The organism is Sandaracinobacteroides saxicola, assembly GCF_014117445.1.
Classification (GTDB): domain Bacteria; phylum Pseudomonadota; class Alphaproteobacteria; order Sphingomonadales; family Sphingomonadaceae; genus Sandaracinobacteroides_A; species Sandaracinobacteroides_A saxicola.
Map to the genome: position 1 here is coordinate 724,501 of NZ_CP059851.1, position 113,342 is coordinate 837,842.

At 67.9% G+C, this 113,342-nt stretch carries 102 protein-coding genes, 4 tRNA genes and 1 pseudogene (2 of these 107 only partly in view); 57 read left to right on the plus strand and 50 right to left on the minus strand.

The genetic code is table 11. The features are described from left to right. Nucleotides 1–340: the 3' portion of a molybdopterin-binding protein gene (locus H3309_RS03630; RefSeq protein ID WP_182297420.1), read on the plus strand. It extends 95 nt beyond the left edge of the window; only the last 340 of its 435 coding nucleotides appear in the window; its start codon lies beyond the left edge, outside the window; the stop codon is at nt 338–340. 49 nt (nt 341–389) lie between these two features. Then, a complete protein-coding gene (locus H3309_RS03635; protein WP_182297421.1) occupies nt 390–674 on the plus strand; it encodes a hypothetical protein in 285 nt (94 codons plus the stop codon). 134 nt (nt 675–808) lie between these two features. Here H3309_RS03635 and rnd read toward each other — a convergent pair whose 3' ends face one another. Beyond that, the gene (rnd, locus tag H3309_RS03640) at nt 809–1,969 is read right to left on the minus strand and encodes a ribonuclease D (RefSeq protein ID WP_182297422.1); all 1,161 of its coding nucleotides are present in this window, start codon (nt 1,967–1,969) and stop codon (nt 809–811) included. A gap of 65 nt (nt 1,970–2,034) precedes the next feature. Between rnd and aspS the strand changes: the two genes are divergently transcribed. The 3 genes from aspS (at nt 2,035) to H3309_RS03655 (ending at nt 5,479) form a co-directional block, all read left to right on the plus strand. Beyond that, nucleotides 2,035–3,843: an aspartate--tRNA ligase gene (aspS, locus tag H3309_RS03645; protein WP_182297423.1), complete on the plus strand. Its 1,809-nt coding sequence runs from the start codon at nt 2,035–2,037 to the stop codon at nt 3,841–3,843. A gap of 178 nt (nt 3,844–4,021) precedes the next feature. Then, on the plus strand, nt 4,022–4,522 hold the full coding sequence (locus H3309_RS03650) for an FxDxF family PEP-CTERM protein (protein ID WP_182297424.1): 501 nt from the start codon (nt 4,022–4,024) through the stop codon (nt 4,520–4,522). Between the two features lie 81 nt (nt 4,523–4,603). Beyond that, nucleotides 4,604–5,479, plus strand: coding sequence for a hypothetical protein (locus tag H3309_RS03655; RefSeq protein WP_182297425.1), 876 nt, complete (start codon nt 4,604–4,606; stop codon nt 5,477–5,479). Between the two features lie 145 nt (nt 5,480–5,624). Here the strand turns inward: H3309_RS03655 and H3309_RS03660 are convergent, their stop codons facing one another. Next, nucleotides 5,625–7,400, minus strand: coding sequence for an ABC transporter transmembrane domain-containing protein (locus H3309_RS03660; protein ID WP_182297426.1), 1,776 nt, complete (start codon nt 7,398–7,400; stop codon nt 5,625–5,627). A gap of 93 nt (nt 7,401–7,493) precedes the next feature. Here H3309_RS03660 and H3309_RS03665 point away from each other — a divergent pair, with 93 nt between their 5' ends. Both H3309_RS03665 and leuD read left to right on the plus strand, forming a co-directional pair. After that, nucleotides 7,494–8,870, plus strand: a complete 1,377-nt coding sequence (locus H3309_RS03665; RefSeq protein WP_182297427.1) for a 3-isopropylmalate dehydratase large subunit — start codon at nt 7,494–7,496, stop codon at nt 8,868–8,870. Further along, the gene (gene leuD / locus H3309_RS03670; RefSeq protein ID WP_182297428.1) at nt 8,857–9,459 is read left to right on the plus strand and encodes a 3-isopropylmalate dehydratase small subunit; all 603 of its coding nucleotides are present in this window, start codon (nt 8,857–8,859) and stop codon (nt 9,457–9,459) included. The genes H3309_RS03665 and leuD overlap by 14 nt, the downstream gene beginning before the upstream one ends. A 67-nt stretch (nt 9,460–9,526) precedes the next feature. Here leuD and H3309_RS17120 read toward each other — a convergent pair whose 3' ends face one another. Together H3309_RS17120 and H3309_RS03680 are read right to left on the minus strand one after the other, a co-directional pair. Further along, on the minus strand, nt 9,527–10,096 hold the full coding sequence (locus H3309_RS17120) for a PEPxxWA-CTERM sorting domain-containing protein (protein WP_243453830.1): 570 nt from the start codon (nt 10,094–10,096) through the stop codon (nt 9,527–9,529). A 141-nt stretch (nt 10,097–10,237) separates the two neighbouring features. Then, a complete protein-coding gene (locus tag H3309_RS03680) occupies nt 10,238–11,614 on the minus strand; it encodes an MFS transporter (protein ID WP_182297429.1) in 1,377 nt (458 codons plus the stop codon). A gap of 155 nt (nt 11,615–11,769) precedes the next feature. Between H3309_RS03680 and H3309_RS17620 the strand changes: the two genes are divergently transcribed. Next, entirely contained in the window at nt 11,770–13,875 is a 2,106-nt protein-coding gene (locus H3309_RS17620) for a S8 family peptidase (protein WP_182297430.1), read from the plus strand. A 141-nt stretch (nt 13,876–14,016) separates the two neighbouring features. On the opposite strand, the gene H3309_RS17130 is transcribed toward H3309_RS17620, so the two are convergent. The 5 genes from H3309_RS17130 to clpB form a co-directional block, all read right to left on the minus strand. Continuing rightward, nucleotides 14,017–14,670, minus strand: a complete 654-nt coding sequence (locus H3309_RS17130; RefSeq protein ID WP_243453831.1) for a PEPxxWA-CTERM sorting domain-containing protein — start codon at nt 14,668–14,670, stop codon at nt 14,017–14,019. Nucleotides 14,671–14,837: 167 nt separating this feature from the next. Beyond that, the gene (locus H3309_RS03695) at nt 14,838–16,067 is read right to left on the minus strand and encodes an NADP-dependent isocitrate dehydrogenase (protein ID WP_182297431.1); all 1,230 of its coding nucleotides are present in this window, start codon (nt 16,065–16,067) and stop codon (nt 14,838–14,840) included. A gap of 40 nt (nt 16,068–16,107) precedes the next feature. Beyond that, nucleotides 16,108–16,701, minus strand: a complete 594-nt coding sequence (locus H3309_RS03700; RefSeq protein WP_243453832.1) for an LOG family protein — start codon at nt 16,699–16,701, stop codon at nt 16,108–16,110. Continuing rightward, entirely contained in the window at nt 16,694–18,451 is a 1,758-nt protein-coding gene (locus tag H3309_RS03705) for a putative 2OG-Fe(II) oxygenase (protein ID WP_182297432.1), read from the minus strand. The genes H3309_RS03700 and H3309_RS03705 overlap by 8 nt, the downstream gene beginning before the upstream one ends. Before the next feature lie 27 nt (nt 18,452–18,478). Further along, complete coding sequence (clpB, locus tag H3309_RS03710) at nt 18,479–21,052, minus strand: ATP-dependent chaperone ClpB (protein WP_182297433.1); 2,574 nt, start codon at nt 21,050–21,052, stop codon at nt 18,479–18,481. A gap of 57 nt (nt 21,053–21,109) precedes the next feature. Between clpB and H3309_RS03715 the strand changes: the two genes are divergently transcribed. From H3309_RS03715 to H3309_RS03730, 4 genes are all read left to right on the plus strand, one after another. After that, nucleotides 21,110–21,283 carry a hypothetical protein gene (locus H3309_RS03715; RefSeq protein ID WP_182297434.1) on the plus strand — a complete coding sequence of 58 codons (174 nt, stop codon included), beginning with the start codon at nt 21,110–21,112 and terminating at the stop codon, nt 21,281–21,283. A gap of 8 nt (nt 21,284–21,291) precedes the next feature. Then, nucleotides 21,292–22,941, plus strand: coding sequence for a DNA methyltransferase (locus tag H3309_RS03720; protein ID WP_243453833.1), 1,650 nt, complete (start codon nt 21,292–21,294; stop codon nt 22,939–22,941). Nucleotides 22,942–23,046: 105 nt separating this feature from the next. Further along, nucleotides 23,047–23,967, plus strand: coding sequence for an NAD(P)H-dependent flavin oxidoreductase (locus H3309_RS03725; RefSeq protein WP_182297436.1), 921 nt, complete (start codon nt 23,047–23,049; stop codon nt 23,965–23,967). A 31-nt stretch (nt 23,968–23,998) separates the two neighbouring features. Continuing rightward, complete coding sequence (locus H3309_RS03730; protein ID WP_182297437.1) at nt 23,999–24,385, plus strand: hypothetical protein; 387 nt, start codon at nt 23,999–24,001, stop codon at nt 24,383–24,385. A 20-nt stretch (nt 24,386–24,405) separates the two neighbouring features. Here H3309_RS03730 and H3309_RS03735 read toward each other — a convergent pair whose 3' ends face one another. The 4 genes from H3309_RS03735 to H3309_RS03750 all read right to left on the minus strand — a co-directional run bounded on the left by H3309_RS03735 (nt 24,406) and on the right by H3309_RS03750 (nt 27,615). Next, entirely contained in the window at nt 24,406–24,579 is a 174-nt protein-coding gene (locus H3309_RS03735; protein ID WP_182297438.1) for a hypothetical protein, read from the minus strand. Between the two features lie 65 nt (nt 24,580–24,644). Continuing rightward, nucleotides 24,645–25,730, minus strand: coding sequence for a phosphotransferase family protein (locus tag H3309_RS03740; protein ID WP_182297439.1), 1,086 nt, complete (start codon nt 25,728–25,730; stop codon nt 24,645–24,647). Further along, the gene (gene purD, locus H3309_RS03745) at nt 25,727–27,019 is read right to left on the minus strand and encodes a phosphoribosylamine--glycine ligase (RefSeq protein WP_182297440.1); all 1,293 of its coding nucleotides are present in this window, start codon (nt 27,017–27,019) and stop codon (nt 25,727–25,729) included. Before purD ends, H3309_RS03740 begins: the two co-directional genes overlap by 4 nt. Nucleotides 27,020–27,060: 41 nt before the next feature. Beyond that, complete coding sequence (locus H3309_RS03750) at nt 27,061–27,615, minus strand: hypothetical protein (RefSeq protein ID WP_182297441.1); 555 nt, start codon at nt 27,613–27,615, stop codon at nt 27,061–27,063. A gap of 93 nt (nt 27,616–27,708) precedes the next feature. Here H3309_RS03750 and xseA point away from each other — a divergent pair, with 93 nt between their 5' ends. The 7 genes from xseA (at nt 27,709) to H3309_RS03785 (ending at nt 36,351) form a co-directional block, all read left to right on the plus strand. Next, a complete protein-coding gene (xseA, locus tag H3309_RS03755) occupies nt 27,709–29,079 on the plus strand; it encodes an exodeoxyribonuclease VII large subunit (RefSeq protein WP_182298470.1) in 1,371 nt (456 codons plus the stop codon). Nucleotides 29,080–29,092: 13 nt separating this feature from the next. Then, nucleotides 29,093–29,311: a DUF2093 domain-containing protein gene (locus H3309_RS03760; protein WP_182298472.1), complete on the plus strand. Its 219-nt coding sequence runs from the start codon at nt 29,093–29,095 to the stop codon at nt 29,309–29,311. Next, on the plus strand, nt 29,308–30,234 hold the full coding sequence (locus tag H3309_RS03765; RefSeq protein WP_243453834.1) for a M23 family metallopeptidase: 927 nt from the start codon (nt 29,308–29,310) through the stop codon (nt 30,232–30,234). Before H3309_RS03760 ends, H3309_RS03765 begins: the two co-directional genes overlap by 4 nt. After that, nucleotides 30,231–31,499, plus strand: a complete 1,269-nt coding sequence (locus H3309_RS17625) for an aspartyl/asparaginyl beta-hydroxylase domain-containing protein (RefSeq protein ID WP_182297442.1) — start codon at nt 30,231–30,233, stop codon at nt 31,497–31,499. The genes H3309_RS03765 and H3309_RS17625 overlap by 4 nt, the downstream gene beginning before the upstream one ends. Nucleotides 31,500–31,732: 233 nt before the next feature. After that, nucleotides 31,733–34,648, plus strand: coding sequence for a TonB-dependent receptor domain-containing protein (locus H3309_RS03775; protein ID WP_243453835.1), 2,916 nt, complete (start codon nt 31,733–31,735; stop codon nt 34,646–34,648). Nucleotides 34,649–34,828: 180 nt separating this feature from the next. Continuing rightward, nucleotides 34,829–35,740: a DUF808 domain-containing protein gene (locus tag H3309_RS03780; protein ID WP_182297443.1), complete on the plus strand. Its 912-nt coding sequence runs from the start codon at nt 34,829–34,831 to the stop codon at nt 35,738–35,740. Then, complete coding sequence (locus H3309_RS03785; RefSeq protein WP_182297444.1) at nt 35,737–36,351, plus strand: glutathione S-transferase family protein; 615 nt, start codon at nt 35,737–35,739, stop codon at nt 36,349–36,351. The genes H3309_RS03780 and H3309_RS03785 overlap by 4 nt, the downstream gene beginning before the upstream one ends. A 68-nt stretch (nt 36,352–36,419) precedes the next feature. Here H3309_RS03785 and H3309_RS03790 read toward each other — a convergent pair whose 3' ends face one another. The 10 genes from H3309_RS03790 to lepB all read right to left on the minus strand — a co-directional run bounded on the left by H3309_RS03790 (nt 36,420) and on the right by lepB (nt 47,430). After that, on the minus strand, nt 36,420–37,043 hold the full coding sequence (locus tag H3309_RS03790; protein ID WP_182297445.1) for an Npun_F0296 family exosortase-dependent surface protein: 624 nt from the start codon (nt 37,041–37,043) through the stop codon (nt 36,420–36,422). Between the two features lie 225 nt (nt 37,044–37,268). Next, nucleotides 37,269–38,555: an adenylosuccinate synthase gene (locus H3309_RS03795; RefSeq protein ID WP_182297446.1), complete on the minus strand. Its 1,287-nt coding sequence runs from the start codon at nt 38,553–38,555 to the stop codon at nt 37,269–37,271. Nucleotides 38,556–38,571: 16 nt separating this feature from the next. After that, complete coding sequence (locus H3309_RS03800) at nt 38,572–39,672, minus strand: ATP phosphoribosyltransferase regulatory subunit (RefSeq protein ID WP_243453836.1); 1,101 nt, start codon at nt 39,670–39,672, stop codon at nt 38,572–38,574. After that, a complete protein-coding gene (gene serA / locus H3309_RS03805) occupies nt 39,669–41,246 on the minus strand; it encodes a phosphoglycerate dehydrogenase (protein ID WP_182297448.1) in 1,578 nt (525 codons plus the stop codon). Before serA ends, H3309_RS03800 begins: the two co-directional genes overlap by 4 nt. A 39-nt stretch (nt 41,247–41,285) precedes the next feature. Then, nucleotides 41,286–42,428 (minus strand): phosphoserine transaminase, encoded by a 1,143-nt coding sequence (locus H3309_RS03810; protein WP_182297449.1) that lies wholly within the window; start codon nt 42,426–42,428, stop codon nt 41,286–41,288. Between the two features lie 800 nt (nt 42,429–43,228). Further along, on the minus strand, nt 43,229–44,131 hold the full coding sequence (locus tag H3309_RS03815) for a hypothetical protein (protein WP_182297450.1): 903 nt from the start codon (nt 44,129–44,131) through the stop codon (nt 43,229–43,231). 52 nt (nt 44,132–44,183) lie between these two features. After that, nucleotides 44,184–44,639, minus strand: a complete 456-nt coding sequence (locus tag H3309_RS03820; protein ID WP_182297451.1) for an HlyD family efflux transporter periplasmic adaptor subunit — start codon at nt 44,637–44,639, stop codon at nt 44,184–44,186. A gap of 525 nt (nt 44,640–45,164) precedes the next feature. After that, nucleotides 45,165–46,052, minus strand: coding sequence for a GTPase Era (era, locus tag H3309_RS03825; RefSeq protein ID WP_182297452.1), 888 nt, complete (start codon nt 46,050–46,052; stop codon nt 45,165–45,167). Next, nucleotides 46,049–46,714 carry a ribonuclease III gene (gene rnc, locus H3309_RS03830; protein WP_182297453.1) on the minus strand — a complete coding sequence of 222 codons (666 nt, stop codon included), beginning with the start codon at nt 46,712–46,714 and terminating at the stop codon, nt 46,049–46,051. The genes era and rnc overlap by 4 nt, the downstream gene beginning before the upstream one ends. Next, nucleotides 46,711–47,430 carry a signal peptidase I gene (lepB, locus tag H3309_RS03835; RefSeq protein ID WP_182297454.1) on the minus strand — a complete coding sequence of 240 codons (720 nt, stop codon included), beginning with the start codon at nt 47,428–47,430 and terminating at the stop codon, nt 46,711–46,713. The genes rnc and lepB overlap by 4 nt, the downstream gene beginning before the upstream one ends. A 74-nt stretch (nt 47,431–47,504) precedes the next feature. On the opposite strand from lepB, the gene pgi reads away from it, so the two are divergent. Next, on the plus strand, nt 47,505–49,043 hold the full coding sequence (gene pgi / locus H3309_RS03840; protein ID WP_182297455.1) for a glucose-6-phosphate isomerase: 1,539 nt from the start codon (nt 47,505–47,507) through the stop codon (nt 49,041–49,043). A 77-nt stretch (nt 49,044–49,120) separates the two neighbouring features. On the opposite strand, the gene H3309_RS03845 is transcribed toward pgi, so the two are convergent. Beyond that, a complete protein-coding gene (locus H3309_RS03845; RefSeq protein ID WP_182297456.1) occupies nt 49,121–50,305 on the minus strand; it encodes a serine hydrolase domain-containing protein in 1,185 nt (394 codons plus the stop codon). A 57-nt stretch (nt 50,306–50,362) separates the two neighbouring features. Between H3309_RS03845 and H3309_RS03850 the strand changes: the two genes are divergently transcribed. Next, nucleotides 50,363–50,435: transfer RNA gene (locus H3309_RS03850), tRNA-Val, on the plus strand. Between the two features lie 209 nt (nt 50,436–50,644). On the opposite strand, the gene H3309_RS03855 is transcribed toward H3309_RS03850, so the two are convergent. The 4 genes from H3309_RS03855 to rpsU are packed head-to-tail and all read right to left on the minus strand — an operon-like array spanning nt 50,645 to nt 52,727. Further along, nucleotides 50,645–51,037 carry a hypothetical protein gene (locus H3309_RS03855; protein ID WP_182297457.1) on the minus strand — a complete coding sequence of 131 codons (393 nt, stop codon included), beginning with the start codon at nt 51,035–51,037 and terminating at the stop codon, nt 50,645–50,647. 45 nt (nt 51,038–51,082) lie between these two features. Then, complete coding sequence (locus tag H3309_RS03860) at nt 51,083–51,982, minus strand: hypothetical protein (RefSeq protein ID WP_182297458.1); 900 nt, start codon at nt 51,980–51,982, stop codon at nt 51,083–51,085. A gap of 4 nt (nt 51,983–51,986) precedes the next feature. Next, nucleotides 51,987–52,517: an FKBP-type peptidyl-prolyl cis-trans isomerase gene (locus H3309_RS03865; RefSeq protein ID WP_182297459.1), complete on the minus strand. Its 531-nt coding sequence runs from the start codon at nt 52,515–52,517 to the stop codon at nt 51,987–51,989. 3 nt (nt 52,518–52,520) lie between these two features. Further along, nucleotides 52,521–52,727, minus strand: coding sequence for a 30S ribosomal protein S21 (gene rpsU, locus H3309_RS03870; protein ID WP_182297460.1), 207 nt, complete (start codon nt 52,725–52,727; stop codon nt 52,521–52,523). A gap of 164 nt (nt 52,728–52,891) precedes the next feature. Between rpsU and H3309_RS03875 the strand changes: the two genes are divergently transcribed. The 4 genes from H3309_RS03875 (at nt 52,892) to feoB (ending at nt 57,305) form a co-directional block, all read left to right on the plus strand. Then, entirely contained in the window at nt 52,892–53,536 is a 645-nt protein-coding gene (locus tag H3309_RS03875) for a COQ9 family protein (RefSeq protein ID WP_182297461.1), read from the plus strand. A 71-nt stretch (nt 53,537–53,607) separates the two neighbouring features. Then, the gene (locus H3309_RS03880; protein WP_182297462.1) at nt 53,608–54,465 is read left to right on the plus strand and encodes a hypothetical protein; all 858 of its coding nucleotides are present in this window, start codon (nt 53,608–53,610) and stop codon (nt 54,463–54,465) included. Between the two features lie 777 nt (nt 54,466–55,242). Further along, on the plus strand, nt 55,243–55,476 hold the full coding sequence (locus H3309_RS03885; RefSeq protein ID WP_182297463.1) for a FeoA family protein: 234 nt from the start codon (nt 55,243–55,245) through the stop codon (nt 55,474–55,476). Then, nucleotides 55,473–57,305, plus strand: coding sequence for a ferrous iron transporter B (feoB, locus tag H3309_RS03890; RefSeq protein ID WP_182297464.1), 1,833 nt, complete (start codon nt 55,473–55,475; stop codon nt 57,303–57,305). The genes H3309_RS03885 and feoB overlap by 4 nt, the downstream gene beginning before the upstream one ends. A gap of 72 nt (nt 57,306–57,377) precedes the next feature. Here the strand turns inward: feoB and gltX are convergent, their stop codons facing one another. Then, nucleotides 57,378–58,700 (minus strand): glutamate--tRNA ligase, encoded by a 1,323-nt coding sequence (gltX, locus tag H3309_RS03895; RefSeq protein WP_182297465.1) that lies wholly within the window; start codon nt 58,698–58,700, stop codon nt 57,378–57,380. A gap of 126 nt (nt 58,701–58,826) precedes the next feature. Between gltX and H3309_RS03900 the strand changes: the two genes are divergently transcribed. The 8 genes from H3309_RS03900 to H3309_RS03935 all read left to right on the plus strand — a co-directional run bounded on the left by H3309_RS03900 (nt 58,827) and on the right by H3309_RS03935 (nt 64,730). After that, nucleotides 58,827–60,701 carry a 2-oxoacid:acceptor oxidoreductase subunit alpha gene (locus H3309_RS03900; protein ID WP_182297466.1) on the plus strand — a complete coding sequence of 625 codons (1,875 nt, stop codon included), beginning with the start codon at nt 58,827–58,829 and terminating at the stop codon, nt 60,699–60,701. A gap of 60 nt (nt 60,702–60,761) precedes the next feature. Further along, nucleotides 60,762–60,959, plus strand: a complete 198-nt coding sequence (locus H3309_RS03905) for a type II toxin-antitoxin system HicA family toxin (protein ID WP_182297467.1) — start codon at nt 60,762–60,764, stop codon at nt 60,957–60,959. Beyond that, on the plus strand, nt 60,956–61,357 hold the full coding sequence (locus H3309_RS03910) for a type II toxin-antitoxin system HicB family antitoxin (RefSeq protein WP_182297468.1): 402 nt from the start codon (nt 60,956–60,958) through the stop codon (nt 61,355–61,357). The genes H3309_RS03905 and H3309_RS03910 overlap by 4 nt, the downstream gene beginning before the upstream one ends. A 43-nt stretch (nt 61,358–61,400) precedes the next feature. Beyond that, nucleotides 61,401–62,423: a 2-oxoacid:ferredoxin oxidoreductase subunit beta gene (locus H3309_RS03915; RefSeq protein ID WP_182297469.1), complete on the plus strand. Its 1,023-nt coding sequence runs from the start codon at nt 61,401–61,403 to the stop codon at nt 62,421–62,423. Nucleotides 62,424–62,475: 52 nt separating this feature from the next. Then, a complete protein-coding gene (locus H3309_RS03920) occupies nt 62,476–63,033 on the plus strand; it encodes an RNA polymerase sigma factor (RefSeq protein ID WP_182297470.1) in 558 nt (185 codons plus the stop codon). Continuing rightward, the gene (locus tag H3309_RS03925) at nt 63,030–63,344 is read left to right on the plus strand and encodes a hypothetical protein (protein WP_182297471.1); all 315 of its coding nucleotides are present in this window, start codon (nt 63,030–63,032) and stop codon (nt 63,342–63,344) included. The genes H3309_RS03920 and H3309_RS03925 overlap by 4 nt, the downstream gene beginning before the upstream one ends. Continuing rightward, complete coding sequence (locus H3309_RS03930; protein ID WP_182297472.1) at nt 63,341–63,856, plus strand: periplasmic heavy metal sensor; 516 nt, start codon at nt 63,341–63,343, stop codon at nt 63,854–63,856. The genes H3309_RS03925 and H3309_RS03930 overlap by 4 nt, the downstream gene beginning before the upstream one ends. A gap of 115 nt (nt 63,857–63,971) precedes the next feature. Beyond that, nucleotides 63,972–64,730: a M48 family metalloprotease gene (locus tag H3309_RS03935; RefSeq protein WP_182297473.1), complete on the plus strand. Its 759-nt coding sequence runs from the start codon at nt 63,972–63,974 to the stop codon at nt 64,728–64,730. Between the two features lie 37 nt (nt 64,731–64,767). On the opposite strand, the gene H3309_RS03940 is transcribed toward H3309_RS03935, so the two are convergent. Then, nucleotides 64,768–66,969, minus strand: a complete 2,202-nt coding sequence (locus H3309_RS03940; protein WP_182297474.1) for a TonB-dependent receptor — start codon at nt 66,967–66,969, stop codon at nt 64,768–64,770. A 97-nt stretch (nt 66,970–67,066) separates the two neighbouring features. Between H3309_RS03940 and H3309_RS03945 the strand changes: the two genes are divergently transcribed. After that, nucleotides 67,067–67,684 carry a TetR/AcrR family transcriptional regulator gene (locus H3309_RS03945; protein ID WP_182297475.1) on the plus strand — a complete coding sequence of 206 codons (618 nt, stop codon included), beginning with the start codon at nt 67,067–67,069 and terminating at the stop codon, nt 67,682–67,684. Nucleotides 67,685–67,695: 11 nt separating this feature from the next. On the opposite strand, the gene trpD is transcribed toward H3309_RS03945, so the two are convergent. Genes trpD through tpiA form a run of 3 tightly spaced genes read right to left on the minus strand, consistent with a single transcriptional unit; the run spans nt 67,696 to nt 69,991 of the window. Next, nucleotides 67,696–68,670, minus strand: coding sequence for an anthranilate phosphoribosyltransferase (gene trpD, locus H3309_RS03950; RefSeq protein WP_182297476.1), 975 nt, complete (start codon nt 68,668–68,670; stop codon nt 67,696–67,698). Continuing rightward, on the minus strand, nt 68,667–69,260 hold the full coding sequence (locus tag H3309_RS03955) for an anthranilate synthase component II (RefSeq protein ID WP_182297477.1): 594 nt from the start codon (nt 69,258–69,260) through the stop codon (nt 68,667–68,669). The genes trpD and H3309_RS03955 overlap by 4 nt, the downstream gene beginning before the upstream one ends. Nucleotides 69,261–69,271: 11 nt before the next feature. Next, nucleotides 69,272–69,991, minus strand: coding sequence for a triose-phosphate isomerase (gene tpiA, locus H3309_RS03960; protein WP_182297478.1), 720 nt, complete (start codon nt 69,989–69,991; stop codon nt 69,272–69,274). A gap of 113 nt (nt 69,992–70,104) precedes the next feature. On the opposite strand from tpiA, the gene H3309_RS17630 reads away from it, so the two are divergent. From H3309_RS17630 to H3309_RS03975, 3 genes are all read left to right on the plus strand, one after another. Then, nucleotides 70,105–72,045: a peptidylprolyl isomerase gene (locus H3309_RS17630; RefSeq protein WP_182297479.1), complete on the plus strand. Its 1,941-nt coding sequence runs from the start codon at nt 70,105–70,107 to the stop codon at nt 72,043–72,045. 4 nt (nt 72,046–72,049) lie between these two features. After that, nucleotides 72,050–73,543 (plus strand): anthranilate synthase component I family protein, encoded by a 1,494-nt coding sequence (locus H3309_RS03970; protein WP_182297480.1) that lies wholly within the window; start codon nt 72,050–72,052, stop codon nt 73,541–73,543. Nucleotides 73,544–74,212: 669 nt separating this feature from the next. Continuing rightward, nucleotides 74,213–74,286, plus strand: a tRNA-Cys gene (locus H3309_RS03975). Nucleotides 74,287–74,420: 134 nt separating this feature from the next. On the opposite strand, the gene H3309_RS03980 is transcribed toward H3309_RS03975, so the two are convergent. Then, nucleotides 74,421–75,182 (minus strand): dienelactone hydrolase family protein, encoded by a 762-nt coding sequence (locus tag H3309_RS03980; RefSeq protein ID WP_243453837.1) that lies wholly within the window; start codon nt 75,180–75,182, stop codon nt 74,421–74,423. Between the two features lie 174 nt (nt 75,183–75,356). On the opposite strand from H3309_RS03980, the gene H3309_RS03985 reads away from it, so the two are divergent. From H3309_RS03985 to H3309_RS04005, 5 genes are all read left to right on the plus strand, one after another. Continuing rightward, nucleotides 75,357–75,962: a protein-L-isoaspartate O-methyltransferase family protein gene (locus H3309_RS03985; RefSeq protein ID WP_182297482.1), complete on the plus strand. Its 606-nt coding sequence runs from the start codon at nt 75,357–75,359 to the stop codon at nt 75,960–75,962. A 13-nt stretch (nt 75,963–75,975) separates the two neighbouring features. Then, nucleotides 75,976–77,364: a TolC family outer membrane protein gene (locus tag H3309_RS03990; RefSeq protein ID WP_182297483.1), complete on the plus strand. Its 1,389-nt coding sequence runs from the start codon at nt 75,976–75,978 to the stop codon at nt 77,362–77,364. After that, entirely contained in the window at nt 77,361–77,648 is a 288-nt protein-coding gene (locus H3309_RS03995) for a DUF2497 domain-containing protein (protein WP_182297484.1), read from the plus strand. The genes H3309_RS03990 and H3309_RS03995 overlap by 4 nt, the downstream gene beginning before the upstream one ends. A 33-nt stretch (nt 77,649–77,681) precedes the next feature. Further along, nucleotides 77,682–80,486 carry a valine--tRNA ligase gene (locus tag H3309_RS04000; RefSeq protein WP_182297485.1) on the plus strand — a complete coding sequence of 935 codons (2,805 nt, stop codon included), beginning with the start codon at nt 77,682–77,684 and terminating at the stop codon, nt 80,484–80,486. 137 nt (nt 80,487–80,623) lie between these two features. Then, nucleotides 80,624–81,151 carry a PEPxxWA-CTERM sorting domain-containing protein gene (locus tag H3309_RS04005; protein ID WP_182297486.1) on the plus strand — a complete coding sequence of 176 codons (528 nt, stop codon included), beginning with the start codon at nt 80,624–80,626 and terminating at the stop codon, nt 81,149–81,151. 48 nt (nt 81,152–81,199) lie between these two features. Here the strand turns inward: H3309_RS04005 and H3309_RS04010 are convergent, their stop codons facing one another. Beyond that, nucleotides 81,200–81,856, minus strand: a complete 657-nt coding sequence (locus H3309_RS04010) for a S24 family peptidase (RefSeq protein ID WP_243453838.1) — start codon at nt 81,854–81,856, stop codon at nt 81,200–81,202. Between the two features lie 209 nt (nt 81,857–82,065). On the opposite strand from H3309_RS04010, the gene H3309_RS04015 reads away from it, so the two are divergent. The 4 genes from H3309_RS04015 (at nt 82,066) to H3309_RS04030 (ending at nt 86,835) form a co-directional block, all read left to right on the plus strand. Further along, entirely contained in the window at nt 82,066–82,272 is a 207-nt protein-coding gene (locus H3309_RS04015) for a hypothetical protein (RefSeq protein WP_182297488.1), read from the plus strand. Next, on the plus strand, nt 82,257–82,640 hold the full coding sequence (locus H3309_RS04020) for a hypothetical protein (RefSeq protein ID WP_182297489.1): 384 nt from the start codon (nt 82,257–82,259) through the stop codon (nt 82,638–82,640). The genes H3309_RS04015 and H3309_RS04020 overlap by 16 nt, the downstream gene beginning before the upstream one ends. 80 nt (nt 82,641–82,720) lie before the next feature. Continuing rightward, nucleotides 82,721–83,743 carry an efflux RND transporter periplasmic adaptor subunit gene (locus H3309_RS04025; RefSeq protein WP_182297490.1) on the plus strand — a complete coding sequence of 341 codons (1,023 nt, stop codon included), beginning with the start codon at nt 82,721–82,723 and terminating at the stop codon, nt 83,741–83,743. Then, nucleotides 83,740–86,835: an efflux RND transporter permease subunit gene (locus H3309_RS04030; protein ID WP_182297491.1), complete on the plus strand. Its 3,096-nt coding sequence runs from the start codon at nt 83,740–83,742 to the stop codon at nt 86,833–86,835. Before H3309_RS04025 ends, H3309_RS04030 begins: the two co-directional genes overlap by 4 nt. On the opposite strand, the gene H3309_RS04035 is transcribed toward H3309_RS04030, so the two are convergent. The 6 genes from H3309_RS04035 to H3309_RS04060 form a co-directional block, all read right to left on the minus strand. Beyond that, nucleotides 86,801–86,953: a hypothetical protein gene (locus H3309_RS04035; RefSeq protein WP_182297492.1), complete on the minus strand. Its 153-nt coding sequence runs from the start codon at nt 86,951–86,953 to the stop codon at nt 86,801–86,803. The genes H3309_RS04030 and H3309_RS04035 overlap by 35 nt on opposite strands. A 164-nt stretch (nt 86,954–87,117) precedes the next feature. Beyond that, complete coding sequence (locus H3309_RS04040; RefSeq protein ID WP_182297493.1) at nt 87,118–91,167, minus strand: translocation/assembly module TamB domain-containing protein; 4,050 nt, start codon at nt 91,165–91,167, stop codon at nt 87,118–87,120. After that, nucleotides 91,167–93,044 carry an autotransporter assembly complex protein TamA gene (locus tag H3309_RS04045; protein WP_182297494.1) on the minus strand — a complete coding sequence of 626 codons (1,878 nt, stop codon included), beginning with the start codon at nt 93,042–93,044 and terminating at the stop codon, nt 91,167–91,169. Before H3309_RS04045 ends, H3309_RS04040 begins: the two co-directional genes overlap by 1 nt. A gap of 166 nt (nt 93,045–93,210) precedes the next feature. Beyond that, a tRNA-His gene (locus H3309_RS04050) sits at nt 93,211–93,287 on the minus strand. Between the two features lie 61 nt (nt 93,288–93,348). Then, complete coding sequence (locus H3309_RS04055) at nt 93,349–94,176, minus strand: LysR family transcriptional regulator (protein WP_182297495.1); 828 nt, start codon at nt 94,174–94,176, stop codon at nt 93,349–93,351. 117 nt (nt 94,177–94,293) lie between these two features. Continuing rightward, a complete protein-coding gene (locus H3309_RS04060; RefSeq protein WP_243453839.1) occupies nt 94,294–94,926 on the minus strand; it encodes a hypothetical protein in 633 nt (210 codons plus the stop codon). A gap of 59 nt (nt 94,927–94,985) precedes the next feature. Between H3309_RS04060 and ispH the strand changes: the two genes are divergently transcribed. The 9 genes from ispH to H3309_RS04105 all read left to right on the plus strand — a co-directional run bounded on the left by ispH (nt 94,986) and on the right by H3309_RS04105 (nt 102,245). Beyond that, nucleotides 94,986–95,921, plus strand: coding sequence for a 4-hydroxy-3-methylbut-2-enyl diphosphate reductase (gene ispH, locus H3309_RS04065; protein ID WP_182297496.1), 936 nt, complete (start codon nt 94,986–94,988; stop codon nt 95,919–95,921). 162 nt (nt 95,922–96,083) lie between these two features. Continuing rightward, on the plus strand, nt 96,084–97,007 hold the full coding sequence (gene thrB, locus H3309_RS04070) for a homoserine kinase (protein ID WP_182297497.1): 924 nt from the start codon (nt 96,084–96,086) through the stop codon (nt 97,005–97,007). Between the two features lies 1 nt (nt 97,008). Beyond that, the gene (rnhA, locus tag H3309_RS04075; RefSeq protein WP_243453840.1) at nt 97,009–97,467 is read left to right on the plus strand and encodes a ribonuclease HI; all 459 of its coding nucleotides are present in this window, start codon (nt 97,009–97,011) and stop codon (nt 97,465–97,467) included. A 7-nt stretch (nt 97,468–97,474) separates the two neighbouring features. Continuing rightward, the gene (locus tag H3309_RS04080) at nt 97,475–98,188 is read left to right on the plus strand and encodes an extensin-like domain-containing protein (RefSeq protein ID WP_182297499.1); all 714 of its coding nucleotides are present in this window, start codon (nt 97,475–97,477) and stop codon (nt 98,186–98,188) included. 65 nt (nt 98,189–98,253) lie between these two features. Then, a complete protein-coding gene (gene purC, locus H3309_RS04085; protein WP_182297500.1) occupies nt 98,254–99,033 on the plus strand; it encodes a phosphoribosylaminoimidazolesuccinocarboxamide synthase in 780 nt (259 codons plus the stop codon). Next, complete coding sequence (locus H3309_RS04090; protein WP_182297501.1) at nt 99,030–99,947, plus strand: alpha/beta hydrolase family protein; 918 nt, start codon at nt 99,030–99,032, stop codon at nt 99,945–99,947. The genes purC and H3309_RS04090 overlap by 4 nt, the downstream gene beginning before the upstream one ends. Before the next feature lie 37 nt (nt 99,948–99,984). Beyond that, the gene (gene purS / locus H3309_RS04095; protein ID WP_182297502.1) at nt 99,985–100,215 is read left to right on the plus strand and encodes a phosphoribosylformylglycinamidine synthase subunit PurS; all 231 of its coding nucleotides are present in this window, start codon (nt 99,985–99,987) and stop codon (nt 100,213–100,215) included. Beyond that, nucleotides 100,212–100,877 (plus strand): phosphoribosylformylglycinamidine synthase subunit PurQ, encoded by a 666-nt coding sequence (purQ, locus tag H3309_RS04100; protein WP_182297503.1) that lies wholly within the window; start codon nt 100,212–100,214, stop codon nt 100,875–100,877. Before purS ends, purQ begins: the two co-directional genes overlap by 4 nt. Before the next feature lie 102 nt (nt 100,878–100,979). Then, nucleotides 100,980–102,245 carry an OmpP1/FadL family transporter gene (locus H3309_RS04105; RefSeq protein WP_182297504.1) on the plus strand — a complete coding sequence of 422 codons (1,266 nt, stop codon included), beginning with the start codon at nt 100,980–100,982 and terminating at the stop codon, nt 102,243–102,245. Between the two features lie 92 nt (nt 102,246–102,337). Here H3309_RS04105 and H3309_RS04110 read toward each other — a convergent pair whose 3' ends face one another. Further along, nucleotides 102,338–104,545, minus strand: coding sequence for a S9 family peptidase (locus tag H3309_RS04110; protein ID WP_182297505.1), 2,208 nt, complete (start codon nt 104,543–104,545; stop codon nt 102,338–102,340). Nucleotides 104,546–104,651: 106 nt separating this feature from the next. Between H3309_RS04110 and H3309_RS04115 the strand changes: the two genes are divergently transcribed. Further along, on the plus strand, nt 104,652–105,767 hold the full coding sequence (locus tag H3309_RS04115) for a beta-ketoacyl-ACP synthase III (RefSeq protein ID WP_182297506.1): 1,116 nt from the start codon (nt 104,652–104,654) through the stop codon (nt 105,765–105,767). 67 nt (nt 105,768–105,834) lie between these two features. Beyond that, nucleotides 105,835–105,921: transfer RNA gene (locus tag H3309_RS04120), tRNA-Leu, on the plus strand. 224 nt (nt 105,922–106,145) lie between these two features. On the opposite strand, the pseudogene H3309_RS17870 reads toward H3309_RS04120, so the two are convergent. From H3309_RS17870 to H3309_RS04155, 8 genes and pseudogenes are all read right to left on the minus strand, one after another. After that, a pseudogene (locus tag H3309_RS17870) lies at nt 106,146–106,379 on the minus strand (hypothetical protein); the annotation flags it as partial. A 46-nt stretch (nt 106,380–106,425) separates the two neighbouring features. Further along, nucleotides 106,426–106,848, minus strand: coding sequence for a flagellar hook assembly protein FlgD (locus H3309_RS04125; protein WP_182297507.1), 423 nt, complete (start codon nt 106,846–106,848; stop codon nt 106,426–106,428). Between the two features lie 37 nt (nt 106,849–106,885). Next, nucleotides 106,886–108,115, minus strand: coding sequence for a flagellar hook-length control protein FliK (locus tag H3309_RS04130; RefSeq protein WP_182297508.1), 1,230 nt, complete (start codon nt 108,113–108,115; stop codon nt 106,886–106,888). Between the two features lie 55 nt (nt 108,116–108,170). Then, nucleotides 108,171–110,246, minus strand: a complete 2,076-nt coding sequence (flhA, locus tag H3309_RS04135; protein WP_182297509.1) for a flagellar biosynthesis protein FlhA — start codon at nt 110,244–110,246, stop codon at nt 108,171–108,173. Continuing rightward, entirely contained in the window at nt 110,246–110,605 is a 360-nt protein-coding gene (locus H3309_RS04140) for a FliM/FliN family flagellar motor switch protein (protein WP_182297510.1), read from the minus strand. The genes flhA and H3309_RS04140 overlap by 1 nt, the downstream gene beginning before the upstream one ends. 14 nt (nt 110,606–110,619) lie before the next feature. Continuing rightward, nucleotides 110,620–112,188: a flagellar basal-body MS-ring/collar protein FliF gene (fliF, locus tag H3309_RS04145; protein ID WP_182297511.1), complete on the minus strand. Its 1,569-nt coding sequence runs from the start codon at nt 112,186–112,188 to the stop codon at nt 110,620–110,622. A gap of 84 nt (nt 112,189–112,272) precedes the next feature. Beyond that, nucleotides 112,273–112,956 carry a FliH/SctL family protein gene (locus H3309_RS04150; RefSeq protein ID WP_182297512.1) on the minus strand — a complete coding sequence of 228 codons (684 nt, stop codon included), beginning with the start codon at nt 112,954–112,956 and terminating at the stop codon, nt 112,273–112,275. Then, nucleotides 112,953–113,342: the 3' portion of a flagellar motor switch protein FliG gene (locus H3309_RS04155; RefSeq protein ID WP_182297513.1), read on the minus strand. 657 nt of this gene lie beyond the right edge of the window; the window shows 390 of its 1,047 coding nt (coding positions 658–1,047); its start codon lies beyond the right edge, outside the window; the stop codon is at nt 112,953–112,955. Before H3309_RS04155 ends, H3309_RS04150 begins: the two co-directional genes overlap by 4 nt.

Genomic DNA, 113,342 nt, shown 5'->3' on the forward strand with positions numbered 1-113,342 from the left:
TTCGACCTTTCACGGCATGACCTTGCGCTGCACCGGACCACGACTGGATGTCGTGCTGGCGGCGGCGGGGATGCCGGCGGGCGAGGCTTTGCGCGGGGCGGCGCTGCGACAGGTGGCGCTGGCGCGCGGCGCGGACGGTTATGTGGTGGGCTTTACCCCGGCCGAGCTGGACCCGCTGCTGGGCAATCGTGCCGTGGTGGTGACGGCGCGCTGCGGTGGCAAGGCGCTGGATGCGTCCGATGGCCCGCTGCGGCTGCTGGTGGATGGAGACCGGCGCGGCGCGCGCAGCGTTCGGCAATTGACGCGGATCGAGGTGGTGACGCTGCCGGATCGGCCTTGACGAGGCGTCGTGCGGCGGCAAACTGCACGACGGATGACAGGAGGTCGTGATGGGTCGTGCGGGCGTGATGATGGTGGCGGCGCTGGTGCTGGCGGGGTGCAGCCAGGGGCCGAGCGGGCGCTATGAGGACCGGTCGGGGCTGGTGTTCGTGGATTTCATGGGCGATGGCGAGGCGATGGTCGGCGGGCTGGGGATGGCCGGCCGCGCGCAGTGGAAGGCGCAGGGGGACGTCGTCTATCTGGTGACCGGCGCCGATGGCAGCGCGTTGCAGCTGAAGAAGCGGGCCGACGGTTGTTATGAATGGACGCTGGGCGTACTCTGCAAGACCGTCTGATAAATCGCCCATGCCGGGCTGCGAACGCCGATTTGCTGCGCTCCGATGCTCACGCTACCCAAAAGTGCGCTGCGCTTCGGTGCTCTCAAATCAACGTTCTCGCCGTCGGCCTGGGCGATTTCTCAAACGGTCTTTCAAAGCGGCCGGACCTTCGCGCGGCCGTTTTCGACGACGAAGGCGAGGCGGCCTTCGCACAGCGCCAGGGCATCGGCGCCGAAGGTGTCCCGGCGCCAGCCGTCGAGCAGGCTGAGGCCGTCGCGCGTGCCGGCGGCGAGGGCTTCCAGCTCCTCCGCGCGGGCGACCAGCTTGGGGGCGACGCCGGCCTCTTTCGCCCGGACTTTCAGCAGCAGTTTCAGGAGGTCGGCGACCAGCGCGGCGTCGGTGGAGAGGCCGGGCCGGCTGGCTTCGCGGGCGGGCATGTCCTCGGGCGACAGCGGCTGCGCCTCTGCAATCACGGCCATCAGGCGGCCGCCGATGGCGTTGTTGGCCCAGGCCTGCGACAGGCCGCGGATGCGCGCCAGGTCGGCCTGTGACCGGGGCGGCGAGGCGGCGAGGTCGGCGAGCGTTTCATCCTTCACGATGCGGCCGCGCGGCACGTCCTTGTCCTGCGCCTCCAGCTCCCGCCATTTCGCCAGCGCCTTCAGCCGGCCGAGCACGTCGGGCTTGCGGCTGGGCAGGCGGAGGCGCTTCCAGGCCTCCTCGGGATCATTGGCGTAATTGGCCGGGTCGCTGACGCGCGCCATCTCCTCGTCCAGCCAGATGCCGCGGCCGTTGCGGCGCAGCTTGTCGAGCATTTTCGGGAACAGCGCGGCCAAATAGGTGACATCGCCGATGGCATAGTCGATCTGGCGGTCGGACAGCGGCCGGCGCGCCCAGTCGGTGAAGCGGGCGCCCTTGTCGATCTGCGTGCCGGTGTAATGGGCGACGAGGTTGGCGTAGCTGACCTGCTCGCCCATGCCGAGCGCCATGGCGGCGACCTGCGTATCGAACAGCGGGAAGGGCACCTTGCCGGTGAGGTTCCAGAAGATTTCCAGGTCCTGCCCGCCGGCGTGGAGGACTTTCAGCAGCGACTCGTCGGTGAGGAGGGCGAGGAAGGGGGCGAGGTCGAGGCCGGGGGCGAGCGGGTCGACGGCGAAGGCCTCCGTCGGGCTGGCCAGCTGGATCAGGCAAAGCTGTGGATAATAAGTGCTTTCGCGCATGAATTCGGTGTCGATGCAGAGGAAGTCCGCGCGGGCGAGGCGGGCGCAGTGCGCGGCGAGGGTGGCGGTATCGGCAACCAGCGGATGAATTTCCATCGCGCGGCCATAGCGGGAAGGTGGCGACTTGACAAAAAGCGTTTTGGGCGCCCCAAGCGCGCGCCATGACCGAGACCGCACTTCACCCCTATCGCACCCATCATTGCGCCGCGCTGCGCGTTTCCGACGTGGGCACGCCGGTGCGCCTGTCGGGCTGGATCCACCGCAAGCGCGACCATGGCGGCGTGCTGTTCGTGGATTTGCGCGACCATCACGGGCTGACGCAGCTGGTGGTGGGGCCGTCCTCGCCCGCGTTCGCGGTGCTGGAGCGGCTGCGGGTGGAATCGGTGGTGACGGTGGATGGCGAGGTGGTGGCGCGCGAGGCCGGCACGGTGAACGCCAACCTGCCGACGGGCGCGATCGAGGTGCGGGCGCGCGGCGTCAGCGTGCAATCGGAAGCCGCGGAACTGCCGCTGCCGGTGGCGGGCGAGGCGGAGTATCCGGAGGAGATCCGGCTGAAATACCGCTTCCTGGATTTGCGGCGGGAGCGGCTGCATCGCAACATCATGCTGCGGTCCGGCGTGATCGCCTCGCTGCGGCGGCGGATGATCGAGCAGGGCTTCACCGAGTTCCAGACGCCGATCCTGACCGCCAGCAGCCCGGAGGGCGCGCGCGACTATCTGGTGCCGAGCCGAGTGCATCCGGGCAAATTCTATGCGCTGCCGCAGGCGCCGCAGATGTTCAAGCAACTGCTGATGGTGGCCGGCTTCGACCGTTATTTCCAGATCGCGCCCTGTTTCCGCGACGAGGATGCACGGGCGGATCGCTCACCGGGCGAATTCTATCAGCTCGATTTCGAGATGAGCTTCGTGACGCAGGACGATGTGTTCGCCGCGATCGAGCCTGTGCTGGCGGGCGTGTTCGAGGAGTTTGCCGGGTTCGCCAGGGAGGCGCCCTGGGGGGTGACGAAGCCGCCGTTCCCGCGCATTCCCTTCGCCGAATCCATGCTTCGCTATGGCAATGACAAGCCGGATTTGCGCAATCCGCTGATCATCAGTGATGTCTCCGCGCATTTTGCGCAGTCCGGCTTTGGGCTGTTCGAGCGCATCGTGGCCGGCGGCGGCGTGGTGCGGGCGATCCCGGCACCCGGCACGGCGGCGATGAGCCGCAAATTCTTCGACGACATGAACGAATGGGCGCGGGGCGAGGGGCATGCGGGCCTTGGCTATGTGACGCGCAAGGGCGGCGAATTTGGCGGGCCGATTGCCAAGAACCATGGTGAGGCCGGAATGGTGGCGCTGTATGACGCGCTGGGACTGGGCCCGGATGATGGCTGTTTCTTCGCGGCGGGCAAGGAAGCGGCGGCGGCGAAGCTGGCGGGCCACGCGAGGACGCGGGTGGGCGAGCAGCTGGGACTGATCGCGCAGGGCGAGTTTCGCTTTTGCTGGATCGTCGATTTTCCGATGTTCGAATATGATGAGGAGGCGAAGAAGATCGACTTCAGCCACAATCCGTTCAGCATGCCGCAGGGCGAGCTGGCGGCGCTGGAGAATGAGGATCCGCTGAGCATCAAGGCGTATCAGTATGACATCGTCTGCAACGGCGTGGAGCTGTCGAGCGGCGCGATCCGGAATCACCGCCCGGAGATCATGTACAAGGCGTTCGAGATCGCCGGCTATACGCGCGATCAGGTGGACGCCAATTTCAGCGGCATGATCAACGCCTTCAAATATGGCGCACCGCCGCACGGCGGCAGCGCGCCCGGCGTGGACCGGATCGTGATGCTGCTGGCGGATGAGCCGAACATCCGCGAGGTGGTGCTGTTCCCGATGAACCAGAAGGCCGAGGACCTGATGATGAACGCCCCGGCACCGGTGAGCGACAGGCAGCTGCGCGATCTGAGCATCCGGCTGAACCTGCCGGCGAAGGGGTGAGAATTGGCCGGCGACCTGCCGAAACTTAACATGTGTTAACGATGTTTACAGCAAGACATTGGGCATGCTGATAGTTCGCCGGTCAAATCCTTGAAAAAAGGGTCATGCCGGGCCTGGCACGCAACCTGCATGGCGATGACTGGCCGTTCGTGCGGCGGTCGCCAACAGGAGAGTAGTGATGCGTAAGCTTTTGATGGCAGCCCTTCTTGCCGGTGTCGCCTCCGCGGCTTCGGCAACCGTCCTCATTCCCGGCACCGGCTGGCAATCGGACCAGGTCGATGCCGCGAATACCGATTCGATCAATTCGCCCTGGACCTTCACGCTGACCAATCCCGGTGTGTTCCGCCTGACCGATGCCTTCATCGTCGGCGACATCTATACCGTCTCGGGCAGCTTCAACGTGGCCTCGACCTTCTTTGCCGGGCCGGCAATCCCGCTCAGCAATCCGACGGCCGACGCGGCGTGGCTGAGCGCCGACTTCAGCCATATCCTGGTGCCGCTGCCGGCCGGGGTCTATTCGATCACCATCCAGGGCAATGGCGCCGGCGGACTTCCCGCGGGCTTCTTCGTGCAGCTGACCCAGGTTCCCGAGCCGGCAACCTGGGCGATGATGATCGCCGGTTTCGGTCTGGTGGGCCTGGGGCTGCGCCGTCGTCGCCAGCCGGTGGTCGGCGCCTGAATCGATTGACGGGCCACGGCGAATAGGGGAGGGCGGTTCACCGGATGGGAGCCGCCCTTTTCCTTTGTGACGGAGAGCAGCATGGCAGAGCTGGGCAGCGCGCAGGGGTGGGTGACGACGGGCACCGCGACGATCGCGGCCATCGCGGGCATCGTTTCCGGCATCAATTCCGACCAGGCGAAGACCCGTGCCGCCGCGGCGGAGGCGCAGTCGCGCGCGACATCGGCGCAGCTGGCGCAGCAGGCGGAGGCGCGGCAGTTGAGCAGTGCCAACCGGGACTATCAGCTGGCGGTGACGCGGATGGTGCTGGATGCCATCGGCAAGGATGACCGGCGGCTGCAGGGCGCGCTCGTTGGGCTGGTGGCGACGCTGCCCGAGGAAAGCCTGGCGAAATCGCTGACCGAGGCGCTGGCATCCTCCGGCGACGCCGCGGTGGCGGGCCGCGCCAATGCCAACCTGTCCGCGCTGGAAAGCTATGTCGGGCAGAATGAATCGGATGGGCGGGAGGTGCTGGCGGGGCCGACGATCGCGCCGACCAGGCTGGGGACGGCGAGCGCGACGCGCACGATCGCCGCCGACGCATCGCCGGTGGGGACGACGCGGCAGCTGACGCCCAAGAAGGCCGGCGCCTGGGATGTCGACATCTTCTGGTGCCAGGGGGATGGCGACGCGGCGCGGCGCGTGCGGGCGGAGGCGCTGGCGGGGGCGTTGCGCGGGGAGACGGGCTTTGCGCTGGGGCGCCTGCGCATCCGGCCGCTGCCCTACATCACCAACAGCCGCCCCGGTTATCGCCTGTCGGCGGACGTGATCCGGCCGGAGGCGGGCAAGCGCGACGAGGCCGATGTTGCCGCGGCGATTCAGCGGGTGGCGGCGGCGCTGCCGCAGCCGGTCAGGCTGACGGTGCAGCCGGCGACCTCGCCGACACCCTCCTATGTCAGCACTTTCATGTGCGCCTGAGCGAGAGACCGTTTGCAAATCGTCCAGACCGGGCTGCAAATGTCGATTTTCTGCGCTCCGTTGCTCACGTGCCTTAAGCACGCTGCGCTACGATGCTCGAAAATCACCATTTTCGCCACGGCCTGAACGATTTTCAAACGGTCTCTCAGGCATCCTCGAATTGCAGGCGCGCGAGGCGGGCGTAGAGCGCGTCGGCGCTGAGGAGCTGGGCGTGGGTGCCGGTTTCGACGATCGCGCCTTCGTCCATCACGATGATGCGGTCGGCATCGCGCACGGTGGCGAGTCGATGGGCGATGACCAGCGTGGTGCGGCCGACCATCAGCCGTTCCAGCGCCTCCTGCACGGCGCGTTCGCTTTCGGCGTCCAGCGCGCTGGTGGCTTCATCCAGCAGCAGCAGCGGTGCGTCCTTCAGCAGCGCGCGGGCGATGGCGAGGCGCTGGCGCTGGCCGCCCGACAGGCGGGCGCCGGATTCGCCCATGAAACTGTCGAGGCCGTCCGGAAGCGCGCGCAGGAAATCGGCGGCATTGGCGGCGTCGGCGGCGGCCCATAATTCCGCCTCGGTGGCGTCAGGCCGGCCGTAGCGGATATTGTCCCGCGCGCTGGCGGCGAACACGGTCGCTTCCTGCGGCACGACGGCGATGCGGGCGCGCAGGTCCGCCGGGTCGGCATCGCGCAGGTCGACACCGTCGAGGCGGATGGTGCCGGCGGCGGGGTCGTAGAAACGCTGGACGAGCTGGAAGATGGTGGTCTTGCCGGCGCCCGACGGGCCGACAAGGGCAATGCGCTCGCCGGGCGCGATGCTGAGCGAGAGATCGCGGATGGCGGAGACGTCCGGGCGGGTGGGATAGCGGAAGCTGACGTGATCGAAGACCAGCGCGCCGCGCGCCGGGACGGGGAGCGGCACGGGATGGGCCGGCGCGGCGATGGCGGGGGTTTCGGCAAGCAGCTCGCGGATGCGGCCGGAGGCGCCGGCGGCGCGCATGAAATCGCCATAGACCTCGGTCAGCGCGCCGAAGGCGCCGGCGACGATCGCGGCGGCGAGCACGAAGGCGGTGATGGTGCCGCCGGTCATCCGCCCGGCGATGACATCGACCGCGCCCTGCCACAGCACCAGCGTGATGGCGCCGAAGATCAGCATGATGACGAGCGCGGTCATGCCCGACCGCACGCGGATGCGCCGCTTGGCGGTGGCGAAGGCGCTTTCGACGGCGCTGCCGAAGCGGTTGGCTTCGCGGGTTTCGGCGCCGAAGGCCTGCACCACCTTGATGGCGCGCAGCACTTCGGAGACGATGCTGCCGACGTCGGCGATGCGGTCCTGGCTGCTGCGGCTGAGCGCGCGGACACGGCGGCCGAGCAGCACGATGGGGCCGATGACGAGCGGGATGACGAGCAGCATCATCGCGGTGAGTTTCGGCGACTGCACGAACAGATAGCCGATGCCGCCGATCCCCATGAACAGGTTGCGCAGCGCGATGGAGGCGCTGGAGCTGACCACCTGTTCGATGACCGCGGTGTCGCTGGTGAGGCGGCTGGCGATCTCGCTGGGGCGGTTCTCTTCGAAAAATCCGGGGTGCAGGCCGAGCAGGTGGCGATGGACGGTGCGGCGCAGGTCGGCGACGACGCGCTCTCCGATCCAGCTGACATAATAGAAGCGGATGGCGGTGGAGATGCCCATCACCAGGACGATGGCGAGGAGCGCGTAGAAATAGGGGGCGATGTCGGCGCCGGAGGCCGCGCCGAAGCCCTGGTCGACGATGGCCTTGAAGCCCTGCGGGATGGCAAGCGTGGCGCCGGCGGCGACCACGAGCGCGGCGAGCGCGGCCGCGATCTGCGCCGGATAGGCGCGGGCGAAGGTCCAGAGCAGGGACAGGTTGGAGAATTTGCGCGAGGGCGGGGCATCGTCGGGGGTGGGGGTGGCCATGCGGGCGCTTCTACAGCGGTTTTGAGGCGCACTCAAAGCCGTTTCGGTTCTGGCGAGCCTGTTCAAACGCGGTGCGGACGCTACATCGGGGCCATGGCGAGCCTGTTCGAGAAAATCTGGAGCCATCATGTGGTGGCGGCGATCGATGATGCGACCGCGCTGATCGCCATCGACCGGGTGTTCCTGCACGAGCGGACGGGATCGGTGGCGCTGAAATCGCTGGCGGAGGCGGGGCGGCCGGTGGTGGATCCGGGGCGGGTGTTCGCCACCATGGACCATATCGTCAGCACCAGGCCGGGGCGGGGGGATGCGACCGAGATGCCGGGCGGCACGGCGTTCATCACCGAGACAAGGGACGCGGCGCGGGCGGCGGGGATCAACCTGTTCGATGTGACCGACCGCGACCAGGGGATCGTGCATGTGGTGTCGCCGGAGCTGGGGATCGTGCTGCCGGGGCTGACCCTGGTGTGCCCGGACAGCCATACGTGCACGCAGGGCGCGATGGGGGCGCTGGCCTGGGGGATCGGCAGCACCGAGGCGGAGCATGCGCTGGCGACGGGGACGCTGCGGGTGACGAAGCCGAAAACCATGCGCGTGACGGTGGAGGGCCGGCTGGCGCCCGGCGTGACGGCGAAGGATCTGGCGCTGCATCTGATCGCGCGCTTCGGCGCGGCGGGCGGGGTGGACCATGCGGTGGAATATGCCGGCGAGGCAGTGCGGGCGCTGCCGATGGAGGCGCGGCTGACGCTGTGCAACATGGCGACGGAGTTCGGCGCCTTTACCGGGCTGATCGCGCCGGACGCGGTGACGTTCGACTATCTGAAGGGTCGGCGACATGCGCCCGCGGGGGCGGTCTGGGATGCGGCGGTGGCACAGTGGCAGGGTCTGGTTAGCGATAATGGTTCGATGTTCCACGTGGAACATGCCATATCGGCAAATGAGGTGGTACCGATGGTGAGCTGGGGCACCAGCGTGCAGCAGAGCGTGGCGGTGGACGGGCGGGTGCCGGATGACGCGGCAACGCGGTCATTGGAGTATATGGGGCTGGAAGCCGGGCAGGCAGTGGCGGGATTGCCGGTGACCGGGGCTTTCATTGGTAGCTGTACCAACAGCCGATTGTCCGATCTGGAACGCGCCGCGGCGATCGTGCGGGGTCGGCGGGTGGCGGACGGGGTGCGGGCGCTGGTGGTGCCGGGGAGCCAGGCGGTGAAGCGGGCCGCGGAAGCGGCGGGGCTGGACCGGGTGTTCGTGGAGGCCGGGTTCGAGTGGCGGGAATCCGGCTGCTCGCTGTGCTTCTATGCGGGTGGCGAGAGTTTCGGACCGCGGGAGCGTGTGATCAGCAGCACCAACCGCAATTTCGAAAGCCGGCAGGGGCCGGGGACGCGCACGCACATCGCCAGCCCCGAGACCGTCGCGGCGAGCGCGATCGCGGGGAAGATCGCCGACGCCCGGGACTATGCCCGTGGCTGAGCCGCTGGTGCGGTTGACGGCGGTGGCGGCGCCGTTGCTGCGGGACAATATCGATACCGACATCATCATCCCGAGCCGGGAGATGAAGACGGTGGGCAAGACCGGGCTGGCGGACGGGCTGTTCGCCGGCTGGCGCTATCAGGCTCCCGGGAGCCGGGAGCCGGATCCGGATTTTGTGTTGAACCAGCCAGCGTATCGGCACGCTCGGGTGTTGTTGACGGGTGCCAATGTGGGGTGCGGGTCGAGCCGGGAGCATGCCGCCTGGGCGCTGGCGGAATGGGGGTTCCGGGCGGTGGTGGCGCCAAGTTTCAACCCGATCTTCCTGGGCAATGTCGTGCGAAACGGCATTGCACCGGTGAAACTGCCGATGGAGGTGGTGGCGACGCTGGCAGGGACGGTGACGCTGGACCTGGAGGCGATGACGCTGACCGGGCCGGACGGGGCGGTGCATCGCTTCGCGCTGGACGCCGAGGCGCGGGCGATGCTGCTGGAGGGGCTGGACGCCATCGACCTGACGCTGAAGCTGCGGCCGGCGATCGAGGCATGGCGGGAGGCCGACAGGGGACAGCGGCCTTGGGTTTATGGGTGAAGCGGCGATGCGCCCATGAAAAGGGCCCCGCGCGGGTGCGCGGGGCCCTTTCCGACGAAGACCGATGTCAGGCGGCGACGCTGCGGCGGCGGCGCAGGGCGCCCCCCACCAGGCCGAAGCCGCTGATCAGCATGGCCCAAGTGGCGGGTTCGGGCACGACCGCGCCGCGCACCAGCCAGGTTTCGGAGAAGCCGGGGTTCTGGCCGCCGGGCACGAAGATGACGCCGGCGACGCCATCGCCGAAATCGCAATGCCGCCAGACGGTGCTGAAATAGGCGGCGGCGCAGGCGCCGTCGCTGCCGACGCTGATCGGCGTGTCGTTGCCAGCACCGAAGCGCGACAGGCTGATCGGATCGAAGCCGCCGTCGGGGACGTTGGCGCCGCGGAACAGGAAGTCGCTGGCCTGCGGGCGGCCGGCGAGTTCGCCGACGGTCGGCAGGCGCCAGCCCTGCGTGCCCTGATAGGTCAGGTCGATGTCACCGCAGCCGCCGGTGGCGTCGCAGGGGTTGGCCCAGGCCCAGTCCAGCCCGCCGAAGACGATGTAGGCGTTGGTGGGCACGGGGGCGTTGATGATGGCCTGCGCCGGGACGGCGGCAAGCGCGGCAGCCGCGACGGCGGCAAGCATGGCGTATTTCATGACATTCCCTCCCTGTTGTGGGTAATGAGGGATGAGCAATGTTCATGCCAAGTGGCAGATGATGCAGAATCAAAAGGTTAACGATGCTGCGACGCACAAATCTGTAAAATGCGGCGTCACGCGGCGTGATAGTGGCAATTGTTATGCCGATTTTTCAACCTGTCTGGCGGCATCGCCGCGCAACTGCGCTTCGGTGAGGCGGTAGCCGAGCAGCAGGACGATGGCGAGCGCGCCCATGGCGACCGGGATATAGACCATGCCGAGCAGCAGCGCCTGTTCGACCCGCGGCGTGACGGCGGCGGCGACATTGCCTTTTTCGAAACCGGCGAGGCTGAGCGCGAAGCCGATGACCAGAGGGCCAAAGGCGGCGGCGCCATTTTCGACGAAGCTGTACACCGCGGCATAGACGCCTTCCCGCCGGACGCCGGTGCGGCGGGCATCCCATTCGATGATGTCGGTGAGCATCGACATGGCGAGGATGACATTGCCGCCGGCGGCGACGCCCACCACCAGCCCGCGCAGCACCAGTGCCCAGACCGGCTCGCCAGGCGAGGCCAGCAGCCAGGAGAGCGAATAGAGGATGTAGGCCGAGCCGGCGACGATATAGGCCTCGCGCTTCCCATACCGCTTGCTGAAGCGGACGAGGAGCGGCGCGGTGGCGATGGTGGAGACGGTCATGGCGGCGCCGAAGGCGCCGAGGATGGAGAGGTCCAGCTTCAGCGCGTTCACCAGGAAGAAGATCATGGCGGCCTGGGTGGCGAAGACGCCGATCAGCTGGGCGAGCTTCACCGAGATCAGGCGGAGGAAATATTTGTTGGCCCAGAGCGCGCCCAGTTCGCCGGCGATGCCGACCACCGCCGGGCCACGATCGATGCTGCGGGCGCGGCCGGTGAGCAACACGGTGGCCATGGTGGTGGCGAGGATCAGCGTGCCGCCGATGACGCCGACGGTGGCGTAGCTGCTGCGTTCGCCCTTCCCCAGCGCCTCCAGCAGCACCGGCGCCATGGCGGCGGCGAGGAAGCCGCCCAAGGAGACGAAGACGATGCGCCAGGCGTGGATGCTGCTGCGTTCATGGTAGCTGTCGGTCATTTCCGCCGGCATCGCCATGTAGGGCACGTTGAACAGGCTGTAGCCCAGCGTGTAGGCGACGAGCGCGCCGGCGGCCCACAGCGTGAGCAGGGCCGGCGTGTCGAGGCCGGCAGGGGGCGCGAAGAAGGCCAGGAAGCTGAGCGCGGAGAGCAGCGCGCCGACGAACAGCCAGGGGCGGCGGCGGCCGAAGCGGCTGCGGGTGCGGTCGCTGGCCATGCCGATGGCGGGGTCGATGAGCATGTCGAGGATCTTGGTGGCGAAGATCAGGCCGCCGGCGATGGCGGGTTCGATGCCGAGGATCGACACCATGTAGAAGAGCGAGAGCGCGCCGATGCCATTCAAGAGGATGGCGACGCCGAGCGCGCCGACGGCCCAGCCGGCCTTCAGCGAGACCGGCAGCGCTTCGACGCGGGGCGGGGGGGCATTCATCGTGCTGTCACGCCACAGGCTTTGGCAAGAGGCTTGTGCCGCGCGGCGATGCTCCACCCTGCGGTCAGAGATCCTGCGCCGGCGGGCTAAACGGTAAGCCTAACGCGCCGTCTTTTCCGGCAGCAGCGCGGTTCGCGCGAACGGAGGATCGGCCCATGCGTCCCACAGGTTTCACACCCAAGACCCTTGCCCTGTTGCTGGCGACGACGATGCTGGCCGCGTGCGGCGGCAGCGATGGCGGCAGCAGCGGGCCGCGCACCATCCCGGCGCCGCCGATCGCGCCGGGCAGCGTCACGCCTTCGCCGCCGCCGCCGCCCGCGGTGACCGATCCGGCGCCGCCGCCATCCGAGAACAATACGCTGGAGTATCGCAGCTCCACCGGCGCCACCTCCATGAAGGCGATCGCCGCCTATGACCGCTCCGCCTTCGGGCAGGGCGTGACGGTGGGGGTGATCGACACCGGGCTGGGGTTGCTGGCGCGCGGGCTGTTCGAGGAGCGGATCCACACCGCCTCCACCGACATCGCCGGCATCCGCGGGCTGGAGGATCCGACCGGGCACGGCAGCGCGGTGGCCGCGATCATCGGCGCGGCGCGCGACGGCCGCGACATCCAGGGCGGCGCCTATCGATCGCAGCTGATGGTGCTGCGGACGGACACGCCGGACAGCTGCGTGACCAGCTGCGCCTTCAGCGGCGCCAACATCGCGCGGGCGCTGGACCATGCCCGGGTGAACGGCGCGAAGGTGGTGAACATCTCGCTGGGCGGCAGCCTGAGTTCGCAGGTGATCGATGCGGTGGACCGGGCGACGGCGGCGGGCATGCTGGTGGTGGTGGCCGCCGGCAACAGCAGCGCGGCGAGCCCCAACAGCTTCGCGCAGATCGCGGCGACCGATGTGGCGCGCGGGCAGGTGATCATCGCGGGTGCGCTGGACGAGCGCGGGGCAATCGCGGATTTTTCCGACCGCGCCGGGGGCTTCGGACGCTGGTTCCTGGCGACGGCGGGCGAGAATGTCCGCAGTTACGACCAATATGGCAATCAGGCGCGGGTGAGCGGCACGTCCTTTGCGGCGCCGAACGTGGCGGCGGCGGCGGCGCTGGTGGCGTCGGCCTTTCCCAACCTCAATGGCCGGGAGATCGCCGACCTGTTGCTGGACAGCGCGCGGGATTATGGCGCGAGCGGCACGGACGAGGTCTATGGCCGGGGCATCCTGGACCTGGAGCGGGCGTTCGCGCCGAAGGGCAGCGTGACGGTGCTGGGGACGGTGCAACCGATGGCGGCGACGCTGGTGGTGGACCCGGTGCTGGGCAACAGCGGCGCCATCGCGGGGGCGCTGGGCCGCGTGGTGGGGCTGGACAGCCTGAAGCGCGCCTATGTGATGACGCCCGAGGTGCGCCGGCTGGAGCGGCGGGCGACGCTGCTGTCCACGATGGCGCAGCCGGCGCGGTGGGCCGGGCAGGGCGGGATGAGCGCCGCGGTGCTGCCGGGGCCGGCGTTTCGCACCAGCGATGTCGGCAACCAGCCGCAGACGGGGTTCCGGCTTTCGGGCGCGCGGATGGTGACGCAGGTGGGCGCGGCGCAGCTGGCGGTGGGGCTGGGCCAGGGCGGGGGCTTTGCCCTCACGCCGGCCGATCCGACACGGCGGATGGCGGGCGGCATCGACATGAGCCTGTCGCTGGGCCGGCTGAGCATCGGGGCGGAGCGGGGGGAGGGCTATCATGCGCTGAACGCGGCGCGGCGTTTTGCGCTGGCCGGTGGGGAGGCGACGGTGGGCCTGCGCTATACGCGGCAGGCGGCGCGGGGCTCGGCGCTGCTGGGGGTGCGGACCGTCCATGGCGTGGCGCTGAACGCGGGGGCGGCGCTGCCGCTGGGCGCGGGCGTGACGCTGGAGCCGGCGCTGAGCATGGAGGCGCGGCGTTTTTCGCTGAACGGGGGGCTGGCGGCATCGGCGACGACGTCGCTGGCGTCTGCCTGGTCGGTGAGTTTGGCGGGGGAGGGCCGGCGGTTGGGCTGGCGGATGACGCTGTTGCAGCCGCTGACGGTGGAGGGGGGCAGCATCGCCTTCGACCTGCCGCGGGATTATGATTATGCCACCGAAAGCGCGCGGTTCGAGCGGACGCGGGCGGGCCTGCGCGAGGCGCGGCGGGTGATGGCGATGGCGGACGTGAGCGCGCCGGTGGGGCCGTTCGCGCTGTCCTTGCGGGGGTTTGCCGGGGGTGAGGCCGGGGTGGGGGCGATGGTGGCGGTGGGAACGGGGTTTTGAGCCGGAAGGGGCGGGGTTCAGGTGGCATCGATGAGCGGCGGCGGGGCTTCGGTGCAGCGGACGCCGTGCTTCCACGACATCCGCCGCCATGACATGACAAGGGGCGGCATCATTGCCGCGCCGGATTCATGCGCCGTTTGGTCAGGCGGCCACCGGGTTTCGGCGGCGGGCGGCGAAGCCGACCAGACCGAAACCAGCGATCATCATCGCCCAAGTGGCCGGCTCCGGAACGGCAGCGTTGGCCGCCACCGAGCCGACGGGATCGTTGAGGCGGATCTCGCTGACGGTATAATAATGCCCAGGTGTCGAAATCGAAAAATAGGCGATGCCAGGACCGCTGTAGGTGAAGAATGTAGGACCACTTACGGCCGCGAACCATTCATTGTCGACCACCGCGAGAACGTTCATGCTGGTGTCGTATAATGTAAGCTTCAGTGAACTGAACCAGCTCGCGTTCGCCTCAACATAAAAATAATCCGTCGTGGCGCCCGTCAGCGTGCCGGGTAGCACGATGCGACCATCGATGTTCGACAAATTGTCGAGCATGCCCGATGCGTTAACGCCAGCGAAACTACCCTTCCCAAAAATGTCATAGTAAGCACCCTCGACACCACCCCAAGTGAAGTCAACACCGAAATCTTTAAACTTGTCCCCAAGATCGCCATTTGGCGCCAGTCCATTGCGAAACCATGACGGCGGTACCGGAACGCTGTTCGGGTTGAAGCTGATAACGGCGTTGGCGCCATCAGTTAAAGAAGCGGCTGCGAGCGCTGCGACGATCAGATTGCGAAGCATATTAGCTCTCCATTACACGACAATTGTCACTTGACATGAAAATTTATGGACTAACTATAGCGCCATATGGGGGATGAAACAATGTTTGCTTCTTAAAAAATTTCTGAGCAATCCCATATGAATTATGCAAAAAATAGCAACGATCTTACATCGCGATTCTGGTCAATTCAGCCGATGCCTTCGGTGGTCATGGCGGTTTCGAGGGATTTGCGGACTTCCTCGAAGAACATTTCGGTGGTGAGCCAGGCCTGGTCGGGGCCGATGAGGAGGGCGAGGTCTTTGGTCATGTGGCCGGCCTCCACCGTCTCGATGCAGACGCGTTCGAGGATTTCGGCGAACTGCGTGACCTGCGGCGTGGCGTCGAGCTTGCCGCGGTGTTTGAGGCCGCCGGTCCAGGCGAAGATGCTGGCGATGGGGTTGGTGCTGGTGGATTTGCCGGCCTGGTGCTGGCGGTAATGGCGGGTGACGGTGCCGTGGGCGGCTTCGGCCTCCACCACCTTGCCATCGGGCGTCATCAAGACGGAGGACATGAGGCCCAATGAGCCGAAGCCCTGCGCGACCATGTCCGACTGCACGTCGCCATCGTAATTCTTGCAGGCCCAGATGAACTTGCCGCTCCATTTCAGCGCGCTGGCGACGAGGTCGTCGATCAGGCGGTGTTCGTAGACGAGGCCGGTTTTGCCGTAGGCGGATTTGAACTCGCGGTCGAACACGTCCTGGAACAGGTCCTTGAACTGGCCGTCATAGGCCTTGAGGATGGTGTTCTTGGTGCTGAGATAGACCGGCCACTGCCGGGCGAGGCCGTAGTTGAGGCAGGCGCGGGCGAAATCGCGGATGCTGTCGTCGAGGTTGTACATCCCCATGGCGACGCCGGACGAGGGATAGTGGAAGACCTCATATTCGGTGGGCGCGCCGCCGTCGTCCGGCGTGAAGGTCATGGTGAGCTTGCCGGGGCCGGGGACGCGGAAATCGGTGGCGCGATACTGGTCGCCGAAGGCGTGGCGGCCGACGACGATGGGGTCGGTCCAGCCGGGGACGAGGCGGGGGACGGACTTGATCACGATGGGTTCGCGGAAGACGACGCCGCCCAGGATGTTGCGGATGGTGCCGTTGGGGGATTTCCACATGCGCTTGAGGTTGAACTCCTCGACGCGCGCCTCGTCCGGCGTGATGGTGGCGCATTTCACGCCGACGCCATGTTGCCGAATCGCGTTGGCGGCATCGACGGTGATCTTGTCGTTGGTGCGGTCGCGCTCCTCGATGCCGAGGTCGTAATAGTGGAGGTCGACGTCGAGATAGGGCTTGATCAGGCGTTCGCGGATCCATTGCCAGATGATCCGGGTCATCTCGTCGCCGTCCAGTTCGACAACCGGGCCCACCACCTTGATCTTGCTCATGTCCGCTTCACTGCCTTCGCAAACCGCTGTTGCTGCCGGGTTAGCGGAGGGGCAAGCGGGCGGCAAGCGCCGAGACATCGGGCAGGGTCTCGAAATGGCCGGCGGTGGCGGAACCGCTGAAGCCGCTGCTGACCAGATGATCGATGAGGGCGGTGAAGGGCGCCCAGAAGCCATCGTCGCCGAGCAGCCAGACCGGCTTGGCGTGGAGGCGGAGGTTGCGCCAGCTGAGGATTTCGGCGAGCTCGTCGAGCGTGCCATGGCCGCCGGGGAGGCAGAGGACGGCGTCGGCGGCGTCGAACATCAGCGCCTTGCGGGCGTGCAGCGTGTCGACGACGATGGTTTCGGTGAGGCCGGGGAGGCAGACTTCCCAATCGACCAGGAAGCGCGGGATGATGCCGGTGACGGCGCCGCCGGCGGCGAGCGTGGCACGGCCGAGGACACCCATCAGGCCGAGCGAGCCGGCGCCGTAGATCAGGCGGACGCCGCGCGTCGCCAGCAAGGTGCCGACGGTTTCGGCAAGCGCGCGGTGGCGCGGGTCGGTGCCGTCGCGGGAGCCGCAGAAGACGAGGAGCGAGCGGATGTCGGGCGTCTGGGTGGCATCGTCCGGCCGGTCGAGGGGGTGCATGTCAGCCATGGGTGACGTCGAAGGCGGCGGTGAGGCGTTCGCCGGCGGCGAAAGGGCGGGTGCCGTGCCAGAGGAAGCTGGGGAACAGGGCGACGGTCCCTTCGACGGGTTCAAGGGTGGCGAGCGGGGGGAGGGGCAGGGCGAGTTCGGACGGGGGTTCGCCGAGCGTGAGCCAGCCGGATTGCGCCTGCCCGCCCATGGTTTCGGGAAGCGACAGGTAGATGGCGCTGCTGATCCAGCCCTCGGGGTGGACATGGGGGACATGGAACCCCTGGCCGGCGAGACGGACGGACCAGCTGCCGGTGAAGCGCCAGCCGGCGCGGGGTTGGGCGAGGAGCGGGTGGCCCTCGACCGGGGGCGGGAGCTGCGCGAGATAGGCGTCGACGGCGGCCTCTGCGGCGCGGCGGAGGCGGACGATCTCGGGCGCGGTGCGCAGGAACAGGGTGCCCACCGTTTGCGTGCCGCCGCGCAGCGATTGATCCAGTGGAGCGCGCTGCTGCGAGTGCAGGCCGCGCAGGTGATCGGCGATGGTGGCGAGGTCGGCGGGGGACAGGCCGAGGTCGAAGCGGCCCCAGAGATTGGCGCCGCCAAGCAGCCAGTCGGCGTGGGGGTTGCCGGCGAGGCGCCAGGCGGTGGCAAGGAGCGCCCACAGCAGGCGATTGTGCGGGGTGGTGGCGAGCAGGGGTTCGAGGAGGGCGGCGGCGGCGGCGCCGTCCCCCTGGCGCAGGCGGACGCGGGCGAGCGCGGCGCTGCGGTCGGCATCGTCGGGCAGCGTCAGCAGCAGCGTCTCGGCGGCGGGCGTGTTTCCGGCGGCGAGCTGCGCCTCGGCTTCGATCAGGGTGATGGCGGGCAGCGGGCCGACCGCGGCGCGGGCGCGGTCAGCAAGCGGCGGGACGGGTTCGCCGGCGGCCTGGGCGAGGCGGAGGCGGGCTTCCCAGAGCGGGCCGTCGGCAGGGTGGGCGGCCAGCGCGGCATCGAGGCCGCGGAGTGAATGGGCGCCTTCGCCGGCTTCCCAGCGGAGTTTGGCAAGGGCGAGCTGGCCTTCGGCCCAGGTGGGATCGGCGGCGACGGCGGCGGCGAGGGGATCGAGCCGGGCCGGGTCGCCTTCGGCCACGCGGGCCTGGGTTTCGGCGAGCAGGAGTGCGCGGTCGGCGGGGTTGAGCGCGCGGGCGCGGGCGTAGAGCGCCAGCGATGGCCGGCCGCGCTCGGCCTCCACCTGGGCGCGGGCGCTGGCGGCGAGCGGATGGTCGGGTTTCAGTTTCAGCGCGGTGTCGAGGATGTCGGCGGCCTTGTCATGCTCGCCGCGCTCGCGCAGCAGCAGGCCGAGCGAGGTCCAGACGCGATGGTCGTTGGGGGCGAGGCGGTGCGCCTGGGCCAGCGCCTCGCCGGCGAGGTCGAGGTTGCCCATGTCCTGCGCGGTGATCGCCATGTTGCGCCAGGGGTCGGCGAAATCCTTTTTCAGGCTGGTGGCACGGCGGTAGGCGAGGATGGCGCCGGCAGGGTCGCCTTCCGCAGCGAGGAAATTGCCCCAGTTGTTGGCGAGCTGATGGTCGCCGGGGATGAGCCGGTTGGCGGCGACGAACGCCGCGCGGGCAGCGGCGGGGTCACCGCGGCGGCGTTCGACAAGGGCGAGGAGATGCTGCGCCGGGCCGGTGTTGGGCGCGGTGCGCAGCAGCGACAGCAGGTCGGCGCGCGCGGCATCGAACGCGCCGGCGTTGAATTTCTGCAGGGCCTGGTTGAGCAGCATCGGGGCGGTCATGCGCGCCCGATGCGGCAGGCGCGGCGATTATTCAACCTTCAGGATGAGCGCGCCGTCGCCGTCGTCGATGTGGATGCGGCTGCCGTCGGGGGCCTCGCCCGACAGGATCAGGTCGGCGAGCGGGTCGGCGAGATGTTTCTGCACCGCGCGTTTCAGCGGCCGGGCGCCATAGACCGGGTCATAGCCGACGCGGGCGAGCCAGCGGCGGGCGTCCTCGGTCAGGTCGAGGCTGATCTTGCGGTCCTTCAGCATGGCTGCGACGCGGGCGACCTGGATGTCGACGATGGCGCCCATATGCTCGGGCGCGAGGCGGTGGAACAGGATGATCTCGTCGAGCCGGTTAAGGAATTCCGGGCGGAAATGGCCGCGCACCACCTCCATCACCGCGGGTTCGGCGAGCTTCACGTCGGCGCCGTCGGGCAGCGCGGCGATGGCGGCGCTCCCCAGATTGCTGGTGAGGATGATGAGGGTGTTGGCGAAATCGACGGTGCGGCCCTGGCCGTCGGTGAGCCGGCCGTCGTCCAGCACCTGGAGCAGGATGTTGAAGACATCGCCATGGGCTTTTTCGACCTCGTCGAACAGCAGCACCTGATAGGGGCGGCGGCGGACGGCTTCGGTCAAGGCACCGCCTTCGTCATAGCCGACATAGCCCGGCGGCGCGCCGATCAGGCGGGCGACGCTGTGCTTTTCCATATATTCGCTCATGTCGATGCGGGTCATGGCGCCGGGATCGTCGAACAGGAAGGCGGCGAGCGATTTCGTCAGCTCGGTCTTGCCGACGCCGGTGGGGCCGAGGAAGAGGAAGCTGCCGAGCGGCCGGCCAGGGTCCTGCAGGCCGGCGCGGCTGCGGCGGACGGCGGCACTGACCGCGGCGACGGCTTCGGCCTGGCCGATGACGCGCTTCCCCAGTTCGCCTTCCATGGCGAGCAATTTGGCGCGTTCGCCTTCGAGCATTCGGGCGGCGGGGATGCCGGTCCAGCGGCTGACGACTCCGGCGATGTCGTCGGCGGTGACTTCCTCCCGCACCATGGCGGCGCCGGTGGCGGCTTCGGCGTCTGCCAGCTGCCGTTCGAGTTCGGGGATGCGGCCGTAGGTGAGTTCGCCGGCGCGGGCGTAATCGCCGCGGCGCTGCGCCTGTTCGACCTCGATCCGGGCGGAGTCCAGCGCTTCCTTCAGCCGGGTGGAGCCGGCGAGCTTTTCCTTCTCGGTGGACCAGCGCAGGGTGAGGTCGGCGGATTGCGCTTCGAGGCGGGCGAGCTCGTCCTCCAGCGCGGCGAGGCGGTCGCGGCTGGCGGCGTCGCTTTCGCGCTTCAGCGCCTCGCGCTCGATCTTCAATTGGACGATGCGGCGGTCGAGGTTTTCGATTTCCTCGGGCTTGCTTTCCACCTCCATGCGCAGGCGGCTGGCGGCCTCGTCCATCAGGTCGATGGCCTTGTCGGGCAGGAAGCGGTCGGCGATGTAGCGGTTGCTGAGCGTCGCTGCGGCGACCAGCGCGCCGTCGGTGATGCGGACGCCGTGATGGAGTTCGTACTTCTCCTTCAGGCCGCGCAGGATGCTGATCGTGTCCTCGACCGTGGGTTCGCCGACATAGACGGGCTGGAAGCGGCGTTCCAAGGCCGCATCCTTCTCCACATATTTGCGATATTCATTGAGGGTGGTGGCGCCGATGGCGTGGAGCTCGCCGCGGGCGAGCGCGGGTTTCAGGAGGTTCCCGGCGTCCATCGCGCCTTCGGATTTGCCGGCGCCGACCAGGGTGTGCATCTCGTCGATGAAGAGGATGATGTTGCCGTCCGCGGCCTTCACCTCGTCGAGCACGCCTTTCAGCCGCTCCTCGAACTCCCCGCGATATTTGGCGCCGGCGATCAGGGCGCCCATGTCGAGCGCGAACAGGCTTTTGTCCTTGATGCCTTCGGGCACGTCGCCGTTGGCGATGCGCAGCGCGAGGCCTTCGGCGATGGCGGTCTTGCCGACGCCGGGTTCGCCGATCAGGACGGGGTTGTTCTTGGTGCGGCGGGCGAGCACCTGGATGGTGCGGCGGATTTCCTCATCGCGGCCGATGACGGGGTCGAGCTTGCCGGCGCGGGCGACCTCGGTAAGGTCCCGGGCGTATTTTTTGAGGGCGTCATAGGCGTTTTCCGCGCTGGCATTGTCCGCGGTGCGGCCCTTGCGCAGGCCCTCGATGGCGGTGTTGAGGGATCGGGGTGTCACGCCGGCGGCGGCGAGTGCCTTGCCGGCGTCGGTGGTGGTGGCGAGCGCGAGCGCGGTCAAGAGCCGTTCGACGGTGACGAAACTGTCCTTGGCCTTCGTGGCCAGTTGCTCGGCGCTGTCCAGCACGCGGACGGCGGCCTGGTCCCAGGCCATCTGGCCGTTGCCGCCGGTGACTTTCGGCAGTTTGGCGAGCGCGGCGTCGACGGCGGCGGTGGCGGCCTGCGGCTGGCCGCCGGCGGCGCGGATCAGGCCGGCGGCCATGCCCTGCTCGTCCTCCAGGAGCGCCTTCAGCAGATGCTCTGCGGTGACGCGGGGGTGGTCTTGGCGGAGCGCGACGGTCTGCGCGGCTTGCAGAAAGCCCTTGGCGCGGTCGGAAAATTGTTCGATGTTCATGGGTGGGGAGATAGTGTGGCTTTTGGGCAACACAAGGGCTTTGGAAGGCGGCGGTGCGTGACCAGTGATTTGAAGGCCATCCTCAGCGACGCCGACCATGCGGCGGCGATGTCTGAAGTTGCGCGGTTGTGGGGCAGCAAGAGAGACAGTGTCGAAGGCGAGCGCCTGGATGCGTTGGCCACGCTGATCGATGCTTATGAGGCGCAGTATCACGGCATGATCGATCAATGAGCGGCGCCATGAACCGGCTTTATTATGGCGACAACCTTCCCGTGCTGCGCGAGCATATCGCGGATGAAAGTGTTGATCTGATCTACCTTGATCCGCCGTTCAATTCGAACGCCGGCTATAACGTGCTGTTCAAGGCGGCTTCGGGAATGGGCGCCGACGCCAGTATCGAAGCGTTCGACGACACTTGGGCTTGGGGCACCGCGAGCAAACACGCACTCCTCGACATCCAGGCAGGCACTAATCGGACGCTTACCGTCATGATGAACGCCATGCACAAGGCCATCGGCGAAAACCCGTTGATGGCTTATCTGGCGATGATGGCTGTCCGCCTCGTCGAACTGCACCGCGTGCTAAAGTCGACGGGTAGCCTCTATCTCCACTGCGACCCGACTGCATCACACTATCTAAAGATGGTGCTCGATGCAGTGTTCGGGGCGGAGAATTTTCGAACGGAGATTAGCTGGAAGCGCCAAACCGCTCACAACGACGCTGCTCAAGGGCGCAAGCAATACGGCAACATTAGGGATATTATTTTCTTTTACACGAAATCTAAGGACTGGCGATTTAACTGGCTCTATACTCCCTACAGCGACGAGTATATTGAAAAGTTTGGTCGATACATCGAGCCTGATTCAGGTCGGCGATATTTTCTTGGAGACATTACGGCTCCCGGCGGAGCCAGCCCGCAAAAGCGCAATCCCCATTACGAGTTTCTGGGCGTCACCCGCTATTGGCGCTTCGCTGAAGAGCGAATGAAGCAAATGTATAATGAAGGTCGGATTGTCCAAACAGGGCCCGGTAAAGTGCCGAGGCAGAAACGATACCTTGATGAAATGCCGGGAGTTTCGCTTCAGAACGATTGGGGTGATATCCTGCCGGTCCAACCGCACTCGAAGGTCGACAAACACCTCGGTTACCCTACCCAAAAACCCCGCGCCCTGCTCGAACGCATCATCGCTGCCTCCTCAAACCCTGGTGATCTTGTCCTCGATCCCTTCTGCGGCTGCGGCACCGCCGTGGATGCCGCCGAAAAACTCGGTCGTCGCTGGATCGGCATCGACATCACTCACCTTGCCATCGGCATGATCGAGGACCGGATTCGCTCGGGCTATCCGGACGCGCAGTTCGAAACCATCGGCGTGCCTAAGGACCTTGCCAGCGCCGAACGCCTCGCCACGGAGGATCCGCACCAGTTCCAGCAATGGGTTTGTTGGCAGGTCGGCGGCTTCCCGCGCGAAAAGAAGGGTGGCGACAAGGGTGTCGACGGTTGGTTCCACTATCTTTCGGACAATGGAAAAATCGAAACTGGCGTGATCAGCGTAAAGGCCGGTGATAACGTCAACCCCACGATGCTGCGCGACCTTGGCCGTGTTATGGAACGCGATGGCCATCGCTTCGGCTTATTCATCATGAAGAAGGCGCCGACTTCCGGGATGGAGAAAGAGGCTGCATCACACCCCCTCATTCCCGTGCAGGTCGGCGGCGACCCACAGAACGTCCCTCGCTTTCCCGCCGTCCAAATCGTCACGCTTGCCGAACTGTTTCACGGAAAACGGCCCAAGCTGCCGCCGCTGATTTCGCCGGTGAAGAAAGCGAGCCGGGTGGAGATGCGCGCAAGCCATACGGCTGGTGCGCAAGGCGGGCTGAAATTGGGTTAGGGATATACGGCGGAGAGGGGACACCCCTCCGTCATGGTTGACCTTCGGTCGCCTTCGGCTCGCATGGCACGTCGCCTTGCAGGGGAGGAAAATTGAGGAGGGCGCATGAACAGGTTGACGCAGATGTTGGGGATCGAGCGGCCGATTGTGCAGGCTCCCATGGGGTGGATTGCGCGGAGCCAGCTGGCAAGTGCGGTGAGTGAGGCGGGGGGGTTGGGGATTATCGAGACGTCCTCGGGTGAGCTGGAGGTCATCAAGGGCGAGATCGCGCGGATGCGCGCGCTGACCGACAAGCCGTTCGGGGTGAATGTGGCGCAGGCGTTCGTGCGGGATCCGGGGATCGTGGATTTCATCATCGGGCAGGGGGTGAAATTCGTGACGACTTCGGCCGGGGACCCGACGCGCTATACAAGGCAGTTGAAAGAGGCCGGGCTGACGGTGTTTCATGTCGTGCCGCACCTGGCCGGTGCGCTGAAGGCGTTCGATGCGGGCGTCGATGGCCTGGTGGTGGAGGGCGGCGAGGGCGGCGGGTTCAAGAATGGGCGCGATGTGGCGAGCATGGTGCTGCTGCCGCTGGTGCGCTCCCACACCGACCTGCCGATCATCGCGGCGGGCGGGATGCTGTGCGGGCGGACGATGGCGGCGGCGTTCGCACTGGGGGCGGACGGGATTCAGCTGGGCACGCGGATGGTGAGCGCGGCGGAAAGCCCGGTGCATGCGAACTGGAAGAATGCGATCCTGGCGGCGCGGGAGACGGATACAGTGTTCCTGAACCGGCAGGGGCCGGGGCCGGCGCTGCGGGCGTTGCGGACGGCGAAGACGACGCGGCTGGAGCTGGAGCCGGGGCCGAACATGCTGGCCGAGTTCGGGCGGGCGACCGACCTGTATTTCGGCGGCGACATGGAGGCCTCGATCGCGCTGTCGGGACAGGTGGCCGGGCGGATCGATGCGGTGCGGCCAGTAAAAGACATATTGGACGAGATCATGGCGGACTATGCGGCGGTTCGGGCGGGGTTGCCGGCTTGACGCGCGCGGGGTGAGACACAACATCCGCGCCATGCGAAAACTGTTGTGGATCGCACTGGGGATCGGCGGGCTGCTCTGGTCGGGGCTGGCCTGGCTATTCTATTGGCTGGCAGGCAGTGGCCAGGCGGCGGTCAACAGCCTGACGCGCTTCTTCGAGCTGAACCCGGCGAGCACGCAGTGGCTGGCGGACACGCTGGCGGTGGCGGGGCCGGCGATGCAGGTGGTCGTGGTGGCGCTGTGGCTGGTCGGGATGGCGCTTCTGCTGCTGCTGGGGTGGCTGGTGCCGCGGCTGCGGCGCAAGGCGGCGGCGGTGATCGTGGAGGGACGCGCGGTGGCCGCGGCGATGGCGGAGGGGCAGCGGCCGGTGCTCGATCCACTGATCCGGGAGCGGCTGGGCCCCGGGTCAAACCCGGGGTGACGGGGTAGCAGAGAGCGCGGTCAGGCGTTGGGGATGTTGGGGTCGCGGTGGGCTTGTTCGGCGGCTTCCTCGCGGGCGACGGGGTTGCGGTTGGCGCGTTTGCGCCAGAACCAGGCGAGCGCGCCGACCGCGAGCAGCAGCACGGCGATCAGCGTCATGAACATGAGGCTGGGGACCATTTCATTCGACGTCATGGGCGTGTTTCCTGCCACGCTTCCCTGACGCGACTACGCGGGCGGATGGGGTTCGTTCCGGTGGCCTATCGCGCCCCGGCCTTCTGCGCCTGTTGCCAGGCAAGGTCGGCCAGCGGTTCGACGGTGGCGCTCATCGCCTTGGCATGGGCGTTGGAGGCGGTGCCGCGAACCACCCGCCCGCGGATGCCGTGGACGATGGCGGCCAGACGGAACATGTTGTAGGCGATGTAGAAATCCATGTTGGCGACCACTTGCGCCGGGTCGCGGCCGAGGTTTGCGCAATAGCGGTCGATATAGTCCATCTCGGTCGGGATGTTCATCGCGCCGAGATCGCAGTTGATGAGGCCGACGGTGCCGGTGGGGGGCATGCGGTACATCATCAGGTGGTAGCTGAAATCGGCGAGCGGGTGGCCGAGGGTGGACAGTTCCCAGTCGAGGACGGCGAGCACCTTAGGCTCGGTCGCGTGGAAGATCATGTTGTCGCAGCGATAGTCGCCGTGGACGACGGCGGTTTCCTCGCCGGCGGGGATGTTGGCGGGGAGCCATTCGACGAGGCGGTCCATGGCGGGGACGCGGCCGGCGGCCTCGTCCTCGAGATATTGCTTGCTCCAGCGACCGATCTGGCGGGCGAAATAATTGCCGGGCTTGCCGAAGTCGGCGAGGCCGATCGCGGCGGGATCGAAGCTGTGGAGCTGGGCCATGGTATCGCACATGGCGTGGAAATAATCGCGGCGGGCCGGCGTGGCGACGTCGGGGAAGGTGCCGTCCCAGATGATGCGGCCGTCGACACAGTCCATGATGTAGAACCAGGTGCCGACGATGTTGTCGTCGGTGCAGAGGCCGAAGGTTTCGGGGGCGGGGAAGCCGGCGGCGTGGAGCGCGGTGATGACACGATATTCGCGGTCCACGGCGTGCGCGCTTTTCAGCAAGGTGCCCGGGGGTTTGCGGCGCATCACATAATTGCGGCGCGGGGTGAGGAGTTTGTAGGTGGGGTTGGATTGGCCGCCCTTGAACTGCTGGACGGTGAGGGGGCCGGCGAAATCGCGGACATTTGCCTGCATCCAGGCTTCGAGGGCGGCGGCGTCGAAGCGGTGGGCTTCGCGCACGTCGCTGGTGCCGGAGAATTGTTCCTGACGGCTGGTGTCGCTCATGTCCGCTCCCGCTCGATTGCGCGCCAGCCGATATCGCGGCGGTGGTGTTCACCGCGCCAGCTGATCTTTTCGACGGCAGCATAGGCGGATGCGGCGGCGGCTGTCACGCTGTTCCCCGTGCCGGTGATGGCGAGGACGCGACCGCCGGCGGTGACCAGCGCGCCATCGTCGCGGCGGGCGGTGCCGGCGTGGAAGATGAGGGCGTCGGCGCCGTCGGCGCCGTGGATGACATCGCCTTTGGCGGGCGTGGCGGGATAATGTTCGGCGGCCATGACCACGGTGAGCGCGCTCTGGTCGTGCCAGGCGGGGGTGATGGTGTGGAGGGTGCCGGTGGCGACCGCCAGCAGGGTTTCGACGAAGTCGCCGGCGAAGCGGGGCATCAGCACCTGGGTTTCGGGGTCGCCGAAGCGGCAGTTATATTCGATCAATGTCGGAATGATTTCCGTGTCCGCGAATTCCGGGGGCGGAACGGGCGTGAGCATCAGCCCGGCGAACAGCACGCCCTGATAGGGGGTGCCGCGCGCGGCCATGGTGGCGATGGTGGGATGGATGATCTCGGCCATGACGCGGGCTTCGAGTTCGGGGGTGAGGACGGCCGCGGGCGAATAGGCGCCCATGCCGCCGGTGTTGGGGCCGCTGTCGCCTTCCCCCACGCGCTTGTGGTCCTGGGCGCTGCCGAAAGGGAGCGCCGTGGTGCCGTCGGTGAGGACGAAGAAGCTGGCTTCCTCGCCGATGAGGCATTCCTCGATGACGGCTGCCGCCCCGGATTCGGCGAAGATTGTGTGGAGGGCGGCGCTAGCCTCGGCGTGGCTGGTGGCGACGGTGACGCCTTTGCCGGCGGCGAGGCCATCGGCCTTGACCACGATGGGGATCGGCTGGGTGGCGAGATGCTCGAGCGCGGGGGCGAGCGCGGTGAAGGCGCGGTAGCGGGCGGTGGGGATGTCCGCCTCGTCGCAGAGTGCCTTGGTGAAGCCCTTGCTGGCTTCGAGTTGGGCGGCAGCGCGCGAGGGCCCGAAGACCGGGATGTTGGCGGCGCGCAAGGCGTCGGCGACGCCGGCGACGAGGGGGGCTTCGGGGCCGATGACGACGAGGGCGATGTGGTGTTCGAGGGCGAAGGCAGTGACGGCGGCGGGGTCGCAGGGGTCGAGCGGGACGCAGGTGGCGAGCGGGGCGATGCCGGGGTTGCCGGGGGCACAGAAGAGTTGCCCGCAGCGCGTGGACTGGCGGAGTTTCCAGGCCAGCGCATGTTCGCGGCCGCCGCTGCCGAGGAGGAGAATGGGGAGGGTCATGAGGGGCGATTAGCGGGATTTCAGGAGAGGGGAAGTGTCGTTCAGCTGACGCGCCAGAAGCTGCCGGTCTCACTGACCCCCTGCGGGCTTTCGCAGGCCATGTCGATGCGCTGGTTGTCGCCGGTGACGGTGCCGTTGCAGCGCACGGAAAAGCCGGGTGCGCCGGTGAGGGTGAAGCTGACGTTGCGGCCGGTGACGGCGCCGCCGCTGCCTGGCAACAGGGTGCCGTCGAGCGGGTTGTGGAAGGTGAAGAGGTTGCCCTGCTGCTGGAGGCGCAGGGTGACGCTTTCGCGGTCGGTCCAGACGCCGCTGATGTCAACGGTGGCGAGCGTGGCCATGGCGCTGGTCCGGACATCGGTGTTGGGGGCGGTATTGGGGGCGGCGGCTGCGGTGGTCGGCTCGGCGCCGCTCGGCGCCGTTGGGGCTGGTGATGCCGGCGCCGGGTTGGGGGTGAAGCCGCTGTTGCCGCCGGTGGTTCCGATGGCGGGGGCGGGGCCCCTGTCGCGCTTGCCGCTGGTGCCGATCCAGGCGGCGGTGACGGTGGCGGTGGCGCCGATCAGCGCGACGAGCAGGACGACCATGTTGTTTGACGCCACGATGCTGCCTCCCCGCGGTGAATGTTAACCCGCGCTGGCGGGCGCTTCAAGGCGTGGCTTTCGCGTCGCTACTGCGCCCGCTATGATGGCGTGATGTCCGGCGCGCCCGCCCCCAACACACCCGAATATTCGGTGGCCGAGCTGGCCGGGGCGATCAAGCGCACGGTGGAGAGCGCGTTCGGGCTGGTGCGGGTGCGCGGCGAGATATCCGGGCTGAAGCGCGCCGGGTCGGGGCATCTTTATTGCAGCCTGAAGGATGCCGACGCGGTCATCGACGCGGTGATGTGGAAGGGCGCCGCCAATGCGCTGAAGTTCCGGCCGGAGGATGGGCTGGAGGTGGTCGCCACGGGCCGGCTGACCACCTATCCGGGGCGCTCCAAATATCAGATCGTGATCGAGCGGCTGGAGGTGGCGGGCGTGGGCGCGCTGCTGGCGCAGCTGGAGGCGCGTCGGCTGGCGCTGGCGGCCGACGGGCTGTTCGATGCGGCAAGGAAGCGCCCGCTGCCCTATCTGCCGGCGCATATCGGCATCGTCACCTCGCCGACGGGGGCGGTGATCCGCGACATCCTGCACCGGCTGGCGGATCGCTTTCCCCGCCGCGTGACGCTGTGGCCGGTGCTGGTGCAGGGCGAGGACGCGGCGCGGCAGGTGGCCTCCGCGATCGCGGGGTTCAATGCCATGGACGATGCGCCCGACCTGCTGATCGTGGCGCGCGGCGGCGGCAGCATCGAGGATCTGTGGGCGTTCAACGAGGAGGTGGTGGTGCGTGCGGCGGCGGCGAGCGCCATCCCGCTGATCAGTGCGGTGGGGCATGAGACCGATACCACGCTCATCGACTTCGCCAGCGACCGGCGGGCGCCGACGCCGACCGCGGCGGCGGAGATGGCGGTGCCGGTGCGGGCGGAGCTGCTGGACACGCTGACGACGCTGGCATTGCGCGCGGCGCGGGCGGAGCGGCGGGGTCGGGGGCGGGCGAAGGAGCGGCTGGCGGCGGCGCGGTTGCCGCGGCCGATGGCGCTGACCGGACTGAAACGACAGCGGCTGGACGAGCTGGCGGAGCGGCTGCCGCGCGCCTTGTCGGCTCGGGCGGTGGCGGCGCGGGGGCGGCTGGCGCGACTGGCGCTGCGGCCGGCGCTGCTGCTGGTGGGCACTGCGCACAGCCACGAGCGGGTGGCGCGGCTGGGCGAGCGGGCCGGGCGCGCGGTGGTGGCGCGGCGGGAACGGGCGGCGACGCGGCTGGGCTCGGCGGCGCGGCTGCTGCTGACGCTGGGGCCGGAGGCGACGCTGGCGCGGGGCTATGCCATCGTGACGGCGCCCGATGGCCGCCTGGTGCGCTCGGTGCGGGCGGTGCCGGCGCGGTTCGCGCTGCGCTTTGCCGATGGCACGGTGGCGGCGGCGCTTGACGGGGCGGGCGCGGCGCCTAAACGCGGGGTGAAGCCGGGCCCGCAGGGGTCGCTGTTCTGAGGCGGAGGGTATGATGCTGAACTTCTCGACCGGCCGCGCGGCGCGGCTTCGCTATCTGTCCGGCAGTTTCCAGGTGCTGTCGCAGGGCGACCATGTGCTGTGCGCGGTGACGCAGCGGCGGATTCCGCTGAACGACCTCAGATACTGGAGCCATGAGTTGCAGGAGGCCTATGCCAGCGGCGAGATCGCGGTGGCGCGCTATGGCGAGATGAAGAAACAGGGCCGGATTTGAGGCTGGCGCTTCTCGCGCTGCTGATGGCGGGGTGCGCGGGATCGGCGCCGCCGGCCGCCGTTCCGGCCACGCGGGCGGCGCCCGCGCCGGTGGCGCCGGCGCGGGTGATCGATACCAGTTTCGCGCTGAACGGCGTGGTGACGCAGGGCGGGCTGCTGACGGGCGTGGCGCCGGAGGGGACGGTGGCGCTGCGGCTGGATGGCATGGACATCAGGCTGGATGCGGCGCGGCGCTTTGCCTTTGGCTTTGGCCGCGATGCCGGCGGGCTGGCGACGCTGGACGCGGTGCAGCGCGACGGCACGGTGCTGCGGCAGGTGTTGCGGGTGGCGCCGCGCAGCTGGAAGATCGACCGGCTGCCGGCGCTGGGCAGCGTGACCGGGGAGACCAACCCCGAATATGAAGCGCTGCGGGCCAGCGAGACGGCGCAGCTGCGCGCCGGCAAGGCGGTGGTGAGCGCGGAAACGGGCTGGACGCAGCGCTTCATCTGGTCGGCGGCGGGGCGGATCAGCGGGGTCTATGGCAGCCAGCGCATCCTGGGCACGGTGGAGCGGCAGCCGCATTATGGCGTGGACATCGCCGCGCCCACGGGGACTCCGATCGTGGCGCCGGCGGACGGCGTGGTGGTGCTGGCGCGCGGGCCGTTCAGCCTGGAGGGCAATGCCATCATGCTGGACCATGGCCGCGGGCTGGTGAGCCTGTTCCTGCACCTGTCCAAATTCGAGGTGAGCGAGGGCCAGCGGGTGCGGCAGGGCGAGCGGCTGGGGCGGATCGGCACCACCGGGCGCTCGACAGGCCCGCACCTGCACTGGGGCATGACGCTGGTGCAGCCCGGGGTGGTGGCGACGCCGATCAGCGCGGCCGACGAGGTGCGGATCGATCCGGCGCTGCTGGTGCCGGCGCCGGTGAACGGCCGCACGCCATGAGCGACCAGGGGGCACGGATCGCGCGGTTTCTGGCGGATGCCGAGCGGCTGGCGGCGGCGGGGCAGCATGCCGATGCCCATGCGGTGCTGGAGCGGGTGCTGGCCCTGGACCCGGACAATCCGCGCGCGCTGAACACGCTGGCGCTGCGGGCGCTGAACGTCGGGCGCGATCCGGCGCGGGCGCGGGCGATGCTGGAGCGGGCGGTGGCGCGCGATCCCGGCGCCGCGGCGCTACGGCTGAATCTGGCGGATGCCTGCCGGGCCGGCGGGGATCGCGCGGCGGAACTGGCGGCGCTGGAGGGGGCGCTGGCGCTCGACCCCTATCTGGTGCCGGCGCTCATCCGCAAGGCGCAGGCGCTGGAGGCGACGGGGGGCCCGGCAGTGCCGGTGTGGAAGGCGGTGCTGGCGACGACTCCGCCCGGGCCGGAGCGCCCGCCGGCGCTGGCGGCGGTGCTGGCGCATGCGGCGCGGCAGGTGGCGGCGGATGGCGAGGCGACCTGGGCGAGAATCGCGCCGGCGCTGGCCGCGGCGCGGACGGCGGAGACGGCCCGGGTGGACCATGCGGTCGAGCATCTGCTGGGGCGCAAACGGATTTACCTGAACGCGCCGACCGGCCTGCATGTGCCGAAGCTGCCGGCGGACGAATTCTTTGCCGAATCGCATTTCCCCTGGCTGGCGGGGCTGGAGGCGGCGGCGGCGGGCATCAGGGCGGAGGGGGCGGCGCTGCTGGCGGAAGGCGGCGGGTTCGCGCCTTATGTCGCCTATGCGCCGGGCACGCCGGTCAACCAGTGGGCGGAGCTGAACCACAGCCCGCGGTGGGGCGCGCAGTTCCTGTGGCGCGACGGCGTGGCCAACGCGGCGCTGCAGGCGCGATGCCCGGCAACGGTGGCGGCGCTGGCGGCAATCCCGCGGCTGGACATTCCGGGGCGGGGGCCGACGGCCTTCTTCAGCCTGCTGGCGCCGAAGACGCGGATCCCGCCGCATACCGGGGTCACCAACGCGCGCGCCATCGTGCACCTGGCGCTGGTCGTGCCGGAGGGCTGCCGGTACCGCGTGGGCTCGGAGGAGCGACGCTGGGTGGAGGGGCGGGCGTTCGTGTTCGACGACAGCATCGAGCATGAGGCGGTGAACGACAGCGACGAGACCAGGCTGGTGCTGATCTTCGACGTGTGGAACCCGTGGCTGGGCGCGGCGGAGCGGGACATGCTGCGGGCGCTGTTTCCGGCGCTGGACGCGCATCGGGGCGGGGGGACGTTCGGCGGTTAGGTCGGCTGTTGCTATGTTGCAACAGTGGCGCCAACAAACCTGCTGTCATGGTGCCTGCGCTTTACAGTGCAGCGAAGTTTTGGTGAATGGCACATTAAGCCGAAAAGGCCGGGTTGGCGGTGCTGCCGCTGACCCAAAGCGGATGAACCGCGTTGGACGGGGGGTTGCGGAAGCTGGGTTTCAGCGGATGCGGGTTCCCTTCCAGGTTCAAACAACGTGAAAGGACTGGACACGTGTTGATTGAAAACCAAGCTCTGACCCGGGCGGCGCTGCGCGCTGGCGCGGCGTCGTTCGCGCTGTCGCTGGCGCTGCTTTCGGGTGTCGCGCAGGCGCAGACACCGGCGCCGACGCCTGCCGCCGCGGCAGCTGAGGCCGCGGATGCCGACACGATCGTGGTGACCGGTTCGCGGATCGCGCGCCCCGACCTCGAATCGGTGAGCCCGGTGGCGGTGGTTTCCAGCCAGGAAATCGCGCTGAAGGGGACGGTCAACGTCGAGGAAGTGCTGAACGAACTGCCGCAGTTCATTCCCAGCCAGACGGCCTTTTCGAACAACCCGGGCGACGGCGCGGCGACCATCGACCTTCGCGGTCTGGGCGCGGGGCGGACGCTGGTCCTGGTCAACGGCCGCCGCTGGGTGAGCTATGACGTCACGCAGCTGATCGATTTGAACACGATTCCGGCGGCGCTGATCGAGAGCACGCAGGTGCTGACGGGCGGCAGCTCGGCCGTTTACGGCTCGGACGCCATCTCGGGCGTCGTCAACTTCATCATGAAGAAGGACTTCCAGGGCGTTCAGCTGGATGCGCAATATCGCATCACCGGCAGGGGCGACGGCGGCACCTTCAACGCCAACGCGACAATCGGCGGCAATTTCGCCGACGGCAAGGGTAATGCGACGCTGTTCATCGGCTACATCAAGCGCGACCCGATCTTCCAGGGCGAACGCGAGTTCAGCCGGCGCACCGTGTCCGAAGCCGGCGACGGCACCACCTTCTTCGGGGGGTCGGGTTCGGTGCCAGGAACGCGCTTCACCGTGCCGAGCAATCCTGTCTATTCGTCGGCCGGCATTCCCGCGCCGCTGGTGCCGGGCAACAACCTGTTCCTGCAGAATGGTTCGACCCGTCCTTACAGCGGCACGACAGACGCCTTCAACTTCGCGCCGGACAATTACCTGCAACTGCCGCAGGAGCGTTGGCTGATTGGCGGCTTCGCCAATTATGAAGTCAACGAGCATCTCGATTTCTACACCGAGCTCGCCTACATCAACAATCGGGTGCCGACGCAGCTGGCGGCGACCCCGATCAGCGGGAACTTCACGATCCCGACGACCAGCAGCTTCTATGCGCCGGCGGTGCAGTCGGCGTTTCAGGCGATCGATGCCGGGCAGGTGCGTTCGATCACCAACAACACGTTCCTGGATGCGCCGAACGACGGCCGGATCACCATCGGCATCGGCCGCCGGATGCAGGAAGTCGGGCCGCGGATCAGCTCGAACGAGCGGCAGGCCTTCCGTATCCTGATGGGCGTTCGCGGTGCCATCGCGGGGGACTGGGGTTATGACGCCTATTACAGCTACTCGCGGACGACGGCGCTGGAATCGCAGTTCGGCAACGTGTCGCGCAGCCGTTTCAGCCAGGCGCTGCTGGGTTGCCCCACGGGTTCGGCGGCGGGTTGCGCCCCGCTGAACATCTTCGGGCCCGGCAACATCAGCCCGGCGGCGGCCAACTTCGTGAAGGTCGACACCAAAAACCAGACGACGATCGCGGAGCAGGTGGCGAACTTCGCCATCACCAATGGCAATCTGTTCGACCTGGGTCTGGGCGCTTCGCCGGTCGCCGTGTCGATCGGGGGTGAATATCGCTCCGTGCGTGGCCAGTTCGCGCCGGACTTCATCCTGTCTTCGGGTGATGTCGTGGGCTTCAACGGCGGCCAGCCGACCGGCGGTGGCTACAACATCCGCGAAGTGTTCGGCGAACTGAAAATCCCGATCCTGGCGGATCGGCCCTTCTTCCACTCGCTGGAGCTGTCGGGCGCGGCGCGCTATTCGGATTATTCGAACAGCACCGGTGGCGTGTTCACCTATGCCTATGGCGGCAGCTGGGCGCCGGTGAAGGACATCCGGTTCCGTGGCCAGTATCAGCGCGCCATCCGTGGCCCGACGATCTTCGCCTTGTTCCAGGGGTCGGCGGAAAGCTTCCCGGCGTTTACTGATTATTGCCGCCTCGCGGTGGCGGTGAGCAACAGCACGCTGAACGCGAGCTGCCGCGCCAACGGTGTTCCGGCGGCGCTGATCGGGACTTCGTTTGGGTCGGGCAATTCCCAAATCCGTGCGACGGTTGGGGGCAACCCGAACCTGAAGGAAGAAACCAGCGACACCTTCAGCGTGGGGACGGTCATCCAGCCGAGCTTCGTTCCGGGCCTGTCGATCACGGTCGATTACTATAACGTGAAGATCAAGGATGCCTTCTTCGCGCCGGGCGCCACGAACATTCGTGATGCCTGCTTCGGGACGGCGGCCAATGGGTATCAGCCGTTTGACACGAGCTTCTGCGCCCTGATCCCGCGTGATCCGGTCAACTTCGAGGTGGACCGTCTGGTCAACCTGACGGCGAACTCGGGCTTCCTGCAATCGCGCGGGATCGACTTCGAGGTGCGCTATGGCATGCCGCTCGACTTCGGGGTGATGGGGGCCGAGGAAAGCCGCCTGAACTTCCGCCTGTCGGGCACCCGGCTGCTGAAATATCTGTTCAACCCGCTGGCCGGCATTCCGGACCTCCTGGTCGATTGCACGGGTCGCTTCGGCGGCACCTGCGGTGATCCCTATGCGAAGTGGCGCGGCAGCTTCAGCACCACCTTCATCTCGGGTCCGTTCACCGGCCAGGTCCGCCTGAACTATGTCGGTCCGTCGGAAGATGATGAAACGCAGGGCCCGGTGTCGGTGACCAAGCTGAAGGGCCGGGTCTATACCGACCTGTCCTTCTCTTGGGACATCAACGACCGTTTTGCGGCGACCTTTGGCGCCAGCAACCTGTTCGACCTGACGCCGCCGATCATCGGCGACCTGAACAACCAGCAGATGAACACCTATCCGAGCACCTATGATCCGCTCGGTCGCCGCTTCTTCGTGGGGCTGCGTTCCAAGTTCTAATATCAGGCCCGCAAGGGCTGACCTGATGGCGGGGCCGTTCCAAGGAACGGCCCCGTTTTTTTGTGTGCGGTTTTTTTGGTGTGCGCATCGCTTGGTGCAAAAAACCGGGTCCCACTTTTTTGCGCGATGCTCCCGGCCCTGGCCCTTGCGCGAATCCCGATGCTTCGCCACCGGTGGGCCATGGCCTCCGGACTGTTGCTGCTGTTGGATGACGTGGCCGCCATCGCCAAGGTGGCGGCGGCGAGCATCGATGATACCGCGGCGGCGGCGGCGCGGGCGAGCGCCAAGGCGGCGGGCGTGGTGATCGACGATGCCGCGGTGACGCCCGGCTATGTGGTGGGCTTTGCCGCCGACCGCGAGGTGCCGATTGTCGCCAAGATCGCGCGCGGATCGCTGTTCAACAAGCTGGTGATCCTCCTGCCGGTCTGCATCGCGCTGTCGGCGCTGGCGCCCTGGGCGATCACGCCGCTGCTGTTCGCGGGCGGTGCGTTCCTGGCGTTCGAGGGGGCGGAGAAACTGTGGGAGATGCTGCATCCGCATGCCGAGGCGGCGGCGGAAGTGGTGACCGATCCGGTGGCGCATGAGGCCGCCATGGTGAAGGGGGCGATCCGCACCGACTTCATCCTGTCGGCGGAGATCATGGCGATTTCGCTGGCGACGGTGACCGACAAGCCGCTGTGGGAGCAGGCGATCGTGTTGGCGGTGGTGGCGATCGGCATCACGGTGGCGGTCTATGGCACGGTGGCGGCGATCGTGAAGGCGGACGACGCCGGCGTGGCGCTGGCGAAGCGGCGGAGCGGGATTTCGCGGGCCATCGGGCGCGGGCTGGTGGCCGGCATGCCGAAGGTGCTGAAGCTGCTGTCGCTGGTGGGCATGGCGGCGATGCTGTGGGTGGGCGGCGGCATCATCCTGCACAGCCTGGAGGAATGGGGGCTGGGCGGGCCGGCGCATGTGCTGCATGATTTCGCCGCGGGCCTTCCCGGGGGCGCGGTGGTGGAATGGCTGGCGAACGCCGCGGGCGGCGCGCTGGCGGGGTTGGTCGTGGGCGGCGTCATCGTGGCGGGCCTGCATCTGGTGAAGGGCAAGGCATGATCATCGTGCATCATCTGAACAACAGCCGCTCCCAGCGGATCCTCTGGCTGTGCGAGGAGCTGGGGCTGGACTATGACATCCGGCATTATACGCGCGACGCGACGACCAATCTGGCGCCGCCGGAGCTGAAGGCGGTGCATCCGCTGGGGAAATCGCCGGTGATCGAGGATGACGGCGTGCGGGTGGCGGAATCGGGGGCGATCGTCGATTATCTGATCCGGCGCCATGGTGCCGGCAAGCTGGCCGCGCCGGCGTCGAAGCATGAAGCCTATCTGGAATGGCTGCATTTCGCCGAAGGCTCGGCGATGCTGCCGTTCATGCTGGCGCTCTACACCGGCCGGCTGGGGGAGGCGGCGGCGCCGTTGCAGCCGCGCATCCAGGAACAGATCGCCAGTCACCTGGCCTTTTTCGATGCCGAGCTGGGCGACCGGGAATGGCTGCTGGGAACGCTGACGGGGGCCGACATCATGATGAGCTTCATCGCCGAGTTCGCGGCGAAGCAGGGGATCGGCGGGCCAAGGCTGGCGGCCTATGCCCGGCGCTGCCAGGCGCGCCCGGCGTGGCAGGCGGCGGCGGCGAAGGGCGCACCCTATCTATGGCGACTGGATTGATGGCGGCTGGGGCGTGAAAAAAAGGCGCCCCGTATCGAACGGAGCGCCTTTGTTTCTACCGGCCGGGGTCAGGCGGCGACGGTATTGATGCCACGGCGGCGGCGCACGGCGCTGCCGACCAGGCCGAAGCCCAGGATGAACATCGCCCAGGTGGCGGGTTCGGGCACGACTGCGGTCGCCAGATTGTCGACTTCGAAGGAATTGGCTTCCGAGCTCAGCGTGATGCTGGTGACACGGTCGCCGCCGAAATCGAAGAAGTAACGGCGGTTGGTCGCGGCAGCGCCCTGGTCCCCGTTCGGCGTGGCCGTCAGGTCCGCACCGGTCAGCGTTTGCGTGTAACCGCCCGTCCCGTTGAAGGTGATGCTGTTGTACGCATCGATCGAGCCGATGTAGAGGCTGAACGACTTGATCGCGGTGGGCAGGGTGATGGTCGCCGAACCGCCACCGAGGACGGCAAGATATTGCGTGTCATCCTGTGCCGGCGCGGCAGCGATGCCACCGGTGGTGCCGGTGTAGTAACCGAAGTTGGCCCCGGTGATGGTATAGCCGGCCGGCGGTGTGGCGGATTCGAAATCCAGAACCACCGTTTCGCCGGCTCCCGGCGCGACGTCGAACGCGATCGACGTGAAGGAAACCACTGCCTGTGCCGATCCGGCGGCGAGCAGGGCAGCGACAGCTGCAACAAATTTCATTGATCATACTCCTGATCGTCCGAACCCTTCCGGACGATGCCCCACATCATGCAACACTCGTGCCAACTGGAGAATGTCGTAAAATCAATCGTTTGCCCCGACTCGAGATGAACGGCGTGTAAAAAGGCTTTACATAATTAACAAACGTTAATCCATTTATTTTATTGGGTTTTATCTGCTTTTTCCCCTTTTGAAGGGGAACTTGTTGGGAGATGCGGAATCCCGTCAATCGCGGAAGGGATCGCGCACCAGGATCGTGTCGTCGCGCTCGGGGCTGGTGCTGACCAGGGCGACGGGACAGTCGATCAGCTCCTCGATGCGGCGGATATATTTGATCGCCTGGGCGGGCAGCTGTGCCCAGCTGCGGGCGCCGGCGGTGGAGTCGGACCAGCCGTCGAACTCTTCGTAGATCGGCGTGACGGCGGCCTGTTCGGCGGGGTGCGCGGGCAGGTAATCGAGCGTGCGCTCGCCGAGGCGGTAACCGGTGCAGATACGCAAGGTGTCGAAACCGTCGAGCACGTCGAGCTTGGTGAGCGCGATGCCGGTGATGCCGCCCACCGCGGCGGACTGGCGGACGAGCACGGCGTCGAACCAGCCGCAGCGGCGCTTTCGGCCGGTGACGGTGCCGAATTCATGGCCGCGCTCGCCCAGGCGTTGCCCGATGGCGTCATCGAGCTCGGTGGGGAAGGGGCCGGCGCCGACGCGGGTGGTGTAGGCCTTGACGATGCCGAGCACGAAATCGATCGCGCCCGGCCCCAGCCCGCTGCCGCTGGCGGCGGTGCCGGAGACCGTGTTGGAGGAAGTGACGAAGGGGTAGGTGCCATGGTCGACGTCGAGCAGCATGCCCTGCGCGCCTTCAAACAGGATGCGGCGGCCCTGGCGGCGGACAGCGGCGAGCTCGTGCCAGACCGGCTTTGCGAAAGGCAGGATGGTAGGGGCGATCTCGGTCAGGTCGGCCATCAGCCGGGCGCGGTCGATGGGGGCCTCGCCGAAGCCGGCGCGGATGGCGTCGTGGTGGGCGCAGAGGCGGTCGATCTGCGGCGCCAGGCTGTCGAGATGGGCGAGGTCGCAGACGCGGATGGCGCGGCGGCCGACCTTGTCCTCGTAGGCGGGGCCGATGCCGCGCCGCGTGGTGCCGATCTTGAAGGCGCTGGCGTCCTCGCGCAGGCCGTCGAGGTCGCGGTGGAAGGGCAGGATCAGCGGGCAGGTCTCGGCGATGTGCAAATTGTCGGGCGTGATGGTGACGCCCTGGCTGGTGAGTTTCTCGACCTCGGACCGGAAATGCCAGGGGTCCAGGACGACGCCGTTGCCGATCATGCTGAGCGTGCCGCGCACAATGCCGCTGGGCAGCAGCGACAATTTGTAGGTCTGGTTGCCGACGACGAGGGTGTGGCCGGCGTTGTGGCCGCCCTGGAAGCGGACGACGACATCGGCGCGGGCGGAGAGCCAGTCGACAATTTTGCCCTTGCCCTCGTCGCCCCACTGGGCGCCGGTTACCACGACGTTCGCCATTTTTATGTCCTGTTGTTTACAGCGCGGCTGCTTCTACACCGTTCCAGACGTGTGAACAGCCCTGCGGGGTGTCGGTGGGGGAGAGGGCGGCGACGGTGGCCCAGCCCTGGGCGCGCAGGGTGTCGGCGGTGGTGGACGGCGTGCCGTGCGGCAGGAACAGGCGGCGGGGCCGGGTGATGCCGAGGCCGGCGTCGACCAGGGCATCGACGTAGAGCGAGAAGCCGACGGCAGCCTCACTGGTGCCATTGCTGTGGCGGACGGCATAGCTGCCGCCACGGCCGATCTCGCCGCGCACGGCGCCCTCCGGCCCGCGACCGAACAGGCTGAAGCCGAGCCAGCTGTGATATTCGAAGCCGTGGCGCTCGGTTGGGTCGATGGTGACATGGGTGCCGGGCAGCGCGGCGGCGAGGCTTTCGAGCGCGTCGAGTTGGGGCGCGACCGGCAGGTCGAGTGCGCGCAGGCGGGCGAGCGCCTGCGCTGCCGGACCGGCGGCGGCCAGCAGGGGCGCATAGGCGGTGGCGCCCAGCGCGGGAAGCGCGCCGGCATCCTTTGCGTCGAGCGCGGCGTGGAGGTCGGCGAGCGGGCAGGGGACGGGCCAGCGGTCGGCGGCGAGGGTTGCGACCAGTTCGGGCAGCGTCAGGTCGACGCTGATGTCGGTGACTCCGGCGGCCGCCAGCGCGGCAACCGCCATCGTCAGGATCTCGGTGGCGGCGGCCAGGCTGTCGCTGCCGATGAGTTCGGCGCCGGCCTGGAGGAACTCGCGCGCCGGGTTGAGCTGCCCGCCCTTGGCGCGCAGCACCGGCCCGCCATAGGCGAGGCGCAGCGGGCGGGGGGCGTCGGCCAGCCGGGTGGCGGCGATGCGGGCGATCTGCCCGGTGATGTCGGGTCGCAGCGCCAAGCCGAGGCCGCTGGCGGGGTCGGTGGCGCGCAGCAGCGCGGTGGAGGCGGGTTTCATCAGCCAGCCCGAGAGGCCGGTTTCGAACTCGACGAGCGGCGGCTGCACGCGGGCATAGCCGCGCGCGGCAACGGTATCGAGCAGCGTGCGAAGCAGCGCGGCGGCCGCTTCCGCCTGCGGCGGCAGGCGGTCGCGGAACCCCTCGGGCAGCAGGCCGGTCAAAGTTTGAGGGCCTTCACCGTCTTCACGCCAGGCAGGCGGCACACGTTCCACAGCAGTTGTTCCGGGATGGGCTGGTCAACGCTGAGCAGCAGGATCGCCTCCGCGCCGGCGCCGCGGCGGCCAAGGTGGAAGGTGCCGATGTTGACGCCCGCTTCGCCCAGCGTGGTGCCCAGCCGGCCGATGAAGCCCGGCTTGTCCTCGTTGATGATGAACAGCATCCGTTCGCTGAAATCGGCCTCCACCTTGATGCCGAAGATTTCCACCAGGCGGGGGAATTGCGATCCCAGCAGCGTGCCGGCGACCGAGCGTTCGCCCTCGGGCGTGCGGACGGTGACGCGCACCAGCGTCTGGTAATCGGTGTCGCGCTCGTGGCGGACCTCGGCGACTTCGATATTGCGTTCGCGGGCCAGGAAGGGCGCGTTCACCATGTTCACCGTGTCCGAAAAGCTGCGCATGACGCCGGCGAGCACGGCGCCGGTGATCGGCTTGATGTTCAGCTGCGCGGCGGCGCCCTCCACCTCCACCTTCACGCCGCGGATTTCGGCGGTTTCCAGCTGGCCCACGATCAGCCCCAGCTTTTCGGCGAGCGCCATGTAGGGGCGGAGTTTGGGCGCGTCCTCCGCCGACAGGCTGGGCATGTTGAGCGCGTTGGTGACGCCGCCCGTGAGCAGGAAATCCGCCATCTGCTCGGCGACCTGGATGGCGACGTTGACCTGCGCCTCATCCGTGCTGGCGCCCAGGTGTGGCGTGCTGATGAAGCCGGGCGTGCCGAACAGGGGGGAGGCGGTGGCGGGTTCCTCCACGAACACATCGAGCGCGGCGCCGCCGATATGGCCGCTGTCCAGCCCGGCCTTCAGCGCGGCCTCATCAATGAGCCCGCCGCGGGCGCAGTTGATGATGCGCACGCCTTTCTTGGTTTTCGCCAGCGCCTCGGCGGACAGGATGTTGCGGGTGCTGTCGGTCAGCGGCGTGTGCAGCGTGATGAAGTCGGCCTTGGCGAGGAGGTCGTCCAGCGTCACCTTCTCCACGCCCATGTCCTTCGCCCGTTCGGGCGTCAGGAAGGGGTCATAGGCGATGACCTTCATCTTCAGGCCGAGCGCGCGGTCGGCGACGATGCTGCCGATGTTGCCGGCGCCGATCAGGCCGAGCGTCTTGGCGGTGAGCTCGACGCCCATGAAGCGGTTCTTTTCCCACTTGCCGGCCTGGGTGCTGGCGTCGGCCTCCGGCAGTTGCCGGGCGAGGGCGAACATCAGGGCGATGGCATGTTCGGCGGTGGTGATGCTGTTGCCGAAGGGCGTGTTCATCACCACGACGCCGGCGGCGGACGCGGCGGGGACATCGACATTGTCCACCCCGATGCCGGCGCGGCCGATGACCTTCAGGTTCTTTGCGGCGGCGATCAGCGCGGCGGTCGCCTTGGTGGAGGAGCGGATGGCGAGGCCATCATAATCGCCGATGATGGCGGCGAGCTCGTCCTTCGACAGGCCGGTCTTTTCGTGCACCTCGATGCCGCGGGCACGGAAGATTTCGGGGGCTTTCGGGGACATTTTGTCGGAAATCAGGACTTTGGGCATGGGGAATCCTTGGGACAGGGGCGCGCGGGTGGGCGCGGATCAGGCAGAGACGGTGGCGTGCGCCCAGTCGAGCCAGGGTGTCAGCGCTTCGAGGTCGGCGGTGTCGACGGTGGCGCCGCACCAGATGCGAAGCGAGGGCGGCGCGTCGCGGTAGCCGTTGATGTCGAAGGCGACGCCTTCTTTTTCGAGGCAAGCGGCGATCGCCTTCGGGTCGCCGTCCACCTGGATGCAGACGCTGGTGTTGCTGCGGGTGGCGGGGTCGGCGGCGAGGTTGCGCGCCCAGGCGGAGCCGTCCATCCAGCGTTGCAGCGTGCCGGCGTTGGCGTCGGCACGGGCGCAGAGCGCGGCGAGGCCGCCGATCCCGTCCGCCCATTCCAGCGCGTCGATATAGTCCTCGACCGCGAGCATGGAGGGCGTGTTGATGGTCTCGCCCTCGAACAGGCCTTCGATCAGCTTGCCGCCCTTGGTCATGCGGAAGATTTTGGGGAGCGGCCAGGCGGGGCTGTGCGATTCCAGGCGTTCGACGGCGCGCGGGCCGAGGATGAGGATGCCGTGGCCGCCTTCGCCGCCCAGCACCTTCTGCCAGCTGAAGGTGGTGACGTCGAGCTTGGCCCAAGGCAGCGGCACGGCGAAGGCGGCGCTGGTGGCGTCGCACAGGGTGAGGCCGGCGCGGTCGTCGCGGATCCAGTCACCATGGGGCACGCGGACGCCCGAGGTGGTGCCGTTCCAGGTGAACAGCACGTCATCGTCCTGGTGCACGCGGCTGAGGTCCGGCAGGTGGCCGTAGTCGGCCTTGATGACGGTGGGGTTCAGTTTCAGCTGCTTGACGGCGTCGGTCACCCAGCCTTCGCCGAAGCTTTCCCAGGCGAGCGCGGTGACGGGGCGGGGGCCGAGCAGGCTCCACATCGCCATTTCATAGGCGCCGGTGTCCGACGCGGGGACGATGGCGATGCGGTGGGTATCGGGCACGCCGAGCAGGCGGCGGGTGAGGTCGATGGCGAGTTTCAGCCGGGCCTTGCCGATCTTGGCGCGGTGGGAGCGGCCGAGCGACTCGGTGGCGAGCGCGGCGGCGGACCAGCCCGGCCTTTTCGCACAGGGTCCGGAAGAGAAATGCGGGCGCCCAGGGCGGAGTTGGGGTTTTTCGGGCGCGCGGACGGGCGCGGCGGGGGTATGGTCGGTCATATTCTCTCCTTACAGAGAGCGCGCGCCGCGTTGGGACGGCGTGGCCCGGGGCTGTGAGTAGAGAGGTTTGGTGGAGGGGGCAAGGGCGCTGCGCAGCGCGGCGAGAAATAGCGGGGCGAAGCCCGCTATTTCGAGACTCGCGCAAGCATGGCCGGCGTGCGGTTGGCCGGTGGCCGACCGACACGTCCGACAGCGTGGCTTGGCCACGCTCTTTCTTCTTTCCTTTTGTTCTTCTCGCCCTTTCCGCCGCAGCGTCATCCCGAGTTCGCGCGGCTTGGCCGCGCAGGGACTGTTGGATTTTAGAAGGTTGGCCGAAAAAAGTGACGCCCTGAATCAAGGGATTAGTGGAAATGGTCGGTTTTCTGCGCCACGTCGGGTGTTGGTGGCACCATGGATGCTGAACCAAGTTCAGCAGGACGGGGGGTTGTGTGGGACGGTGGGGCTGTTGGCGCTGAGGGTTTCACCCCCTCCGCGGCGCCTTCGACGCGAGTCGCTTCCCTTACAGGGTGAGATCACGCGCTGTTGGTTTGTTGCGGGCAGGAAACTCGGAAGGTTTTGCGCAAAAAGTGACAGCCTCAATCAAGGGGTTAGCGACTTTAGGGGTTTTGGGCGGGGCTGTGGAGTGGCTGCTGACTCGATGATGCCAATATGGTTAGCAGATGCAGGGGGATCTGGCAAGCTGTTTTGTCACTGGCTGGTGGTGTCGGTTCGAGGTGAGGTTCGACCCTAATTCTGTTCATTTAGTAAACTGTCACCGTAATAACCCGCAATACTTCCACCGTAATTTACAATAAAGTGCGCTAAGCGCCGGTATCGGTCTGCACGCTGTACGCTACTTCTTGCTCAATCAAATTTACAGAAAGAATCCCGCCGGAATTTTTGACCAATGCCCTGATTAATTGCGCGGAACGCATTATTGCAGTCTGCCAGCTGGCCTCGGCAACCCAAGCGGATTCTCGCTCGCCTAACATTAATGGAATCTCGCGCAATAGGTCTGAGTCCACCTCTTCAATACCTTCTAACATGTTATTGTCCTGCATATAAGCAAAGACCCGCTTCGCGATCCCCTCTTCAATATCTCGCGCTTTCGCGCCGTCCTCTACCCTGTCAATGAGTGCATTACTTTTTCTCTTAATTCCCAGCAACTTACGCATTACCGGAGACCAGCCGACATAAGTCATGAAGCAGATGTGTATAGGATCATGAAAGCGATAATAATCGTCTTTGTACTCGTTATCGTCAATAGGATCTCCAAACTGTTGCCCGTCTGGCCCTAATATAACTGTTTGCTTAATCTTTCTAGCAGTTAAGTCACGTGTTGTGAAAAACTGAAAAGTCATCTTATCAGGAAACTGCTCATGCGTTTCACCGACGAAGAACCTCTGCGGGTCAAATAGCGTAGGTGTTTTGGTTCCGTACAGACGATTGACGCTCTCAAGATTGTGTTTTGCAATGTCGCTAAGTTTTAGGCCAGATGAGTTTGCCACAGCCGCGATATACCAAAGTATATCCCCCAGACTATCGCGGATAGCGATTGACATGCCTCGACGAGTTCTCTGCTTTCGATAATACCTCTTGAATATTACAGACAGGTTGCCGACTTTTGATTGAAGGGCAAGAACTTGCACTGCTGTCTTGAATTCTCCGTCCCCAGGAGTGTGGTCGGTGGCGTATGCCAAATTCTGATATTCGTCCAAGTCCACGCCGATACTTTTATCATAGCTATGGACACGTCGCAACCGACCTAGCAGTTCACTATTGAAATGGCTCGGAAACATCATGCCGCTTGCGGATCGCACGTGCACCCCATCCAGCATCGTTGGGTCGGTCGCTGACGCTTCGCGTCGCCTTCGACTTCCCCACTCTACGTTCGCTGCGCTCACGTGGGGGGAGGGGGACGAAGCGCATGAAGAGGAACGCATTGACCTTGATGCGCACGGGCTGGTCTTCCCGCACGAACCCCGCATCCTTGTTGAGCATCCGCGCCTCCACATGCAGCCCGCCCCGCTCAGGCACCACCGTCATCAGCCGTTTGGCCGGCTGCACGACGCCCCCGACGGTGTGCACGCTCAGCTGCACCGCGCCATCGACCGGGCTGGTCAGGCCCTGCAGCCCCTCGCGCCGGGCGGTCTTGGCCAGTTCCTGCGTCCGCGGCAGCGCATTGTCCTCGGCCACAGCCAGTTTCGCCGCCGCGTCACGGACGAATGACACCCTGATGCGCGTTGCCGGTCCCCTCCGCTCGCCGGCGGCGTGCACATCGATGGTGCGGGCGCGTTCGATGCGCTCCTCCTCTTGTCTGCAGAACTGGAGTTTGCTCGAGAAGCCTTGGGCTGCCAAGGGGCGGCGTGGGTTCAGCTGCTTGTTGAGCAGGGGCAGCGGCTTCGGCTGGAGATTTTTTTGTCGCGCGCGGTGTGCGGAATGGGCCCCGGGTCAAGCCCGGGGTGACGGGGTAGTGGGACGGATGGGTTGTCATCGGCGAGGGTTTCACCCCTCCGGCCCTTCGGGCCACGTCCCCCTGCAGGGGAGGATCTTGGTGTTGGCGAGGCCCCCCTCCGCTCGGCTGCGCCGAGTCGCTCCCCCCTTGGCCACCTCACAAACAAGTTTGTGGGGACCCCTGTTGTGGGGGGGAGACGGCGTGGTGGTGTGCTGGTGCGACGATTGCGCTGTCATGCCGACCGCCCTCACCCCGCTCGTGCTGACGCACGAGTCGCCCTCTCCCGCAAGCGGGAGAGGGGATCACTCCACCCACTCCAGCCCCAGGTCGCGCCAGCTTTGGCGGTCGTCGGCCCAGCCGGGGCGGACCTTGACGTGGAGGAAGAGGTGGACGCGGCGGTCCAGCACGCGCTCCAGTTCCAGGCGCGCGGCTTCGCCGATTTGCTTGATGCGGGTGCCGCGGGCGCCCAGGATGATGGCTTTCTGGGTGTCGCGCTCGATCAGGATCTGCTGGCGGATGGCGGCGCTGCCGTCTTTCCTGTCCTCGAACGTCTCGGTCTCCACCGCGGCGGCATAGGGGAGTTCGGCGTTCAGTTGCAGGTAGAGCTGCTCGCGGGTGATTTCGCTGGCGAGGAGCCGCGTGGTGGCGTCGCTGACCTGGTCTTCGGGGTAGAGCCAGGGGCCGTCGGGCATGGCGCGGGCGAGCGCGGTTTTCAGGTCGGGGATGCCGTCGCCGCTCAAGGCGCTGACCATGAAGGTTTCGGCGAAGGGCAGCTTCGCGTGCAGGGTGGTGGCGAGTTCGAGGAGGGCGGCCTTGGGCGCGATGTCCACCTTGTTCAGCACCAGCCATTTGGCGCCGGGGCGGGGGGCGAGCGCGTCCGCGACCTGCATGACGCCGCCCTTCAGGCCGGCCTTCGCGTCCACCAGCAGCAGCGTGACGTCGGCGTCGGTCGCGCCCTCCCACGCGGCGGCGACCATGGCGCGGTCCAGCCGGCGGCGGGGGGCGAAGATGCCGGGCGTGTCCTGAAGCAGGAGCTGCGCCTGGCCTTCGATGGCGATGCCCATCAGGCGGGTGCGGGTGGTCTGCACCTTGGGGCTGACGATGGCGACCTTCTGGCCGACGAGCGCGTTGACCAGCGTGGACTTGCCGGCGTTGGGTGCGCCCAGCACGGCGACGACGCCGCATTTCATGGCGCCACCTGCTGCATCAGGGCGCGGGCGGCCTCGGTCTCGGCATCCTGCTTGCTGCCGCCCTCCGCCTCGACGGGCGGGTGTGGGGAGACGGTGAGGCGGACGCGGAAGCGCGGCGCATGGTGCGGCCCGAAGCGGCCGAGCAGCTCATAGAGCGGATCGCGCGCCCCGTGCGCGGCCGCCCATTCCTGGATGGCGGATTTGGGATGCTTCGCCGGGCCGGCGGCGGCGCTGACCAACGTCGCCCAAGCGGACAGGATGAAGCGTTCGGCGACGCTGACGCCGGCGTCGCAATAGAGCGCGCCGATCAGCGCCTCCACCACATCGCCCAGGATATTGTCGCTGTCGGAGCCGCCGTCGGCGCGGGCCTGGGTGCCAAGGCGGACGTAGGCCGGCACGTCCAGCGCGCGGGCGACGGTGGCGCAGGTTTCGCGGCTGACCAGCGTGGCGAAGCGGCGGGTCAGCTGGCCTTCGCTTTCGTCGGGGAAGCGCTGGTACAGCCAGGCGGCCATCACGGCGCCCAGCACCCGGTCGCCCAGGAACTCCAGCCGTTCATAGTTGATGCCGCCCAGGCTCTTGTGGGTCAGGGCGCGGTCGAGCAGGCTGGTGTCGGCGAAGCGGTGGCCGAGGCGGGTCTCGGCCCAGGCGAGCGCGGCGCTCACCGGATCGCCTGGCCGATACGGGGCCAGCGGATGCCGCCCTCGCCGGTGGAGAAGAAGATGCGCGCCGGGCGGCCGACGACGGCATCCATCGGCACCAGGCCGACGCCGCCGTCGGTGCGGGGCACGCGGCTGTCGGCGCTGTTGGCGCGGTTGTCCCCCATCAGGAACAGCCGGCCGGCGGGCACGGTGATTTCGGCGCGGTTGGCGAGCGGCCCGGTGGTGGCGTCGGCGATCAGGTAGCGGTGGCCGTTCAGGCTTTCGTGGCACCTGCCGCCGGTGGCGGGCGCGCAGGGGATGGCGGCGCCGTTCAGGATGATGCGGCCATCGCGGACGGCGACGCGGTCCCCGGGCAGCGCGATCAGGCGTTTGACATAATCGGCGCGGATGCCGTTCTGCAGCTTGAAGACCACGACATCGCCGCGCGCGGGGGTGCGGCCGAACAGGCGACCGGCGCCCAGCGGCAGGCGAAAAGGCAGGGCGGCGCCGGACCAGCCATAGGCGGTCTTGTCGACGAACAGGAAGTCGCCGACGAGGAGGCCAGGCTCCATCGAGGCGGAGGGGATGTTGAAGGGTTCGACGAGGACGATGCGGATGCCGAGCGCGACGAGCGCGGCGGCGACCAGGAGGCGCATGGTGCGGCCGACACGGGCGGACAGGCGGGCGCCGCTGGCGATCTGGGCGTCGCGCAGCGTTTCGAGCGAGGGCTGTTCCGGCATGGCGTGGCGGTGGCGGGGCGGGGGGGCAAAGTCAAGCACTGGCCAGCCGCGAGGGGCTTGGGTAAGCATTCGTCATGACAGGACTTCTTCCTTCGAAAAGCCGCGAATGGGCGGCGTTGCGGGCGCTGGTTGGGGCGGAGCGGCCGAGCTTGCCCGACCGTTTTGCCGGGGATGACGCGCGGCTGGCGCGCTTTTCCCTGGAGGCGGCGGGGATTTATTTCGATTTCTCCAAACTGCACTGGGGGCCGGCGGAGCTGGCCGGGCTGACACGGCTGGCGGAGGTGGCGGACCTGGCGGGCTGGCGCGCGAAGCTGGCGGCGGGCGCGGTGGTGAACGGCAGCGAGGGGCGGGCGGCGACGCACATGGCGCTGCGCGCGCCCGACCGGCGCGCGGCGCATGCGGCGACGAAAGCGCTGGTGGAGCGGGTGCGCGGCGGAGTGTTCGGGGATATCGCGCATGTCATCCACATCGGCATCGGCGGCTCGGCGCTGGGGCCGCAGCTGCTGGTCGATGCGCTGGGCGCCGGCGGCGACGGCCCGGCGGTGCAGGTGGTGAGCAACATCGACGGCGTGGCGCTGGCGCGGGCGTGCGCGCTGTGTGATCCGGCGCGGACGTTGCTGGTGCTGGTGTCCAAGACCTTCACCACGCTGGAGACGATGACCAATGCCGACAGCGCGCTGGCCTGGCTGGCGGCGGGCGGCGTGGCGGACCCGAAACGGCGGGTGGTGGCGGTGACGGCGGCGCCGGACAGGGCGCGCGCCTGGGGCGTGCCCGACGGCCAGACGCTGGATTTCGCCGAGAGCGTGGGCGGGCGCTACTCGCTGTGGTCGGCGGTGGGGTTGCCGCTGGCGCTGCGCTGCGGCTGGCCGGCGTTCGAGGCGCTGCTGGACGGCGCCGCGGCGATGGACGCGCATTTCCTGGCGGCGCCGTTCGAGCGCAACGCGCCGGTGCTGGCGGCGATGGCGGACGTCTGGGCGGCGGCGTTCCTGGGCTGCGCGACGCGCGGCATCTTCGCCTATGACGAGCGGCTGCGGCTGCTGCCGGCGTTCCTGCAGCAGCTAGAGATGGAGAGCAACGGCAAGCGGGTGACGCGCGACGGCACGCCGGTGGATTTTCCCACCGCGGCGATCAGCTGGGGCGGGGTGGGGACGGACGCGCAGCATGCGGTGTTCCAGCTGCTGCACCAGGGCACGCACGCCGATCCGCTGGAGTTCGTGGCCGTCGTGGAACCGGGCCATGGGCTGGGGGGCAGCCATCACCGGCAGCTGCTGGCCAATTGTTTCGCGCAGGGGGCGGCGCTGATGGCGGGACGCTCCGCGGAGACGGCGCTGGCGACATCGGGCGGCGACCCGGTGCTGGCGGCGGCGAAAAGCTTCCCCGGCAACCGGCCGAGCGCCACGATCCTGCTGGCGCGGCTGGATGCCTTCGCGCTGGGGGCGCTGCTGGCCTTTTACGAGGCGCGGACGTTCGGCGCCGCGACGCTGATGGGCATCAACCCGTTCGACCAATGGGGCGTGGAGCTGGGCAAGGAGATGGCGACCGCGCTGTCCGGCGGCGTGCCGGACGGGCTGGATGCCTCGACGCGGGCGCTGCTGGGGCGGGCGGGGTTGTAGCGGGTCACTCGGTTCGGGCGGAGAGACCCCCTCCCGCTCGCTCGCGCGAGTCGCCTCCCCCACAAGGGGGGGAGGAGCTATAGGGCGGCGTAGATCATGGTGCGGAGCTGGCGGCGGATCGGCCAGGTGCTGCTGGGGATCAGTTGCGTCAGGAAGATGACGGTCAGTTCCTCGGTGGGATCGATCCAGAAGAAGGTGCTGGCGGCGCCGCCCCAGAAATAATCGCCATCGTTGCCGGCGACGCCGGTTTTGGCGACATGGGTGGTGCGCGCGAAGCCCAGGCCGAAGCCGACGCCGTCGTACGCTGCCTCTGAAAACAGCGACTGTGAAAGCGCTGGCAGGTCCACCTGGCCGGGAAGATGGTTGGCGGTCATCAGCTCCAGCGTCTTGCGGCCGATCAGGCGGGGGGTGCCGGTGCGCAGCGCCTCGGCGAACGTCAGGTAATCGGCGGCGGTCGAGACCAGCCCGCCGCCGCCGCTGATGAAGGCGGGCGGCGACTGGAAGCTGCTGGTCGCGGGATCGTCCTGCAGGGCGATGGTGCCCGCCTGTGTCGGTTGATAGCAGGCGGCGAGGCGGGCGCCCTGGCCGGCGGGGACGCTGAAGCCGGTGTCGGCCATGCCGAGCGGATCGAAGATGCGCCTTGCCAGGAAGCTTTCGAACGGCTCGCCGGCGATGACCTGGATCAGCCAGCCGAGCACGTCGGTCGAGACGCTGTAGTTCCAGGCAGTGCCGGGGGAGAATTCCAGCGGGATCTTGCCGAGCGCGTCGATCATGTCGGCCAGCGTGCCGGCCTTTTCGATCTCGCCGATCTTGGCCGCGCGATAGGCGGCGTCAACGTTGCTGCGCAGCTGGAAGCCGTAGGTCAGGCCCGAGGTGTGGCGCAGCAGGTCGAGGATGGTCATCGGACGGTCCGGGCGGCGCGTCTGGAAACCGGTGCGGTGGGTGCCGGCGACGAAGACGCCCAGATCCTTCCAGGCGGGGATATAGCGGTGCACGGGATCATCGAGCGAGACCAGGCCGTCCTCCACCAGCATCATGAAGGCGACGGAGGTGACGGGCTTGGTCATCGAATAGATGCGCGTGATCGTGTCCGGCGCCCAGGGCGTGGCGGTTTCGGCGCTGGCCTGCCCAAGGCAGCGGTTGTGAACGGTGGCGCCGCCCTGCGCGATCAGCAGCTGCGTGCCGGCGAGACGACGCGGATCGATGTAATGTTTCTGGATGAAGGCATCGATGGCGGCGAGACGGTTGGCATTCAGGGGCATTTTTTGTCCTTTGCGGGAGCGCTGCCGTCCGTTATCGCATGGCCGTTCGCGCGGGAAGGGCGGTTAGCTCAGCTGGTAGAGCGTCTTCTTTACACGGAGAGGGCCGGCGGTTCGAACCCGTCACCGCCCACCGCGCAGCGCGGCGAGGAATAGCGAAGCTATTCCAAGACTCGCGCAAGCGTGGCCGGCGGGGCGGAGGGCTTGCCCGATGAACCCGTCCGACAGCGTGGCTTTGCCACGCCCTTTTTCCTTCCCCTGTTCTTTTTAACGTTCGACGCGCGGGCTGCTGCTCGTTTCGCGCGGCTTTGCCGCGCAGAGGCCGTCGGGTTCGCCGCCAGCCTACCCCAACCACCCTCGCCGCCGCGCCACCCACGCCAGCGCCGCGAACCCCGCGGCCGCGGCCAGCACCGCCGCCCCCAGCACCGGCTCCGCCGCCGGGGAATAGGCCAGCACCCACCCCCAGTTGATCACCGCCGCCGCCAGCGACAGCAGCAGCAGCGGCAACGCCCAGTTCCGCGCCGCCACCAGCCCCACCGAGCCGGCGACCCCGGCAAAGACGCCGGTCGCAAACGCCGCCGTCACCAGCGCCGGCATCGCCGGTCCCGGCAGGGCACCGCCCGCCACCCCCACATAAACAAGGTAGTTCCACACCCCCACCACGTTCCATGCCACCGCCAGCACCCCCACCGCCCGCAGCCAGCCCGGCGCGCCCGCACCCGTCATGCCGTTCATGTTCTTTCCCTCCCCCGATGGTCCCCGTCGATCCCCCGCCTCCGCTCAGCCGGCGAAATCGCAGGTCAGCACCCAGCGTTTTCCCGGCCGGTCCAGCTCGATGCTGCCGCATTTGCCCAGCACATCCATCCCGATGATCAGCCAGGGCGCCCGCCCGCGCTCCTTCTTCGCCGTCACCACGATCGTGTCCGCCTCATCCTCCGCCGCCGTCGTTCCGGCCTTCGCCCGCGCGTCCAGCAGTTTCGCCCGCTCCTCGCTGATCCGCGCCACCGGCGCCACCAGCGGCAGCCACATGAAGCTGGCGCCCGGCGTCACCCGCATCCGCTCATAGGGCAGCGCCACCCCCGGCACCGGCTCCCACAGCCCCACCGTGCCGCCGCGCTTCAACAGCCCCTCGCCCTCCAGCGCCGCCGCCGCGCGCGCGTTCATGATCGTCGTTTTCGTCTCCAGGTCCAGGCTCACCCGGATGCGCTCGCCGCCGATGTTCGCCCAGGCCTGCGCGTCGCCGGTGCCACCGCGGGGGATGACGATGGTCGCGCCACCCGCCGGCGCGCGCGGTTGCCGGATCAGCACGCGCGGCGCATCGATCGCCATGACCGAAACCACCGCGTCGTGCTTCGCGTCGAAGCGCTTGTCCACCCATACCGTCGGCGTGCTGCCCGCCTTGGTGCCCGCCACGCTGACCGAATAGAAATTGCCGCGGAACACCGCGCTGCCGCCGGGGATCAGGTTGCCCGTCACCGTCCGCTTGCCGATCAGCGGGAAGGCGCGCAGCCGCGCGGCGGTGGCGTCCGCCAGGCTCAGCACCAGCGCCCGGTCGAACGCCAGGCTCACCCGCGCCGGCAGCGTGGTGCGCTTGATGACGATGTTCGTGACCGGCGCCGGATCGGCGACCAGCTCCACGGGGGCGGAAAGCGCCGGCGCCGCGATCAGCAGCGCCAGCAAAAGGCTATTGCTTCGGCGCAATCGCCAGCAGCTGCACATCGAACACCAGCACCGCGTTCGGCGGGATCACCCCACCGGCGCCGGCCGCGCCATAGCCCAGCTGCGGCGGAATGGTGAAACGATATTTGGCGCCCGTGTTCATCAGCTGAAGGCCCTCGGTCCAGCCGGGGATCACGTCCGCCACGCCGAACGCCGCCGGCTGGCCGCGCGCCACGCTCGAATCGAACACGGTGCCGTCGGTCAACCGGCCTTCATAATGCACCAGCACGGTGTCCGCCGCGGTCGGCTTCGGGCCGGTGCCCTCGGCCACCACCTCATAGTGCAGGCCGCTGTCGGTGGACTTCACGCCCGCCTTGCTCGCATGGCTTTCCATGAACGCCTTCGCCTCATTGGCTGGCCCCACCAGCTTCGCCGTGCCGGCCCAGGCGACCGCGGCGACAACGCCCAGCGCCACCGTGCCCACGATCACCCATTTGGCCAGGCCGTTGCCCGCCTTGCGGGCACCACCACCAGCGCCAGCCTTCGCGTCGGCCATGGCTTATTTCACGCCATCGCGTTCGGCGCGCTTGCGGTCCAGCTTGCGCGCGCGGCGAACGGCGGCCGCCTTCTCCCGCGCCCGCTTTTCCGACGGCTTTTCATAATGCCGGCGCAGTTTCATCTCGCGATACACGCCTTCGCGCTGCAACTTCTTCTTCAGCGCGCGCAGCGCCTGGTCCACATTGTTTTCGCGTACGAGAATCTGCATCCGGCCATTCGCTCCGTTCACGCGACAGGCCTCAGCATGACCCGCGCTTGTCATAGAAAAGTGTCGCCGGCAGACAGCCCACCGACGGGAAGCGCGGCGCATAGCAGACCCCCGCGACAACGTAAAGCGTGCATCCGCCGCCGCCTTGCCGCTATACGGGCGCCATGGAAGACCTGACGCTCGACGAACTCCGTCCTCGCCTTGCCACCGCGCTGCTGGCGCATGTCCCCTTCGACGGCTGGAGCCGCGCCGCGCTCGCCAATACCGCCAGCGACATCGGCGTCGATCCGGACGTCGCGGCGCTCGCCTTCCCGAACGGCGCGCCGGACATGATCGCTGCCTACATAGGCACCGCCGACCAGGCCATGCTCGCCGCCTGCGCCACGCCCGATTTCGCCGCGCTGAAAATCCGCGAGAGGATCACCCGCGCCATCCGCGTCCGCTTCGAGGCGGCCGAACCGCACCAGGAGGCGATCCGCCGCGCATCCGCCATCCTCGCGCTGCCCGGCAACGCCGCGCTCTCCGCCCGCCTGCTCTGGTCCACCGCCGACGCCATCTGGCGCGCCGCCGGCGACACCAGCACCGATTTCAACCACTACAGCAAACGCGCGCTCGCCAGCGCCGTCTATGCCAGCACGCTGCTCTACTGGCTGCAGGACGACAGCGAAGGGCGGAGCGCCACCTGGGCCTTCCTGGACCGACGGATCGCCGGCGTGATGCGGATCGAGAAACTGAAGGCTCGGTTCAAGGGCGCGGAAGGGTTCAGCCCGCTGCGGTTTTTGGGAAGGCTGCGGTATCCGGCGGGGTAGAAGCGTGGCCCCGATTTTGAGGAGACGAAGGCAGCTTGAGGGAATAGCAATCTAACCTTATTATAATGGGCATGGAGCAAGCCGATTCTTCCCCGAAAAAGCCCCACCGCACTTGGGAAAAGGAAGAGCAATGGCATTGGGAGCAGGAAGAAGCGGCCCGCCTAGCCGAAGAGCAGCGCGTTGCCGAAGAGCGTGAAGCGGCTATCGAGCAGATGGTAAGCTGGTTCTTTGACAACTTTGAAGATCCTCAGAACAAGATGCACTATGATAGCGAAGACGAGGTTTATTATTACCCATATGGTGGTCCATTTGATGCAGCTGACGTACTCAGCTCGTTTGTAAACGACTATCCAAAAAGGGAATGGATAGAGGCTGCCGTTGAACGTATTCAGCATAGCGGCACTTATGAATGGGCACCGACGTCACATGGTGAATATTACGAGCATCCAGAACATGATGTCGATGAAGCTGATTTAAGCGTCAGCGCTGCATTAGACAAAGCTGATGCGATTGGAATACTGCTTGCCAAGGTAGATCGCCTTGAACGGCGGTTGGATGAAATTGCGCCAACCTATGGCCACAATGGCGCACCCGATGAGGTTGGCGTTCCACCTTATGACAATGAAGACCATGACAGGCTCAAGGAGTTAGTTGCCGTTGTCAGAAATGAACTTTCAAACGAAACCCCAGATAGCTCGATCCTTTATGCGGAATCCGAGAAGGCCGCTTCGATAGCGGCCAAAGTAATCGCATATGCATCGAAGATTGCAGATACCGCTGTTCAAGAGTCAACCAAAACTGTCGCAAAATATGGTACACTGTTAGGCATGGCGCATTTCACTGGATTCGATCTGGCGAAATTTGGTGTCGAGCTGGCCAACCTGTCCAGTGACCTTATTGCACTCGTAGCAAAATTCTTTTCCCCCTGATCGGTATCACGTTGTCACCAGCGGAAATCGCTACTTGGGTTGTGGTAGAAGTTACGGTGACTGCGGTGATAGTTTATTTGATGACCAAAAATGACTCCATGGCCAATGCCGCCAGCCTCGGCCGCCCGAAAAAGCTTGCCAAATTGATCCGCTTTTGATAACCACATTGGCATCATCAAGTCCCAATCCAACAGGCACCCACACTGCGCGACCCGCCCCAAACCCCCGAAATCGTTAACCCTTTGATTCAGCCTGTCACTTTTTTCGCAAAACCTTCCAAGTTTCCTATCCGCAACAAACCAACAGCCCGTGATCTCCCTCTGTAACCGGGGTCCCCACAAACGTGTTTATGGGGTGGGATGGGGGAGGGACCCGCGTTGAAGACGCGGCGGAGGGGGTGAAATCCTTAATGCAAGCAGCTCAGTGCTTCACACAAGCCCCGTCATGCTGAACTTGGTTCAGCACCCATCGTCCCTCCAATACCTCGCGCGACGCGAGAAACCGACCGTTTCCGCCAACCCCTTGATTCAGGCTGTCACTTTTTTCGACAAACCTTCCATAATCCTACAGCCCCTGCGCGGCCAAGCCGCGCGAACTCGGGCAGAGGTTGGGGCGGAGACAGCGAAAAGAACCAAAGAAAGAACAAAAAGCGCGGCAAAGCCGCTTGTCGGACGGGTTCGTCGGGCACGCCCTCCGCCCCGCCGGCCATGCTTGCGCGAGTCTCAAAATAGCTCCGCTATTTTGTGCCGCGCCGCGCATATGCTAATCACTCGCAACATGACCCCCCTCGACCTCCTCTCCCCCGGCCAGACCATGCGCATTGCGGCGCTTGCCAGCCACGATCCTGCCGCCACGCTCCGCCTCCACGAAATGGGGTTCGACGAAGGCGTCACCGTCTCCCTCCTCCACCGCGGACCCTTCGGGCAGGACCCGATCGCCGTCCAGGTCGGCACCATGACCGTCGGCCTGCGCCGCGCGCTGGCCGCCCTCGTGCTGACCGTCCCGGCATGACCGCCACCATCGCGGTGGTCGGCAACCCCAACGCCGGCAAGACCAGCCTGTTCAACGCGCTCACCGGCGCCCGCGCCAGGATCGGCAACTATCCCGGCGTCACGGTCGAGCGCCGCGCTGCCCGCCTCACCCTGCCCGATGGCACGCCCATCGACCTCATCGACCTCCCTGGCGCCTACAGCCTCACGCCACGGTCTCCGGACGAAGCCGTCACCCGCGACACCATCCTCGGCCGCCAGCCCGGCGAGACGCAGCCCGCCGCGATGATCGTCGTGCTCGATGCCACCAACCTCGGCAATCACCTGCGCTTTCTCCTCGAACTGAAGCGCCTCGGCCTGCCCATGCTGGTCGCGCTCAACATGGTCGACCTCGCCGCCCGCGACGGCGTCACCATCGATACCGCCGCGCTCGCCGACTATCTCGACATGCCGGTGATCGAGACCGTCGCCGTCCGCCGCCGCGGCCTGCAAAGCCTGCTCGCCGAGGCGGCCACCCTCCTCGCCACCGCCACCCCCCACGCCGCCGCCCCGCCGGAGGACGTCCGCACCCTGGCCCGCGAAGCCCGCACGCTGGCGTCCGCCGTTACCCGCACCACCGGCACCGCGCGCCGCACCACCACCCGGATCGACCGCATCGCGCTGCACCCGCTGTTCGGCCCGCTCATCCTCGCCGCCATCCTGTTCGCCATGTTCCAGGCCGTCTTCAGCTGGGCGGAGGCGCCGATGGGCTGGATCGAGACCGCCATCGCCGCGCTGCAGGCCCAGGCTGGTGCCGCACTGCCGGACGGCGCGCTGCGCTCGCTGCTGGTCGATGGCGTGCTCGCCGGCGTCGGCAGCGTCATCGTCTTCCTGCCGCAGATCCTCATCCTGTTCGCCTTTATCCTGGCGCTGGAACAGTCGGGCTACATGGTGCGCGCCGCCTTCATCATGGACCGGCTGATGGCCCGCGTCGGCCTCAACGGCCGCGCCTTCATCCCGCTGCTGTCCAGCTTCGCCTGTGCCATCCCCGGCATCATGGCGACGCGGACGATCGACGATCCAAAGGACCGCCTCACCACGCTCCTCATCGCGCCCTTGATGACCTGCTCGGCGCGGCTGCCCGTCTATGCCGTCATCATCGCCGCCTTCATCCCGGCCACGAAGGTGGGCTGGTTCGGCCTCCAGGGCCTGGTCATGTTCGCGCTCTATGCCTTCGGCGTGCTCGGCGCGCTCGCCGCGGCGTTCGTGCTCCGCCGCACCGTCACCAAGGGCCCGGCGCCCAGTTTCCTGATCGAGATGCCGAAATACCAATGGCCGGCGCTGCGCGATTTCGCGCTGGGCCTGTGGCAGCGCGCCGCCGCCTTCCTGCAACGCGCCGGCACCGTCATCATGGCGGTCACCGTCGCGCTCTGGTTCCTCTCCAGCTACCCGGCGCCGCCGGCCGGTGCCACGCAACCCGCCATCGACTACAGCATCGCCGGTCGTCTCGGCACCGCGCTGGAGCCGGTCTTCGCCCCCATCGGCTTCAACCGCGAAATCGCCATCGCCCTCGTCCCCGGCATGGCGGCGCGCGAAGTCGCCGTCAGCGCGCTCGGCACCGTCTATGCGCTTCAGGCCACCGCCGACGACCCCGGCACATTGACCGAGCGCCTGCGCAACGCCTGGCCGCTCCCCACCGCGCTTGCCTTCCTCGCCTGGTATGTCTTCGCCCCGCAATGCCTCAGCACGCTCGCCGTCGCCCGGCGGGAAACCAACGGCTGGCGCTGGCCCGCCTTCATGTTCGCCTACCTCTTCGCCATGGCCTACGCGGCCGCCGGTATCACCTACTGGCTGTCAAAAGCCCTGCTCTGAGATCCTCCCCCACTTGTGGGGGAGGTGTCAGCGGCCAACGGCCGATGACGGAGGGGGCCAGTCAATCCTCGCTCACCGCACCGTCAACCGATGCAGCGCCGCCTCCCGCCCGATCAGCGGCAGCAGCGCCGCCATGTCCGGGCCATGGTCCATCCCCGTCAGCGCCTGCCGCAGCGGCATGAACAGTGCCTTGCCCTTCCGCCCGGTCGCCTCCTTCAGCGCCGCGGTCAGCGCCCCCCAAACCCCGGCATCGAAGGGCAGGGCGGCCAGCGTGTCCGCGGCGACCGCCAGATAATCCCGATCCTCATCGGCGACATCCGTATGCACCGGCCCGGTCACCACCGCATGCCAGGTCGCCGCCTCCGCCAGCGTGTGCAGGTTCGGCCGGATCGCCTCCCACTCCGCCGCGCCCATGCCCGCCGGCAGCCGGTCGGCCACCGCCTCGAACGGCAGGGCGTGCAGGATCTTGGCATTCAGCCCCAGCAGCTCCGCCTCGTCGAACCGCGCTGTCGCCCGGCCCAGGTTGCCGATGTCGAACCGTTCAATGAGCGGCGCGTCGCTCGTCACCGGCTCCACCGGCAGGCTGCTCCCCAGCCGCGCCAGCAGCGCCTTCACCGTCAGCGCCTCGATGCCCTTCTCCCGGAACTCGCTGACCCCGATCGACCCCAGCCGCTTCGACAGCGCGCCATCGCTGCCCGTCAGCAGCGGCGCATGGCCGAATTTCGGTGCCTCCGCCCCCATCGCCGCGAACATCTGCAACTGCACGCCGGTGTTGGTCACATGGTCCTCGCCGCGCACCACATGCGTCACGCCCATGTCGACATCGTCGATCACGCTCGGCAGCATGTACAGCCAGCTGCCGTCCGCCCGCCGGATGACGGGATCGGACAGGCTCGCCGGATCGATATGGCTCGGCCCGCGGATCAGGTCGTCCCACGCCTTCGGCGCGTCGGCGGACAGCCGGAACCGCCAGTGCGGCGCCACCCCCCGCGCCGCATAATCGGCATGATCGGCCTCGCTCAGCGCCAGCGCCGCCCGGTCATAGACCGGCGGCAGGCCGCGCCCCAGCAGCAGCCGCCGCTTGATCTCCAGCTCCTCCGGCGTCTCGTAACAGCGATAGGCATGGCCCGCCGCCGCCAGCTGCTCCAGCACGTCCGCATAGCGCGCCATCCGCGCCGACTGCTTCTCCTCCGCGTCCGGCACCATCCCCAGCCAGGCCAGGTCATCGCGGATCGACTGCGCGAACGCCTCGGTCGAGCGGGCGACATCGGTATCGTCCAGCCGCAGCAGGAACTGCCCGCCGGCCTGCCGCGCCAACAGCCAGTTGAGGAGGGCGGTGCGGACATTGCCGACATGCAGCCGGCCGGTGGGCGAAGGGGCAAAGCGCGTGATCATGCGCGCCGGATAAGGCCCCATGGCCCGTCTGTCACCCTGCCGTCACCCACGCCAAAAAATCCGCTTTCGTTTTCCGGCATGCGGCTTAGGTTGCCGGCCAACAAAACAGCACAGGTTATCGCATCCATGGCCACCGCCGCGAAGTTCGACGCGCTCCCCGACACCACGCCCGCCAACGAGGCGGTCGTCGTCCGCTTCGCCGGTGACAGCGGCGACGGCATGCAGTTGACCGGCGGCCAGTTCACCCTTTCGACGGCGCTCGCCGGCAATGACCTGGCCACCTTCCCCGATTTTCCCGCCGAAATCCGCGCTCCGCAGGGCACCTTGTTTGGCGTCAGCGCCTTCCAGATCAACTTCGGCTCCAGCCGCATCGACACCGCCGGCGATGCGCCCGACGTGCTGGTCGCCATGAACCCCGCGGCGTTGAAGGTGAACCTGCCGGCGCTGCGCAAGGGCGGCCTGATCATCGCCGACAGCGGGGAATTCGGCGAACGCAACCTGAAAAAGGCCGGCTATATGGCCAGCCCGCTGGAGGACGACAGCCTGTCCGCCTATCAGCTGCTTGCCTTCGACATCTCCCGCCAGACGGTCGAATCGGTGAAGCCCTTCGGGCTGGGCAACCGCGAGGCGCTGCGCTGCAAGAATATGTGGACGCTGGGCCTGGCGCTCTGGATGTTCGGCCGTCCGCGCGCGCCGATCGTCGACTGGCTCAACGCCAAATTCTCCAAGAATGAGGTGCTGGCCCAGGCGAACATCGCGGCGCTCAACGCCGGCCATGCCTATGGCGAAACCGCCGAGCTGGCCGGGCCCCTGAAACAATTCCGCCTGGCCCCCGCCGACGCCGAGCCGGGCCTTTATCGCACCATCACCGGGGCGGAGGCGCTCAGCCTTGGGCTGGTGGCGGGCGCGCAGCTCGCCGGCCTGCCGCTGTTCTTCGGCGGCTACCCGATCACGCCCGCTTCCGCCCTGCTGCATACGCTGGCGCGCCTCAAGGAATATGGCGTCACCACCTTCCAGGCGGAGGACGAGATCGCCGCCATCGGCGCCACCATCGGCGCCGCCTACGCCGGCAGCCTCGCCGTCACCTCCTCCTCCGGCCCCGGCATCGCGCTCAAGACCGAGGCGATGGGGCTTGCCGTGATGACCGAATTGCCGCTCGTCATCGTCAACTCGCAGCGCGGCGGGCCGTCGACCGGCCTGCCCACCAAGACCGAGCAGTCGGACCTCTACCAGGCTGTCTATGGTCGCAACGGCGACACGCCGATGCCGGTGATCGCCGCCCGCAGCCCCAGCGACTGTTTCGACGTGGCGATCGAGGCCTGCCGTCTCGCCATCGAATATATGACGCCGGTGATGCTGCTGACGGACGGCTATATCGCCAATGCCGCCGAGCCATGGAAAGTCCCCGATGTCACCGGCTACGAGCCTTTTCCGGCCGTGTTCCAGACCAGCGTGCCCGAGGGTGAAAAACTCCACCCCTATGCCCGCGACCCCGACACGCTGCGTCGCGTCTGGGTGAAGCCCGGCACGCCCGGCCTGATGCATCGCATCGGCGGCATCGAGAAAAGCCACGCCACCGGCCACATCGACTACAGCGCCGACAACCACCAGCTGATGACCGACACGCGCAAGGCGAAGGTGGACAATATCGCCCGCCGCATCCCCGCGCAGACGGTCGACACCGGCGCGCCGGGCGGCCGCCTCGCCGTCGTCGGCTGGGGCAGCACCTATGGCCCGATCCGCCAGGCGGTGGAGCGTGCCCGGGCGCGGGGCCTCGACGCCAGCCACATCCACCTGCGCCACATCTGGCCGCTGCCCGCCAACCTCGGCGATCTGCTGCGCGGCTACGACCGCGTGCTCGTTCCGGAGATGAACACCGGCCAGCTGAAAACCCTGCTGCGCGACCAATATCTCGTCGACGCCCGGCCCCTGAGCAAGGTCAGCGGCCAACCCTTCAAGATCAGCGAAATCGAAACCGCGATCGAGGCGATGCTTGCTTAGCGTTTGGCCCAATTTCATCCGCACCACATCATCCGCGAATCGCATAAGGGAATTTCGCAGATGGACAGCCGAACCGTCATCAAACACCTTCTCGCAGATGGGTGGTATCGCGTGAATGTCGTGGGCGACCATTACCAGTTCAAACATCCTGAAAAACCCGGTAAGGTCACTGTGCAGCATCCACGCAAAGACATTCCACCGGGCACGCTGCACAGTATCGAAAGGCAGTCCGGGCTGCCGCTTCGGAGGATGCGATGAAGCAGGTCTATTTCGGCGTGGCAGAAGCAGGCACCAGCGGCTTCGGCCTCTATTTTCCTGATTTTCCAGGATGTGTCACAGGCGGCGAGACGATGACCGAATTGGTATCTAACGGCCATGGTGCTTTGCAGGCGCACATCAACCTCATGGTTGAAGACGGCGACACCCTTCCGCTGCCCAGCGAACCCGATCTCGATGCCGAGCGCGCGCAAGTGCCAGAGGCCGATTTGCGCGCACTGATCGCGGTCGAAGTCCGCATTCCCAGCCTTCCCGACACGGTCGAAGTCCCCATCACCACGAAACTTGTCCAGGAGATCGACGCGGTAACATCCGACCGTCGCAAATTCATCATGGAAGCCACCCGCCGCGAATTGCAGCGCCTGAAAGCCAGCGCCTGACAGTCGCCGACTTGTCATTTCCGCCTACCAACCAGGACATGCCATGAACGAGTTTACCCGTATCCCCATCCCCACCACCCCCGCCGACTGGGCCTCCGACCAGGAAGTCCGCTGGTGCCCGGGCTGCGGCGACTATGCCATCCTGAAGGCGGTGCAGCGCACCATGCCGGAACTCGGCGCGCGGCCTGAAAACACCGTCTTCGTCAGCGGCATCGGCTGCTCCAGCCGTTTTCCCTACTATATGGAAACCTACGGCTTCCACACCATCCACGGCCGCGCGCCCACCATCGCCACCGGCGTGAAGCTCGCCAACCCCGAACTCGATGTCTGGATCGTCACCGGCGACGGTGACGGCCTGTCGATCGGCGGCAACCATATGCTGCACCTGCTGCGCCGCAACCTCGATTGCCAGGTGCTGCTGTTCAACAACGAAATCTACGGCCTGACCAAGGGCCAATACAGCCCCACCTCGCGCGTCGGCACCCGCTCCCCCTCCACGCCCTTCGGCTCGGTCGAGCGCCCCGTGTTCCCCTGCGAATTCGCGCTGGGCGCCGGTGCCCGCTTCATCGCCCGCACCATCGACACCGCGCAGAAACAGATGCCGGAGGTGCTGAAGCGCGCCTACGCGCACAAGGGCACCAGCTTCGTTGAAATCTACCAGAATTGCGTGGTGTACAACGATGCCGTGTTCGACGGCTTCACCGACAAGAAGCTCGCGCCGCACAACCAGATCTGGCTGGAACATGGCCAGCCCATGCTGTTCGCCAACGGCACCAAGGGCCTGACGGTCAACATGAACACGCTGCGCATCCAGGTGATCGACGTGATCGACGGCGACACCTCGAACGTGATCGTCCATGACGAGACCAACAAGGCCATCGCCAAGATGCTGATCGCCATGCGCCATCCCGAATTCCCGGTGGCGCAGGGCGTCATCTTCTGCGATCCCCGCCCCACCTTCGAGGCCGAGGTGGCGACGCAGGCCGCCAAACTCTCCGAAGGCAAGATCGCCGACCTGAACGCGCTGCTGCGCAAGGGCCAGAGCTGGAGGGTTGAGCCGGGCTGAGTGGTCGGGTTGAGTCGGGGGAAATTCAGCCGTCATCCCGTATGACAGGCTGATGCTCGCCCCGCCGCTCCCGTCCGAAGACCTGCTCGCGCTTGCCGCGGCGGGAGACCGTGCGGCCTTCTCCACCCTCGCCGCCCGCCTCGCCGCGCCGGCGCTCACCGCCGCCACCCGCATCCTGGGCAACGCCGCCCATGCCGAGGACGCGGTGCAGGACGCGCTCGTCCGCCTGTGGCGCGAAGCCGGCCGCTTCGATCGCACACGTGGCGCCTTCCCCGCCTGGTGGCGCCGCCTGCTGATGAACATCTGCCTCGACAGCCGGCGCCGCCTCCGCCCGGTCAGCCCCCTCGACGACGCTGCCGATGTTGCCGACCCCGCGCCGTCGCCGGAACATCGGGCGCAGGCGGCCGACAGCGCGCTGCGCGTCCAGGCCGCCATGGCGACCCTGCCGCCGCGCCAGCGCGCCGCGCTGCTGCTGTTCCACGGCGAAGGCTGCACCATGGCGGAAATCGCCGACGCCCTCGACACCACGCCCAAGGCCATCGAAGGCCTGCTCACCCGCGCCCGCAGCGACCTGCGCGCGCGCCTAGAACCGCTGAAAGCCGCGCTATGACTGACCTCGACCAACAACTCCGCGCCTGGGCCACCACCCCCGCGGGGGATCAGGCCGCGCTTGCGCGTATCCTTGCCGGCGTCGATGCCGCGACCCGGCCCGTTCCCGCGCATCGCTGGCGCTGGGCGATGGGCAGCGGAGCACTCGCCGCCGGTATCGCCGCTGCCTGGCTGCTGCTCACCCCCACGCCGGCCCCCGCGCCGTCCGTCTCGCCCGATGCCGACACGCTGCTGGTCAGCGTCTCCGACCCGGCGAAGCTCAGCTTCGCCACCCTCTACACCCCCACCCCCGACGAGGAGCAATATCTGTGAAACATGCCCTGATCCTGTTGAGCGCTGCGCTCATTGCCGCCCCCGCGCTGGCGCAGACGCCCCCACCACCGCCGCCGCCCGGTGCGCCCGCTGCGGCGGTGCCGGACATGCCGCCGCGTGAAGGCCGCATGGGCCGGGAAGGCCGGATGTTCGGCAGCGTCTCGCCCGAAGGCCGTACCATCCTGTGGGCGGCGATGCGCCCCGCTGACGCGCGCGGCGACCGCGCCGCCATCAAGGCCGCCCGCGACAGGGTCAGCGACATCCTCTCCGCCGACCGGTTGGACGTTCCGGCGCTGCGCCGCGCCATGGATGAGGAGCGCAAGCTGGTAGATGCCATGCAGGCGAAACGCCAGGCCGCCATGCTGGACGCTTTCCAGAAGCTCACCCCGGCGGACCGCAAGGCCTTTGTCGCCGATGCCCGCCAGGGCCGCGACCGGCTGGAAATGGGCATGAAGCGCTGGCGTGAGCGCCGCACCGATCCGGCGACCGGCGCCCCGCCGCCGGCGCTGTGATCGCATGACCCCCGCCAGACACCGCGGCGGGGGTCTCTTTTCACGTCGAACGCATGTGGCACTTTACTTCAAGGTTGACGAACGTTAACTTTTTGCCTCAGCAAAAAGGTGCGCCATGGTCGACTATGCCACTTGGACCGGTCTCAACTGGAGCAGCGGTGCCGTCGATCTGCCGCAGCAGGCGTTCGGCTATCGGCTGCTGGTGAAGACCGACGTGCCTGGGACCCCGATGTACGCCCACCGGGACGACCAGGGCGATTTCATCGGCTATAATCCCGGCGTTTGCAGCGCCATGGGCGCCGATGCCAGCCTGTTCGTCCTGCTCCATGAACTGGGGCATATCAAACATGGTCATACCGACCCCAGCCGCGGCACCGATGGCTATGGCTATGGCAATGCTGGACGGGTCGGTCGCGAAACCCATGCCGATGAATATGCCTGCGCGCAGGCCATCGCGCTTTACCCGAACGACGCCGGCAACATCTACACCGCCGCGCACAGCTACTTCACGCGCACCAACGGCGACGGCGGCGGGCACCACCCGCCTGACATCCAGCGCGCCGCCAGCATGGAGCAGCAGTGGCGGCTCCGCTCGACGTTCGACACCCAGATCCGCTTCCACAACGACGACGCCTTTCCCAAAACCGGCGCCCGATCGGTCCTGGCCTGGCTCGGCGTCAGCCTTGTCGAACAACAGGACATGCTCGCCACAATCGAGGCGAAAGGCTCGGCGGCGCTGCGCGGCCCGACAAAAAAGGGGTGGACCTATGCCAAGGCGCTGACTCTGGTGCGCGACATCAAGGTCGGCTGCCGCTTCATCGGCACGCCCGTGCCGCCCAGGCTCATCATCGAGGGGTTCAACCCCTACAACTGATCCTTCCCTCCGGCCGCGGCCGGAGGGAAGGTGAACCTCAGTAGCGAAACTCGATCGTGCCGGTGACCGTCCGCGGCGGGCCATAATAGCCGATGATGCTGTTGCCGAACAACGCACCGGGGAAGTTGTACCCGCCAACCCGGTAGCGCTCGTCGGTCAGGTTGCGGCCATGCACGCCCAGCCGCAGCCTGCCGTCGCCGCTGGTCCAGTTGATGGATGCATCGACCAGTGCATAGCCGGGCTGATCCAGCAGCGCATTCGGGATTTCAAAGACCGACAGCGCGCTGCGATAGGAGAGCGCCGGCGTGAATGCGACGGTGCCGCCGGCCACATCCTGCGACCAGGTCAGGCTGGCGTTGAACACATATTTCGGCGTGTTCTGAAATACCCGCTGGTCCGCGACATCGACCGGCACGCTGCCGCCGGCGATGAAGGTCTTGAACTCGGTATATTTCGCCCGCGTATAGCCGAAGACGAAATTGGCGCTGAGGTTCTTCGACGCGACGACGCGCGCCTCCGCCTCGAAACCATGGATGTTGGCCTTGCCGGCATTGTCCACGATGCTGGCGATCCCCGCCGCGCCGGGCACCTGGATCGTTACCTGCTGGTCCTTATACTTCGAATAGAAGCCCGCCAGGTTCAGGAACAACGTCCGGTCGATGAAGGCGCCTTTCACCCCCAGCTCATAGCTGTCGATCGTCTCCGGCTTGTAGCCGTTGACCGTTCCGGGCGTGAACACCGCGTCGCCGCGCATGTCGAACCCGCCCGATTTGAAGCCCCGGCCCCAGCTGGCATAGACGTTGAGGTCAGGCTCCGGCGTCCAGCTGAGGCTCACCCGCGGAGTCGCCTTCTCGTCGCTGCGGTCGTTGGTATAATCCGTCCGCACCAGCCCCGGGATCGCCGCGGCATTGCCGAACAGCGGCGAACGGATGCCGGTGTAGTTGCGCCGGAACACCGTTCCCACCTTGTCGTCCTTGGTCCAACGCAGCCCCGCCGACAGTTTCACCGTATCGGTCAGCGCATAGGACAGGTCGCCGAACAGCGCATAGCTCTTGGTCTTCACCGTTCCGCTGGTCAGGATGGTCAGGTTCGCCAGGCCGAGCACCGTATCGAACGCGCCCGATGCGCGCCCATTCAGATAATAGGCGCCCAATACCCCTTGCAGCCGCTCGCCCTCGATCAGCAGTTGCAGTTCCTGCGTGAACTGGCGGTCGCTGTAGAAGGCCGGCACGTCCAGCACCGGTCCCGCCGTATTGTCGAAGTCGATGAGCGTATCCGTCCGCCCGTCGCGCAGCGCGGTGATCGATTTCAGCGTCAACCCCTCACCCGGCTTGAACTCGGCGGTCAGGCTGGCGCCGCGCGTCTTCACCCGGTTGTCGTTGCCGATCCCGGCGCGCGTGTCATAGACGCTCGCCGTCGGTTCGAACGCCGGCAGCCCGGCATTGCCCAACAGGCGCGTGCCATGTTTCGGGTTGGATTTGTCCAGCGTCTGGTCGCCCGCCAGACGAATGAACACGGCGTCGCTCGGCGCCCATTCCACGCTTACCCGCGCCGCCAGCACATCCTTGTCATACTGGTCCACGCCGGTGGTGAGGTTCCGGCCATAGCCGTCGCGGTTATACCAGGCGACCGCGCCCCCCACCGACAGGGTATCGGTCAGCGGCAGCGTCACCTGCCCCACCAGGTCGACCTGGTTATAGCTGCCATAGGCAGCCTTGGCCTTCAGCTTCAGCTCGTTGCCCAGCCGGTTGGTGACATATTTGATCGCGCCGCCGATGGTATTGCGGCCATAGAGCGTGCCCTGCGGCCCGCGCAGCACCTCCACCCGCGCCACATCGAAAACGTCCAGCACGGCGCCCTGGGGCCGGGCGATGTAGACGTCATCGACGTAGAGCCCGACGCCCGGCTCGAACCCCCACAGCGGATCCTGCTGCCCCACGCCCCGGATGAAGGCGATCAGCGTGCTGTTCGATCCCCGTGCCACCTCCAGCGTCAGGTTCGGCGTCTGCCGCTGCAGGCTGGTGATGTCCGGCGCGCCCTGGGCGGCGAGCGTCTCGCCACTGATCGCCGTCACCGCGATCGGCACCGAGATCAGGCTTTCGCTGCGACGCCGCGCGGTCACCACGATGTCGTCGCCAGCCTCCGCCGCGCTGACCGCCGGTGCCGCCGGCGCCTGTGCGAAAAGGGGCATGGTGAACAGGGCCGACGAGGCGAGCAGGGCAGCGGTGAGATGGCGCATGGGTTCCTCCAGGGTCTGGCGGCACTCATGACTTGGCACCGCTCTCGATTCCCTTCATACTGAAACCTGAACCGGGATTCAACTTCGGACGCTGAAAATGTCGCAAGCCGCCGCCGCACCGTTGCCGCCAAGCCACAGGGAGCCGCGCACCGAGCGCGGCCGCCGTACCCATCGCGCCATCCTGGATGCCGCCGCGCATGAGTTCGGCACCCGCGGCTACCATGATACCGGCATCACCCACATCACCGCCCGCGCCGGCGTCGCGCTGGGCAGCTTCTACACCTGGTTCGAATCGAAGGAGGCGGTGTTCCGCGCGCTTGTCGCCGATCTGTCGGCGCAGGTCCGCGACCATGTCGGCCCGCATGTCGCCGCGGCCCCTGATGGCCTGGCCGCCGAGGAAGCGGGCCTCGCCCACTTCCTTGCCTTCGCCCGCCAGCAGAAACTCATCTACCGCATCATCGACGAGGCAGAATTCGTCGCGCCGGACGCCTTCCGCGCGCATTATGAAACCACCGCGGCGCGTATCCTCACCCGCCTTCAGGCCGCTGCCGCCAAGGGCGAAATCCGCGCCGATGTCAGCGAAGCCCATGCCTGGGCGATCATGGGCATGAATGTCTTTCTGGGCCTGCGTTATGGCATCTGGGACGACAGCGCCGCCACAACCGCTGTTGCCCAGACGGCCAACAGCATGCTGCGGGATGGGTTGAAGCCGTAGCTGCGGGAGGCTCAGTAGGCCAGCCACCGCGTCAGCAGGGTTTTGGCGGCGCCGGAATCGAGGGCGTGCGCAGCGGTGTGGACCGCGCTGTGCCAATTGGCGGCGGCGTGGGCGAGAAGCAGGGCAGCGGCGGCGTTGAGGAGGACGGCGTCGCGGTAGGGCGACCGCAGGCCATCGAGCAGGGCGGAGAGGGCGCGGGCGTTATAGGCCGCGTCGCCACCGCGGATGGCGGTGAGGGGGTGGCGCGGAAGGCCGGCGGTTTCCGGCGTGATGCGGGTGGCAGCCTGGCCGGGGCGCAAGAAGGTGCTGGGGCCGGCAATGGAGAGTTCGTCCAGCGGCTCGTCGCCGGCGACGAGCATGACATCGGTGTGGCCGAGCAGGGTGAGCGCATCGGCATAGACGGCCAGGAAATCCGGGCGGGCAACACCGATGAGCTGCCGGCTGACGCCCGCCGGATTGCAGGCGGGGCCGGTCAGGTTGAAGATGGTGCGGCGCTGGATCGAACGGCGGACGGGGGCGAGGCGAACGAGCGCCGGGTGGTGGCTTTGCGCGAACAGGAAGGCGATGCCGAGGTCCACCAGCGTGGCCTCCGCGGTTTCCGCGGCGCGCGTGAGGTTGAGGCCGAGCGCCTCCAGCGTGTCGGCGCCGCCCGCCTGCGATGACGCCGCGCGGTTGCCGTGCTTGGCCACGGGCACGCCGCAGGCGGCCACGACAAGGGCGACGGCAGTGGAGACGTTGAGGCTGTTCGCCATGTCGCCGCCGGTGCCGCAGACGTCGATGGCGTTCGCCGGCGCGCTGACGGGGCGCATGCGGGCGCGGATGGCGCGGACGGCGGCGGCGATCTCCACGGCGGTTTCATCGCGCAGCGACATCGTCAGCAGGAAGTCGCGGACGGCGGCGTCATCGGCCCGACCATCGAGGATAGCTGCAAAGGCGGCGTCGGCTTCCTCTGCGCTGAGGGGGTATGTGGCGTCCGGCAGGGTCATGCCGGCATCGCGTGCGGGATGTTCGCGAGCGCCAGGAAGTTGGCGAGCAGGGCATGGCCATGCTCGGTGGCGATGCTTTCGGGGTGGAACTGCACGCCGTGCAGCGGCAGCTCCTGGTGTTGCAGGCCCATGATGGTGCCATCGTCGGTCCAGGCGGTGATCGTAAAGGCGGCAGGCAGGGTTTCGCGTTCGACGATCAGGCTGTGGTAGCGCGTGGCGGTGAAGGGGGAGGGGAGGCCGGCGAAGAGGCTGGTGCCGCCGTGGTGGATGGGGGAGGTCTTGCCGTGCATCAGCTGAGGCGCGCGGATGACGCGGCCCTGGAAGCTGGCCCCGAGCGTCTGGTGGCCGAGGCAGACGCCGAGCAGCGGGATGCGGTGCGCGGCGGCGGCGGCGGTGAGGTCGAGGCAGATGCCGGCCTCGTTCGGGGTGCAGGGACCGGGCGAGGTGAGGATGGCGGCCGGCGCCAGCGCCAGCGCGTCGGCGACGGTGAGCGCGTCATTGCGGTGGACAGTGACGGTGGCGCCAAGGTCTTGCAGGTAATGGACGAGGTTCCAGGTGAAGCTGTCGTAATTGTCGATGACAAGAATCATGGCCGTGGGGGTCATGATTGTGGTGCCGCGCGGGCAATGGCGAGGAAATCGGCCGCCTTGAGACTGGCGCCGCCCACCAGGGCACCGTGGACATGGGGGAGGGCGAGCAGGGTGGCGGCATTGTCCGGTTTGACCGAGCCGCCGTAAAGGATGCGGAAGGTGGCGCCGAAGCGGGTTTGCAGCGCGTCGTGGATGGCAGCGTGGACCTGGGCGACCTGGTCCGGCGTGGGGGTGCGGCCGGTGCCGATCGCCCAGACGGGTTCATAGGCAATCGCCGTGTTGGCCGGGGTTGCGCCGTCGGGGACGGAGCCGGCGAGTTGTGATGTGACGACGGCGAGGGTTTCGTTCGCGTCGCGCTGGGCCAGGGTCTCGCCGACGCAGATGATGGCGGTCAGCGCGGCCCGATGGGCGGCGGCGGCCTTGGCGCGAACGGCGGCGTCGGTTTCGTGATGGTCGCAGCGACGCTCCGAATGGCCGACGATGATGTGCGAAGCGCCGGCGTCGGCGAGCATTTCGGCGCTGAGATCGCCGGTGTGGGCGCCGCTGGCGTTGGCGTGACAGTCCTGCGCGCCGAGCGGCAGTTCCCGCGGCGCCAGCGGCAGCAGGGTGGCCGGCAGGCAAAGCAGCAGGTCGGCGGCGATGCCGGGAGCGGCGGCGGCGACCGCGGCGACTTCGGCCAGGCTTTCCCTGAGACCGTTCATTTTCCAGTTTCCGGCGATCAGCGCGCGCATTGGGGTTCCTTTTTGCGCGCCTCTGGCCAAGGCGCGAGATGGTTGCGCCTCTGGCCAAGGCGCGGGGGCCTCGCTACAGCAGCGCGCAATCTCAAATCAACTGTGAGCTTTTCATGCTGTCATCCTTGCGCAAATCCGCCACATCCTGGGTGGGGGTCATCATCCTGGGGGTAGTGATCATCGCCTTTGTGGTGACGCTGTTCCACGACCCGATGGGCGGTGGCGGCCGGGGGGCAAGCGGTGCCACGTTGGCGACGGTGGGCAAGGCGCCGGTGACCGAGGCGGATTACATGCGCATGTTCGACCGGGCGATCCGGCAACAGCGGGAGACCAGCAAGGGGATGACGAACGCGCAGTTCGTGACCCTGGGCGGCGCCGATGCGGTGTTCGAGCAGATGGTGGAGATGAAGGCGCTGGACGCCTTTGCCGCGCGGGCCGGGCTGGATGTCTCGAAGAAGGTGCTGGATGGCGAGATCGCGAGCATTCCGGCGGCGCAGCTGAACGGCAAGTTCGACGAGGCGAGCTTCCGCCGTCTGTTGCAGGACCAGCGGCTGAGCGAGGCGCAACTGCGCGAGCTGCTGAGCGCGGACATCCGCCGGCGGCAGTTGCTGACGCCGGTGTCGCTGGGGACGAGCGTGCCGGCGGGAATCGCCAAGCCCTATGCCGACCTGCTGCTGGAGGCGCGGCGCGGCGCGATCCTGGTGGTGCCGGCGGCGTTGATGCGCGACGTGCCGGCGCCGACCGAGGCGCAGGTGGCAGCCTTCTATGCGGCCAACAAGGCGGCCTACACGGTGCCGGAGCGGCGGGCGTTCCGCTGGGCGATGCTGGACGCCGCGGCATTCGCGGCGCAGGCGGCGCCGACCGAGGCGCAGGTGGCGGCCTATTTCAAGGAGAATGCAGCGGAGTTCGGCGGAGTGGAGACGCGGACGCTGAACCAGGTGGTGTTGCAGGACCGGGCCGCGGCGGAACGGCTGGTGGCGGCGGCGCGCGGCGGGCAGGGGTTCGCGGCGGCCGCGGCGGCGGCGGGGTTCACCCCGGCCGATACCGCGCTGGGCAGCCAGACGCAGGCGGCGTTCGCCGGCGCCAGCAGCGCGGCCGTGGCGGCGGCGGCGTTCCGCACGCCGGTGGGCGGCGTCAGCGATGCGGTGCAGTCTCCGCTGGGCTGGCATGTGGTGCAGGTGGCCGCGGTGACTGCGGCGAAACCGCAGGGGATGGCGGCGGCGCGGGCAACGATCGTGGCGCGGCTGACCGAGGAGAAGGAGCAGGACCTGCTGGCCGACGCGGTGGCGAAGGCGGAGGACCGGTTCACCGGCGGCGAGAGTTTCGCCGATGTGGCGCGCGACCTGAAGCTGATCGTCAACAGCGCGCCGCCGCTGACCGCGGACGGCCGGGTGCTGAAGAGCGATTACCGCCTGCCCGCTGACGCGGCGCCAATCCTGTCGAAGCTGTTCGACATGGAGCCGAATGAACCGGCGCAGGTGGTGGAGGTGACGAAGGGTCGTTTCGCGCTGGTGGAACTGGGCGATGTGACGCCGCCGACCGCGGTGCCGCTGGCCGAGATCCGCCCGGCGGTGGTGGCGGCCTGGACACAGACCGAGGCGGCGAAGCGGGCGGAGGCGCTGGCGAAGCGGCTGGCGGGCGAGGCCGGCAAGGGCGCGTCGCTGGCGTCCCTGGCGGCGGCGAACGGCCTGCCGGCGCCGCAGACGGTGACGGTGCGGCGGCTGGAACTGTCGCAGATGGCGCAGCAGGGTCAGGCGGTGCCGCCGCCGGTGGTGATGCTGCTGAACACGCCGGCCGGGCGCGCCAACGTCGCACCGGCGCCCGGCGGGCAGGGCTGGTTCGTGGTGAAGACCGATGCGGTGACACCGGGCAACGCCGCGGCGCTGCCACAGCTGGTGGCAGCGGTTCGCAGCAGCTTTGGCCGGGACAGCGCCGACGAGATGGCGGCGGCCTTCGGGCGAGCGGTGCAGCGCGATGTGGGCGTGGTGCGCGGTGCGGCGGCGCTGGCCGGGTTGAAGCGGAAGCTGGCGGGCGAGGGCGCGGCGGCGCAATGACGGTTTGAGCGTAAGCGGCATCGCGGCGGCGCGCGCGGCGTTGCGGGCGGGCGAGGGTGCCTGCCTGTGGCTGCGGCTGGTGGCGGATACCGAAACTCCGGTGGGCGCCTGGTTGAAGCTGGCGCAGCCGGCGCGCGGCGACTGGTTGCTGGAAAGCGTGGAGGGCGGGCGGACGCGGGGGCGATATTCACTGCTGGGGCTGGACCCGGACCGGTTGTTCAAGGTGGAAGGGCGGCGGGTGAGCGTGAACGACCGCTGGCCGGATGCCGGCGGGTGGCGCGAAGCGGGCGACGATCCGCTGACGGCGCTGCGAGCGGAGGTGGCGGCGATCCGCATGGTGGTGCCGGCGGAGCTGCCGAAGGCCCTGGCGTTCTTCGTCGGCTACATGGGGTATGAGACGGTGGGCATGGTGGAGCGGCTGGCGGTGCCGGCCGCCGATCCGCTGGGGCTGCCCGACATGCTGTTCGTGCGGCCGCGGCTGCTGTTGCTGTTCGACCGGTTGAGCGACGCGCTGTTCATCGTGGCGCCGCTGTTCGCCGGCGCGGGCGAGGGCGCGGTGGCGGCGGCGGTGGAGCGGGTGGAGGCGGCGGCGGCGCGGCTGGCGCAGCCGATCCCGATGGCGGCGCGGGTGGAGGCCGTGGAGGCAGGGGTGACGCCGGCGCTGCCGGATGGGGCCTATGCCGCGATGGTGGCGCGGGCGAAGGCGTATATCGGCGCCGGGGACATTTTTCAGGTGGTGCTGGCGCAGCGCTTCAGCCGGGCCTTCACCCTGCCGCCGTTCGACCTGTATCGCGCGCTGCGGCGGATCAACCCGTCGCCGTTCCTCTATCATCTGGATCTGCCGGGGTTCGCGCTGACGGGGAGCAGCCCGGAGATCCTGGTGCGGGCGCGGGACGGCGAGGTGACGATCCGGCCGATCGCGGGGACGCGGCCGCGGGGGGTGGACGAGGCGGAGGATGCGGCGCGGCGGGCGGAGTTGCTGCAGGATCCGAAAGAGCTGGCGGAGCATTTGATGCTGCTGGACCTGGGTCGCAATGATGTGGGGCGGGTGGCGCGGGCGGGCAGCGTGCGGGTGACGGAAAGCTTCGCGGTGGAGCTGTACAGTCATGTCATGCACATCGTGTCCAACGTGGTGGGGGCGCAGCGGGCGGACCGGGATGCGATCGATGCCTTGCTGGCGGGGTTTCCGGCGGGAACCGTGAGCGGCGCGCCGAAGGTGCGGGCGATGGAGATCATCGCCGAACTGGAGCCGGAGAAGCGGGGTGCCTATGCCGGAGGGGTGGGTTATTTCGGGCCGGATGGCGGGATGGACAGCTGCATCGTGCTGCGCACCGCGGTGGTGAAGGATGAGGTGATGCACATCCAGGCCGGCGCGGGGATCGTGGCGGACAGCGACGCGGCGGCCGAGCAGCGGGAGTGCGAGGCGAAGGCGGGAGCGCTGCTGGCGGCGGCGCGGGAGGCGGTACGGGCGGCGGGGGAGGGGAGATATGGGCAGTAGCGCGGCGCGGCTGTGATTAGCGCGCAGCGCTAACTCGCAGACTCGCGCAAGCTTGGCCGGCGTGCGGTTGGCCTTGGCCAACCGACACGTCCGACAAGCGGGCTTTGCCCGCGCTCTTTTTTTTTCTTATTTCTTCTTTCTTCTTTCGCTCTCTCCGCCCTGCCCACCGTCCGAGTTCGCGCGGCTTGGCCGCGCAGGGGCGGTGGTTCGGGGTTGGTGCGGATGCGCTGGCCCCCTCCGTCAGGCTTTGCCTGACACCTCCCCCGCAAGCGGGGGAGGGGCTTTGGCGCTGGAGCCGATAGTGTGGGGTGAGGGCCCCCGGGTCGAGCCCGGGGTGAAGGGGGCTGTTGGTTTGTTGCAGCCAAGAAACTTGGAAGGTTTGTCGAAAAAAGTGACAGCCTGAATCAAGGAGTTAGCGATTTCGAGGCGTTTTGGGCGGGTCGCGCGGGGTGGCTGTGTGCTGGATGCTGACTCGATAATGCCAATATGGTTAGCACAGGCCGATAACTTTGGCAAGCGGTTTTGCAGGTAAGCGATGCTCCTTCCCGTCTGTTTCGCCGCCACCTGTTGCTATGGGGGGATCGGGTGCGGTTGCGTGTGGCGGGGCGGGTGCGTGGTGGGCGGCTTCACAAGCGGGGTGGGCGCTGCTATGGCGCGCGTCCCACGTTGGGCCCGATGGCGGAGTGGTGACGCAGCGGACTGCAAATCCGCGCACCCGAGTTCGATTCTCGGTCGGGCCTCCATCTTGCTCCGCGAACAAGGTCGCGGGGACTTCATGGACGACTTGCGAAACGATTCGTTGCCCCCTCCGTCATCGCCGTTCCAGCGCTGACACCTCCCCCGCAGGCGGGGGAGCGGCTTGTTTGCAGTGCCGGTTTCAGGATTGCAGCCTCTTCCTGAAGAAGGCGATGGTGGTGGTTTCGGCGTCCTTGCCGGGGCCGCTGTCGGGGAGGTGGACGGTCAGCACGCTGTGGGGGGTCATGCCGGTGCCTTGCCGGGCGTGTTCGGGGTCCAGGGTGATGTCCTGGAAGCGGTCGCCGAATTCGGCATGGAGCCGGGCGAAGCGGGCGTCGGGAACCAGGGGGTCGCCGCGGTAGCGCAGGCCGAGCAGGGTGAGGTCTTCGGCTTCGAGGCGGCGTTTGGCGCAGGCGATTTCGGATGCGCTGGCGTCCAGCCCGGCCTTCCTGCCGAGCGGCAGGGAGGGTTGCGAGAGCACGGGGGCGATGACGGCGGGCTCGGTCATCATGGCGAGCGCGAAGCCGCCGGTGAAGCACATGCCGAGGGCGCCGACGCCCGGCCCGCCGCAGTCGGCATGGGCGTGGCGGGCGAGCGCGCGGAGGAAATCGACGATCGGGCTGCTCCTGCCATCGGAGAGCGCATGGAATTCGCGGCGGATGCAGACGTTCACGAACATCTGCGTCAGCGCATAGCCGGTGGAGAGCGGCTTGCCGGGCGTGCCGAACAGGCTGGGGAGGAAGAGGGTGAAGCCGGCGGCGACGAGGCTGTCGGCGAAGCTGAAGACCTGGGGATGGAGGCCGGGGATTTCGTGGCAGACGATGATGGCGGGGCCTTGGCCGGCGCGGAAGACATCGCGGGTGTAGCCGGCGCCGGTGAAGGCGGTGCGGGTGTAGTTTTCCATGGGCATTGCCTTGTTCTCCCCTGGCGGATGGTGGCGGCGCGATGACGGCGTGACAAGACTTGGCGGATTTGTGCGGTGCGGTTAGATGGATTGATTGCGACTCAAATGACGAGGATGTTCGTGGCGTCTGCCCCTGTGCCTGTACCGGTCGATTTTGCTGCCCTGCGGCAAAACATGATCCATTCGCAGTTGCAGGTGAATGGCGTGATTGCACCGCGGCTGGTGGCGGCGTTCGGCGCGGTGGCGCGCGAGGCATTCGGACTGCCGGGACGGGAGGCGCTGGCCTATGTCGATGCCGCGGTGCCGGTGGGCGGCGGGCGCTTCATGATGGCGCCGCTAAGCATCGGGCACCTGTTCCAGGCGCTGGACGTGCGGCCGGACGAGCGGATGCTGGTGGTCGGCGGGGGCTATGGCGGGGCGCTGGCGGCGCGGCTGGCGGGATCGGTGACCGTGGTGGAATCGGATGCCGCGCTGGCGGCGCGCACGCGGGCCCTGCTGCCGGGCGTGGCGGTGGTGGAGGGTGACATGGGTTCGGGCGCTGCCGAGGGCGCGCCCTTTGACGTGATGCTGGTGGACGGGGCGATTGCCCGGCTGCCGGACGCGCTTGCCGACCAGCTGGCCGAGGGGGGCCGGATGGCGGCGATCATGCCGGGAAGCGACGGTGTGTTGCGGGCGATGCGGGGGGTGAAGGCTGGCGGAAGGCTGGTGCCGGAACCGTTCGCGGAGGCCGCGGCGCCGATGCTGCCCGGGTTTTCCCCGGCTCCGGCCTTCCGCTTTTGAAAGTGCCCCCCTCATGAAACTGAAACTGATGCTGCTGTTGTCGCTGGCGATGCCGGCGAGTGCCGATACGCTGGCGGACGCGCTGGCCTCTGCCTATGCCAGCAATCCCGACCTGGCGGCGCAGCGCGCCGTGGTGCGCCAGGTGGACGAGCTGGTGCCGCAGGCGATCGCCGCGGTGCGGCCCGCGGTGACGCCGAGCGCCTCCTTGCAGCAGGTGATGGGCCCGAGTTTCCAGAATGAGGGGCGGCTGTTCAGCGGCGGGGTGACGATCAGCCAGCCGCTGTTCCGCGGCGGGCGCACCTGGTCGAGCATCGAGGCGGGCGAGCAGCGGATCTTCGCGGCGCGGGCGCGGCTGCGGCTGGTGGAAAACAGCGTGCTGGTGAACACGCTGACCGCCTATGCCGATGTGCTGCGGACGGCGGAGATCGTGAAGCTGAACGAGAACCAGGTGCGGGTGCTGGAGCAGCAGCTGCGCGCCAGCCGCGACCGGTTCGAGGTGGGCGACCTGACCCGCACCGACGTGGCGCAGAGCGAGGCGCGGCTGGCGAATGCCAACAGCAATTTGATTGCGGCGCAGGGGGCGGCGATCGCGGCGCAGCAGGCCTATCAGCGGGTGGTCGGGCGGCCGCCGGTGGACCTGGCGCCGATCCCGCCGCTGCCGCCGCTGCCGGCGAGCGCGGCCGAGGCGCTGGCGCTGGCGCGGGACAGCGCGCCGACGCTGCTGGCGGCGCGGTTCGACGAAGGCGCGGCGAAGGCGGATGTGCGCACGGCGCGCGGGCAATGGCTGCCGACGGTGACGCTGAACGCCACCGGCACCTATCAGGAGCTGACCGGGCTGCCCAACGGCGTGGGCACGCGGGTGGTGGATGGCTTTGCCCCGGGAGTGGGGGTGACGGCGTCGATCCCGCTTTACAGCGGCGGGCTGACGGGGTCGGCGGTGCGGCAGGCGCAGGCGCGGCAGAGCCAGTTGCTGGAGCTGATCGCCAGCGCCGACCGGGCGGTGGTGGAGGCGGTGAACAATGGCTGGGCCGGCGTGGAGACGGCGCGGGCGACGCAGGTGAGCGCGAAATCGGCGATCGCCGCGAACGCGCTGGCCGCCGAAGGGGTGCGGCAGGAAAACAGCGTGGGCAGCCGCACCATCCTGGAAGTGCTGAACGCCGAGCAGGAACTGCTGAATTCGCGCGTGACGCTGGCGCAGGCGGACCGGGATGTGGCGGTGGCGACCTATACGCTGCTGGCGAGCATCGGCCGGGCGGAGGCGATCGCGCTGGGGCTGCCGGTGGAGGCCTATGACGTGGCCGTCAATGCCAAGCGTGTGCGCGGGATCATTTCCGACTGGAATGTCGATCCGGACCCGCGGCGGACGCCGGAACGCAACCATGCGAAGAAGAAGGCGCAGTGAGCGGAAAGGCGCTGGACCCGAAGCTGGCGGAGATATTGGCCTCCATCCGGGCGACGGTGGGGGGTGAGGCGCCGCCGACGGTGACGGCGGAGGCGCCGGAGGTGGAGGTGGCGGCGGCGCCGATGGTGGCGCCGGCGCGCCCCGCCGGTGACGGACAGACGCTGGAGGCGTTCATGGCGGCGCTGGCGGGGCCGAAGATCCAGGCCTGGCTGGACGCGCATCTGCCGGAGATGGTGCAGGCGGCGGTGGATGCGGAAGTCAGAAAGCTGATGGGAAAAAGCTGACAGGGTGCGTGGCCGCCGCTAACAGCCGTGCCCATGAGCGAGTTACCGAAGACATTCGATCCGGCGGCCATCGAGGCGCGCTGGTATGCGCGGTGGGAAGCGACGGGCGCGTTCCGGCCCTCTCGGCCCGATGCCGAGCCGTTCACCATCATGATGCCGCCGCCCAATGTGACGGGGTCGCTGCATATCGGCCATGCGCTGGACGTGACCTTGCAGGATGTTCTGGTGCGGCATGCCCGGCTGCGGGGCAGGGATGCGCTGTGGGTGGTGGGGACGGACCATGCCGGGATCGCCACGCAGATGGTGGTGGAGCGGCAGCTGAACGAAAGGCAGGACAAGCGCACGAACTATAGCCGCGAGGATTTCGTGGCGAAGGTGTGGGAATGGAAGGCGGAGAGCGGCGGGACGATTACCCGCCAGCTGCGGCGGCTGGGGGCGAGCTGCGACTGGGCGAACGAGCGGTTCACGATGGACCCCGGGTTCAGCGAGGCGGTGATCCGCGTGTTCGTGCGGCTGTATCATGAGGGGCTGATCTATCGCGACAAGCGGCTGGTGAACTGGGACCCGGGGTTGAAGACGGCGATTTCCGACCTGGAGGTGGAGACGAAGGAGGTGCCGGGGAAATTCTGGCATTTCCGCTATCCATTGGCCGATGGCGTGCGGACGGCGGACGGCCTTGATCATATCGTGGTGGCGACGACGCGGCCGGAGACGATGCTGGCTGACATGGCGGTGGCGGTGAATGCGCGCGATGAGCGGTATCAATCGCTGCTGGCGGCGGGCGCGCAGGTGCTGCTGCCGATCACGGGGCGGCGGGTGCCGGTCATCGCCGACGACCATGCCGATCCGGAACTGGGCAGTGGCGCGGTGAAGATCACGCCGGGGCATGATTTCAACGATTTCGAGGTGGGCGTGCGCGCCGGGATCGCGGCGCGGGACATGCTGAACATGTTCGATGGCGATGCCTGCGTGGTGCAGGTGGCGGACGGGTTGATCCCGGACGCGCTGCTGGGGCTGGAGCGGTTCGATGCGCGGGCACGGGTGGTGGAGCGGATGGAGGCGCTCGGGGCTGTGGAGCGGGTGGAGGAGCGGGTGATCGCGACCCCGTTGGGCGACCGCAGCGGCGCGGTGATCGAGCCGTGGCTAACCGACCAATGGTATGTGGATGCGAAGACGCTGGCGGTGCCGGCGATGGAGGCGGTGCGGGACGGGCGGATCAAGATTGTGCCGGCGCAGTGGGAGAAGACATTTTTCAACTGGATGGAGAATATCCAGCCCTGGTGTGTGAGCCGGCAATTGTGGTGGGGGCATCGGATTCCGGTTTGGCAGACGATTGGCATGACGCGCGATGCCGATGATCGGGTAACGCAGGAAAGCTACGGTGTGTATGCCGCTGAGTCAGAAATGGCTCTACGTCAAAGGATTGAATCTGAGGGCGAAACAAGAATCATTCGCTTCTTTGAGGATTGGGACGCCGTAATCCAAGATCCTGATTTTGCGGCGTTTGACCGTGATAAATATATGGTTTTGGTGCGCGACCAAGATGTCCTCGATACTTGGTTTTCGAGTGCCTTGTGGCCGTTTGCGACGTTGGGGTGGACGGGGAATGAATCCCCCACCCCCGACCCCTCCCCTGAAGGGGAGGGGAGTTTGTTGGCGAAGCACTATCCCGGGGATGTGCTGGTTTCGGGGTTTGACATCCTGTTTTTCTGGGATGCGCGGATGATGATGCAGGGGCTGCATCTGATGGGGGAGGTGCCGTTCCGGACGCTGTATCTGCATGGGCTGGTGCGGGCCGCGGATGGCAGCAAGATGTCGAAATCGAAGGGGAATGCCATCGATCCGCTGGGGTTGATCGACCGCTATGGCGCGGATGCGCTGCGCTTCACGCTGGCGGCGATGGAGAGCCAGGGACGCGATATCAAGCTGAGCGAGGAGCGGGTTCAGGGCTATCGGAACTTTGCCACCAAGCTGTGGAACGCGGTGCGGTTCGCGCAGGCGAACGGCATTGGGGCGAGTGCGGCTCCGCAAGCGCCGATGGCGGCGAAGGCGGTCAATCGCTGGATCATCGGCGAGGTGGCGGCAACGGTTGTTGCGATGGATGCGGCGCTGGCGGCGCTGCGCTTCGACGAGGCGGCGAATGCGATTTACCGGTTCGTGTGGGATGTGTTCTGCGACTGGTATCTGGAGCTGGTGAAGGGGGAGGTGTGCGACGAGACGCGCGCGGTGGCGGGGTGGGCGATCGACCAGGCGCTGGTGCTGCTGCACCCGCTGATGCCCTTCATCACCGAGGAGCTGTGGCATGCGCTGGGGGCGCGGGAGGCGCCGATCATCCATGCGAGGTGGCCGGTGGCGGCTGTGGCGGACGATGAGGCAGCGGCGGAAATCGGCTGGCTGGTGCGACTGGTGCGGGAGGTGCGGGCGGCGCGGACCGAACTGGGGGTGGCCCCGGGCGTGCGACTGCCGGCGCATCTGCGCGAGGCGTCTGCCGTGACACGCGCACGCTGGGCGGCGCATGCCGGGACAATCGCGCGGATGGCGCGGATCGAGGCGGCCGAGGGCGATGGGCCGGCCGCTGGCGCGGCACAGTTGGTGGTGGACGAGATGACCGTCGTGCTGCCGTTGGAGGGCGTGATCGACCTGGCGGCCGAGCGGGCGCGGTTGGGGAAGGCGCGCGATGCCGCAGCGAAGGAGGCGGCGGCGCTGGCGGGGCGGTTGGGCAATCCGGCCTTTGTGGAGAAGGCGAAGCCGGAGGCGGTGGCGAAGGCGCGGGCGGACCATGCCGAGAAGGCGGCGGAGGCGGAACGGTTGGGGGCGGCGCTGGCACGGCTTGGTTAACGGCACACGATGTGTCGGAAAACCTGACAGCTTTGCGGGTGCTTGTTCGATAAGTGTCTGATTTATGGTTCGGCAACAGTTGGCATGAGTTTTGCTCAACCTAAGTTGGCAATGGTGCCGACAAGGGGGGACGACCCATGAAACTCAAGATTTTTGCGGCGGCGCTGCTGGCTTCGACCTTCGCAATGCCGGTGGCCGCGGCGCCGATCTATGCGCCGGTGCCGGTGGCGAACTATATCACGGTGGGGGGCACCGACTGGGCCTGGGCAAGCCCCTGCGCCTTCACCGGTGGGTGCAGCAGCATCGACCTTTCCTATCAGTCGACGCAGGGCTGGCGGACGCCGACGCGGGTCGAGTGGGCGGCGCGTCCGACCGTGCTCGATTTCGCTGGCAAGTGCGCGAGCGCCTGGTTCGACAACAGCTACAGCCACTGCGATTTCGGCGATCCGGACTTTCCGGGGGTGGCGATGCCCGGCGTGCAGCCGACCGGCGTGATCTGGGACTTCGGCTATGGCACCAGCAACTATCAGGGCTATGAGGGCCTGGCCGAAACTTGGCTGGTGCGCGGTGCGGCGGTGCCCGAGCCGGCGACCTGGGCGATGATGATCGCCGGGTTCGGCCTGGTGGGCTTTGCCGCGCGTCGTCGGGCTGCTGTCGCCGCCTGATTTCCCATAGGTCGAAAGGGCCGCCTTCCGAGAGGTAGGCGGCCTTTTTCATGTCAGCGTGCGGCCGACCCAGCGGACGCGGCCGATGATCTCGACATCGGCGGGATCGACATTGTCGTAGCTGGGGTAGCTGCTGTTGTCGCTGCGGATGCTGAGGCGGCGGGTGGCGGGGTGGAGCGACAGGCGTTTCACCAGCAGCGCGCCATCGACGCGGATGACATAGATGCCGTCGCGCAGACGGGCGCTGTCGGCGGTGTCGACGATGATCTGGTCGCCATCGGACAGGGTGGGGAACATCGAATCGCCGGTGACGGTGATGGCCGACAACGCGGTGGGGTTGGCGGACGCCAGGGTGCGGGCGTAGCGCGGCTCGAACAGCAGGGCGGCGGTGTGCTTTTCCGAATCGGGATCGGTGCCGTCGCCGGCGCTGGCGCCGACATCGAGAAAGGGAATCGCCAGCGCGGATTGTGGCGATGGATAGGAAATTGACGAGGGCAGGAGCGATTCGGCGGGCGGGCGCGCGGGCGCCGACTCGGGTGCGCCGAGCTGGCTTTCGGGAATGCCGAAATGCTGCGCCAGTCGCTTGCGGTCGAGCTCGGACAGGCGGCGCGGCACGCCACGCTTGATAAATTGTTGAATATAGGCAGGGTTTCTTCCGATGATGCGGGAAAGCGAGGCATAGTCCGACCCCCGGTCCCTGATCATGCGGTCGAGCCGCTGCCGAATGTCGGCATTGTGCATGCGGTTGACCTCCTCTCCTGATCCCCGCGCGGCGCTTCATACGCCTCATTTTTTACCTAGACTAGTAGGAAAATGCCTCTCATTCTTTCCCTATCGAGTCGGGACAGGTGCCCCGGATCGCGCGGACAGGGACGCTGGGAGTGGGCTTGCACCGGGCCAAGGAGAAAATGGGAATGTCGCTGTTGTTGAAAATCGAGCGGGTGCTGCGGGCGAGCGGGGAAAGCCCCTCGCGCTTTGGGCGCAGGATCGCGAACGACCCGCGGCTGGTGCACGACCTGCGCCGCGGGCGGAATGTGGGGCCGCGGCTGGCGCAGCGGATCGAGACGCAATTGTCGGTGGTGACGCTGCAACCGGGAGACACGCCATGCGCCATGCATTGAATCCGGTGCACGCCGGCCTGCTGCGCGGGCTGCGGGCGATGCTGCGGCGCGACGCGCTGCTGGCGAACTGGCTGGAGCCGGCGGCCGGGGGACTGCCGGGGCTGGTGGTGGAGGATTTCGACTGTGTGCCCTGGGCCAGCCTGAACTTCGCCGGGTTCCGGCACCGGCTGATGCTGCGGCTGACCGGCGAGGCGGCGGCGGTGATGGCGGCGCGGGCGCGGCTGGAGGCGCTGCTGGTGGAACCGGAGCTGACGACGGCGGGCCATGTGCTGATCGAGATGGCGGTGGAGGCGGCGGAGGAAGCGGCGCTGCCGGACGGTCGGGTGGTGCTGGGCCTGGAGATCGCGGCGCTGACCATCGCGGAATGATTTGAGGCGCGCTCAGAAGATGGTTGCAAAACCCCGCGAAGGGCGTAGAAACTGAGTCTCAATCAGATTGAGGCGCGATCATGGTGCGGCCGGGGGTGATGGGAAGCGTGTTGCTGCTGGCGGCGTGCGGGTCGGAGCCGCCGCCGGCGCCGGTTCCCGAGGCGGTGCCGGTGACGTTGATGACGGTGGGCCCGCGGGAGGGCGCGGGCGCGCTGGAGGTGGTGGGGACGGTGCGGCTGAAGCGGGAAACGCCGCTGGCCTTCACCAGCGCGGGGCAGGTGCGCGGCATCACTGTGCGCGAAGGCGACCGGGTGGCGGCCGGCGCGCTGCTGGCGACGCTGGATACGGGCCCGCTGGATGCGGCGGCGGCGGCCGCGGCGGCGGATGCGGCACGGGCCGCGGCCGACCTGAAACGGGCGCAGCGCCTGGTGGCGCAGGGCTGGGTGAGCCAGGCACGGGTGGAGAGCGCGCAGGCGGCCGCGCGGTCCAGCGAGGCGGCGCTGAGTGCGGCGCGGTTCAACCAGCGCAATGGCCGGATCGTGGCGCCGACAGCGGGCATCATCCTGCGGCGGGCAGCCGAGCCGGGACAGGCGCTGGCGGCGGGGACTCCGGTGCTGGTGCTGGGCGAGTTCGCCAGCGGTTATGTGGTGCGGTTGCCGCTGTCGGAATCGCAGATGGCGGGCGTGCGGATGGGGCAGGCGGCGCGGGTGACGCTGGAGAGCAGGCCGGCGCCGCTGACCGGCGTGGTGAGCGAGATTGCCGGACGGGCGGACGAGCGCAGCGGCACCTTCATGGTGGAGGTGCGGCTGCCGGCGGATGCGGCGCTGCGGTCGGGCATGGTGGGGCGGGCCACGCTGATGACCGGCGGCGGCGACGGCCCGCTGCTGCTGCCGGCGACGGCGGTGTTCGCGGCGCGGGCGGAGGAAGGGTTCGTCTGGCGCGATGAGGGCGGCGTGGTACGGGCGCGTAGGGTGGCGCTGGGGCCGGTGCGCAGCGAGGGCGTGGTGGTGACGGCGGGGCTGGCACCGGGCGACCGGATCGTGCGCACGGGCATCGACCGGTTGAGCGAGGGGGCGAAGGTCAGGCCGGTGCCGGCGCGATGATCAATTCGATCATCGGCTTTGCCGTGCTGCGCTGGCAGCTGACGCTGGTGGCGTTCGCGCTGCTGGCGGCGCTGGGGGCGCAGGCGTTCCTGTCGATCCCGCGCTCGGTTGATCCGCATTTCCCGATTCCGGTGATCGTGGTGGTGGCGATCCAGCCGGGCGCCGACCCGGAGGATCTGGAACAGACGGTGGCGAAGCCGATCGAGCAGGTGCTCTATGGGCTGGACAATATCACCAAGGTGGCAAGCAGCAGCTCCAACGGGCAGGCGGTGATCAGCGCCGAGTTCAGCTGGGCGAGCGATCCCGAGCGCGATTATGACCAGGCGGTGCGGGAGGTGAACGCGATCCGCGCGCAGCTGCCGGCGGGGCTGGCTCGGCTGGAGTTCCGCAAGGTGCGGACGACGGAATCGGCGGTGGTGCAATATGCGCTGGTGTCGCCGGACGCGAGCTGGCGCCGGATGGAGAAGGTGGCGAAGGACCTGAAGGAGCGGTTCCAGCGGGTCGATGGCGTGCGCACGGCGACGGTGTGGGGGCTGCCGAAGCCGGAGGTGGAGGTGGTGGTCGACCTGGGGCGGCTGGCGGAATATGCGCTGCCGGTCAGCGCGGTGACCGATGCGCTGCGGCTGGGGGGCAGCGACCTGCCGGCCGGATCGGTGCGGGTTGGGGAGGCCCGATTCAACGTGAAGGCGGGCGGGGCGTTTCGCACGCTGGCCGAGGTGAAGGCGGTGCCGGTGCGGGCGGAGGGCGGCCGGCTGGTGCGGGTGGGGGATGTCGCCGACGTGCGCTGGGGCACGGAGGAGCGGCCGCACATCACCCGGCTGAACGGCGAGCGGGCGGTGTGGGTGACGGCGACGCAGAAGGACAATGTGAACGTCCTGGACGTGCGCAACGGGCTGGTGGCGAGCGCGGACGAATATCGCTCCATCCTGCCGCCGGACATGAAGCTGGTGCTGGGGTTCGACCAGAGCGACGACATTTCGCGCAAGCTGGCGCAGCTGGGGCGGGATTTCGCGATCGCGCTGGCGATCGTGCTGGTGACGCTGCTGCCGCTGGGGCCGCGGGCGAGCCTGGTGGTGATGATGTCCGTGCCGCTGAGCCTCGCCATCGGCGTGCTGGTGGTGAACCTGATCGGCTACACGCTCAACCAGCTGGTGATCGCGGGGTTCATCCTGGCGCTGGGGCTGCTGGTGGATGATTCGATCGTGGTCGTGGAGAATATCGCGCGCCACCTGCGCATGGGGATGACACGGGTGCAGGCGGCGCTGGCGGGGACGCGGCAGATCGCGGTGGCGGTGATTGGCTGCACCGCGGTGCTGGTGTTCGCCTTCCTGCCGCTGGCCTTCCTGCCGGAGGGCGCGGGCAAGTTCACGCGGGGGCTGCCCGTCAGCGTGATCGCCACGGTGGTTGCGTCCATGTTCGTGGCGCTGACCATCATTCCGTTCCTGGCGAGCCGGCTGCTGCCGAAAAACGAGCCGGAGCATGGCAACCGGTTCCTGCAGGTGGTGCAGGGCGGCATCCACCGATTCTATCAGCCGGTGCTGCACTGGGCGCTGGAGAAGCCGAAGATCGCGCTGGCGGCGGCGATGGCGCTGTGCATCCTGGCGCTGGGGCTGATCCCGGTGTTGGGCAGCAGCCTGTTCCCGCCGGCGGACACGCCATACTTCCTGGTGGAGGTGCAGGCGCCGGAGGAGGCGGAGAAGAACCAGACGGCGCGGGCGGTGGCCTATGTCGAGGAGGTGCTGAAGGGCGAGCCGGAGGTGGTGAACCGGCTGGCGAACGTCGGCCGGGGCAATCCGCAGGTGTTCTACAATGTGCGGGAGATCGCGCAGAAGAGCAATTATGGCGCGGTGCTGGCGGTGCTGGATGAATGGCGGCCGGCGACCGGCCCGGCGCTGCTGGCGCGGGTGCGGGCGAAATTCTCGGCCTATCCGGATGCGCGGATCACGGTTTCGCTGTTCCAGAATGGCGCGCCGATCGACGCGCCGATCGTGTGGTACATCAACGGGCCGCAGCTGGACGTGATCAAGGCGCTGTCGCGGAAGGTTGAAGGCGCGATGAAATCGGTGGCGGGGGTGCGCGACGTGCGCAACCCGCTGGCATTCGACCGGGTGGATGTGGCGCTGGGGCTGGATGCGGATCGCGCCGCGCTGTTGGGGGTGGCGCCGGCGGCGGCGCGCCGGGTGACGCGGCTGGCGCTGGCGGGGGAGGCGGCGGGGCGGTTCCGCGACGACGAGGGCGACAGCTATGACGTGATGGTGCGGCTGGCGCCCGCGGACCCGGCGGCGATGGGCGCCTATCAGACGCTGGATGCGTTGCAGCGGGTGTTCGTGCCGTCGATCAACGGCGCGGCGGTGCCGCTGTTGCAGGTGGCGACGCCGCAACTGGTGAGCGGGCCGCCGAGCATCAACCGCTATCTGCAACAGCGCAGCGTGGCGGTGACGGCGAATGTCGAGCAGGGTTTCGTGACGGGCAAGGTGGGGTCGGACGTGGCGGCGAAGGTGCGGGCGCTGCCGCTGCCGGCGGGCTATTCGGTCAGCATCGGCGGCGAGGCGGAGGCGCGCAGCCGCAGCTTTTCCGGGCTGGGCGGGATCATCATGCTGACGGTGTTCGGCATCCTGGGCATCTTGGTGCTGGAGTTCGGGCGCTTCCGCGAGACGCTGGTGGTGGTGGGGGTGATTCCGCTGGGCATGTTCGGCGGGTTGATCGCGCTGTGGGCGAACGGGATGTCGATCAGCTATACCGCGATCATCGGCTTCGTGGCGCTGATCGGGATTGAAATAAAAAACAGCATTTTGCTGGTGGATTTCACCGGGCAGTTGCGGGCGCAGGGGATGGAATTGCGCGAGGCGATCGAGCGGGCGGGCGAGGTGCGGTTCCTGCCGGTGCTGCTGACCAGCGTGACGGCCATCGGGGGCCTGCTGCCGCTGGCCGTCAGTGGCTCGGGGCTTTACGGGCCTTTGGCCTGGGTGATCATCGGCGGCCTGGTGAGTTCCACGCTGCTGAGCCGGGTGGTGACTCCGGTGATGTATCTGCTGCTGGTGCGGAAGGCGCCGCCGGTTACGGCCGAAGCCGGCGCAGAAGCAACGCCGTGAGGGCGCCGATGCCCAGGCCGATGACGACGCCGAGCGAGGGCTGCGCCTGCCAATAGCCGACGGCGGCGCCGATCAGCAGGCCGAGGGTGAGGAAGATGCCGAAGCCGGTGTCACGCATGGGGGTGCTTTGGCGGCGGGCGCGGGGTTTGGCAACGGGTTGCGACAGGCTCATCCTTCGACAGGCTCTGGATGAGCGGGTCAGCAGGCGCTTGTGGGGAGGCCCCCTCCCGCTCGCTGGCGCGAGTCGCCTCCCCCACAAGTGGGGGAGGGGCTTGAGGAAGATCAATAGTCTCTAGTCCAGCGGACGTTGACGCTGCTGCCGCCGATGGTGCTGACCTGGCTGAGGATGGAGAGGCTGCGGCTGAGCGCGACCTGGACCTGGGTGGCGGTGTAGCCGGCGGCGTCGCTGGCGACCTCGACATAGACGCGGCGGCCGACATATTGCCCGGCGGCGACAGCGGTCTTGCGGCGGATGGCGGTGTCGGCGGGGAGGATGCGCAGGCGGTCGATGCCGACGATGCGGCGCACGGTGTTGACCGGGTTCAAGGCGCCCTGGCCGCCCTGGCGCAGGGTGGCGAGCGCGCCGGCGAGCTGCACCGCCTCGGGCGCGGAGAGCGTGCTGATGCTGCTGCCGAACAGCAGGCGGGCGAGAATCTCGTCCTCGGGCAGGCTGGGCAGGCTGCTGAAGGCGATCTGCGGTTTTTCCGCTGTGCCGCTGATGCGCAGCGTGGCGGTGAGGCCCTGCGCGCTGCTTTCCGCGACGATGTCGAGCGCCGGGTCGGGCGGGTTGCTGCCGTTGAAGCGGATCTCGCCGCGGCGGATGTCGAAACGCTTGCCGGCGAAATCATAGGCGCCGCTGACCAGCTGGGCGCGGCCTTCGAGCACGGGGCGGGAGGCGGTGCCGCCGACGCGCAGCGTTCCGCGCCACTCGCTGTCGAGGCCGAGGCCGGCGACGCGGACGGCGCCCGGCGCGTCGAGGGTGAGGGCGAGCGCCCAGTTGGTTTCGGGGGCGGGGGGCGGCTCCACCTGGTCGGGGTCGATGATGACGATGGGTGTCAGCTCGGTGGCGCTGGGGCGGCCGAAGCGGATGCGGGCGTTGGCGATGGCGAGGGCGCCGCCGATGCGGCCGCCGCGCGGGCCATAGGAGAGGGTGAGGGTGCCGGAGCCGGTGGCGCGGAAATCGTCGCGCGCCAAGAGCGGCGCCCGGTCCAGCCGCAGGTTGACGGTGGACGCGAAGCCTTCGGCGCTGGCGAGGCCGAGGCTGCCGCCGCCGCTGACGCTGCCGCCGCCGATGCGGCCGGCGAGGCGGTCGAGGCGAAGCTGATCGCCCTCGAAGCGGCCGGCCAGCGCCAGCTCGGTGGCGGCGAGGCCGAGCGCCGGGATCTCGGCGCGCAGCGCGCTGCTGCCGACGGTGCCGCGCGTGTCGGGGCGGGCGAGCGTGCCGGTGGCGTCGAGGCTGAGGGCGACGGGGCCGGTGAGCTGGACAGCCTCGCTGCCGACCAGCGGCCAGAGCGTTTCGGCGGGGCCGTTCCAGCGCAGGTTGGCGGTGAGGCGGCTGTCCGCCAGGCTGCGGGCGGCGTTGATGAGGGCCTGGCCACGACCGATGACGACGCCCTGACGCGCGGCGACGAGGCGGACCGCCAGCGCCTCCCGCGTGCCGTCGAAGCCCAGCGCGGCGTCGAGTGCCGGCTGCCCCAGCGCCCCCAGGCCGGCGATCCGCAGCGTGCCGCGCGCCGCCGGAAGCCCGCTGCCGCTGCCGGACAGGGCGACGGCGCCGGACGCGCGGCCGGCGAGTTGCAGCGCGGTGAGCGGGAGGGCGCTGGCGGCGAGGTCGGCGCGCCAGCCGCTCTGGGAGGCGCTGCCGGCGAGCGTGAGGCTGCCATCGCCGATGCGCAGCGCGGCGGGGTCGAGCGTCCAGACGCTGTCATTGCGGCGGGCGGTGAGCGGGGCTTCGAGGCGGATGGCCTGGCCGGCGAGGCTGCCGCTGCCGCTGATGCGGGCGCGGTCGTCATCCGCGCTGGCGCTGAGGTCGAGAGCGAAGCGGTTGTCGGTGCCGGTCGCCAGCAGGCGGGCATTGTTGTTGCCGGGCGCGAGGCGGAGCGCGAGGCTGGCGTTGCGGACCGGGACGCGGCCGACGAGGGCGCGTTGCAGGGCGATGTCGAGGCTGCCGCGCGGGCGGTTGCTGGCGTCCAGCGTCAGGCTGCCCCCCAGGCTGCCGCTGCCGCTGATCGTGGCGAAGGGCGTGTCCAGCCCGCCGGCGAGGGTGAGGGCGGGGGTGATGCGCTGCTCGCCGGCGTCGGCATCGAAGCGGACGCTGCCGGCAAGCGCGCCGGCGACGCCGAGCGTGCCGCGCGCCAGGCCGTCGCCGAGCGCCAGGCGGCCGCTGGCGCTGGTGTCGGCCATGTTCAGGCGGGCGATGTCGGCGAGCGCGCCCTGCGGGGTGAGGAGCAGCGCGCCGGTGGCGGTGGCAGGGCCGAGGGGGGAGGTGGCGGTGGCGGTGACGCTCCAGCCGTCGGGGTTGGGCAGCAGGGTGGCGGCGAGGTCGCGGCTGGCGAGGCCGGGATCGGCAAGCGCGATGTCCAGCCGGGGACGGGTGAGCGGGCCATCGAGGGCGAGGCGGGTGGAGCCGAAGCGGCGGCTGCGGCCGGCGGTGACGGCGACGACGCGACCGCCATCGAAGCGCGTGGCGCTGCCGGACAGGTTGAGGCCGGGGCTGGCGAGGCGGAGACTGTCGAGCCGGAGCAGGCTGGTGGGAGGCCAGAACAGCGTGCCGCTGAGGCTGGTGGGGCCTTCGAGCAGCCAGTTGAAGAAGCCGGGGTCGAGGCGGGCGATGGTGGCGGTGACGGGCCCGGTGAGGCGGACGCCGCGCTCGAGGGGATCGGGGCGGGCGAGCAGGCGGCCCTGGATGCGGGCGGCGCCGATGTCCGGGATGTCGTAGCGCGGGATGAGGGGGGTGAAGGCGACGCTGTAGTCGCCGTCGACGAGGCTGATGCGGCCGCTGCCCTGGGCGGTGGCGCGGTCGGTGCGGGCGCGCAGCGCGGTGCTGGTGAGCGCGCCGTTCTGCACGATGAGCGGCGCTTCGAGCACGAAATTGGTGAAAAAGGGAGCGAGGTCGGCGCCGGTGCCGCTGATCTGCCGGGCCTCCAGGCGGGCGGGAATGGTGAGCGGGCGCTGGCCCAGGCGAAGACTGCCGCGGCCGGTGACGGTTTCGAAGCCGGTGCTGCCGAGCGCCAGGCGCGGCGCTGCGAGGGTGAAGCGGAGCTGGGCGTTGCGCGCCGGGCCGGTAAGGGTGAAGGGGGCGGTGAGCGGCCCGCCGGTCATGCGGCGGATGAGGGCGGCGGGGTCGGTGACGCGGAGCAGGCCCTGGGCGGCGAGGGCGGAATCGGCGCGGTCGAGGCTTCCCTGGGCGGTGAGCCGGGCGACGCCGGAGCGGACGGCAAGGTCGGCGACATAGCGTTCGGGCGTGACGGTGAGGGTCGCGTCCAGCCGCAGTCCGGGAGCGGAAAGACGGGCTGGGGCGCCGCTGAGCAGCGGGGCGGGCGCCGCCTCGCCCGAGAGGCGGAAGCGGCCGTCGCGCGCGCTGATGCTGAGGTCGGCCAGCGGCACGGCGCGGCTGGTGGCGACGATGCGGCCGACCCAGCTGCTCCAGCGGCCGCTGCCGGCGAGCGCGAGATCGAGCGGCAGGCGGACGTCGATCAGGCGGGAGAGCGGACCGTTGCCGCTGCTCGACAGGCGGGCGCTGGTCTGGAACCGGTCGCGGGCCGGTTCGACATCGATGTCGACGAGCAGGCGGTCGCCGCCGTCGCTGGCGTTGGTGTCGAGCTTCAGCAGCGCCCGGCCGGCGCGGAGGTCGGCGCTGCCGCTGACCGCCAGGGCGGGCAGCCGGTCGGCGGGGGGGCCGACATCGAGGCGGGCGATCCGGAGCTTGCCGACGAAGATGTCGAGGTTGGGGAAGAGGGGCGCGTTGGGATCGGTGCGCAGCTGCGGCCGGCGCCAGACGCGGATTTCGGCGGCACGCAGGCTGCGCAGGCGGAGCGCGTTCTGGAGGAGCGCGGCCGGATCCCATTCGAGCGCGACGGCGGGCGCGGTGAGCCAGACGCCGCGCGGGTCCGAAAGGACGAGGTCGTGCAGGGTGAGGGCGCGGAACAGGCTGCCTTCGATGCGGCCGATGCGGACCTTCAGGCCGGATTCGGGGGCGGCGGCGGCGATGCGATCCGCGAGCCAGGCGCGGCCGCGGGGCGTGTCCAGCGCGCTGATGGCGAGCCATACGGCGAGCGCCGCGACGAGGGTGAGGCCGATGACCCCGAAAAAAAGGCGGCGGAGCCAGCGCATCAGAACGCCTGGCCGATGGAGACGTAGAAGCCGACGGTCGGCTCGCCGGGCTTGCGTTTCAGCGGCGTGGCGACGTCGATGCGGATCGGGCCGAATTGCGTGTAATAGCGTGCGCCGATGCCGGCGCCGAAGCGGAGCGTGTCGAGGCGGGGGAGGCCCTCGTCGGCGACCTGGCCGGCGTCCAGGAAGGGGACGATGCCGAAATCGCCGACGCGGATGCGCGCCTCGACGCTGGCTTCGGCGAGCGAGCGGCCGCCGAGCGGAATGTTGTCGGTGGATTTGGGGCCGATGTCCTGGAAGCCGAAACCGCGCACCGAGCCGCCGCCGCCGGCGTAGAAGCGGCGGGAAGGGGCGAGATCGAGGCGGGAGGCGCCGAGGATGGTGCCGAGCCGCAGCCGCCCGGCGAAGACGACGCGCTCGGCGGGAAGATAGGCGCTGCCGTCCGCCTGCACGCGGACATAGGGTTTCTGTGGGTTCTGCAGGCTGTATTCGGGGCTGATGCGGGTGGAGAGGCGCCAGCCGCGCGTCGGGTCGAGCAGGTCGTCGCTGCGGTCGAGCGCCACGGTGACGGGAAGCGCGAGCAGGTAGAATTGGCGGCGGTTGGGGGTGCCGAGGCTGCGGTCCTCCTCGCTGGTGCCGATGACCTGGGCGGCGACGCTGTAGGTGAAGGGTTTCTGCCAGATGATGTTGGTTTCGCGCTCCAGCCCCAGCGAGGTTTCGAAGCCGCGCGCGGCGAAGGCATCGAAGCGGGAATCGCTGTAGGCGGCGCGGGCGACGAGCGTGCGGTCGCGCTGGCGGAAGTTGCGGCGGCGGTATTCCAGCGCGGCGACCTGCTCGCGGTCCCCGACCGTGCCGCGCACGGTCAGGCCGCCTTCGGGGGGGAACAGGTTGCGGTGCTGCCAGCTCGCCTCCGCGCGAACGCCCTGCCCGGTGCCATAGCCGAGGCCGAGGGCGACGGTGCGCGGCGGCGCGCGCTCGACACGCAGGATGAGGTCCACCATCTGCTCGCCCTGGGCATTGACCCCGGCGCGTTCGGCTTGCACCGAGACCAGGCCATAGAGGCCGGTGGCGATCAGCGCGCGACGGAAATCATCGATGCGGCGGCTGTCATAAAGGTCGCCGCGGCGAAAGCGGGCGAGGCCGGCGACATGGCGGGCGTTGAGCACCTGCGGGCCATCGAGGCGGATGTCGCGGATGCGGGACCGGGGCCCGGGGTTGACGGCAAGGGTCAGCATGGCGGTGCGGCGCTCATGATCGAGGCGGAGCGCCGGAGGCGCGGTTTCGACGAAGGGATAGCCGCGCTGTGGCAATGCGACCGACAGGCGGGCGAGGGCGGCGGCGATGGTGCCGTTGTCGGCGGGCGCGCCGGGCGCGAGGGCGAGGGCGTCGCGGGCGGCGGTCGCGTCCTCCGGCGGCAATGCGGCGTCGAGCGTGACGGCGGACAGGGTGTAGCGCGGGCCGGGCGTGACGGCGAGCGTGGCGGTGAAGGGCGCATCCGGGCCCGGATCGACGCGCAGGCTGGAATCGATGGTGGCGCCGAACCAGCCGGCGGCGCGAAGTTCGTTCAGCAGCAGCAGGCGGTCATCGCGCAGCCGGCGCTCCGCCAGCCCGCGCGTGCCGGGGTCCCGGCCTTCGCGCAACAGCAGCGAGGCTTCGCGGAAGCGGCTGTTGACCGCGGCATCGGGCAGGCCCGTGACGATCAGGCGGGTGGCGCGGTCGGCAGCGGCGGCGCCGACCGGGGCCGCGGAAGGATCGGGGGCGGGCAGCTCGGGCCAGGGCAGGGTGACGCCCGGCAGGTCGGGCAGCGGCGGCAGCGGATCGGGGTTTTGCGCGAGCAGCGGCTGGGCGACCAGCACGGCAAGGAGGCGGGGGGTCATGCCGCGCTATCCACGGGGAGCCTGGGGTCGCCGGGGCGAGAGTGATTGCTGCGATCGCTGGGGCGATAGCTGCTTATGCGATCGCTGGGGCGACAGCTGTTGTTGCGATCGCTGGGGCGATGGCTGCTTGGGCGATCGCTGGGGCGATAGCTGCTTATGCGATCGCTGGGGCGATCGACGGGACTTGAACCCGCAACCCCCGGTACCACAAACCGGTGCTCTAACCAATTGAGCTACGACCGCCACATGGAGGATGGCTTTAATGCGGCTTGGGGGGGTTGGCAAGCCGAACGGGCGTGGCGCGTCAGGCGTTTTCCATCACGGACACGATGAAATCGGCCAGCCGCGTGGCCACGGTGCCGGTGGCCGGACGCAGGCCGAGGCTGAGGGCAAGGTCGGGAAGCGGTGGCAGGCCGGCCTCCGGCGGCAGCGGGCGGATGCCGTCGATGGCGAGCGAGCGTGGCAGCAGACCGACGCCCAGGCCGGCCCGCAGCGCCGACTGCACCCCGGCGAGGCTGGGGCTGAGCTGCGCGATGCGGGCATCGATGCCCGCGCCGTTCAGCGCCGCCAGGGCGGTGGCGCGGTAGGCGCAGGGCTCGGGCCCGGTCACCAGCTGCAGGACGGTGTTGCGCCGCAGGATCAGCTCGTCGACCGCGGCCCAGACCAGCGGCTCGCGCCACAGCACGGCCTCCGGCGCGGCGCCGATGCTGACCGTCAGCGTGATGTCCGCGCCGGGCAGGTCGGGCGCGACCGAGAGCTGCACGCGGGGGAAGGCGCGGGTGAAGCGCGACAGGATGTGGTTGAGGTGGAGGATGGTGACATCCTCGGGTGCGGCGATGCTGACCTCGCCGGCGACATCGGGTTCGGCGATGCGGGCGACCAGCTCGTCGTTGGCGGCCAGGATGCGTCGGGCATAGACCAGCAGCATGTCGCCCGACTGCGTCGGGCGGACCCCGCGGCCGCCGCGTTCGAACAGGTCGGTGCCGACCTGCTCCTCCAGCCGCTTCATTTGCAGGCTGATGGCGGACTGGGTGCGCAGCAGGCGCTGCGCGGCGCGCGTGAAGCTGCCCTGTTCGACGATGGTGACGAAACTGCGGAGCAGATCGATGTCGACGTTGCGGCGGAATGGCATTGCTGAAACCTCGTTACGATATCGTAACATTAGGGTTCATGATGTCATCGCGCAAGAAGCGGCAAATATTAAATCGTCGCTGTCAAGGACAGATTTTACAAACGCCGCGCTGCCGCGCTATTTCGCCACATTATAGGCAAGTGCGGCGTCGTCGAGCTGGAAACCCACCAGCACCTCGAAACTGGCGGCGCGGACGGCGGCGCGCACCTGCGGGTTGGCGAGCGGATCGGTGAGCGCGTCGGGATCCTCGGGCCTGCGCTCCCGGGTGATTTTGGCCTGGATGTCGTCGGGGATGCGGGTGGCGGCGCGGCTGACGTCGGCGCGGCCGCCGCTTTGCGCCTCGGCCCGCAGCTGCCCGTCGGCGAAGGTCAGGTTGACGCCGGTGACCTGTTTGGAGACGAGCACATTGCCGCCCTGCACCAGGGCGATGAACAGCGGCACATAGACCTGGGTGGCGCCGCGCGCGTCGCGGCGCTGCGCGGCGACGGTGAAGCGGACGTCGGTGGTCAGCTGTTCGGGCGTTTCCAGGCAGGTGCCGCTGAGGTTGATGATCTGGGCGGTCAGCTGGATGGCGCTGGCGTCGCGGCTTTGCGGCGGGTTGAAGCGCGTGACCTCGCCGGCGTGATAGGGGATGGCGACCGCCGGGCAGGCGGAGCGGGTGACGAGCAGCGGGTTGCGGTTGCAACCGGCGAGCAGCGCGGCGCCGGCAAGCAGCAGGACGGGGAACAGACGGGAGGAAATATGGGTCATTGCACGTCCCTTTACGGCGGGGCTTTGTCGGCGGCAAGCAATGGGGTAGAGCGCGGCACATGAAGCCAGCCTTACGCATCCTCGTCGCCGCGCCGCGCGGTTTCTGTGCCGGAGTCGACCGCGCCATCCATATCGTGGAACTGGCGCTGAAGAAGCATGGCGCACCGGTCTATGTCCGGCACGAGATCGTGCACAACAAGTTCGTGGTGGACAGCCTGCGGCGCCAGGGCGCGGTGTTCGTGGAGGAGCTGGACGAGGTGCCCGACGGCGCGCCGGTGATCTTCAGCGCGCATGGCGTGCCCAAGGCGGTGCCGGCGAACGCCGAGGCGCGCGGCCTGGACTACCTGGATGCGACCTGCCCGCTGGTGAGCAAGGTGCACCGCCAGGCGGAGCGGATGGTGGAGCAGGGGCGGCACACGCTGTTCGTGGGCCATGCCCGTCATCCCGAGGTGATCGGCACCTTCGGCCAGGTGCCGGAGGGGGCCATGACGCTGGTGGAGACGGTGGAGGATGCGGAAAATGTCGTGCCGCCGCCGGGGCCGCTGGGCTTCCTGACGCAGACGACGCTGTCCGTCGATGACACGGCGGAGATCGTGGCGACGCTGCAAAGGCGCTTTCCCGACATCCTGGGGCCCAAGGGGGAGGACATCTGCTACGCCACCTCCAACCGGCAGACGGCGGTGAAGGCGATCGCCAGCCGGTGCCAGCTGATGCTGGTGATCGGCGCCGACAACAGCAGCAATTCGCAGCGATTGCGCGAGGTGGCGGCGCGCGAGGGGGCGCGGGCGTTCCTGATCGAGCGGGCGGATCGCATCGACTGGGCCTGGTTCGAGGGCGTGGACACGCTGGGGCTGACGGCCGGGGCGAGCGCGCCGGAACTGCTGGTGCAGGAAGTGCTGGACGCGGTGCGCGGGCGGTTCGATGCCACGGTGGAGGAAGTGACGACGGCGGTGGAGCAGGTGGTGTTCAAGCTGCCGCGGTCGCTGGCGGCGTGACTGTGTGCAAATCGCCCATGCCGGTCTGCAAATCCCGATTTTCTGCGCTCCGATGCTCACGCACCTTAAGTGCGCTGCGCTTCGGTGCTCGAAAATCAGAATTTTCGCCGCGGCCTGAGCGATTTTCACACAGTCACACACGACCCAGGGCATAGCGGTCTGGTGGCGGTCTATACGCAGGTGTCGGCGGAGGCGCTGGCGGATTTTCTGACGGCTTATGATGTGGGTGACCTGGTCGCGGCGAAGGGGATCGCCGAGGGGGTGAGCAACAGCAATTATCTGGTGGAAACGACGCGGGGCCGCTTCATCCTGACGCTCTATGAGGCGCGGACGCGGGCGGAGGACCTGCCCTGGTTCGTGGCGCTGATGCGGCATCTGGCGGACGCTGGCCTGCCGGTGGCGCGACCGGTGGCGGCGCGGGATGGCGGGGCGTTGCGGCGGCTGTGCGGGCGCGATGCCTGCCTGATCGAGTTTCTGCCCGGGGTTTCGCTGAGCACGCCGACCGAAGCCCAGGCGGCGGCGGTGGCGGCCGCGATGGCGGTGATGCACCGGGCGGGGGAGGGTTTCGCGCCGCCGCGCGCGAACGAGCTGGGGCAGGCGGCCTGGCGCGGGATGGCGGAAGCGATGGGGCCGCGGCTGGAGACGATTTCGCCGGGCTTGCGGGCGCGGGTGATGGCGGAGGTGACGGCGCTGGAGGCGGCCTGGCCGCACGCGCTGCCGGGGGGCGTGATCCATGCCGACCTGTTTCCGGACAATGTGCTGATGCTGGGCGGGCGGGTGACCGGCCTCATCGATTTCTACTTCGCCTGCAACGACCTCCGCGCCTATGACCTGGCGGTGATGGAAACGGCCTGGGCGTTCGATGCGGCGGATCGGTTCCTGCCGGGCCATGCCGCGGCGTTGCGGGCGGGCTATGGCGGGTTGAATGATGCGGAGCTGGCGGCGATGCCGGTGCTGGCGCGCGGGGCCTGTCTGCGCTTTCTGCTGAGCCGGGCCCAGGACTGGCTGGACACGCCGGCAAGTGCGCTGGTGACGCGGAAGGATCCGCTGAGTTATCTGCGGCGGCTGGAGCATTATGCAAGCTGAGATGCCCGAGGTCATCATCGCGACTGATGGCGCGTGCAAGGGCAATCCGGGGCCGGGGGGCTGGGGGGCGATCCTCAGGATGGGGGCGCGGGAGAAGGAATTGAGCGGCTTCGAGGCGCATACCACCAACAACCGGATGGAGCTTCTGGCGGCGATCTCGGCGTTGAACGCGCTGACGCGGCCGTGCCGGGTGACGCTGTCGACGGACAGCGTCTATGTGCGCGACGGCATCATGAAATGGGTGCATGGCTGGATGAAGAATGGCTGGCGCACCGCCGACAAAAAGCCGGTGAAGAACAGTGATCTGTGGCAGGCACTGGTGGCGGCGACGAAGCCGCACCGCATCGAGTGGCGCTGGGTGAAGGGCCATGCCGGCGATCCGGACAATGAGCGGGCGGACGCGCTGGCCAATGCGGCGATCGCGGCGGCGCGGGAAACCGGGGGCGGCGGCGGCCGTTAGACCGGCCATGGCACTGATCCGGCGAAGCGTGACGGCGGTCATCCTGATGGCGGCGCTGGCCAGCCTGCTGTTCGCCTGCGCCACGAACTGGCCGGTGGCGTTCCGGGCGCCGCCGCTCGACCTGAACGCGCAGTTGAACCCGGCAACCGGGCGGCAGGTGAGGGCGCTGCGTGACGACGCGCCGCGCTGTGTCGCGCTGCTGGACGCGGCGGGTGCCCGCGCGACGCTGCTGCCGCCGCTGGCGGTGGGCGAGTGTGGTTATGCCGATGCCGTGCGCACGCGGGCGACCAACGATATCGTCTGGCGGCCGGCGGACCGGGCGGTCGCCTGTCCGGTGGCGGCGGCGCTGCTGTTGTGGGAGCGCGAGGTGGTGCAGCCGGCGGCGCGGCTGCACCTGCGCGAGCGGGTGACGCGGATCGATCATCTGGGCACCTACAACTGCCGGCGGATCGGCGGCCGGCCGGACGGCGATTTCAGCGAGCATGCGCGGGCGAACGCCATCGATGTGGCGGGATTCCGGCTGGCGGACGGGCGGACGGTGAGCGTGCTCCGCGACTGGCAGGGGGCGGACGCGGAAGCGCGGTTCCTGCGCGCGGTGCGCGATGGCGCCTGTCAGCTGTTCGCCACCACGCTCAGCCCGGATTATAATGCGGCGCACGCCGACCACCTGCACCTGGACATGGCGGCGCGCGGCGGCTGGTGGGGCGGGGTGTGCCAGTGACTGTTTGATTGCGGCGGCGGGCACAGAGGGTTAAAGCAGGGTTTGATTTTCCCCAAGGAACCGCAATGTCCCGCCGCAGGCAGATTTACGAAGGCAAGGCCAAGATTCTCTACGAGGGTCCGGAGCCGGGCACGATCATCCAGTATTTCAAGGACGATGCGACCGCGTTCAACGCGCAGAAAAAGGGGACGATCAACGGCAAGGGCGTGCTGAACAACCGGATCAGCGAGCATATCTTCACGCTGCTGGGGGGGATCGGCATTCCGACGCATTTCATCCGCCGGCTGAACATGCGCGAGCAGCTGGTGCGGCAGGTGGAGATCGTGCCGCTGGAGGTGGTGGTGCGCAACGTCGCCGCCGGGTCGATGTCCAAACGGCTGGGGATCGAGGAGGGGACGGCGCTGCCCCGGACGATCGTGGAATATTATCTGAAGGATGATGCGCTGGGTGACCCGATGGTGACCGAGGAGCATATCGCCGCCTTCGGCTGGGCCGGGCAGGACGAGTTGCACGACATGGTCGACATGGCGGTCAGGATCAATGATTTCATGGCCGGGCTGTTCGCCGGCGTCGGCATTCGGCTCGTTGATTTCAAGCTGGAGTTCGGGCGGCTGTGGGAGGATGAATACAGCCGCATCATCCTGGCCGACGAAATTTCGCCCGATGGCTGCCGGCTGTGGGACATGAAGACCGGCGACAAGCTGGACAAGGACCGCTTCCGCCGTGACCTGGGGGGCGAGATGGAGGCCTATCAGGAGGTGGCGCGGCGTCTGGGGTTGCTGCCCGATGGCGCGGATTCGACCGTGCTCGACCTGGAAAGCGCGCGGAAGTCCCGCGGGCTGTGAGGCGGCCCGCGCTGCTGACGCTGCTGCTGGCGGCGCCGCTGCTGGCGCAACCAAAGCCGGTTCCAACCGTGCCGCGGCTGATGCAGCCCGAGGCGGTGATGGCCCTGCCGGCCGGAAAGCCCGCCGAGCGGATCGCCTATGGCGAGGCGCCGAGCCAGTTCGCCGAGCTGTGGCTGCCCGATGCCGCCAAGCATGGCGAGGGGCCGTGGCCTGTGGTGGCGGTGCTGCATGGTGGCTGCTGGCAGAAGCAGTTCGCCGACCTCAGCGTGATGAACCCGGCGGCGACCGACCTGGTGGCGCGCGGCTATGCCGTGTGGAACATCGAGTACCGGCGGATCGGCGAGGAAGGCGCGGGCTATCCGGGCACCTATGCCGATGTGAATGCGGCGCTGGCGAAGCTGGCGGCGGAAGCGCCGGCGCGCAAGCTGGACCTGTCCCGCGTGGCGCTGCTGGGGCATAGCGCGGGTGGGCATCTGGCGCTGTGGGCGGCGGCGCGGGAAAAATTGCCGAAGGAGCATCCGCTGCGACCGGCCGACATGCTGCCGGTGAAGGCGGTGTTCAGCCTGGGCGGCCTGGGCGATCTGAAGGATTACGCCGCAGAGGTGTGCGGGGCGGACGTGGCGGCGGCCATGACCGGCGAGAAGAGCGACGCGCGCGCGGACGTTTTTGCCGATACGTCGCCATTCGAGATGCTGCCGTTTGCGGCGCCGGTGGTGATGGCGCAGGGCATCTATGACGGCGTCAGCTATCCCGAGCTGGGGCGCAGTTTCGTGTTTCGGGCGCAGACGCGGGGGATGAAGGCGCAAATCCTTCTGCTGCCCAATGCCGGCCATTTCGAGATCATGGCGCCGGGAACGCGGGCGTGGGAAACGATCGTGACGGAACTGGGCACGCGGTTGGCGGCGCCAAAATAGTTGCGGGCCGGCGCGGCATCGCCCATAGCGCCGCAGCATGAAAGCACGGGTATTCGTCACGCTGAAAAACGGCGTTCTCGATCCGCAGGGGCGGGCGATCGGTCAGGCGCTGGCGGGGCTGGGGTTTGACGGGGTGGAGGATGTCCGCGTCGGGCGGATGTTCGAGCTGACGCTGGCGGACGGCACCGAGGTTTCGACCATCGAGGAGATGGCGCGCAAGCTGCTGGCCAACATGGTGATCGAAAATTTCCGGGTGGAACTGGCGTGAAAAGCGCCGTCATCGTCTTTCCTGGCAGCAACTGCGACCGGGATGTGGCGGTGGCGCTGCGCGACGTGACGGGCAGGGCGCCGGCGATGGTGTGGCATGGCGACCATGACCTGCCCGACGGGCTGGAGCTGATCGTGCTGCCGGGCGGGTTCAGCCATGGTGACTATCTGCGCTCGGGCGCGGTGGCGGCACGCGCGCCGGTGATGCGGGCGGTGACGAATGCTGCGGCACGCGGCGTGCGCGTGCTGGGCATCTGCAACGGGTTCCAGGTGCTGACCGAGGCGGGGTTGCTGCCGGGGGCCCTGATGCGCAACGCCGGGCTGAACTTTGTCTGCCGCCATGTGGCGCTGCGGGTGGAGGCGGGCGCCGCGGCATTCACCCGCGGTTATGCGCCGGGGGAGCTGATCCAGCTGCCGGTGGCGCATCATGACGGAAGCTATGTCGCCGATGCCGCCACGCTCGACCGGCTGGAGCAGCAGGGGCAGGTGGCGTTCCGCTATGCCGAACCGGTGAACGGCTCGGCGCGGGACATTGCCGGCGTGGTGAACGAGGCGGGCACCGTGCTCGGACTGATGCCGCACCCGGAGCGGGCGATCGAGGCGGCGCATGGCGGCACCGATGGCCGCCGGCTGTTCGAGGGACTGCTTCACGCGATGGCGTGACGCGCGGAAAACGCGTGAAATTTCCGTTGGCATGGCTCCGCCCGGCTGGTTAACCGTTGAAACCGTGCGCGGCTTTTCGTGCGGCTATCGAGGGAGTGTGTGATGCGTCTTGTTGCTGCCGTCCTTTTGCTGGCGGGATCGCCGCTGCTTGCCGGCGGGTTCGCCATCCAGGAACAGGGGGCGGTGGGGCAGGGCCGCAGTTTCGCAGGCGCCGCGGCGCAGTGGGATGACGCGCAGTCGCAATGGGCCAATCCGGCGCTGCTGACGCAGGCGGCCGGGGGGTCGCTGGCGGGGTCGGTCAACACGCTGTTCATCCGCTCGGCACAGGCCGATCGGGGAACCACGATCAGCAATATTCTTGGCACGCGCCCGGTGGGGGGTGGCGATGGCGGCAACCCGTTCGCGCCGGTGGTGCCGGTACCGTCGGGCGCCGCGGCGTTGCGGGTGGGGCCGGATACCGTGATCGGCGTGAGTTTGAACAGCCCCTTCGGCCTGATCGTGAACTATGACGCGGGCTGGTTCGGCCGTTATGATTCGCTGCGGTCGAAGCTGAACACCTATAATCTGGCGCTGTCGGTGGCGCACCGGTTCGGCGCGCTGTCGGTGGGGGCGGGGATCGATCCGCAATATATCAATGCGGAGCTGACCTCGGCGCTGCCCAACTCGCTGGGCGCCGCCGATGGGGCGCAGCGGCTGAAGGGCGATGACTGGTCGGTGGGGTGGCATGCCGGTGCGACGCTGGACCTGGGGGAATTGCGGCTGGCGGCGGCGTGGCGCTCGGGCATCCGCCACCGGCTGAAGGGCCAGCTGGCGATCAGTGGCCTGTCCGGGCCGCTGGCGGCGGGGAACCGGGTGGTTGAGGCGGAGGCGCCGATCGGGCTGCCCGCGACGGGAAGCCTGGCGGCGCGCTGGCAGGTGACGCCGGCGCTGGCGCTGCTGACCAACCTGACCTGGACGCAGTGGAGCCGGTTCGACGCGATCCGCGTGGTGACGGCGGGCGGCACGACGGTGCAGGAGCAGGATTACCGCGACACCATCAGCCTGGCGTTCGGGGGCGACTGGCGGGTGGACGAGCGCTGGACCCTGCGCGCCGGGGTGCAGCGCGACGAGACGCCGACGCGCGACGGCCTGCGCACGACGCGGGTGCCCGATGGCGACCGCACCTGGCTGTCGGCGGGGGCGACAGTGGAACCGGCGCCGGGATGGCGGCTGAGCGCCAGCTACAGCCACATCTTCGTCAGCACCGAGGCGATCGACCGCAGCGAACCCTTCTTCGCCGGCACGCCGCTGGCGACCACCGTGGCGGTCCGTTCCTCGAACAGCGGCGGCGTGGATATCCTGGGATTATCAGCGGCCTACGCCTGGTAGCTGAAACCGGCGCCGTTCTGGCGCGTATGGTCTTCAGTACCCGTTGCGTTGCTTTCCCCTTCTCCATGCGTCGAGGCATGGGGAGGGGATCATCACGGCCGGTTTTTGACGGTACGGTCGAGGAAATCCATGATGCCGCGCCACATGTGGGTGGCGAGCGCCGGATCGCGGATGGCGTGGGTCTGGCCGGGATAGACCATGGTGTCGAAGCGGATGCCGGACGCCTGCATCGCCGCCATCATGCGGGCGCTGTTGTCGAACACGACATTGTCGTCTGCCAGGCCGTGGATCAGCAGCAGCGGACGGCTGATGCGGGCCGCGTCCTTGACGACGTTGGACGCGCTATAGGGCGCCATGTCGGTGCCCGGGTTGCCGAGATAGCGTTCGGTATAATGGGTGTCGTACAGCGTCCAGTCGGTGACGGGCGCGCCGGAGACCCCGGCGGCGAAGGCGGTGGGTGCCTGGGTCAGCAGGCGGAGCGTCATGTAGCCGCCATAGCTCCAGCCGTAGAGCGCAACCTTCGTGGGATCGACGAAGGGCTGCGCCTTCAGCCAGTCCAGCGCGGCGAGCTGGTCGGTGACCTCGAGAGTGCCGATCTGGCGGTAGAGCGGGCTTTCGAAGGCGACCCCACGGTTCGTCGTGCCGCGATTGTCCAGCATGAAGACCACCCAGCCCTGCTGCGCGAGCCATTGGTGCAACGGCGTGCTGCGGCCCCACTGGCGCGACACGCGCTGTACGCCGGGGCCGGCATAGACCTCGAAGAAGACCGGATGGCGCGTGCCGGGGGTCATGTTCGGCGGGGTCAGCAGCATATAGTGCATGGCCTGGCCGTCGGCGGCGGGCAGCGTGCCGAAAACCGGCGTGCGATGCGCGGCCAGGAAGGGGGCATAGGGGGTGCTGGCGACGGCGTTTTCGGTCACCCAGAGCCGGTGCTGGCCGTTGCGGTCGACGAGCGCGACTTGCGGCGGCTGGTCTGGGGTGGAGCGGGTGACGAGGGCGACGGTGCCGGCCTTGTCCATGACGCTTTCGGCCCAGCCGCCGGGCTGCGTCAGGCGTCGCGGGCTGCCCTTGCCGTCAAGGCGGACGGCGTAGAGGGATTTTTCCAGAACGGTATCGAAAAATCCCGAGACGAAGGCGAGGCCGGCGGCTTCATCGACCGCCTCGACCTCGTCCACCACCCAGGGACCGCGGGTGATGGGGATGAGGCGTTTGCCGTTCCAGCGGTAGAGATGCTGGAAGCCATCGCGTTCGGACAGCCAGAGGAAATGGCCGGGGGTGGCGAGCGGGCGCAGGCCGTCGTGCAGGTTGAGGAAGGTCCTGCTGGTTTCGCTGAAGAGCAGGCGGGCGGCGCCGGTGGTTGCATCGACGGCGAGCAGGTCGAGGCGTTTCTGGTCGCGGCTCTGGCGCTGCACCACCAGCGTCGCGGCGTCGAGCCAGTCGACGCGGGCAAGATAGATGTCGGGATCGGGGCCGAGATCGACTTTCACCGGGGCACCGCCGGAAACGCCGCGGATTTCCAGCGTGACGAGGGCATTGGGCGTGCCGGCGAAGGGGTAGCGTTGCTGCGTGACGGCGGTGCCGGCGGCGCCGATGGCGGCGCGCGTGGCGATGCGGACGGGGGTTTCATCGACCCGGGCAACGGCGATGCGGCGGTCGTCGGGCGACCACCAATAGCCGGTGTTGCGCTTCATTTCCTCTTGCGCGACGAATTCGGCGCTGCCGTAGCTGACCGGGCCGGCGCCTTCGGTGGTGATGGCGCGCTCGGCGGTGAGGTCATGGACGTAGAGGTTGGCGCCGCGGACATAGCTGACGAAGCCACCCCGCGGGCTGACCTTGGCGTCGGTTTCGCTTTCGGCGCTGCGGGTGAGGCGCTGGGCGGTGCCGTCGAGGCTGGCGAGCCAGATGTCGCCGTCGAGGGGCACCAGCAACCGCCGGCTGTCGGGCGCCCAGCGATAATCGGTGATGCCGCGCGCGCCGGCGATGCGGGCGCGTTCCCGGCGTTGCAGTTCCGCCTCCGACAGCGCGGCCGGCGCCGGGGAGAGTTTCAGGCTGTCCACAAGCATCTTTTGCTCGCCGGTGGCGACGTCGGTAACCCAGAGGTCGCTGCGCAGCTGGTCGTCGGCACGGCTTTTCAGCACGGTGACCATGCGGCCGTCGGGCGAGATGGCGGGCGCGCGCGGCGCGGCGCCGGCGAGTGGCGGGTTGGCGAAGACACGTTCGAGTGTCAGCGCTTCGGCGATGGCCAAGGTGGGGGCGGAAGTGGCGAGCATGGCGAGGGCGATGATCCAGTGCGCTTTCATGGGGCTTTTCTGCCGTGGCCGGCGGCACTTGTCACGCGGCTGTCAGAAAAGGGTTCAACCGCCGCGGCGGACGGCGTAGGAGGGCGCAAAGAAGAATGGAGCGCGCATGGCCAACCCCGTCATTTCAGCGACCGGGCTTTTCACCCCGGCGGACAGCATTTCCAATGCCGAGCTGGTGGAGAGTTTCAATCGCTGGGTGGAGGCGCACAATGCTGAACATGCCGCGGCGATCGCCGCGGGGGACATGGTGGCGATGCAGCCATCGAGCGTGGAGTTCATCGAGAAGGCGAGCGGAATCAAGTCTCGCCATGTGATGTCGAAGGCTGCCATCCTGGACCCGGCGGTGATGCGGCCCGACCTGCCGGAGCGGCCGAACGACGAGATTTCGGTGCTGGCGGAGATGGCGGTGGCGGCGGCGCGCGACGCGCTGGCGCGGGCCGGGCGCTCCCCCGCCGACGTGGACGCTGTGCTGTGCGCGTGCAGCAACATGCAGCGGGCCTATCCGGCGATGGCGATCGAGGTGCAGGCGGCGCTGGGGATCGAGGGGTTCGCCTTCGACATGAATGTGGCGTGCAGCAGCGCCACCTTCGGCATCCAGACCGCGGCGGACTTCATCCGGGCCGGGCATGCGAAAAGCGTGCTGGTGGTGAACCCGGAAATCTGTTCGGGGCATCTGAACTTTCGTGACCGGGACAGCCATTTCATCTTCGGCGATGTGGCGACCGCCATCCTGGTGGAAGCGAAGGAGATGGCACCGGCGGCGCACTGGGAGATCGTGGGAACGAAGCTGAAGACCGTGTTCAGCAACAATATCCGCAACAATTTCGGTTTCCTGAACCGGGCCGCGCCGGAGGGTGTGGGCGCGCCGGACAAGCTGTTCGTGCAGGAGGGGCGGAAGGTCTTCAAGGAGGTGGTGCCCATGGTCAGCGAGATGATCGTGGACCATATGGGCGAACTGGGGGTGGCCGGCGTGCGGCGGCTGTGGCTGCACCAGGCCAATGCCGGGATGAACCGGCTGATCGCGGGGCGCGTCTTGGGACATGAAGCGAGCGCGGACGAGAGCCCGACGGTGCTGGACAGCTATGCCAACACGTCGAGCGCCGGGTCGATCATCGCGTTTCACCTGCACAATGACGATTTACAGGTGGGCGATGTCGGGCTGATCTGTTCGTTCGGGGCGGGGTACAGCGCCGGCACGGTGTTTGTGCGCAAGGCGGCTTGAACGCAGCCGCGTGGCCTGCTACGCGCGCCGCTCTACCGGGCAGGGGCGACCTTGCCTTATGGCACGTGCGGTCGTGGCGGAACTGGTAGACGCGCAACGTTGAGGTCGTTGTGGCCGAAAGGCCGTGGAAGTTCGAGTCTTCTCGACCGCACCAGACAGTCCTGAAATCCTGACGAGATGGAGCGTTCCCTTCGGGGGCTAAATTCCTGCGGAAAATCCAGGGGTTTGCGGCGGGCATTCTTGCACTGCGTCAAATCGGTATCCGAAGCTGCAGCGCCGGGGTCCGAAAGGGTCAACCGTCTCGGGCCTGAAAAGTTCTGACTGCAGATAAGAACACGATCTCAGGCTCGATGTTAGCTTCAGCGTAAATTACCAAGATTATGAACGGGTGCATGCTACGCAGGACGCGTATCCCCTTCGCATAGGGTCATGACGAAAAGCGGGGTTGCCGCCTAGCTTAGCCATGGAGTCAAGGGGGGTAATATGGCAGAGGCTGGGTAGTGGCGGCGGGCTAAGGATTCTTCTTTCCCATCTGATCTGTTTGAGCCGCTGGTGCCATAGGAAGGCAAATGCAATCATTGTCATCAGCGCGTGCCGATGCAGGCCTGTCCACTAGCTTTGGGCAACCATTGATGCATATTGGGATAATGGTTGATAATCAACGCACCGCGGTAACTGCAGCGGGGTCGCGGGCGCCGCTGTCGGTGCTGAACCTAACCATGCCGCCATCAACAGTAACTCCAGTGACAAGGGCCCAACTCGGCATATCCACGGTCATGATCTGACGGCCGATCAGCGTGGCGGCGTCGCCCAGAGATCGGGACGACAGCGACGCAAGAATGTCATCTAGTTTGCGGTTGCCAGCTACCGCCTGCTCAACTTGGCTAAAGGTAGCCAGTTGCTGAGTATATTGCGTAGGATCCTGTGGGGATAGTGGGTCCTGGTTCTTTACCTGGGTAATCAGCAGTTTCACGAAGGTATCGAAGTCGGCGGCGATGCGGGTGCCCTCGGAGGCATTCGGTTTGCTACCGGACGCAGCCGCGATCTGGCCGACGAGCGGGTTGGCTGCAATGATGGTCATGACTGGTTCCTTGAACTGCGGTTGGTTGGGAAAAGCACTAGATGAGCCGGTCAAGTCGGCCTGCGGTGGAATCTGAAGGAGCATCCTGCGAAAGGTGGTGGCGGACGCGGCTGCCGTCGGACTGCTGCGATCCCCATGGATCGTGCCAATGGCCGCGACTTCCGCCGCCACTGCCTTGACCAGCACCCGTGCCACCGCCAGTGCTGGTATCAAATGCTTGTCGAGTCTCGATCTGAACCGCGCCCGTGCCAGTGCCGCGGTCCATCGCACTCCTCAATATCTGCTCGTCACGCAGCAAATGGTCGCGCGCCGCGGAGGTATCGGTGACGATCCTGATCTCAGTGATCCGTCCCTCGTTGGAAACGATCCTTACTTCTACGCCGCCCAAGCTTTCAGGTAACAGTCTCAACCGCACCGTCTTGCGACCATCAGCTGCTGATTGCGCCATCGAAACAATGGTCTGAAGGGCACCGTCGACCGTAACGCGTGGATCAGGCGCAGATGTAGTTGCGGACGGTACATCGGCAGCAGAGGCCATGTTTGTGATCCTTGTCACGTCAGGCTGCATCAACACGGCAGTCCCCACGAGCGTGCTCATAACTGACGCACCCTGTGGCCCCAGCGTAGCGGGGGAGGCAACCTGATCGCCGCTACAGTCCACGCGCTTCGGTTGTGCCGGCGAATGGTTTTCCGCCACGAGGGACACCGGATCGGGTTGGGTCGACACAGCTTCTACCAGTGTTGTGGCCGGAACGGGCGAGCTGGCCTGGATGGGCGCAGCCACGCCGGTCAGTTGAGACGAGGCGATTGCAGGCGCAGCGTGGATTGAGGGCATGGCTGCGCCGCCCGGCCTCGGCAATTCATTGATCAGAATCCCGTCCGCGTGCGCCATTTTAGGGGGCGTTGTCTCTGCGCCGCCCGATGCCATACCTGCTTCGGGCGCCGGCGAGGCGAATGCCTGATCATGCGCCGTCTCATGGCCTTGTGTGCCCTGCCTGATATGGAGTGCCGCGCCTTGCACCGGCGCGGCGTAGATCGTCGGCGACGGCACATAGATCGCAAGCCATTGTGGCTGAACTCCATCAGAATGAACTGTGGGCTGGGGCGAAGACGGATAGGTTGGGTCCGCATCCTCTGGCCAGCTGCAGGCTTCGGCGGGATTGCAAGCGGCTTCACTGCACGGAAGCACTGGCGACGTGTTGGTTGGGACCGCAGCAGCGAGTGTTTCCGAAAATTTGTCCGATGGCGCATCGGGCATATCGGGCATCGGCCTCCCCTTGGAGAGCCCGTATGCAGCGACGGCAGCAAGCATTTCCGGCTCCCTAGATGACGGCAGCTGTACGCAGGCGCACGGGTCCGCCAAGTTCGGCGGTCGAAAGAACCGCCAGATCCGGGCGCACGCGGTCAACAATCTGTCGCAGAGCCGGTCGCAGCATAGGCGAGACGAGAGCAGCGGCTTGCTCACCACTGGAATCTACTTCCGCGAAGACCGTTTTCATTCGGGTGACCAATCCGCTGACCAGCGTCGGGCTCAGTGCAAGCTGTCGGTCGGGGCCCTCGCCGGTCATCGCATCCTGCAACGTAGCCTCCCAATCGGCGGACAATGTAACCACGGGCAGCACGCCATCAGACAAATGGCCGTGGACGATCTGACGACCAAGCTTCTGCCGGACATGTTCCGTGAGGCCGCTAATGCTGTTCGTCCAAGTGCATGCCTCTGCGAGCCCGTCGAGAATCAGCGCCATGTCCCGAATGGACACCCGCTCGGCAAGCAGCCGCTGAAGCACGCGCTGCACGACAGCTGGCTGGAGCTTGGCGGGGATAAGCTCACCTGCCAGCTTGGCGCTGGCCGGTGGCAGACTTTCCAACAGCGCCTGCATTTCAGCATGGCCGAACAGCTCAGGAAGCGCGGCTTTGACAATTTCTGTGATGTGAGTGGTGATGACCGATGCCGCGTCCACCACGGTAAGGCCATGGAAGCGCGCTTCGTCGCGCAACGAACGGTCGATCCAGATCGCGGGCAGGCCGAAGACGGGTTCGCGCGCAGGTTCTCCAGGAATGGGGGACGTCCGGTCATTGGGAACCAACGCCATAACCCGATCTGGACGCAACTCGCCGCGGGCTGCCGCGATCTCTCGCAAGTAGATGACATATTCACCGGGTTGCAGCGCCAGATTATCGAGCATCCTGACAGGTGGCATTATGAAACCTAAATCAGTGGCAAAATGTCGCCTGAGCGCAAGAATCTGGTCATCAAGACGTGGCTCGCCAAGCGGATCGTTGACAATCGGAACGAGCGCGCAGCCGAACTCGATACGGATTGCATCAACTTGCAGCAACCGATGCGTATCCTGCGGCGTCGCGGCCGCCGTTACCTGCGCATCGCGTTCGGAACTGGCCCGCACCCAAGCGGCGCGCCGTGCGATACGGTGAGCAGCATAGGCCGCACCGGCCGCCAGCCCGGCGAAAGGGATGAAGGGGATACCAGGGAGCAGCGCCATCGCACCGAGCACGGTAGCTGCTGCGCCGAAAGTCTTTGGATCACGCGTCAGTTGGCCAGCGATCGCCGCTTCTGCTTTGCCAGTCACGCCACCCTTGGAGACGAGGATGCCAGCGCCGACGCTGATGATCAGCGCGGGGATCTGGCTAACCAGTCCGTCGCCGACCGTCAGTAGAGTATAGGTTTCAAATGCCTGGCCAAAGCTGAGCCCATGTGTAATGAGGCCTATGGCGATGCCCACGATAATGTTCACGCCGGTGATGATTAGCCCGGCGATGGCGTCTCCTCGGACAAACTTCGATGCGCCGTCCATCGAGCCGTAGAAGGCGCTTTCCGACTCCAATTCCTGACGTCGCTCGCGCGCATTCTTTTCGTCAATGGCGCCGGTTGACAGGTCGGCATCGATTGCCATCTGCTTGCCCGGCATGGCATCCAGACTGAAGCGTGCCGCGACTTCAGCGATCCGCCCCGCACCCTTCGTGATGACAACAAAGTTGATGAGGACAAGGATGAGGAAGATCGTTAACCCGATCGCCGCGCTGCCACCCATCAAGAAGGCGCCGAACGCTTCGATGACATGGCCAGCGGCGTGCGTACCTTCGTGACCACTGTTGAGGATTAGCCGGGTAGTAGCGATATTCAATGCGAGACGGAAAAGTGTGACAATCAGCAGCATCGTCGGAAAGGCCGACATCTGCAGCGGCTTTTCGATCAGCAACGCCGCCATTAGTATCATGACTGAAGCCGCGATCGAAAGCGCCAGACAAATGTCCAGGAACCATCCCGGCAACGGCACAAGCAGGATGGCGATGATCAGGCCGACACCGGCTGCGAGGCCGAGGTCGCGCCCGGCGCCCGAACCGTCGAACAGAACCTGTAGTGCCCGGGGCAATTTCATTAGCGCGGTTTCGCAATATCAATGAACGACACGCCGATAGTGTCATCATCAACGCTGATAAGCTCACCCCGGCCGATGATCCTATCGTGAACATAGATATCGACCGGCTCCCCGACGCGCCGCTCAAGTCGGATTTCGTCACCTTCCTTCAATGCTAACAGGCGCGCAATCGACATGCGGGTACGCGCGAGCACTACCCGCAGCGGCACCGGAATTTCCCACAGCGTGGCGGCGGCAACGGCCGAAACTGCGGTGTTCCCGTGCATCGCTACAAAGTCTCCGGATGAGGCGGTGGGACTGTCAGCCGCGCTGGCGTCATCTTCATCGGACATAGGCATGGTCTGCGGATCGCTGCTCATTGATTGTCCTTCCGTCAGGCTGTCATCATGCGGCGGAGCGCCGCTGCGGCGGAATCAGGGTTGGCTGAAATGGCAGATGATACCTGCTGCAGTAGCTCGTCGAGCGCCGCGCGCGGGGAGGGTGCAGGCAAACGCTGCTGTTCGGCCGCTATGGCGACGGCAGCATTGTCGGGGCTGCTCGCCATTTCACGCAAGACAATCTCGCCGTTGATAGCAACCGGCTCGGCCTTGCGCTGCGCCGTGCGACGCCGCCAAAACAGTGCCGCCAAAGCGGCCAGGAGCAGTAGCAGAGCGGCCGCCACGCCGATTGCCCATTGGGGAATGGCACCAGATGCTGCTTCCGTGCTCTCAGTCCCATCTGACGTTATGGCCGGGACGAGTGGCATGAGTTCGATCGTTACCTGGTCGCCGCGATCAGCGTCGAAACCCACCGCAGTCTGTACCAGGCGCCGTAGTTGCGCGACATCGGCGGGCGCCAGTGTCCGACCCGCGGCAGTTTTCGGATCGACTAGTACCGACACGCTCAACCTCGTCAGGCGGCCGGCATCCTCCATCACTGTGCTTGCTGTGCGCGAACTGTTGAACTGGGTCTCCTCGGAGGTCTCGCGATTGGCTGACGTGCGCAAGTCGCCAGCTGCTGCCGGCGCTGCTGTGCGATCAGGCAGCTGTGTCGCTACCGAAGCAGCTTGAGCGGCCTCGCCCTCGCGGCTGTCGCCCAAAGTTTCCATCGTGGTGGATCGGGCAACGACATTGCCATCGGGATCAAAACGTTCGCTTTCGTCCCGGCGGGAGGCGCGCGATAGATCGGCCGCCACCTGAACCCGCACCCGACCCGAGCCAGTTGCGCGCTCGACCAGCGCTTCGACTTCCTCCCGAAGCCGTGTTTCCAATGCCGTCTGACGGTCGTCAAGCGCAGCAGCGTCGCCACCGGTACCTGACAGCAAACGGCCGTTCTGGTCAACGACCGATACACGTTCAGCAGCGAGACCTGGTACAGCGCCGGCCACGAGCGCGCGAATGGCATGAACGGTTGCAGTCGACAACCTACTGCGCGTGCGGACCGTGACCGATGCGGTCGCAGGGCGCGGTTCGCGCACGAACAGCGCTCGTTCCGGTAATGCCAGATGAACGCGTGCCTTCAACACCGCGTCGATGGTGGCAATTGAGCGCGCGAGTTCGCCTTCGATCGCACGCACCATGTTGATGCGTGCACGCTGATCAGACAAACCGAGTGGGCTTTCGGCATCAAGCACACCATAGCCGACGGGACCGGCGAGCTCGGCACCGGCCAATTCCATGCGCAATCCGGCCAACCGTTCGACCGGGGCCAGCACGGCTGAGCCATCGGCCGAAAGCGTGAACGGCACGTTAGACTGGGCAAGGCGCTCGGTGATCGCTTTCGCGGCAGCGGGTTCCAGATCAGTGAACAAGTAACCCATGGATGGCGAATTATTGTGGCCAAAACGCGAAATCGCGACCGTGAGAAGGATCGCGACAACCGCGGCACTCGCCGCCAACCAGCGGCGGCTGCCGCCGTTGAGCGCAAAATCCCTCGCCCCGTCGAGAAGAGCAGCTGCTGCCACGCTGTTTTCACCTGTTCATAACCGTGCGGATGATGCCCGCCTGTCCGCCTGTTTTAGCCCGCCGGAATCATCCGGGGGTGGAATTCAGCTGCCTGCACCCTGCGCCTTGTCCGGGGCCGGCAGCAGCGGTCTTAGTATACGCTCCAATGCCGCGCGCCGGTCGGCCGCGAGCATGGCCACCGAATGGCCTTCGACAGTTAGCCGCGCGTCACCTGGTGCCAGCGCGACATCGGTTACAAGTTCAATATCCCGAAAATGCGTTTCCCGCACCCGCTCAACAATGCGTGATGCTACTGATGATATGTCCGGTGCGACGTGGAGGCACATCCGGTCTTCTGTAGCGGCACCATTCAGTTCGTCTGCGATCACGTCAGTAATGCGCTGATCCAGGCTGTCCGGCAGCAACCCTGCGATCAATTCGCCGATGGCAAGCGCAACGCGCGCCATCGCCGCATAGTCGGCTTGGCGAGCATTGGTCATTGCGGTAACGGAAGCTTGGAAAGCGCGGCCCAGCGCCTCCATGGCGCCCAGCAACTGAGTATCTTCTTCATCTCGCCTGGCATTCGCCCACGCCACACCGCGCGCATGGCCCTCCTCCCGCGCGCTTGCAAGCAGTGCGCTGAGGTCGGGGCCGGCCGACTCGGTCGGCGTCACTATCTCTTCGGCAAGTGGTGTCGGCACAAAAGGCCGCAAGCGCTGCAAACGATGGCCAGGCGGCCGCATGAGCGGAATACCATCTGCTTTATGCGGGAAGAAAGGAGCACTCATGCAATCATGTCACTTTCATCTCCCGGTCCATCAAGCGTCAGCTCGCCGGCTTCGGCCAACTGCTTGGCAAGAGTGACCAGTCCCGCCCTCGCCTGCTGGATATCGCGCGCGCGTTTTGGGCCCATGTCGGCCAAAGACTCCCGCAGCAGGCCGGCCGCCCGCGTCGGCAGCACGCCAAGGAACATTTCCAGCAGTTCTTCATCGGCGCCCTTCAGCGCTAGTGTCAGCTGGGCCTTGTCGGCCTTGCGGACAAGAACCGCGAGCGCGTCGCGATCAATGCGGCGCAGATCGTCAAATGTGAACATGAGCGAGCGTATGCGCTGGGCGGCGTCGGCATCAGCTACTTCCAGATGAGCGAGCAGCTGCTGCTCCGTGTCGCGGTCCAG

Bases quoted from the DNA above. Each gene is read 5' to 3' on its own strand.
- H3309_RS03635 (WP_182297421.1), top strand. From the start codon at position 390: ATGGGTCGTGCGGGCGTGATGATGGTGGCGGCGCTGGTGCTGGCGGGG.
- rnd (WP_182297422.1), bottom strand. From the start codon at position 1,969: ATGGAAATTCATCCGCTGGTTGCCGATACCGCCACCCTCGCCGCGCAC.
- aspS (WP_182297423.1), top strand. From the start codon at position 2,035: ATGACCGAGACCGCACTTCACCCCTATCGCACCCATCATTGCGCCGCG.
- H3309_RS03650 (WP_182297424.1), top strand. From the start codon at position 4,022: ATGCGTAAGCTTTTGATGGCAGCCCTTCTTGCCGGTGTCGCCTCCGCG.
- H3309_RS03655 (WP_182297425.1), top strand. From the start codon at position 4,604: ATGGCAGAGCTGGGCAGCGCGCAGGGGTGGGTGACGACGGGCACCGCG.
- H3309_RS03660 (WP_182297426.1), bottom strand. From the start codon at position 7,400: ATGGCCACCCCCACCCCCGACGATGCCCCGCCCTCGCGCAAATTCTCC.
- H3309_RS03665 (WP_182297427.1), top strand. From the start codon at position 7,494: ATGGCGAGCCTGTTCGAGAAAATCTGGAGCCATCATGTGGTGGCGGCG.
- leuD (WP_182297428.1), top strand. From the start codon at position 8,857: ATGCCCGTGGCTGAGCCGCTGGTGCGGTTGACGGCGGTGGCGGCGCCG.
- H3309_RS17120 (WP_243453830.1), bottom strand. From the start codon at position 10,096: ATGAAATACGCCATGCTTGCCGCCGTCGCGGCTGCCGCGCTTGCCGCC.
- H3309_RS03680 (WP_182297429.1), bottom strand. From the start codon at position 11,614: ATGAATGCCCCCCCGCCCCGCGTCGAAGCGCTGCCGGTCTCGCTGAAG.
- H3309_RS17620 (WP_182297430.1), top strand. From the start codon at position 11,770: ATGCGTCCCACAGGTTTCACACCCAAGACCCTTGCCCTGTTGCTGGCG.
- H3309_RS17130 (WP_243453831.1), bottom strand. From the start codon at position 14,670: ATGCTTCGCAATCTGATCGTCGCAGCGCTCGCAGCCGCTTCTTTAACT.
- H3309_RS03695 (WP_182297431.1), bottom strand. From the start codon at position 16,067: ATGAGCAAGATCAAGGTGGTGGGCCCGGTTGTCGAACTGGACGGCGAC.
- H3309_RS03700 (WP_243453832.1), bottom strand. From the start codon at position 16,701: ATGGCTGACATGCACCCCCTCGACCGGCCGGACGATGCCACCCAGACG.
- H3309_RS03705 (WP_182297432.1), bottom strand. From the start codon at position 18,451: ATGACCGCCCCGATGCTGCTCAACCAGGCCCTGCAGAAATTCAACGCC.
- clpB (WP_182297433.1), bottom strand. From the start codon at position 21,052: ATGAACATCGAACAATTTTCCGACCGCGCCAAGGGCTTTCTGCAAGCC.
- H3309_RS03720 (WP_243453833.1), top strand. From the start codon at position 21,292: ATGAACCGGCTTTATTATGGCGACAACCTTCCCGTGCTGCGCGAGCAT.
- H3309_RS03725 (WP_182297436.1), top strand. From the start codon at position 23,047: ATGAACAGGTTGACGCAGATGTTGGGGATCGAGCGGCCGATTGTGCAG.
- H3309_RS03730 (WP_182297437.1), top strand. From the start codon at position 23,999: ATGCGAAAACTGTTGTGGATCGCACTGGGGATCGGCGGGCTGCTCTGG.
- H3309_RS03735 (WP_182297438.1), bottom strand. From the start codon at position 24,579: ATGACGTCGAATGAAATGGTCCCCAGCCTCATGTTCATGACGCTGATC.
- H3309_RS03740 (WP_182297439.1), bottom strand. From the start codon at position 25,730: ATGAGCGACACCAGCCGTCAGGAACAATTCTCCGGCACCAGCGACGTG.
- purD (WP_182297440.1), bottom strand. From the start codon at position 27,019: ATGACCCTCCCCATTCTCCTCCTCGGCAGCGGCGGCCGCGAACATGCG.
- xseA (WP_182298470.1), top strand. From the start codon at position 27,709: ATGTCCGGCGCGCCCGCCCCCAACACACCCGAATATTCGGTGGCCGAG.
- H3309_RS03760 (WP_182298472.1), top strand. From the start codon at position 29,093: ATGCTGAACTTCTCGACCGGCCGCGCGGCGCGGCTTCGCTATCTGTCC.
- H3309_RS17625 (WP_182297442.1), top strand. From the start codon at position 30,231: ATGAGCGACCAGGGGGCACGGATCGCGCGGTTTCTGGCGGATGCCGAG.
- H3309_RS03780 (WP_182297443.1), top strand. From the start codon at position 34,829: ATGGCCTCCGGACTGTTGCTGCTGTTGGATGACGTGGCCGCCATCGCC.
- H3309_RS03785 (WP_182297444.1), top strand. From the start codon at position 35,737: ATGATCATCGTGCATCATCTGAACAACAGCCGCTCCCAGCGGATCCTC.
- H3309_RS03790 (WP_182297445.1), bottom strand. From the start codon at position 37,043: ATGAAATTTGTTGCAGCTGTCGCTGCCCTGCTCGCCGCCGGATCGGCA.
- H3309_RS03795 (WP_182297446.1), bottom strand. From the start codon at position 38,555: ATGGCGAACGTCGTGGTAACCGGCGCCCAGTGGGGCGACGAGGGCAAG.
- serA (WP_182297448.1), bottom strand. From the start codon at position 41,246: ATGCCCAAAGTCCTGATTTCCGACAAAATGTCCCCGAAAGCCCCCGAA.
- H3309_RS03810 (WP_182297449.1), bottom strand. From the start codon at position 42,428: ATGACCGACCATACCCCCGCCGCGCCCGTCCGCGCGCCCGAAAAACCC.
- era (WP_182297452.1), bottom strand. From the start codon at position 46,052: ATGAAATGCGGCGTCGTCGCCGTGCTGGGCGCACCCAACGCCGGCAAG.
- lepB (WP_182297454.1), bottom strand. From the start codon at position 47,430: ATGCCGGAACAGCCCTCGCTCGAAACGCTGCGCGACGCCCAGATCGCC.
- pgi (WP_182297455.1), top strand. From the start codon at position 47,505: ATGACAGGACTTCTTCCTTCGAAAAGCCGCGAATGGGCGGCGTTGCGG.
- H3309_RS03845 (WP_182297456.1), bottom strand. From the start codon at position 50,305: ATGCCCCTGAATGCCAACCGTCTCGCCGCCATCGATGCCTTCATCCAG.
- H3309_RS03855 (WP_182297457.1), bottom strand. From the start codon at position 51,037: ATGAACGGCATGACGGGTGCGGGCGCGCCGGGCTGGCTGCGGGCGGTG.
- H3309_RS03865 (WP_182297459.1), bottom strand. From the start codon at position 52,517: ATGGCCGACGCGAAGGCTGGCGCTGGTGGTGGTGCCCGCAAGGCGGGC.
- rpsU (WP_182297460.1), bottom strand. From the start codon at position 52,727: ATGCAGATTCTCGTACGCGAAAACAATGTGGACCAGGCGCTGCGCGCG.
- H3309_RS03875 (WP_182297461.1), top strand. From the start codon at position 52,892: ATGGAAGACCTGACGCTCGACGAACTCCGTCCTCGCCTTGCCACCGCG.
- H3309_RS03880 (WP_182297462.1), top strand. From the start codon at position 53,608: ATGGAGCAAGCCGATTCTTCCCCGAAAAAGCCCCACCGCACTTGGGAA.
- H3309_RS03885 (WP_182297463.1), top strand. From the start codon at position 55,243: ATGACCCCCCTCGACCTCCTCTCCCCCGGCCAGACCATGCGCATTGCG.
- feoB (WP_182297464.1), top strand. From the start codon at position 55,473: ATGACCGCCACCATCGCGGTGGTCGGCAACCCCAACGCCGGCAAGACC.
- gltX (WP_182297465.1), bottom strand. From the start codon at position 58,700: ATGATCACGCGCTTTGCCCCTTCGCCCACCGGCCGGCTGCATGTCGGC.
- H3309_RS03900 (WP_182297466.1), top strand. From the start codon at position 58,827: ATGGCCACCGCCGCGAAGTTCGACGCGCTCCCCGACACCACGCCCGCC.
- H3309_RS03905 (WP_182297467.1), top strand. From the start codon at position 60,762: ATGGACAGCCGAACCGTCATCAAACACCTTCTCGCAGATGGGTGGTAT.
- H3309_RS03910 (WP_182297468.1), top strand. From the start codon at position 60,956: ATGAAGCAGGTCTATTTCGGCGTGGCAGAAGCAGGCACCAGCGGCTTC.
- H3309_RS03915 (WP_182297469.1), top strand. From the start codon at position 61,401: ATGAACGAGTTTACCCGTATCCCCATCCCCACCACCCCCGCCGACTGG.
- H3309_RS03920 (WP_182297470.1), top strand. From the start codon at position 62,476: ATGCTCGCCCCGCCGCTCCCGTCCGAAGACCTGCTCGCGCTTGCCGCG.
- H3309_RS03925 (WP_182297471.1), top strand. From the start codon at position 63,030: ATGACTGACCTCGACCAACAACTCCGCGCCTGGGCCACCACCCCCGCG.
- H3309_RS03935 (WP_182297473.1), top strand. From the start codon at position 63,972: ATGGTCGACTATGCCACTTGGACCGGTCTCAACTGGAGCAGCGGTGCC.
- H3309_RS03940 (WP_182297474.1), bottom strand. From the start codon at position 66,969: ATGCGCCATCTCACCGCTGCCCTGCTCGCCTCGTCGGCCCTGTTCACC.
- H3309_RS03945 (WP_182297475.1), top strand. From the start codon at position 67,067: ATGTCGCAAGCCGCCGCCGCACCGTTGCCGCCAAGCCACAGGGAGCCG.
- trpD (WP_182297476.1), bottom strand. From the start codon at position 68,670: ATGACCCTGCCGGACGCCACATACCCCCTCAGCGCAGAGGAAGCCGAC.
- H3309_RS03955 (WP_182297477.1), bottom strand. From the start codon at position 69,260: ATGATTCTTGTCATCGACAATTACGACAGCTTCACCTGGAACCTCGTC.
- tpiA (WP_182297478.1), bottom strand. From the start codon at position 69,991: ATGCGCGCGCTGATCGCCGGAAACTGGAAAATGAACGGTCTCAGGGAA.
- H3309_RS17630 (WP_182297479.1), top strand. From the start codon at position 70,105: ATGCTGTCATCCTTGCGCAAATCCGCCACATCCTGGGTGGGGGTCATC.
- H3309_RS03980 (WP_243453837.1), bottom strand. From the start codon at position 75,182: ATGGAAAACTACACCCGCACCGCCTTCACCGGCGCCGGCTACACCCGC.
- H3309_RS03985 (WP_182297482.1), top strand. From the start codon at position 75,357: ATGATCCATTCGCAGTTGCAGGTGAATGGCGTGATTGCACCGCGGCTG.
- H3309_RS03990 (WP_182297483.1), top strand. From the start codon at position 75,976: ATGAAACTGAAACTGATGCTGCTGTTGTCGCTGGCGATGCCGGCGAGT.
- H3309_RS04000 (WP_182297485.1), top strand. From the start codon at position 77,682: ATGAGCGAGTTACCGAAGACATTCGATCCGGCGGCCATCGAGGCGCGC.
- H3309_RS04005 (WP_182297486.1), top strand. From the start codon at position 80,624: ATGAAACTCAAGATTTTTGCGGCGGCGCTGCTGGCTTCGACCTTCGCA.
- H3309_RS04010 (WP_243453838.1), bottom strand. From the start codon at position 81,856: ATGATCAGGGACCGGGGGTCGGACTATGCCTCGCTTTCCCGCATCATC.
- H3309_RS04015 (WP_182297488.1), top strand. From the start codon at position 82,066: ATGTCGCTGTTGTTGAAAATCGAGCGGGTGCTGCGGGCGAGCGGGGAA.
- H3309_RS04020 (WP_182297489.1), top strand. From the start codon at position 82,257: ATGCGCCATGCATTGAATCCGGTGCACGCCGGCCTGCTGCGCGGGCTG.
- H3309_RS04025 (WP_182297490.1), top strand. From the start codon at position 82,721: ATGGTGCGGCCGGGGGTGATGGGAAGCGTGTTGCTGCTGGCGGCGTGC.
- H3309_RS04030 (WP_182297491.1), top strand. From the start codon at position 83,740: ATGATCAATTCGATCATCGGCTTTGCCGTGCTGCGCTGGCAGCTGACG.
- H3309_RS04035 (WP_182297492.1), bottom strand. From the start codon at position 86,953: ATGCGTGACACCGGCTTCGGCATCTTCCTCACCCTCGGCCTGCTGATC.
- H3309_RS04040 (WP_182297493.1), bottom strand. From the start codon at position 91,167: ATGCGCTGGCTCCGCCGCCTTTTTTTCGGGGTCATCGGCCTCACCCTC.
- H3309_RS04045 (WP_182297494.1), bottom strand. From the start codon at position 93,044: ATGACCCCCCGCCTCCTTGCCGTGCTGGTCGCCCAGCCGCTGCTCGCG.
- H3309_RS04055 (WP_182297495.1), bottom strand. From the start codon at position 94,176: ATGCCATTCCGCCGCAACGTCGACATCGATCTGCTCCGCAGTTTCGTC.
- H3309_RS04060 (WP_243453839.1), bottom strand. From the start codon at position 94,926: ATGACCCATATTTCCTCCCGTCTGTTCCCCGTCCTGCTGCTTGCCGGC.
- ispH (WP_182297496.1), top strand. From the start codon at position 94,986: ATGAAGCCAGCCTTACGCATCCTCGTCGCCGCGCCGCGCGGTTTCTGT.
- rnhA (WP_243453840.1), top strand. From the start codon at position 97,009: ATGCCCGAGGTCATCATCGCGACTGATGGCGCGTGCAAGGGCAATCCG.
- H3309_RS04080 (WP_182297499.1), top strand. From the start codon at position 97,475: ATGGCACTGATCCGGCGAAGCGTGACGGCGGTCATCCTGATGGCGGCG.
- purC (WP_182297500.1), top strand. From the start codon at position 98,254: ATGTCCCGCCGCAGGCAGATTTACGAAGGCAAGGCCAAGATTCTCTAC.
- purS (WP_182297502.1), top strand. From the start codon at position 99,985: ATGAAAGCACGGGTATTCGTCACGCTGAAAAACGGCGTTCTCGATCCG.
- H3309_RS04105 (WP_182297504.1), top strand. From the start codon at position 100,980: ATGCGTCTTGTTGCTGCCGTCCTTTTGCTGGCGGGATCGCCGCTGCTT.
- H3309_RS04110 (WP_182297505.1), bottom strand. From the start codon at position 104,545: ATGAAAGCGCACTGGATCATCGCCCTCGCCATGCTCGCCACTTCCGCC.
- H3309_RS04115 (WP_182297506.1), top strand. From the start codon at position 104,652: ATGGCCAACCCCGTCATTTCAGCGACCGGGCTTTTCACCCCGGCGGAC.
- H3309_RS04125 (WP_182297507.1), bottom strand. From the start codon at position 106,848: ATGACCATCATTGCAGCCAACCCGCTCGTCGGCCAGATCGCGGCTGCG.
- H3309_RS04130 (WP_182297508.1), bottom strand. From the start codon at position 108,115: ATGCCCGATATGCCCGATGCGCCATCGGACAAATTTTCGGAAACACTC.
- flhA (WP_182297509.1), bottom strand. From the start codon at position 110,246: ATGAAATTGCCCCGGGCACTACAGGTTCTGTTCGACGGTTCGGGCGCC.
- H3309_RS04140 (WP_182297510.1), bottom strand. From the start codon at position 110,605: ATGAGCAGCGATCCGCAGACCATGCCTATGTCCGATGAAGATGACGCC.
- H3309_RS04150 (WP_182297512.1), bottom strand. From the start codon at position 112,956: ATGAGTGCTCCTTTCTTCCCGCATAAAGCAGATGGTATTCCGCTCATG.